The 92,264-nt window shown below is 72.6% G+C and carries 76 protein-coding genes, 3 pseudogenes and 1 riboswitch; of the genes and pseudogenes, 54 read left to right on the plus strand and 25 right to left on the minus strand.

Annotation, left to right across the window (positions count from 1 at the left end; all coding sequences use genetic code 11):
* Nucleotides 1–53 precede the first annotated feature (53 nt).
* The gene (locus tag ACH4ZX_RS32260; RefSeq protein ID WP_398280539.1) at nt 54–629 is read right to left on the minus strand and encodes an AAA family ATPase; all 576 of its coding nucleotides are present in this window, start codon (nt 627–629) and stop codon (nt 54–56) included.
* 167 nt (nt 630–796) lie between these two features.
* Here ACH4ZX_RS32260 and pglX point away from each other — a divergent pair, with 167 nt between their 5' ends.
* Nucleotides 797–4,420, plus strand: coding sequence for a BREX-2 system adenine-specific DNA-methyltransferase PglX (pglX, locus tag ACH4ZX_RS32265; RefSeq protein ID WP_398280542.1), 3,624 nt, complete (start codon nt 797–799; stop codon nt 4,418–4,420).
* 397 nt (nt 4,421–4,817) lie between these two features.
* The gene (locus tag ACH4ZX_RS32270) at nt 4,818–5,756 is read left to right on the plus strand and encodes a DUF4365 domain-containing protein (protein WP_398280545.1); all 939 of its coding nucleotides are present in this window, start codon (nt 4,818–4,820) and stop codon (nt 5,754–5,756) included.
* 17 nt (nt 5,757–5,773) lie between these two features.
* On the opposite strand, the pseudogene ACH4ZX_RS32275 reads toward ACH4ZX_RS32270, so the two are convergent.
* Nucleotides 5,774–6,155 (minus strand): annotated as a pseudogene (locus ACH4ZX_RS32275) (transposase); the annotation flags it as partial.
* A 4-nt stretch (nt 6,156–6,159) separates the two neighbouring features.
* Between ACH4ZX_RS32275 and ACH4ZX_RS32280 the strand changes: the two are divergent.
* The 12 genes and pseudogenes from ACH4ZX_RS32280 to ACH4ZX_RS32335 form a co-directional block, all read left to right on the plus strand.
* A pseudogene (locus ACH4ZX_RS32280) lies at nt 6,160–6,414 on the plus strand (chloramphenicol phosphotransferase); the annotation flags it as partial.
* Between the two features lie 175 nt (nt 6,415–6,589).
* Nucleotides 6,590–7,129, plus strand: coding sequence for a transposase (locus ACH4ZX_RS32285; RefSeq protein ID WP_398280548.1), 540 nt, complete (start codon nt 6,590–6,592; stop codon nt 7,127–7,129).
* Nucleotides 7,126–7,401: pseudogene (locus tag ACH4ZX_RS32290) on the plus strand (IS630 family transposase); the annotation flags it as partial. The gene ACH4ZX_RS32285 and the pseudogene ACH4ZX_RS32290, both read left to right, overlap by 4 nt.
* Nucleotides 7,402–7,613: 212 nt before the next feature.
* Nucleotides 7,614–8,429, plus strand: coding sequence for a transposase (locus ACH4ZX_RS32295; RefSeq protein WP_398280551.1), 816 nt, complete (start codon nt 7,614–7,616; stop codon nt 8,427–8,429).
* A 198-nt stretch (nt 8,430–8,627) separates the two neighbouring features.
* On the plus strand, nt 8,628–9,314 hold the full coding sequence (rpe, locus tag ACH4ZX_RS32300) for a ribulose-phosphate 3-epimerase (RefSeq protein WP_360750920.1): 687 nt from the start codon (nt 8,628–8,630) through the stop codon (nt 9,312–9,314).
* 90 nt (nt 9,315–9,404) lie between these two features.
* A complete protein-coding gene (locus ACH4ZX_RS32305) occupies nt 9,405–10,448 on the plus strand; it encodes a sugar-binding transcriptional regulator (RefSeq protein ID WP_398280555.1) in 1,044 nt (347 codons plus the stop codon).
* A 143-nt stretch (nt 10,449–10,591) separates the two neighbouring features.
* Nucleotides 10,592–10,906 carry a barstar family protein gene (locus ACH4ZX_RS32310; RefSeq protein ID WP_398280558.1) on the plus strand — a complete coding sequence of 105 codons (315 nt, stop codon included), beginning with the start codon at nt 10,592–10,594 and terminating at the stop codon, nt 10,904–10,906.
* 131 nt (nt 10,907–11,037) lie between these two features.
* Nucleotides 11,038–12,480, plus strand: a complete 1,443-nt coding sequence (locus ACH4ZX_RS32315) for a GuaB1 family IMP dehydrogenase-related protein (protein ID WP_398280735.1) — start codon at nt 11,038–11,040, stop codon at nt 12,478–12,480.
* Between the two features lie 113 nt (nt 12,481–12,593).
* The gene (locus ACH4ZX_RS32320) at nt 12,594–13,046 is read left to right on the plus strand and encodes an Lrp/AsnC family transcriptional regulator (protein ID WP_351884364.1); all 453 of its coding nucleotides are present in this window, start codon (nt 12,594–12,596) and stop codon (nt 13,044–13,046) included.
* A gap of 213 nt (nt 13,047–13,259) precedes the next feature.
* On the plus strand, nt 13,260–14,465 hold the full coding sequence (locus ACH4ZX_RS32325; RefSeq protein ID WP_398280561.1) for an MFS transporter: 1,206 nt from the start codon (nt 13,260–13,262) through the stop codon (nt 14,463–14,465).
* A gap of 896 nt (nt 14,466–15,361) precedes the next feature.
* Nucleotides 15,362–16,150: a carbon-nitrogen hydrolase family protein gene (locus tag ACH4ZX_RS32330; RefSeq protein ID WP_398280564.1), complete on the plus strand. Its 789-nt coding sequence runs from the start codon at nt 15,362–15,364 to the stop codon at nt 16,148–16,150.
* A gap of 62 nt (nt 16,151–16,212) precedes the next feature.
* Complete coding sequence (locus ACH4ZX_RS32335; protein ID WP_398280567.1) at nt 16,213–17,925, plus strand: flavin monoamine oxidase family protein; 1,713 nt, start codon at nt 16,213–16,215, stop codon at nt 17,923–17,925.
* Here the strand turns inward: ACH4ZX_RS32335 and ACH4ZX_RS32340 are convergent.
* Nucleotides 17,886–18,614 (minus strand): DUF5995 family protein, encoded by a 729-nt coding sequence (locus ACH4ZX_RS32340; protein ID WP_398280570.1) that lies wholly within the window; start codon nt 18,612–18,614, stop codon nt 17,886–17,888. The two genes, ACH4ZX_RS32335 and ACH4ZX_RS32340, sit on opposite strands and share 40 nt — an antisense overlap.
* A gap of 175 nt (nt 18,615–18,789) precedes the next feature.
* Between ACH4ZX_RS32340 and ACH4ZX_RS32345 the strand changes: the two genes are divergently transcribed.
* Nucleotides 18,790–19,914, plus strand: a complete 1,125-nt coding sequence (locus ACH4ZX_RS32345; protein ID WP_398280738.1) for a glycoside hydrolase family 6 protein — start codon at nt 18,790–18,792, stop codon at nt 19,912–19,914.
* 9 nt (nt 19,915–19,923) lie between these two features.
* Here ACH4ZX_RS32345 and ACH4ZX_RS32350 read toward each other — a convergent pair whose 3' ends face one another.
* Entirely contained in the window at nt 19,924–21,303 is a 1,380-nt protein-coding gene (locus tag ACH4ZX_RS32350; RefSeq protein WP_398280573.1) for a uracil-xanthine permease family protein, read from the minus strand.
* Nucleotides 21,304–21,514: 211 nt separating this feature from the next.
* Here ACH4ZX_RS32350 and ACH4ZX_RS32355 point away from each other — a divergent pair, with 211 nt between their 5' ends.
* Nucleotides 21,515–21,973 (plus strand): acyl-CoA thioesterase, encoded by a 459-nt coding sequence (locus ACH4ZX_RS32355; protein WP_398280576.1) that lies wholly within the window; start codon nt 21,515–21,517, stop codon nt 21,971–21,973.
* Here the strand turns inward: ACH4ZX_RS32355 and ACH4ZX_RS32360 are convergent.
* Nucleotides 21,933–23,144, minus strand: a complete 1,212-nt coding sequence (locus ACH4ZX_RS32360) for an MFS transporter (protein ID WP_398280579.1) — start codon at nt 23,142–23,144, stop codon at nt 21,933–21,935. The two genes, ACH4ZX_RS32355 and ACH4ZX_RS32360, sit on opposite strands and share 41 nt — an antisense overlap.
* A gap of 133 nt (nt 23,145–23,277) precedes the next feature.
* Here ACH4ZX_RS32360 and ACH4ZX_RS32365 point away from each other — a divergent pair, with 133 nt between their 5' ends.
* The 11 genes from ACH4ZX_RS32365 to ACH4ZX_RS32415 all read left to right on the plus strand — a co-directional run bounded on the left by ACH4ZX_RS32365 (nt 23,278) and on the right by ACH4ZX_RS32415 (nt 33,483).
* On the plus strand, nt 23,278–24,492 hold the full coding sequence (locus tag ACH4ZX_RS32365; RefSeq protein WP_398280582.1) for an ROK family transcriptional regulator: 1,215 nt from the start codon (nt 23,278–23,280) through the stop codon (nt 24,490–24,492).
* 137 nt (nt 24,493–24,629) lie between these two features.
* On the plus strand, nt 24,630–25,385 hold the full coding sequence (locus ACH4ZX_RS32370) for an SDR family oxidoreductase (RefSeq protein ID WP_398280585.1): 756 nt from the start codon (nt 24,630–24,632) through the stop codon (nt 25,383–25,385).
* 387 nt (nt 25,386–25,772) lie between these two features.
* A riboswitch (FMN riboswitch) is annotated at nt 25,773–25,903 on the plus strand.
* A 146-nt stretch (nt 25,904–26,049) separates the two neighbouring features.
* Nucleotides 26,050–26,655, plus strand: coding sequence for a riboflavin synthase (locus ACH4ZX_RS32375; RefSeq protein WP_398280588.1), 606 nt, complete (start codon nt 26,050–26,052; stop codon nt 26,653–26,655).
* Nucleotides 26,652–27,293 (plus strand): nicotinamide riboside transporter PnuC, encoded by a 642-nt coding sequence (pnuC, locus tag ACH4ZX_RS32380; protein ID WP_398280591.1) that lies wholly within the window; start codon nt 26,652–26,654, stop codon nt 27,291–27,293. Before ACH4ZX_RS32375 ends, pnuC begins: the two co-directional genes overlap by 4 nt.
* Nucleotides 27,290–28,639, plus strand: coding sequence for a bifunctional 3,4-dihydroxy-2-butanone-4-phosphate synthase/GTP cyclohydrolase II (locus ACH4ZX_RS32385; RefSeq protein WP_398280594.1), 1,350 nt, complete (start codon nt 27,290–27,292; stop codon nt 28,637–28,639). Before pnuC ends, ACH4ZX_RS32385 begins: the two co-directional genes overlap by 4 nt.
* Before the next feature lie 25 nt (nt 28,640–28,664).
* A complete protein-coding gene (ribH, locus tag ACH4ZX_RS32390) occupies nt 28,665–29,150 on the plus strand; it encodes a 6,7-dimethyl-8-ribityllumazine synthase (protein ID WP_360750950.1) in 486 nt (161 codons plus the stop codon).
* 34 nt (nt 29,151–29,184) lie between these two features.
* A complete protein-coding gene (locus tag ACH4ZX_RS32395; RefSeq protein ID WP_398280597.1) occupies nt 29,185–29,457 on the plus strand; it encodes a phosphoribosyl-ATP diphosphatase in 273 nt (90 codons plus the stop codon).
* Between the two features lie 91 nt (nt 29,458–29,548).
* Nucleotides 29,549–30,397: an ATP phosphoribosyltransferase gene (hisG, locus tag ACH4ZX_RS32400; protein ID WP_398280600.1), complete on the plus strand. Its 849-nt coding sequence runs from the start codon at nt 29,549–29,551 to the stop codon at nt 30,395–30,397.
* Nucleotides 30,398–30,409: 12 nt separating this feature from the next.
* On the plus strand, nt 30,410–30,865 hold the full coding sequence (locus ACH4ZX_RS32405) for a PH domain-containing protein (protein ID WP_398280603.1): 456 nt from the start codon (nt 30,410–30,412) through the stop codon (nt 30,863–30,865).
* Nucleotides 30,866–31,075: 210 nt separating this feature from the next.
* On the plus strand, nt 31,076–32,401 hold the full coding sequence (locus tag ACH4ZX_RS32410; protein ID WP_398280606.1) for a hemolysin family protein: 1,326 nt from the start codon (nt 31,076–31,078) through the stop codon (nt 32,399–32,401).
* The gene (locus tag ACH4ZX_RS32415) at nt 32,398–33,483 is read left to right on the plus strand and encodes a hemolysin family protein (protein WP_398280609.1); all 1,086 of its coding nucleotides are present in this window, start codon (nt 32,398–32,400) and stop codon (nt 33,481–33,483) included. Before ACH4ZX_RS32410 ends, ACH4ZX_RS32415 begins: the two co-directional genes overlap by 4 nt.
* Before the next feature lie 22 nt (nt 33,484–33,505).
* Here ACH4ZX_RS32415 and ACH4ZX_RS32420 read toward each other — a convergent pair whose 3' ends face one another.
* Nucleotides 33,506–35,365, minus strand: a complete 1,860-nt coding sequence (locus ACH4ZX_RS32420) for an AAA family ATPase (RefSeq protein ID WP_398280612.1) — start codon at nt 35,363–35,365, stop codon at nt 33,506–33,508.
* A 430-nt stretch (nt 35,366–35,795) separates the two neighbouring features.
* The gene (locus ACH4ZX_RS32425; RefSeq protein WP_398280615.1) at nt 35,796–36,455 is read right to left on the minus strand and encodes a uridine kinase; all 660 of its coding nucleotides are present in this window, start codon (nt 36,453–36,455) and stop codon (nt 35,796–35,798) included.
* A gap of 299 nt (nt 36,456–36,754) precedes the next feature.
* On the opposite strand from ACH4ZX_RS32425, the gene ACH4ZX_RS32430 reads away from it, so the two are divergent.
* The 4 genes from ACH4ZX_RS32430 (at nt 36,755) to ACH4ZX_RS32445 (ending at nt 40,715) form a co-directional block, all read left to right on the plus strand.
* Nucleotides 36,755–38,107, plus strand: coding sequence for a peptidase C39 family protein (locus ACH4ZX_RS32430; protein ID WP_398280618.1), 1,353 nt, complete (start codon nt 36,755–36,757; stop codon nt 38,105–38,107).
* 219 nt (nt 38,108–38,326) lie between these two features.
* Complete coding sequence (locus ACH4ZX_RS32435; protein WP_398280621.1) at nt 38,327–38,482, plus strand: SCO1431 family membrane protein; 156 nt, start codon at nt 38,327–38,329, stop codon at nt 38,480–38,482.
* 66 nt (nt 38,483–38,548) lie between these two features.
* Complete coding sequence (locus ACH4ZX_RS32440) at nt 38,549–39,208, plus strand: TetR/AcrR family transcriptional regulator (RefSeq protein WP_398280624.1); 660 nt, start codon at nt 38,549–38,551, stop codon at nt 39,206–39,208.
* A gap of 334 nt (nt 39,209–39,542) precedes the next feature.
* Entirely contained in the window at nt 39,543–40,715 is a 1,173-nt protein-coding gene (locus ACH4ZX_RS32445) for an acyl-CoA dehydrogenase (RefSeq protein ID WP_398280627.1), read from the plus strand.
* Between the two features lie 429 nt (nt 40,716–41,144).
* On the opposite strand, the gene ACH4ZX_RS32450 is transcribed toward ACH4ZX_RS32445, so the two are convergent.
* Nucleotides 41,145–41,579 (minus strand): hypothetical protein, encoded by a 435-nt coding sequence (locus ACH4ZX_RS32450; RefSeq protein WP_398280630.1) that lies wholly within the window; start codon nt 41,577–41,579, stop codon nt 41,145–41,147.
* Nucleotides 41,580–41,848: 269 nt separating this feature from the next.
* Between ACH4ZX_RS32450 and ACH4ZX_RS32455 the strand changes: the two genes are divergently transcribed.
* From ACH4ZX_RS32455 to fxsA, 4 genes are all read left to right on the plus strand, one after another.
* Nucleotides 41,849–42,289: an Lrp/AsnC family transcriptional regulator gene (locus ACH4ZX_RS32455; RefSeq protein ID WP_018548954.1), complete on the plus strand. Its 441-nt coding sequence runs from the start codon at nt 41,849–41,851 to the stop codon at nt 42,287–42,289.
* Nucleotides 42,290–42,347: 58 nt separating this feature from the next.
* A complete protein-coding gene (locus ACH4ZX_RS32460) occupies nt 42,348–43,961 on the plus strand; it encodes an amidohydrolase (RefSeq protein ID WP_398280633.1) in 1,614 nt (537 codons plus the stop codon).
* A 535-nt stretch (nt 43,962–44,496) separates the two neighbouring features.
* The gene (locus ACH4ZX_RS32465; RefSeq protein WP_398280636.1) at nt 44,497–45,291 is read left to right on the plus strand and encodes a polyprenol monophosphomannose synthase; all 795 of its coding nucleotides are present in this window, start codon (nt 44,497–44,499) and stop codon (nt 45,289–45,291) included.
* A 67-nt stretch (nt 45,292–45,358) separates the two neighbouring features.
* Nucleotides 45,359–45,922, plus strand: coding sequence for an FxsA family membrane protein (gene fxsA, locus ACH4ZX_RS32470; protein ID WP_398280639.1), 564 nt, complete (start codon nt 45,359–45,361; stop codon nt 45,920–45,922).
* A 188-nt stretch (nt 45,923–46,110) separates the two neighbouring features.
* Here the strand turns inward: fxsA and ACH4ZX_RS32475 are convergent, their stop codons facing one another.
* The 4 genes from ACH4ZX_RS32475 to ACH4ZX_RS32490 form a co-directional block, all read right to left on the minus strand.
* Nucleotides 46,111–46,485, minus strand: coding sequence for an RNA polymerase-binding protein RbpA (locus ACH4ZX_RS32475; protein WP_003977404.1), 375 nt, complete (start codon nt 46,483–46,485; stop codon nt 46,111–46,113).
* 254 nt (nt 46,486–46,739) lie between these two features.
* Nucleotides 46,740–48,074, minus strand: a complete 1,335-nt coding sequence (locus ACH4ZX_RS32480) for an MFS transporter (protein WP_398280642.1) — start codon at nt 48,072–48,074, stop codon at nt 46,740–46,742.
* 61 nt (nt 48,075–48,135) lie between these two features.
* A complete protein-coding gene (locus ACH4ZX_RS32485; RefSeq protein ID WP_398280645.1) occupies nt 48,136–48,903 on the minus strand; it encodes a glycerophosphodiester phosphodiesterase in 768 nt (255 codons plus the stop codon).
* Nucleotides 48,900–49,589: a YitT family protein gene (locus ACH4ZX_RS32490; RefSeq protein ID WP_398280648.1), complete on the minus strand. Its 690-nt coding sequence runs from the start codon at nt 49,587–49,589 to the stop codon at nt 48,900–48,902. Before ACH4ZX_RS32490 ends, ACH4ZX_RS32485 begins: the two co-directional genes overlap by 4 nt.
* A 64-nt stretch (nt 49,590–49,653) precedes the next feature.
* On the opposite strand from ACH4ZX_RS32490, the gene ACH4ZX_RS32495 reads away from it, so the two are divergent.
* Complete coding sequence (locus tag ACH4ZX_RS32495) at nt 49,654–51,153, plus strand: PLP-dependent aminotransferase family protein (RefSeq protein WP_398280651.1); 1,500 nt, start codon at nt 49,654–49,656, stop codon at nt 51,151–51,153.
* 151 nt (nt 51,154–51,304) lie between these two features.
* On the opposite strand, the gene ACH4ZX_RS32500 is transcribed toward ACH4ZX_RS32495, so the two are convergent.
* Nucleotides 51,305–53,014, minus strand: coding sequence for a hypothetical protein (locus tag ACH4ZX_RS32500; protein ID WP_398280654.1), 1,710 nt, complete (start codon nt 53,012–53,014; stop codon nt 51,305–51,307).
* 41 nt (nt 53,015–53,055) lie between these two features.
* On the minus strand, nt 53,056–53,250 hold the full coding sequence (locus ACH4ZX_RS32505) for a hypothetical protein (protein ID WP_360750990.1): 195 nt from the start codon (nt 53,248–53,250) through the stop codon (nt 53,056–53,058).
* 248 nt (nt 53,251–53,498) lie between these two features.
* Here ACH4ZX_RS32505 and ACH4ZX_RS32510 point away from each other — a divergent pair, with 248 nt between their 5' ends.
* The 5 genes from ACH4ZX_RS32510 (at nt 53,499) to ACH4ZX_RS32530 (ending at nt 59,039) form a co-directional block, all read left to right on the plus strand.
* Entirely contained in the window at nt 53,499–53,891 is a 393-nt protein-coding gene (locus tag ACH4ZX_RS32510) for an ankyrin repeat domain-containing protein (protein ID WP_324788562.1), read from the plus strand.
* A gap of 312 nt (nt 53,892–54,203) precedes the next feature.
* Nucleotides 54,204–55,622, plus strand: a complete 1,419-nt coding sequence (locus ACH4ZX_RS32515) for a HEAT repeat domain-containing protein (protein ID WP_398280659.1) — start codon at nt 54,204–54,206, stop codon at nt 55,620–55,622.
* Between the two features lie 264 nt (nt 55,623–55,886).
* A complete protein-coding gene (locus ACH4ZX_RS32520) occupies nt 55,887–57,041 on the plus strand; it encodes a glycosyltransferase family 4 protein (protein ID WP_398280662.1) in 1,155 nt (384 codons plus the stop codon).
* On the plus strand, nt 57,038–58,189 hold the full coding sequence (locus tag ACH4ZX_RS32525) for a glycosyltransferase (RefSeq protein WP_398280665.1): 1,152 nt from the start codon (nt 57,038–57,040) through the stop codon (nt 58,187–58,189). Before ACH4ZX_RS32520 ends, ACH4ZX_RS32525 begins: the two co-directional genes overlap by 4 nt.
* A 1-nt stretch (nt 58,190) precedes the next feature.
* The gene (locus ACH4ZX_RS32530; RefSeq protein WP_398280668.1) at nt 58,191–59,039 is read left to right on the plus strand and encodes an SGNH/GDSL hydrolase family protein; all 849 of its coding nucleotides are present in this window, start codon (nt 58,191–58,193) and stop codon (nt 59,037–59,039) included.
* Between the two features lie 178 nt (nt 59,040–59,217).
* On the opposite strand, the gene ACH4ZX_RS32535 is transcribed toward ACH4ZX_RS32530, so the two are convergent.
* Genes ACH4ZX_RS32535 through ACH4ZX_RS32555 form a run of 5 tightly spaced genes read right to left on the minus strand, consistent with a single transcriptional unit; the run spans nt 59,218 to nt 63,607 of the window.
* The gene (locus tag ACH4ZX_RS32535) at nt 59,218–60,087 is read right to left on the minus strand and encodes a biotin-dependent carboxyltransferase family protein (RefSeq protein ID WP_398280671.1); all 870 of its coding nucleotides are present in this window, start codon (nt 60,085–60,087) and stop codon (nt 59,218–59,220) included.
* Complete coding sequence (pxpB, locus tag ACH4ZX_RS32540; protein WP_398280674.1) at nt 60,084–60,701, minus strand: 5-oxoprolinase subunit PxpB; 618 nt, start codon at nt 60,699–60,701, stop codon at nt 60,084–60,086. The genes ACH4ZX_RS32535 and pxpB overlap by 4 nt, the downstream gene beginning before the upstream one ends.
* The gene (locus tag ACH4ZX_RS32545; protein ID WP_398280677.1) at nt 60,698–61,456 is read right to left on the minus strand and encodes a LamB/YcsF family protein; all 759 of its coding nucleotides are present in this window, start codon (nt 61,454–61,456) and stop codon (nt 60,698–60,700) included. The genes pxpB and ACH4ZX_RS32545 overlap by 4 nt, the downstream gene beginning before the upstream one ends.
* A gap of 37 nt (nt 61,457–61,493) precedes the next feature.
* A complete protein-coding gene (locus ACH4ZX_RS32550; RefSeq protein ID WP_398280680.1) occupies nt 61,494–62,315 on the minus strand; it encodes a putative hydro-lyase in 822 nt (273 codons plus the stop codon).
* Nucleotides 62,312–63,607: an MFS transporter gene (locus tag ACH4ZX_RS32555; RefSeq protein WP_398280683.1), complete on the minus strand. Its 1,296-nt coding sequence runs from the start codon at nt 63,605–63,607 to the stop codon at nt 62,312–62,314. The genes ACH4ZX_RS32550 and ACH4ZX_RS32555 overlap by 4 nt, the downstream gene beginning before the upstream one ends.
* A 192-nt stretch (nt 63,608–63,799) precedes the next feature.
* On the opposite strand from ACH4ZX_RS32555, the gene ACH4ZX_RS32560 reads away from it, so the two are divergent.
* The 4 genes from ACH4ZX_RS32560 to ACH4ZX_RS32575 all read left to right on the plus strand — a co-directional run bounded on the left by ACH4ZX_RS32560 (nt 63,800) and on the right by ACH4ZX_RS32575 (nt 71,896).
* Nucleotides 63,800–64,504: a GntR family transcriptional regulator gene (locus ACH4ZX_RS32560; protein ID WP_398280685.1), complete on the plus strand. Its 705-nt coding sequence runs from the start codon at nt 63,800–63,802 to the stop codon at nt 64,502–64,504.
* Nucleotides 64,505–64,742: 238 nt separating this feature from the next.
* On the plus strand, nt 64,743–66,269 hold the full coding sequence (locus ACH4ZX_RS32565) for a hypothetical protein (protein ID WP_398280688.1): 1,527 nt from the start codon (nt 64,743–64,745) through the stop codon (nt 66,267–66,269).
* Between the two features lie 31 nt (nt 66,270–66,300).
* Nucleotides 66,301–67,185: a hypothetical protein gene (locus ACH4ZX_RS32570; protein ID WP_398280690.1), complete on the plus strand. Its 885-nt coding sequence runs from the start codon at nt 66,301–66,303 to the stop codon at nt 67,183–67,185.
* 55 nt (nt 67,186–67,240) lie between these two features.
* Nucleotides 67,241–71,896, plus strand: a complete 4,656-nt coding sequence (locus tag ACH4ZX_RS32575) for a hypothetical protein (RefSeq protein WP_398280693.1) — start codon at nt 67,241–67,243, stop codon at nt 71,894–71,896.
* A 23-nt stretch (nt 71,897–71,919) separates the two neighbouring features.
* Here the strand turns inward: ACH4ZX_RS32575 and ACH4ZX_RS32580 are convergent, their stop codons facing one another.
* Nucleotides 71,920–72,423: a hypothetical protein gene (locus ACH4ZX_RS32580; RefSeq protein WP_398280696.1), complete on the minus strand. Its 504-nt coding sequence runs from the start codon at nt 72,421–72,423 to the stop codon at nt 71,920–71,922.
* A gap of 420 nt (nt 72,424–72,843) precedes the next feature.
* Between ACH4ZX_RS32580 and ACH4ZX_RS32585 the strand changes: the two genes are divergently transcribed.
* The 5 genes from ACH4ZX_RS32585 to ACH4ZX_RS32605 are packed head-to-tail and all read left to right on the plus strand — an operon-like array spanning nt 72,844 to nt 80,814.
* Nucleotides 72,844–75,747: a nitrate- and nitrite sensing domain-containing protein gene (locus ACH4ZX_RS32585; RefSeq protein WP_398280698.1), complete on the plus strand. Its 2,904-nt coding sequence runs from the start codon at nt 72,844–72,846 to the stop codon at nt 75,745–75,747.
* Nucleotides 75,744–76,181 carry a roadblock/LC7 domain-containing protein gene (locus tag ACH4ZX_RS32590; RefSeq protein ID WP_360751021.1) on the plus strand — a complete coding sequence of 146 codons (438 nt, stop codon included), beginning with the start codon at nt 75,744–75,746 and terminating at the stop codon, nt 76,179–76,181. The genes ACH4ZX_RS32585 and ACH4ZX_RS32590 overlap by 4 nt, the downstream gene beginning before the upstream one ends.
* A gap of 9 nt (nt 76,182–76,190) precedes the next feature.
* On the plus strand, nt 76,191–76,586 hold the full coding sequence (locus ACH4ZX_RS32595; RefSeq protein ID WP_398280701.1) for a DUF742 domain-containing protein: 396 nt from the start codon (nt 76,191–76,193) through the stop codon (nt 76,584–76,586).
* A 24-nt stretch (nt 76,587–76,610) separates the two neighbouring features.
* Nucleotides 76,611–80,228 (plus strand): hydantoinase B/oxoprolinase family protein, encoded by a 3,618-nt coding sequence (locus ACH4ZX_RS32600; protein ID WP_398280704.1) that lies wholly within the window; start codon nt 76,611–76,613, stop codon nt 80,226–80,228.
* A complete protein-coding gene (locus ACH4ZX_RS32605) occupies nt 80,209–80,814 on the plus strand; it encodes a GTP-binding protein (protein WP_398280707.1) in 606 nt (201 codons plus the stop codon). The genes ACH4ZX_RS32600 and ACH4ZX_RS32605 overlap by 20 nt, the downstream gene beginning before the upstream one ends.
* A gap of 49 nt (nt 80,815–80,863) precedes the next feature.
* Here the strand turns inward: ACH4ZX_RS32605 and ACH4ZX_RS32610 are convergent, their stop codons facing one another.
* Nucleotides 80,864–82,042: a lipid-transfer protein gene (locus ACH4ZX_RS32610; protein ID WP_398280710.1), complete on the minus strand. Its 1,179-nt coding sequence runs from the start codon at nt 82,040–82,042 to the stop codon at nt 80,864–80,866.
* Nucleotides 82,039–82,464, minus strand: a complete 426-nt coding sequence (locus ACH4ZX_RS32615) for a Zn-ribbon domain-containing OB-fold protein (protein ID WP_398280741.1) — start codon at nt 82,462–82,464, stop codon at nt 82,039–82,041. Before ACH4ZX_RS32615 ends, ACH4ZX_RS32610 begins: the two co-directional genes overlap by 4 nt.
* Before the next feature lie 94 nt (nt 82,465–82,558).
* Here ACH4ZX_RS32615 and ACH4ZX_RS32620 point away from each other — a divergent pair, with 94 nt between their 5' ends.
* On the plus strand, nt 82,559–83,368 hold the full coding sequence (locus tag ACH4ZX_RS32620) for a M15 family metallopeptidase (RefSeq protein ID WP_398280713.1): 810 nt from the start codon (nt 82,559–82,561) through the stop codon (nt 83,366–83,368).
* A 47-nt stretch (nt 83,369–83,415) separates the two neighbouring features.
* The gene (locus tag ACH4ZX_RS32625; protein ID WP_398280716.1) at nt 83,416–83,952 is read left to right on the plus strand and encodes an NUDIX domain-containing protein; all 537 of its coding nucleotides are present in this window, start codon (nt 83,416–83,418) and stop codon (nt 83,950–83,952) included.
* Between the two features lies 1 nt (nt 83,953).
* Here ACH4ZX_RS32625 and ACH4ZX_RS32630 read toward each other — a convergent pair whose 3' ends face one another.
* A complete protein-coding gene (locus ACH4ZX_RS32630; protein WP_398280720.1) occupies nt 83,954–86,320 on the minus strand; it encodes a TIM-barrel domain-containing protein in 2,367 nt (788 codons plus the stop codon).
* A gap of 213 nt (nt 86,321–86,533) precedes the next feature.
* Here ACH4ZX_RS32630 and ACH4ZX_RS32635 point away from each other — a divergent pair, with 213 nt between their 5' ends.
* Both ACH4ZX_RS32635 and ACH4ZX_RS32640 read left to right on the plus strand, forming a co-directional pair.
* Nucleotides 86,534–88,510, plus strand: coding sequence for an acetoacetate--CoA ligase (locus tag ACH4ZX_RS32635; protein ID WP_398280723.1), 1,977 nt, complete (start codon nt 86,534–86,536; stop codon nt 88,508–88,510).
* Between the two features lie 162 nt (nt 88,511–88,672).
* On the plus strand, nt 88,673–89,569 hold the full coding sequence (locus tag ACH4ZX_RS32640) for a hypothetical protein (RefSeq protein ID WP_398280726.1): 897 nt from the start codon (nt 88,673–88,675) through the stop codon (nt 89,567–89,569).
* Nucleotides 89,570–89,648: 79 nt separating this feature from the next.
* Here ACH4ZX_RS32640 and ptsP read toward each other — a convergent pair whose 3' ends face one another.
* Complete coding sequence (ptsP, locus tag ACH4ZX_RS32645) at nt 89,649–91,319, minus strand: phosphoenolpyruvate--protein phosphotransferase (RefSeq protein ID WP_398280729.1); 1,671 nt, start codon at nt 91,317–91,319, stop codon at nt 89,649–89,651.
* A gap of 78 nt (nt 91,320–91,397) precedes the next feature.
* Entirely contained in the window at nt 91,398–91,847 is a 450-nt protein-coding gene (locus ACH4ZX_RS32650; RefSeq protein WP_398280732.1) for a PTS glucose transporter subunit IIA, read from the minus strand.
* Between the last annotated feature and the right edge of the window lie 417 nt (nt 91,848–92,264).

Consider the following 92,264-nt stretch of genomic DNA (forward strand, 5'->3'; position numbering starts at 1 on the left):
AATGATCACGGATCCCGTGTCCGCTCTGTCATCCACCCCAACCAGCGACACTCTCACGCCAGTTGGGCGATCCCGGGAACTTGCGCAAGCCTTGCCTCAAGAGACGTGGAGATGTAGGGGGCGGATCTGCGACCACGGACGACGGTGCTTCGGAAGTCTTTGGTGTGCGGGAACCGAAGATGTGAGGCGGCCTCACTTGACCTGATCTGATTGAGGTCCTCGCGGAGCAACGTCAGCCTACCGCTCCGCTCACCGCCCTGAGGCGGCTGGTACCCGAGGTGAAGCTCGTAGCGGAGGAAAGTGGACGTCGGTTCGGCAAGGCGGCCGAAGTCGTCCTCGACCTCGCCCGGGACGATCATCTCCGCGGCAAACTCCATCCGATGTTCGTCGTCCGAGTAGCCGTTCCAAAACAGGTCGCGCGCGTCGCCGTGCAGTGCGCCATGGGTCCCGCGTACGGCCTGGGCGGCCTCGATCATGGAGTGGTCGGCGAGCAGGCTCAGGAACTGGATGGCGTCAAAGACGTTGGACTTTCCGGTGCCGTTCTCCCCCGCGATGCAGGTGAAGGGGCCGAACTCCACCGTGAGGTCGAGCAGGTTCTTGAATCCACTGACTTCGAGTCTTGTCAGCATGTGTCCCCTCGGCGGTCCGGCGCGCACAGGAATCATAGAGCGCCGGGCAGTGACGGACGGTACGCGTCAGGCCAGTGGCGGGCGACGGAATCGGGGTGGCGGCCCAAAGAGCTGGCAGGATGTGTCCGACAGGACAGTGGATCGTGAAATCACCGACGTAGGGAGGAGTGGTCGCCGCGGTGCCTCCGACTCGCGGAGCCGATACGGGGACGCCCTCGCTGGACAGGCAGGCGCTCCTTGTTGGTCTGCGCAAGCAGGTCCGGACCCTGGAGGCGGATCTTCGTGAGCGCAGCGACAATATCGATCAGTATCGCGACCGGCTGCGGGGCGCATACGAGCAGGAGAGAGCCGTCGGCCGTACCAGCGCCACGTATGGCGCCTGGCGTGACGAGCACATCATGCAGGCCGCGGTCGCCTGGGTGCTGGGCACGGTGTTCGTGCGCTACTGCGAGGACAACGACCTGATCGCCCAACCGTTCATCGCGGGGCCGGGAGAGCGCCTGGCAGAGGCGGAGGAACGGCAGAGCACGTGCCTGGCGCAGCAGGAGGGGGCACAGGACCGGGACTGGCTGGGCGAGGCGTTCGTGCATCTTGCACGTTCCCACCCGGTAATGGGCCGAATTTTCGCCCGTGAGCACAACCCCCTCTGGCAGCTGTCACCTTCTCCACGGGCCGCGACCGGCCTGGTCGAGTTCTGGCGGCAGCGAGACGAGGACGGCGCCCTCCGATTCGACTTCACCGACCCGCAACTCGACACCCGCTTCCTCGAAGACCTGTACCAGGACATCAGCGAGGCGGTACGGCAGGCATACGCGCTCGTCCCGACCCCGGAATTCATCGAAGAATTTATCCTGGACCTCACCGTGGATCCGGCTATCGCGGATTTCGGCGTCAAGGGCTTCCGGTCCATCGACCCGGCCTGCGGCTCGGGAGGATTCCTCCTCGGACTCTTCGGACGGCTGCTGAACGCCTGGCGGGCGGTCGAGCCAGGCACCCCGGATGACGAGCTGATCCGCCGGGCCCTGGAATCGGTCCATGGCTGTGATGTGAACCCGTTTGCCGTGAACATCACGAGATTCAGGCTGTTGATGGCTGCCGCACAGGCCAGTGGTCGACGGCTGCTGAGCCAGGTGCCGGGGCAGGTAGTCAACGTTGCGGTGGGTGACGCTCTACTGGAAGGCCGCGGCGCGCCCGGCGGACTGCCCCACATGATCGGAGACGTTGCCGATTTCTCTGCCTCCTGCGATCTTCTTGGGATCAATTCCTACCATGTCGTGGTGGGTGAGCCTCCTTTCATTCCCGTGCATGACGAGGTGAAAAGAGCTGCATACAGAGAGTCCTATGAAGTGGCCAGTGGAGTATTTCCGCTCTCGCTCCTCTTCGCGGAGCGCATGTTCAGGCTGGCGGTTACCACAAACGATGGAACGTCCGGCGGATATGTCGGGCAGTACACATCCAGCTCTTTCACGAAGCGGGGCTTCGGTGAGAAGCTGATCAAAGATTTCCTGCCCCGGGTCGGGCTGACGCACGTCATCGACACCTCGGGTGTCTATGTGCCAGGCCACGGAACACCGACCCTGATTCTTGTCGGCCGGAATGATCCGACCATGGGTGATGCCCCGGTGCGGGCAGTGTTCAGTGTGCACGGTGAGCCCAGGCAGCCGGAGCACCCGGCCCAGGGAATCGTGTGGCGGTCGATCCTCGACCAGATCGACCGTCCCGGCAGCGCCTCGGAATGGGTGAGCGTCGAGGACGAACCACGTCACCGTTTTTCCCGCTTCCCGTGGACCATGGTGGGCGGCGGAGCAGCGGATCTCATGGACCGGCTTTCGGCATCCCCGCGGCGACTGGTCGACGTCCTTTCCGGACCGCTCGGAGTGGGCTCCGACCCGGGGGAGCGAGGTGTCTTCGAGCTCGGTCGCCCCTGGTTCAACCGACACCCTGACGCGTCCGGGCTGGGCCTCGGCCTTGTCACGGGTGAAGTCGTGCGCGACTGGCGTGTCGAAGTAGCAACAGAAGTCCTGGCCCCCTACGACGGGGACGGTTCACCGCTTCCCTTGAACCTCAGCAGCTCGTGGGGGCGACACCTCTGGACGATGCGACAGGTCCTCCGCACGGCCACCGGGCAGCGGGAATCGTCGCGGCCCCGGCCGTGGTGGACCTGGCGGCGTTGGCTCCTCGAGCGTCATCGGGGCCCGCTGATCACGTTCGCCACCGTGGCCACGCACAATCACTTCGCGCAAGCAGACGACGAAAGGGTGTTCAGCAGGACCGCACCTGTACTTCGACTGCCGATCGACGCGAGCGAGAACACATACGTCGCTCTACTCGGAGTCCTCAACTCGTCCACGGTCTGTTTCTGGCTCAAGCAGACCAGCCCCAGCAAGGGGACCGGTGGGGCGGCTCTCTCCGCGCCGGGCAATGAATGGGCACGTGCGTACAGCTTTGCGCCGAAATCTCTTCTCCAGCTTCCGCTTCCATCCGACGCTCCTCTTGCCCGAGCGCGGGAACTGACCAGGCGGACCAGGCTTCTTGCTGCCGAAGAGCCGAGCACTGTCCTCGCGGATCGCCGAGCGCCCAGCAGGAGAGTCTTGGATGCGGCAAGAGACGCATATACGCAGATCCGCCATGAGATGGTCGCCCTTCAGGAGGAATTGGACTGGGACGTCTACGGCTCGTATGGACTGCTGTTCGCCGATGAGCGAGCGCGTCTGACCACCTCGCCGGATTTCGAACTCCCTGCGCTGAGACCAGGGGAGCGCGCATTCGAGATCGTGTGGGCCCGCAAGGTCGCCGACGGTACGGCCTCGTCGTCCTGGTTTGAGGGACAGGCATGGTTCGAGAGGCACGGAGTCAGCCCGGTCACCGACGTCCCGAATCACTGGCCGGCTGCCTACCGGGACGTCGTAGAGGCCAGGATCGATGCCATTGAGTCCCACCAGACAATCGCCCTCGTCGAGCGACCTGAGTACAAGCGGCGGTGGACGACGGAGCCTTGGGAGAAGCGCGAGGAGCGAGCGCTGCGCGCTTGGCTGCTCGATCGTTGCGAGCACGAACAACTGTGGTTCGAGGAGAAGAATGGCGACAAGCGTCCGCACCCCCGAACGCTCGGTCAACTGGCCAGTGAACTCGGTGACGATGCAGGAGTCTGTTCCGCAGCCGCGCTCTACGCTGCCGACCACCTGGGGCGACGGGAGGCCACGCTCGCAGATGTGCTGGCCACGATCCTGGAAGGTGAGCAGGTCCCGTATGCGGCAGCGTTGAGGTACAAGGAGTCGGGACTACGCAAGCGCGCGCAGTGGGAGCGGGTCTGGGAGCTTCAGCGCCGCGAGGACGAGACGGGCGAGGCACTGGGGATTCCGGTTCCGCCCAAGTACGTGAGCGCTGATTTTCAACGCGCGTCCTACTGGTCGATCCGAGGCAGGCTGGACATTCCCCGGGAACGTTTCATCTCCTACGCCGATGTCGTTGACGAAGAGGGTGGTCTGTTGCTCGGTTGGTCCGGCTGGAGCGAAACAGATCGTGTTCGCGTTCTGCTGGATTTGGTCAGTGCTGTTGGCCGGCAACCAAATCCGAGTATGAGTCGGCTCACCTCTCTCTTGGCCGGAGTGCAGGAACTGCTCCGCTCCATGCACCGATGGGAGACTCAGGAGGAATCGGCGGGCAAGGTAGGTCAAGTCGAGGCGTTCCAGCGTCACTTCGAAGACATGCTCAGCGCGTACGGGCTCAGCACCCACGACTTGACCTCCTGGAGACCGCGGCGCTCCACGCTGAAGCATCACTACCGGTGAGGTGGCAGTCGCCGGGCGGTACAGGTCGGCCGTGGCGGTTCGTGATGATCAGACCCTCGTCCGGCGGCCCGGCGCAGCCGCGTGCCTGGCGGTGGCGTTGTGCGGGAGGCGAGATGGGTTACGGCTCAGAGAACCGTGATACGTGCTGTGCCAGCCGCTCGATGAGGAAGCAATCCACCGACAAGGTTGCGTAACTGTCTTGGTCTTGAGGCGGACGGCCGGCCCTTACCGCGCTGCCGTTGTTCTTCGATGTGAAGGGTGACTCTGCTCAGCAGCAGGCAGCTCGTCGTGAGGACGATGACGGCAGCTTCTCGTGCAAACGGCTGCCGGGCCCATTCCAGCAGAAGATGGAGCCGTGATGCGCCGTAAATCATCCGCCAAGGTCGCCACTATCGGGGTGACCCGCACCAAACTCGCCGTCGAGGACGAGTTGGAGTGGCTCTTCCGCGAGCAGCCCACCGAGGACTTCGGCATTGACGCGCATACCGAGGTTGTCGACGGCAAGGACGTCCGTGGCCGGCTGTTGGCCCTGCAGATCAAGAGTGGGATGAGCTGGTTCCGGGAGACGGCGCCAGGAGGTTGGTGGTTTCGGCCGGACGGCGAGCACGTGGCTTACTGGCTCAACCACTCACTGCCGGTGGCCGTGGTGCTGTACCACCCGGAGACCAAGCGCTGCCACTGGCAGCTGGTGAACCGCCAGACGCTCCAGGAGACGTCCACCGGCGGCTGGAAGCTCCTGGTGCCGGAGGCTCAGGTGCTGGATTCGAGCGCCCGAAAGGCCCTCCGGGAGGCTGCCGAGGGTGATCCGTACGAGCTGCGTATCCGTGAACTGCAACTGGCCAAGCCTTGGATGGAGCTGCTGGCCAGCGGCAAGCGGCTGGTGGTCGACATAGAGGAGTGGGTCAACAAGAGCTCAGGACGAGGCGACATTCGTCTAGCCATAGACAAAGAGGACGGCGAGGAACCCGAGAAGCTGGCCAGTTGGGGCGTTTTCCTTGGCCTCGCCAGCTACGCCGAGGTGGTGCCGAAGCTGTTCGCGTGGGCTGACACCCGCGTGCACCCGGAGACGTACGACGGGACGGAGTATGACCAGTACAGAGCAGATTGCTGTATCTGGGCCGACGAGTACGAGGTCTTCGCGGCGATGCCGTTCGAGGAGTGGAAGCGCGGTCTGGATACAGAACGTATCCGGCCATACCGCAACGGCGGCGGCGAGGTCGACTTCTATCGTCTTGAGCTGACGCTTAACGAGCTGGGCAAGGCGTTCCTGGTGGTGGATAGGTTTGGGATGGAGGGCGGGAGGTTGCTGACGAGGGTAGATAACCCAGGAGACTGACAGCCCAGGGACACGAGTTCGTAGCGGGGGCTGAGCCGCCGGTAGCCGGACAGCCACGACATGGTGCGCTCGATGACCCAGCGGCGTCGCCCTAATCGCTCGCTGGACTCGATGCCCTTGCGGGCGATGCGCACTCCGATGCGCTTTCCGCGCAGCCATCTACGCAGATCAGCGCGGTCATACGCTTTGTCCGCGTGCAGGCCTGGGGCTTGAAGTACCGGCCAGGGTGAGGGTCGTGTCTCGTTTAGTGACCCTCCACCATCGGCTTCAGCCCCTCGCTGTCGTGGGTGTTGCCGGCGGAGACGCCGACGAGGAGGGGCAGGCCGTTCGCGTCCGACAGGACGTGCATCATGGAACCCGGCCTGCCCAGTCCACGGGGCTCGGACCTGTGCGTTTGCCCCGTGTCCACTGCCCGTTGGACGAAGCGTGCCCGCCGCGAGCTGGCCCGGGGCGACCGCTCCCGGGCCTCGCGGCGCACCGATACGACTTGGTTCACGGCCACGGTGACTACGACCTGGAGTGCGACACCAGCGCGGCAAGCCCACGTGAATGCGCGCAGCGGATCAAGGAGTTTCTCCCGCACCGCCCCAGCCCCACCGCCTTCGCCCGCCTCCGCCGACGCCACCTGACTGGCGCCCGGGAACCGCTGACGGCGTGAGGCACGCCGTCTCGGCCGTGGGTTCGCTCGTGGCCGGCACCTGAGCCCCGAGGCTGATTCTTACGACCAAGAGCCTGTTCATGAAGATCCACATCTAGGCTGGAGTACTACTGAGCTTTGAAGCGTGATGTCGTCGGGTGCTGACGATGCGTGATCGTTGCGGTATGCCGGTTGTGTGAGATATCCGCAGGGTGGTGGGCTGACGCCTGAACGGCAGGCGTTTCGTGAGCGGATCCGGCTGGAGGCTGCGGAGCGGTTCGCTGCGGGTGCCTCCAACGCCGAGGTCGCCAAGGACTTACGGGTGAGTGTGCGCTCGGTGCAGCGATGGCGCCGGGCCTGGCACGACGCCGGCGCAGAGGGGTTGCGGTCCGCCGGACCAGTCTCAGTGCCCAAGCTGAGTGAGGCACTGTTCGCGGTGCTTGAGCAAGAACTGGCCAAGGGACCAGTCGCGCACGGCTGGCCGGACCAGACGTGGACGCTGGCGCGGATCAAGACGCTGATCGGGCGCCGGTTCCACAAGAGCATGACGCTGTCGGCGATCGCGCGGATGCTGCACCGGCACGGCTTCAGCCACCAGGTCCCGGCCCGACGAGCGGTCGAGCGCGACGAGGAGGCCGTGGCGGGCTGGGTGAAGGAGACCTGGCCGCAGGTGGAAGGTCCGTGGCGGCGCTCGACGCCTGGCTGTGCTTCGAAGACGAGGCCGGCTTCTCGATGACGCCGCTCACTGCACGGACCTGGGCCCGGCGCGGACGCACACCCGTCATCCGGGTGAGGGGGCGCTCCCAGCGCCGCTTCTCGGTTGCTGCCCTGGCCTGCTACAAGCCGGGTGAACGCTCACGGCTGATCTACCGGCCCAAACGGCATCTCGATCACAAGCGGGGCGGCAGACGCAGTTTCACCTGGACCGACTACCGCGACCTCCTTATCGCCGCACATCAGCAGCTCGGCGCCCCGATCGTCCTCGTCTGGGACAACTGTGAGACTCATGTGGCGCCGTCCGGGGCCAGGGTCTGACCCGTGGGACAACTGGCCCAGGCTGCCTTGTTAAGGATCTGTCGGCCCTGGTCCCGGGCGGTGCTTGCTGCCGCCGGACCGGTGGATGTGTCCCGATAGGGGCCTTGCCTCACAAGGCACCGTCACAGTTCTGACCGCCCACCGGCCCGACGTCGGCCACAGCCCCGTGCCGATCGAGGAGCCGCGTGACCATCACCAGCATGCCCCAGCCGACTCTGCCCACACAGCCGGAAGATCCGCCGACTGAGGACGTGATCCTGGGGGTGGACACCCACAAGAACGTGCATGTCGCCGCAGTGATCACGGTGCTCGGGGCGATGCTGGCCCATCAAGAGTTCTCGGCCACCGCCGCCGGATACCGCCAACTCCTGGCCTGGGCCCGCTCTTTCGGCACCTTGCGCCGGGCGGGTGTGGAATGCACCGGATCCTACGGAGCGGCCCTGGCGCGCTACCTGAAGCGGGAGAACGTCCAGGTCGTCGAGGTCAATCAGCCAGACCGCGCCATCCGCCGCAAGCGCGGCAAGACCGACGCCGTCGACGCGGAGGCCGCCGCCCGTGCGGTGCTGTCCGGGCGCGCTGACGTCATACCCAAATCCGGCGAGGGCCCAGCGGCCGACATGCGTGTGCTACGGCTGGCGAAGGAGTCGGCCGTTAAGGCCTGCACGCAGGCGAAGAACCAGCTCAAGGCCGTACTCCTCGGCGTCGATCCCGAGCTGCGCGAGGCACTGTCCAACCTCAGCAACACAGCCCTGATCGCCACATGCGCCGACTTTCCCGACGGCGACGATGCAGCCGTGTTCACGCTCCGGCTGCTGGCCCGGCGCATCCAGCAGCTGACCGCCGAGGTCAAGGAACTCGCCCGCCGGACCACCAAGGCCGTCCGTTGCTGGCATCCTCAGCTCCTGGACGTCATCGGCGTGGGGCCCGACAGTGCAGTAACCACTGAAGAAGGTGCCTCAGTGGCCAAGATCGTGAGACGAACTACTCATGGCCACTACTGAGACGCGACTGATCAGTGCAGGTAGGCGAGGTGCGATTGGTCAGCGGATTCGAGAACCTACAGCCCGCCCGCGGCCGGCGCTGGGCCGTCCCCGCGGGCGGCCGGTGCCCGCCAGGCGCCGAGGCGCTGCCGCACCCGGAGAAAGTCCCGGGTCAGCACCGGCGCGAACAAACGTGCCCGGGCATGGCAGGCTTGGGTCATGGCCGTGCAGATCAACCCCAGCATCCTGTCCGCCGACTTCGCCCGCCTCTCGGACGAGGCGAAGGCGGTCGAGGGAGCCGACTGGCTCCACGTCGACGTCATGGACAACCACTTCGTCCCGAACCTCACACTCGGCGTGCCGGTCGTGGAGTCCCTCGCCCGCGCGACGGACACCCCGCTGGACTGCCATCTGATGATCGAGGCTCCTGACCGGTGGGCGCCCCAGTACGTCGAGGCGGGAGCCGGTTCCGTCACCTTCCACGTCGAGGCGGCCACCGCTCCGGTGCGGCTCGCCCGCGAGATCCGGGCCAAGGGCGCCCGTGCCTCCATGGCGCTGAGGCCCGCGACGCCGATCGAGCCGTACGAGGACCTCCTGCCCGAACTCGACATGCTGTTGATCATGACCGTGGAGCCGGGCTTCGGCGGCCAGGCGTTCCTCGACATCATGCTGCCGAAGATCCGCCGCACCCGCGAGTTGATCAGCAAGCACGGTCTGGAGCTGTGGCTCCAGGTCGACGGCGGTGTCTCGGACGGCACCATCGAGCGCTGCGCCGAGGCCGGCGCGGACGTCTTCGTGGCGGGATCCGCGGTGTACGGGGCGGCCGATCCGGCCGAGGCGGTCCGTGCGCTGCGCGACCGGGCCGAGGCGGTGACCGCGCAGGCGTCGTGGGCGTGCGGCCACTGAACCGACCACAGAACCAAGGGAACGTGAACGCCGTCCATCAGGGCGAATCAACCGCGCCGGATCTGACAGGATGAACGGCGAATCCAGAGTGTGAACAGCAGTGAGGAGATCGCCGTGTCGGGTATGTCGGCGGGCCGGTCAGCAGTGCGGATGGGACCCGCTGAGCTGGTGCAGGCGGCGGCCATGGCCCGCCGCTTCTACCTCGAGGGCAAGTCCAAGATCCAGATCGCGGAGGAGTTCGGCGTCAGCCGCTTCAAGGTGGCCCGGGTGCTGGAGACGGCCCTCGAACGGGATCTCGTACGCATCGAGATCCGCGTCCCGGCCGAGCTGGACGCCGAGCGCTCGGACGCGCTGCGCGCCCGCTACGGCCTCAGGCACGCCGTCGTGGTGGAGTCCCCGGCCGACGCCGAGGAGTCGCCGGACCCGGAGAACCTCGGCGAGGTGGCGGCCGACCTGCTCGGCGAACTGGTGAACGAGGGCGACATCCTCGGCCTCGCCTGGGGCCGCTCCACCATCCACATGGCCGCGGCCCTGGACCGGCTGCCGCCGTGCACGGTGGTGCAGCTCACGGGGGTGTACGACGCCGGTACCGCCGAGCGCGGCTCGGTGGAGGCCGTGCGCCGGGCCGCCCAGGTCTCCGGCGGCGACGCGCACCCCATCTACGCGCCGATGCTGCTGCCGGACGCGGCGACCGCGGCGGCGCTGCGCCACCAGACGGGGATCGCGCGGGCCTTCGAGTACTTCGACAAGGTCACCGTCGCCTGTGTGTCCATCGGCTCCTGGGAGCCCGGCATCTCCACGGTGCACGACATGCTCAGCGACGAGGAGCGGGCGCACTACGCCTCGCTCGGCGTCGCCGCCGAGATGTCCGCGCACCTCTTCGACGCCGAGGGCCGCCGCATCGGACGCGACCTCGGCGAGCGGTGCATCACGGTCAAGGCGGACCAGCTCCGCCGCATCCCCGAGGTGGTGGCGATAGCCGGCGGGCAGCGCAAGGCCGCCGCGATCGACGCGGTGCTGCGCTCCGGGCTGGTCACCAGCCTGGTGACGGACACCTCGGCGGCGGACTACCTGATGACGGCCGGCTCTCCGCCCAAGCCCGCCCTCAACAGGGCCGACCCCGACGGCCCCTGACGGCACGTCAGGCCAGAAGACCGGCACGTCCCGTCACGCGCCGGGCCCACGCGAACCGCGTGGGTCCGGCGCGTTGTCATGGGACGGGGCGACGGGATCTACTACACGGTGATCACGACAACCCCCCACAGGACGGTGCTGAGATGACGGAACACGTCGTCACGCTGGACCTCGACGGCGTCACGGACAAGGCGGGCCTGATGGACCGCTGCGCCCGCGCCCTCGACCTGCCCGACTGGTTCGGGCGCAACTGGGACGCCCTCGCCGACAGCCTCTCCGACCCCACCGTCTGGCCCCAGGGCGCACCGGAGCGGGGTCTGCTGGTCGTCGTGCGGAACTGGCGGCCGTACGCCGAGGCACGGCCCGCGGAGTGGCGGACCGCGCGGGAGGTGTTCGCGCAGGCGGTGGACCGCACGCCGGAGCTGTCCGTGGCGCTCGCCCTTGGAGGATCCTCCTGACCCTGCCCCGACCTGCTCGGACGATCCGACCGGGCAGCGCACCGCGGCCGCCATGGGACAATGAAGTACGTGCTCTTCCCCCTGGCTGACCTGCCCGGGGGCCACCTCTGATCGACTGGGATGTGCAGCACGTGCGTTTCCTCAACGACGTCCAGCCCGCGTACGACCTGACCTACGACGACGTGTTCATGGTCCCGAGCCGCAGCGCGGTCGGTTCCCGGCAGGGCGTCGACCTCAGCTCCCCGGACGGCACGGGCACCACGATCCCGCTCGTCGTCGCCAACATGACCGCCATCGCCGGCCGCCGCATGGCGGAGACGGTCGCCAGGCGCGGCGGGCTCGTGGTCATCCCGCAGGACATCCCGATCGAGGTCGTCACCGACGTTGTCGGCTGGGTGAAGAGCCGTCACCTCGTACTGGACACCCCGATCGTGCTCACCCCGCACCAGACCGTCGCGGACGCGCTGTCGCTGCTGCCGAAGCGCGCGCACAACGCCGGTGTGGTCGTCGACGAGGGCGGCCGGCCCGTCGGCGTCGTCACCGACCGGGACCTGACCGGCGTCGACCGCTTCACCCAGCTCGAGGTGGTCATGTCCAAGGACCTGCTCCTCCTGGAGGACGGCATCGATCCGCGCGAGGCGTTCAACACCCTCGACGCGGCCAACCGCCGCTACGCCCCCGTGGTCGGCCCGGACGGCCGCCTCGCCGGCATCCTCACCCGCAAGGGCGCGCTGCGCGCCACCCTGTACACGCCGGCCACCGACGCGCGGGGCAAGCTGCGCATCGCGGCCGCGGTCGGCATCAACGGCGACGTGGCGGGCAAGGCCGAGCAGCTCCTCCACGCGGGCGTCGACACGCTCGTCATCGACACCGCGCACGGCCACCAGGAGTCGATGATCAGCGCGGTCAAGCTGGTGCGCGACCTCGCCCCGCGGGTGCCGGTCGTGGCCGGCAACGTCGTCGCCGCGGAGGGCGTGCGCGACCTGATCGAGGCCGGCGCGGACATCGTCAAGGTCGGCGTCGGCCCCGGCGCCATGTGCACCACCCGCATGATGACCGGCGTCGGCCGGCCGCAGTTCTCGGCGGTGCTGGAGTGCGCGGCCGAGGCGCGCAAGTACGGCAAGCACGTGTGGGCCGACGGCGGCGTCCGCCACCCGCGCGACGTGGCGATGGCGCTCGCGGCCGGGGCGTCCAACGTGATGATCGGCTCCTGGTTCGCGGGTACGTACGAGTCGCCGGGCGACCTCCAGCAGGACGCGGACGGCCGGCTCTACAAGGAGTCCTTCGGCATGGCGTCCTCCCGCGCGGTGCGCAACCGCACCTCCGAGGAGTCGGCGTACGACCGCGCCCGCAAGGCGCTGTTCGAGGAGGGCATCTCCACCTCCCGCATGTACCTCGACCCCGCCCGCCCGGGCGTCGAGGACCTGATCGACTCGATCATCGCGGGTCTCCGCTCCTCCTGCACCTACGCCGGCGCCGGCTCCCTGGAGGAGTTCGCCGAGAAGGCCGTCGTCGGCATCCAGAGCGCGGCCGGCTACGCGGAGGGCAAGCCGCTGCACGCCAGCTGGAACTGAACGCAACCCGGGCGGTCTCCGGGGTCCGACGGCCGTCGGGCTCGTGTTCTACTTCCGGTACGGCCACCGCCGCTCCCGTCCCGCCGCGCCAGAAGTGAAGTGAACCGCCCGCAGTGCTGAACGAACTCGACGAACGCATCGTGCACGCCCTCGCCGAGGACGCCCGCCGCTCCTACGCGGACATCGGGCAGTCGGTCGGCCTGTCCGCGCCCGCCGTGAAGCGGCGCGTGGACAGGCTGCGCGCCACCGGGGCCATCACCGGCTTCACCGTACGGGTGGACCCGTCGGCCCTCGGCTGGGAGACCGAGGGGTTCGTCGAGATCTACTGCCGGCACAACACCTCGCCGGAGACCATCCGGCGGGGCCTGGAGCGCTACCAGGAGGTCGTCGCCGCGTCGACCGTCACCGGCGACGCGGACGCGATCGTGCAGGTCTTCGCCTCCGACATGCGGCACTTCGAACGGGTCCTGGAGCGCATCGCCGGGGAGCCGTTCGTCGAGCGCACCAAGTCCGTGCTGGTGCTGTCGCCGCTGCTGCGCCGCTTCTCGTCGGGTTCGCCGACGTGACCGGCGGACGCGACGATCCGCGGACGCGCGATCCGCGGACGCGATGAGCTGCGGACGCGTGATCCGCGGATGCGACAATCGGCGGACGCGCGCGCCGGGTCCGTCTAGCATCGGTGACATGACCTGGCGACATTGATCCCACCGCCGTGCCTCCCGAGGGCCGCCTCGGACGCCGTACCCCCGGCATCCGATCCGTCCCTGCGGGAAGGCCTCATGACACTCACCCCTGTGCGTGCGCCCGCCGTCGGCGTCCGGCGGCTCACGGCCACGCTGTACGGCTACGCGTTCCTCGACGACTTCGTCCTGCTCTACCCGGTGTACGCGCTGCTGTTCAGCGACACCGGACTGTCCGTCTGGCAGATCTCCTCCCTCTTCGCCCTGTGGTCGGCCACCGGCGTGCTGCTGGAGGTGCCCTCCGGCGCCTGGGCCGACGCCGTCTCCCGTCGGCTGCTGCTGTGGCTCGGCCCGCTGCTGACCGCCGCCGGCTTCGCGCTGTGGGTGCTCGTCCCCTCGTACTGGGCCTTCGCGCTCGGCTTCGTCCTGTGGGGCGCCCGGGGAGCGCTCGGCTCCGGGGCGCTGGAGGCGCTGGTCTACGAGGAACTGGAGCGGCTCGGCGCGGCCGGCCGGTACGCCCGGGTCATGGGGCGGGCCCGGGCGGCGGGGCTGCTGGCCGTCATGGCCGCGATGGGCCTCGCCGGGCCCGTGTTCGCCCTCGGCGGCTACCCGGCCGTGGGGGCGGCGAGCGTGCTGTCCTGCCTGGCGGCCGCGGCGGTCGCGTCCCGGTTCCCGGAACACCGGGCCGCGTCGCGGGACCGGGCCGGGAACTGGGCGGCCACCCTGCGGGCCGGGGCCGGCGAGGTCCGCCGCGACCGGTCCCTGCGCGGGACGCTGCTCCTGGTGCCCGCCGTCGGCGCGGTGTGGGGGGCGCTCGACGAGTACGCCCCGCTGCTGGTGCGGGAGACCGGCGTACCGGAGGAGGCGGTGGCGTACCCGCTCCTGCTGATCTGGGCGGGAGCCACGGCCGGCAGCCTGCTGGCGGGCGCCTGCGCACGCCTCGGCCGGGCCGGGTTCGCCGCGCTGCTCACCGGCGCCGCGCTCGCCCTGGCCGCGGGAGCGGCGACGCGGACACCGGCCGGGCTCGGCCTCGTCGCCGTGGCCTTCGGCGGCTTCCAGCTGGCGACCGTGCTGGCGGACGTCCGGCTGCAGCAGCGCATCGACGACTCCGGCCGGGCCACCCTGACGTCGGTCGCGGGCCTGGGCACGGAACTCGCCACGATCGCCGTCTTCGCCGGCTACGCGGCCGTCGCCACGCGAACCACCCACGGCAACGCCTTCACGGTGTTCGCCGCGCCGTACCTGATGACGGCCACCCTGCTGGCCGTCACCCGCTCCTCGCGGCGCGAGAGGAGCGGCCCGTAGCGAACGGTCTGCGCGGTACCCGGTGACAGCCGTCCTGCGGGCCGTCACCCGCTCCTCGCGGCGCGAGAGGAGCGGCCCGTAGCGAACGGTCTGCGCGGTACCCGGTGACGGCCGTGCTGCGGGCCGTCACCCGCTCCTCGCGGCGCGAGAAGAGCGGCCCGTAGCCATGGCTGCGCGGCCCGGTGCGGTGCGGCAGCGAATCGCCGCCGCACCGGCTTCGCGGTGCTCGCCGAGCTGTACCTGCGGGCCGTCACCCGTTTCCGGCAGCGCCAGAAGGCCAGTCCGCAGCCCCGGGTCTGCGCGGGCCGGTGCGGGGGTCTGCAGCGAATCGTCGCGGCACCGGGTTCGCGGTGTTCGCCGCGCTGCGAGGACCCGGTGACGGCCGTGCTGCGGGTCGTCGCCTGTTCCTCGCGGCGTGAGAAGGTCAGCCCGTAGCTACGCGTCTGCGCGGCCCGGTGCGGGGGTCTGCAGCGAATCGCCGGACACCGGCTTCGCGGTGTTCGCCGCGCTGCGAGGACCCGGCGACGGCCGTCCTGCGGGTCGTCACCCGGTCCTCGCGGCGCGAGAACGCCAGCCCGTAGCCATGGGTCTGCGCGGGCCGGTGCGGGGGCTGGAGCGAATCGCCGCTGGACGGGGTTCGCGGTGTTCGCCGTGCGGTGCCTGGTGGCGGCCCTGCTTCTGACCGGCGCCCGGCCGTCGCGCCGCAGGAACGGCGGCCCGTGACCGTACCTTCCGGGGCCCGGAGGGAGGGTGTGCAACGAATCGCCGCCGCACCGCCGTTCCGCGCAACGATCAGCGCGGCGGTGCGCAACGGCTGCTTCTTGTCCGGCCGAGGACGCCGACCGTACGGTTTTTCTGGCCCCCCTACCCCCCTTCCGTACCGGTGAGGAACACCCATGCGCACCGCCCTGCTCCAGAGCTCCGGCCGTCCCGGATCGGTCGAGGAGAACCTCGAGGTCCTCGACGAGGCCGCGGGCCGCGCCGCCGCCGCGGGCGCCGGGCTGCTGGCGGCGCCGGAGATGTTCCTGACCGGGTACGCGATCGGCGACGACATCGCCCGCCTCGCCGAACCCGCCGACGGCGCCTCGGCGGCCGCGGTCGCCGGCATCGCCGCGCGGCACGGCGTGGCGGTCGTCTACGGCTACCCCGAGCGGGCCGGCGAGGCGGTCTTCAACTCCGCCCAGTTGGTCTCCGCCGACGGCGACCGCCTCGCCCACTACCGCAAGACCCACCTCTTCGGCCCCTTCGAGCGCGCCCACTTCACGCCGGGCGAGCAGCCGGTGGTGCAGGCCGAGCTGAACGGCCTCCGCGTCGGCCTCATGATCTGCTACGACGTGGAGTTCCCGGAGAACGTCCGCGCCCACGCGCTCGCCGGCACCGACCTCCTCGTGGTGCCGACGGCGCAGATGCACCCGTACCAGTTCGTCCCCGAGTCGCTGATCCCGGTGCGCGCCTTCGAGAACCAGATGTACGTCGCGTACGTCAACCGGGTCGGCCAGGAAGGGGAGTTCGACTTCGTCGGCCTCTCCACGCTGGCCGGCCCCGACGGAGTCGCCCGCACCCGCGCCGGCCGCGGCGAGGAACTCGTCCTCGCCGACGTCGACCCCGCCTTCCTGGACGCCTCCCGCGAGGCCAACCCGTATCTGACGGACCGCCGTCCGGGCCTGTACAGCGCCCTCGTCTGACGCGCCCCTGTTCCTTCCGTCCCTCCGTTCATCATCTTTTTCGCGCAAGGAGTCCGCACCCCATGACGTCCACGGTGCCCAACGCCGTCGAGCACGCAGACGAGCAGCAGCCGCCGATCACCATGTTCGGCCCGGACTTCCCGTACGCGTACGACGACTTCCTCGCCCACCCGGCTGGCCTGGGCCAGATACCCGCGACCGAGCACGGCACCGAGGTCGCGGTGATCGGCGGCGGCCTGTCCGGCATCGTGGCCGCGTACGAGCTGATGAAGATGGGCCTGAAGCCGGTCGTCTACGAGGCGGACCGGATCGGCGGGCGGCTGCGCACCGTCGGCTTCGAGGGCTGCGACCCCTCCCTCACCGCCGAGATGGGCGCGATGCGCTTCCCGCCGTCCTCCACGGCGCTGCAGCACTACATCGACCTGGTGGGCCTGGAGACCCGTCCGTTCCCCAACCCCCTCGCCGAGGCGACGCCTTCGACCGTCGTCGACCTCAAGGGCGAGTCGCACTACGCCGAGACGATCGACGACCTGCCCCAGGTGTACCGGGACGTCGCCGCGGCCTGGAACGCCTGCCTCGAAGAGGGCGCCGACTTCTCCGCGATGAACCGCGCCCTGCGCGAGCGTGACGTGCCCCGCATCCGCGAGATCTGGGCGAGGCTCGTCGAGAAGCTCGACAACCAGACCTTCTACGGCTTCCTCTGCGACTCCGAGGCGTTCAAGTCCTTCCGGCACCGTGAGATCTTCGGCCAGGTCGGCTTCGGGACGGGCGGCTGGGACACCGACTTCCCCAACTCCATCCTGGAGATCCTGCGCGTCGTCTACACCGAGGCCGACGACCACCACCGCGGCATCGTCGGCGGCTCCCAGCAGCTGCCGCTGCGCCTGTGGGAGCGCGAGCCGGAGAAGATCGTCCACTGGCCGTACGGCACCTCGCTGAAGTCCCTGCACGTGGACGGCGAGCCGCGGCCGGCCGTGACCCGGCTGCACCGCACCGCCGGCAACCACATCACCGTGACGGACGCGAGCGGCGCCATCCGCACCTACCGGGCGGCCATCTTCACCGCCCAGTCCTGGATGCTGCTGTCGAAGATCGCCTGCGACGACTCGCTGTTCCCGATCGACCACTGGACGGCGATCGAGCGCACCCACTACATGGAGTCCAGCAAGCTGTTCGTCCCGGTCGACCGGCCGTTCTGGCTCGACAAGGCCGTCGACGACAGGGGGAACCCGACCGGCCGGGACGTCATGTCGATGACGCTCACCGACCGCATGACCCGCGGCACCTACCTCCTCGACGACGGCCCGGACCGGCCCGCCGTCATCTGCCTCTCCTACACCTGGTGCGACGACAGCCTGAAGTGGCTGCCGCTGTCCGCGAACGAGCGGATGGAGGTCATGCTGAAGTCGCTCGGCGAGATCTACCCGAACGTCGACATCAGGAAGCACATCATCGGCGACCCGGTGACCGTCTCCTGGGAGAACGAGCCCTACTTCATGGGCGCGTTCAAGGCCAACCTGCCCGGCCACTACCGCTACCAGCGGCGGCTGTTCACCCACTTCATGCAGGACCGGCTGCCCGAGGACAAGCGGGGCATCTTCCTCGCCGGCGACGACATCTCCTGGACGGCCGGCTGGGCCGAGGGCGCGGTCCAGACCGCGCTGAACGCGGTCTGGGGCGTCATGCACCACCTCGGCGGCGCCACCGACGCGTCCAACCCGGGCCCCGGCGACGTCTACGACGAGATCGCCCCCGTGGAACTGCCCGAGGACTGACGGCAGTCCGCCAGCGGTGTGAGGAGGATGCGGCCCGCGAAGCCGACCGCCGCGTCGAGCCGTTCGGTGAACTCCTCGCCCACGTCGGGCACCCGGCGCAGCGCCCACAGGGCACGCGCGGCCGCCCAGGTGGCCTCCCGGGCGCGTTCCAGGCTCCACGAGCCGAGCAGATGGGTGAGCGGGTCGGCGATCTGCAACAGGTCGGGGCCCGGCATCAGATCTTCGCGGACGCGCTCCTCCAGCGAGACGAGGAGATCGCCCACGCGGTCGAACTCGTCCTCCAGGTCGGCCGGTTCGCAGCCGAGCGTACGGCAGCTGTCCACGACGGCGAGCGCCAGGTCGTGGCCGATGTGCGCGTTGATGCCCGCCAGCGCGAACTGCAGCGGCCGTACGCCGGGGTGGCGGCGGAGCTGGAACAGCGGCCGCCAGCAGGCCGGTGCCCGCCGTCCGTCGGTCACCGCGTCGACGGCGGCGAGGTAGCGCTCGGCGAACCGCACGTCCAGCGTGATCGCCGCCCGCCGGTCCGCGAACCGCCCGGCGTCGATGCTCCGGTCGACGGCCTCGGTGACGGTGAGGTAGACGCGGTTGAAGACCGCGACGCCGTCCCGCTCCGGCAGGGCCGCGTCCAGGGCGCGCATCCGGGAGACGACCGCGTCGACGGGAGTGGTGAACTGTTCGCGTTGCGCCATGCCGGAAGCGTCCCAGGCTTAGGGTGGCCCGAGTGGCGGCGGACCCGGCGCTTCCCCGGAACGGGGGAACGCGCCCGCCGTGGGGGAGGGGGGAGCAGCACCGTGCCAGGCGTACGTGCCCGCCGCCGGGCGGCGCGCAGGGCCGAACGCCGGCGTGCCGTCCGGCGCGGCGCCAGTGGTCGCGGCGGCCTCCGTCGTGGTCGCCGTCGGCACGGCGACCGGGATGATGTCGGCGCTCGACGACGGACGCGTCGGCGACGAGGCCAGGTCCCGGATCACCGGATCGCCGCGCCCGGAGCAGCCGCCCGTGCTGCCGTCGTCGTCCCCGCCGGCGGCCGGGGCGTCCGCGTCCGCCCCGCCCACCGCGAAGCCCACCGCCCGCCCGGCCCCCGCACCGACGCCGACGGCGAAGGAGCGGCAGGCCGCGTCCGCGGCCGACCGGCTCTACCGGCATCCCGACTCCCAGGTACTCGACTGGGTCCGCGCGCACCCCGGCGATCCCCGCGTCGCCGTCATAGAGTCCCGGATCGCCGGTCAGCCGGCGGCTGTGTGGTTCGCCGACTTCACCCCCGGGACCATCGCCTCCCGGGTCCGCGCGGTCACCGCGGGCGCCGCCGCGCAGGGCAGGGTGCCGGTCGTGGTGCCGTACGCCGTGCCGGACCGTGACTGCGGCGGCGCGTCCGAGGGCGGGGCGCCCGATCTCGCCGCCTACGACGACTGGATCGACGCCTTCGCCGAGGGGCTCGGCTCCGGCGAGGTCGTGGTCGTCCTGGAGCCCGACTCGATCGCGCAGTCCGACTGTCTCTCCGACGGCGGACGCGCCGCCCGCTTCGCCTCGCTGGCCCGCGCGGGCCGGGTGCTGAAGACGGCGAACCCGAGGGCCCGGGTCTACTACGACGCCGGGCACTCCGGCTGGCACCCGGCCGCGCGGCAGGCGGCCCTGCTCCGGCAGGCGGGCGCAGCCTCGGCCGCCTCCTCCGACGGCGTCTTCAGCAACGTCTCCAACTTCCGCACCACCGCCGCCGAGACCGCCTACGACCGGCAGGTCCTCGACGCCCTCGGCGGACCCGCCGGCCTGGGCGCCGTCATCGACACCAGCCGCAACGGCAACGGCGCGCCGGCCGACGACGAGTGGTGCGACCCGGCGGGCCGCAGGATCGGGCGGAGGCCCACGCTCAGCACCGGCGAGGCCCGCATCGACGCCTACCTGTGGGTGAAGCTGCCGGGGGAGTCGGACGGCTGCAAGGGGGCGCCGGGCACGTTCAGCCCGTCGTACGCCTACGAGCTGGCCTCGTCGTAGGTCGTACGCCTACGAGCTGGCCTCGTCGTAGGAGGACGTGCCCTCGTCGAGCAGCGGCTCCTGCGGCTTGAGGTGGGCGGGCGCGAACGCGCGCAGCACGTGGTAGCCGGTGATGACGACCAGCGTGCCGAGCGCGATGCCGCTGAGCGAGAAGGTGTCGGTGAACTTCATGGTGACGTTGCCGACGCCGATGATGATGCCCGCCGCGGCCGGCACCAGGTTCAGCGGGTTGCGCAGGTCCACCTTGGCGTTGAGCCAGATCTGCGCGCCGAGCAGGCCGATCATGCCGTACAGGATGACGGTGATGCCGCCGAGCACGCCGCCCGGGATCGCGGCCACCACCGCGCCGAACTTCGGGCACAGGCCGAACAGCAGCGCGAAGCCGGCGGCGGCCCAGTAGGCGGCGGTGGAGTAGACGCGGGTGGCGGCCATCACGCCGATGTTCTCGGAGTAGGTGGTGTTGGGCGGGCCGCCGACCGCGGTGGACAGCATGGAGCCGATGCCGTCGGCGGAGATCGCCGTGCCCAGCTTGTCGTCCAGCGACTCGCCGGTCATCTCGCCGACCGCCTTGACGTGTCCGGCGTTCTCGGCGACGAGGGCGATGACGACCGGCAGGGCCACCAGGATCGCCGACCACTGGAACGACGGGCCGTGGAAGGACGGCAGCCCGAACCAGTCGGCGCGGGAGACACCGGAGAGGTCCAGGCGCCAGTGGTCGGTGATCTTCCCGCTCGCGTCGGCCGAGTGGATGCGGCCGAAGATCCGGTCGAACGCCCAGGAAGCGGCGTACCCGAAGACCAGGCCGAGGAAGATCGCGATGCGGGACCAGAAACCGCGCAGGCCGACCACCGCCAGACCGGTGAACAGCATCACCAGCAGGGCGGTCCACTGGTCCTGCGGCCAGTAGGTGGAGGCGGTGACGGGCGCGAGGTTGAAGCCGATCAGCATCACGACCGCGCCGGTGACGACCGGCGGCATCGCGATGTGGATGATCCGCGCCCCGAAGCGCTGCACGGCGAGCCCCACCAGGAACAGCGCGACGCCGACGACGAACACCGCGCCGGTGACGGTGGCGCTCGAACCGCCCTGTGCCCGGATGACGGCCGCCACGCCCACGAAGGACAGCGAGCAGCCCAGGTAGCTCGGGACCCGGCCGCGGGTGGCGAGCAGGAAGATCACGGTCGCGACGCCCGACATCATGATCGCGAGGTTGGGGTCCAGGCCCATCAGGACCGGGGCCACGAAGGACGCGCCGAACATCGCCACCACGTGCTGGGCGCCGAGTCCGACCGTGCGGGGCCAGGAGAGCCGTTCGTCGGGGCGTACCACCGCTCCGGGCGCGGGCGTACGCCCGTCTCCGTGCAGCTTCCAGCGCACGCCGAGGTCCATGATGAGGTTTCGCTTTCTCTGTACTGTGCAGCTTGTTCCGGACCAATTGTCGGTGGTGCCCGTGGTCCGCCCGCACCCGCCCCACCCCGACGCCCCTCGCCCGGCTGCCTGACCAGGCCCTTCCCGGCGCCGCATGCTGAGCGTCCGCTTAGGATGGAGTGCACCCCGAGGCGCCGCGGCGCCCCACCAGCAACGCTCAGGAGCCCCGCCCGTGACCGCCGAAGCCCCGACCGCCCCCGCCCTGTCCTACGGCCGGCTGATCCCCGTCACCGTCCACTTCGACGACCTGGACGCGCTCGGCCTGCTCCACAACGCCCGCTACCCGCTGAAGGTCGAGCAGGCGTGGACGGAGCTGTGGCAGGGGCACGGCATCCACTTCGCGGGCGACTGGGCGGCGGCCGGCGACGCCTGCAACGCGGTCAAGGAACTCCGCGTCACCTACGAGGCGCCCGTCACCCGCCCCGGCGCGTACGCCGTCCACCTCTGGCTGGAGCGGCTGGGCACCACCGGCCTGACCTACGGCTTCCGGTTCTGCTCGCGGGACGGCGCGACGACCTACGCGCGCGGCACCCGCGTCCTGGTCCGGCTGGACGCCGGGACGCTGCGGCCCGCGCCGTGGAGCGAGACGTTCAGGGCCGCGGGCCGGGAACTGCTTCGCCCCGAGGGCTGACCTCCGCCCGGTCGCGCTCGCTGGGGCGCAGCACCCCCGCGAAGACCACGAGACCGAAGGCCAGCGCCGTCACCAGCGCGAACGACACCGTCAGGCTGGTCGCCTCGGCGAGCCCGCCGATCGCGCTCGGCGCGATCAGGCCCGAGGTGTAGGTGATGGTCGCGACGCCCGCGATGGCCTGGCTGGGGTTCGGACCGCTGTGCCCCGCCGCCGCGAAGCACAGCGGCACGACGACCGCGATCCCCAGGCCCACCAGCGCGAACCCGCCGATCGCCACCGCCGGGTGACCGGCGACGACGATGAGCACCCCGCCGAGGACGGCGAGACCGCCGCCGGCCCGGACGGTGCGCACGGCGCCGCAGCGGTCGACCACCGTGTCGCCCACCAGCCTGGCGAGCGCCATGGTGAGCATGAAGCCGGTCGTGCACGCGGCCGCCAGACCCGCCGAACTCTCCAGCCGGTCGCGCAGGTAGACCGCCGACCAGTCGAGGCTCGCGCCCTCCGCGAACACCGCGCAGAAGCCGACCGCTCCGATCAGCAGCGCCGACCGGGGCGGCAGGGTGAACCTCGGCGGCGGCTCCTCGTCCTCGGCCGGCTGCAGGTCGAGCACCCAGCGGCAGACGAGCACGCCCAGCACGGTGAGCACCGCCGCCGCCAGCCCGTGGTGCAGCCGGGCGTCCGAGCCGAGGTGCGCGGCGACCGTGCCGGCCGCCGAGCCGATCAGCGCGCCCACGCTCCACATGCCGTGCAGACCGGACATGATCGACTTGCCGAGCAGCCGCTCGACCTCGACGCCGAGCGCGTTCATGGCCACGTCGGCCATCCCCGCGGTGGCCCCGTACGTGAACATCGCCAGGCACAGGGTGAGCAGGTTCGGCGCGAGCGACGGCAGGACCAGCGACACCGTCCAGGCGGCGATCAGGGCGCGCAGGGTGGTCCGGCTGCCGAAGCGGTGGGTGACGCGGCCGGCCAGCGGCATCGCGCAGGAGGCGCCGAGCGCCGTGAAGGCGAGGGCGAAACCGAGCCGGCCCGCGCTGACCGAGGCGTGGTCCTGGATCCACGGCACCCGGGTCGCGAACGAGCCGGTGACGGCGCCGTGCACGGCGAACACGGCCGCCACGGCGTACCGGGCACGCCTCACCTCGCGCTGGTCGTGGACCACGTCCTTCATTCTCCGGCCCTCCCGCACTCCCGTCCCATGGCTGTCCGCCCCGGCGCCGTAAACTATCAGGAACCCTGCCTGATAGATAGTCCGCAATCAGCCCCGTACGAACGACCGAGCACGTATCTGGAAGGATCCCGGCATGCCCGCGTCCCCGAGCACCGCCCGGGCCATCAACGACCGGCTCGCCCTGCGTCTGCTCCAGCAGGAGGGCCCGTTGACGGCAGGGCAGTTGAAGCAGCTGACCGGCCTGTCCCGGCCCACCGTCGCCGACCTCGTCGAACGGCTCACCGCCTCCGGTCTGGTCACCGTGGTCGGGGAGGCGGGCGAGGCGCGCCGCGGCCCCAACGCGAAGCTGTACGGCATCGTCGCCGACCGCGCGCACCTCGCCGCCCTTGACGTGCGCACGGAGAGCGTCGCGGTGCTGGTGTCCGACCTGGTCGGCCGGGTGCTGGCCGAGGCGTCCGTGCCGATCGGCGGCGACACCGGGACGGGCACCGCCGTGGAACGCGCGGTCACCCTGGTCGAGCACGCGCTGAAGGAGGCCGGCGCCGACCGGCTGCACACCGTCGGGATCGGCGCGCCCGGCCTGATCGACCCCGCCAGCGGCGAACTCCGCGACACCACCGGCCTGCCCGCGTGGCACCGCAGCCTGGTCGCGGCCCTGCAGCAACGGCTGCCCGGGGCCCGCGTCAGCGTCGAGAACGAGACCAACCTCGCCGCGCTGGCGGAACAGCGCGACGGCGCGGCGCGGGACCGCGACACCTTCGTCCTGCTGTGGCTCGGCCACGGCACCGGCGCGGCCGTGGTCCTCGACGGCGTCCTGCGCCGCGGCGCCTCCGGCGGCACGGGGGAGATCGGCTTCCTGCCGGTGCCGGGCACGGCCGGCCTGCCGTCGGCCACGGACTGCGAGGGCGGCTTCCACTCCCTGGCGGGCGCGGCGGCGGTCGCGCGGCTGGCGGCGGAGTACGGGCTGACGGCCGGGGCGACGGGACACGAACCGCGGGCCGCCGGGGCGGTGCGGGAGGCGGCGCGCCTGGTGGCGACGCCGCCCGCCGGACCGGGGCCCGTCGCGCGGGAAGCCGCGGCATTCCTCGACGCCCTCGCCGACCGGCTCGCCGTCGGCGTCGCCTCCGTGGTGTCGATCCTCGACCCCGGTTGCGTGGTGCTGGGCGGCGAGATCGGGCAGGCCGGCGGCGAGGAACTGGCCGGCCGGGTCGCCCGGCGGCTGCGCCGGATGTCGCCGCTGCCGACGGAGGTACGGCCCGGCACCCTGGGCGGCGGCGCGGTGCTGCGCGGGGCGCTGCTGACGGCCCGGGACCGCGCCCAGGACGAACTCTTCCCGCCGGCGCGCTGATCGACGGCGGGCGTGCGCGAGAGCGGGAATGTCACTTCTCGCCGGGGCCGTGTCACGTTTCGCGGGGGCCGGTCCGTCCCAGTCGGAGGAAGGGCGCTCCGTCCGGGGGCGTCCGACGTCCGAAGGGACTCGACAGCATGACCACGATCCTGGTGACCGGCGGCACCGGAACCCTCGGCCGGCTCGTCACCGAGCGGCTGCGGGCGGACGGCCACGAGGTACGGGTGCTCAGCCGGCACGCCGAGCCGTACGCCGTGGACCTGCGTGAGGGCGGCCCCGGCCTGGACCGGGCCGTCGACGGCGTGGACACGATCGTGCACTGCGCCACCTCCCAGACCGGCGGGGACGAGAAGGCGGCCGGGCACCTGATCGCCGCGGCACGGCGGGCCGGGGTGGGCCATCTGGTCTACATCTCGATCGTCGGCGTCGACCGCGTGCCGTTCGGCTACTACCGCACCAAGCTCGCCGTGGAGCGGCAGATCGAGCAGTCGGGGCTGGGCTGGACCGTGCTGCGCGCGACCCAGTTCCACGACCTGCTCGTGACCGTCCTCGGGTCCCTGGCCAGGCTGCCGGTGATGCTGCTGCCGGCCGGGGTGCGGGACCAGCCGGTGGAGGTGGCCGAGGTCGCGGACCGCCTCGCCGAGCTCGCCCTCGCCGCACCCGCCGGGCGGACCGCGGACATGGGCGGCCCCGAGGCGCGCACCCTGGAGTCGCTGGCCCGCGCCTACCTGCGGGCGACGGGCCGCCGGCGTGCGGTGGTGAACGTCCCCCTGTGGGGCAAGGCCTACCGCGCCTTCCGCTCCGGCGGCCACCTGGCCCCGCGGCAGGCCGTGGGGAAGGGCACCTTCGAGGACTTCCTGGCCCGGCGCTTCGGCGACGGCCGGCGGGGCTGACGCGGGGCGGACGGGGGCTGACGCGGGGCTGATGGGGCTGACGCGGGGCTGATGGGGCTGACGCGGAGCCACCGGGCCGGCGCGGGGCTGTGACGGGCCGGCGCGGATCTGGGACCCGGCGGCGGGCAAGGGCCGTCGTCACCGCCGCCGGGCCGGTCCGCGGGCGTGCCGCGCGAGACCTCGGAGAAAGGTCTAGACCAAGCGGGACCTTACGTCAATAGGTCTGGACCAATCGGCGGTTCCGGGCCGGCCGACGGGCCGGATCGCCCGGCGGTTCCGGGCCGGGCCGCGAGGAATCCGGCGGGCGCTCGTGTGAGCCACCCCACAGCCTCTCACCCATATGGACGCCGATCGGGCATGGCACACTGACCCTGTACCTTTTAGCAGCAGCGCACTCCGGGGTCGGTGAAAGTCCGAACCGGCGGTTACAGTCCGCGACCCGGTCGCCTCCAGCGGCCGGTTGACCAGGTGAAATTCCTGGACCGACGGTTAAAGTCCGGATGGGAGGCAGTGCGCGGCGGGCGGGCATTCGTGCGCGCCGCCGTACCGGTTCGTCCAGGGGACGAACCACGTCCGGCGTCGCCCCCGGTGTCCCTGCTCGTACATTCTGTCGTCTCGACAGCCCCGGAGTCCGTGCCCGAATGAGGCAGGGAGGACCCGGGAAGTGTTCACCGGAATCGTCGAAGAGCTGGGTGAAGTCACCGCTGTCGAGAACCTCGGCGACGCCTCCCGTTTCCGGCTGCGCGGCCCCGTCGTCACGGAGGGCGCGAAGCACGGCGACTCCATCGCCGTCAACGGCGTGTGTCTCACGGTCGTCGAGCACGAGGGCGACGAGTTCACCGCCGACGTCATGGCCGAGACGCTGAACCGCTCCAGCCTGGGCGCCCTCACCGTCGGCTCCCGCGTCAACCTCGAACGTCCCACGGCCGTCGGCGCGCGCCTCGGCGGGCACATCGTGCAGGGCCACGTCGACGGCACCGGCGAGGTGCTGGAACGCAAGCCGTCCGACAACTGGGAGATCGTCAAGATCTCGCTGCCCGCGGACCTCGCCCGCTACGTCGTCGAGAAGGGCTCCATCACCGTCGACGGCATCAGCCTCACCGTCGTCGACGCCGGGGCCGACCACTTCACCGTCAGCCTCATCCCCACCACCCTCGCCCTGACCACGCTCGGCCTCAAGCAGCCCGGCGACCCGGTCAACCTCGAGGTGGACGTCGTCGCCAAGTACGTCGAGCGGCTGCTCGCGGCCGGTCAGGGGGCGACCCGGTGAACTGGCTGAACTCCGAGGCCTTCACCCTGTTCGGCCAGCACATCATCTGGTCGGACACCATCGGCAACATCCTCGGCCTGATCACCCTCGCCCTCGGCTGGCGGCGCTCGCTGCTGACCTGGCCGGTGCAGTTCCTCTCCGGCCTGATCCTCTTCATCGCCTTCTACGGCCACCTCGCCGGCAGCGCCGGCAAGCAGGTCGTCGTCATGGTCGTCGCCCTGTACGGCTGGTGGCGGTGGAACCACGACAAGGGCCGGTCCGCGGACGGCCAGATCGTGCCGCGGTTCGCCACCTGGCGCGAGCGCGCCGCGATGGCCGGCGCGGCCGCCCTGGGTACCGTCGCCGTGGCCCTGCTCTTCAAGGCATACCCGTCCCTGTCCTGGGACCCCTGGCCGGACGCCTACATCTTCGTCGGCACCGTCGTCGCCATGTACGCGCAGGCCCGCGGCATGGTCGAGTTCTGGTTCGCCTGGCTGCTCGTCGACGTGGTCGGCGTGCCGCTCAACTTCGCCAACGGCTACGCCTTCTCCGGCTTCGTCTACGTCATCTACGGCGCACTCGTCCTGTGGGGCATGCGCGACTGGTGGCTGCGCTCCCGCAAGGACGCGCGGCCCGTCCTGGAAGGAGCGCCGGCATGACCACGGCACCGATCCTGTACAGCACCGACGACACCGACGGCATCGAGGACTGGTCGCTCGACCCCGTCGAGCAGGCCATCGCCGACATCGCGGCCGGCCGCCCGATCGTCGTCGTCGACGACGAGGACCGCGAGAACGAGGGCGACCTCGTCGTCGCCGCCGAGAAGATCACCCCCGAGATCGTCGCCTTCATGATGAGCGAGTGCCGCGGGCTGATCTGCGCGCCCATGGAGGGCGAGGAACTGGACCGGCTGAAGCTGCCGCAGATGGTCGAGGACAACACCGAGTCGATGAAGACCGCCTTCACCGTCTCCGTCGACGCCTCCGCCGCCCACGGCGTGACCACCGGCATCTCCGCCGCCGACCGCGCCACCACGCTGCGGCTGCTGGCGAGCGGCGAGGCCGGGCCCGCCGACCTCGTCCGCCCCGGCCACGTCTTCCCGCTGCGCGCCCGGCCCGGCGGCGTGCTCGTCCGCGACGGCCACACCGAGGCCGCCGTCGACCTCGCCCGCCTCGCCGGCCTGCGCCCGGCCGGCGCCATCGTCGAGATCGCCGGGGAGGACGGCCGCATGCTGCGCCTGCCCGAGCTGTTCCCCTTCGCCCGCAAGCACGGCCTGACGATCATCTCCATCGAGGACCTGATCGCCCACCGCCGCGCCACCGAACTGCGCCCGGGCGTTCCCGCGCAGCAGAAGCCCGCCGCCCAGCCCCTCGTCCGCCGCGAGGCCGAGACCCGCCTGCCCACCGTGCACGGCACCTTCACGGCGTACGGCTACCGCTCCACCGCCGACGGCGTCGAGCACGTCGCCCTCGTGCACGGCGACATCGGCGACGGCGAGGACGTCCTGGTGCGCGTCCACTCCGAATGCCTGACCGGCGACATCTTCGGCTCCCTGCGCTGCGACTGCGGCCCCCAGCTCGACGCCGCCCTGGACCGCGTCCACGCCGAGGGCCGGGGGGTGGTGGTCTACCTGCGCGGCCACGAGGGCCGCGGCATCGGCCTGCTCTCCAAGCTGAGGGCCTACGAACTCCAGGAGCGCGGCCGCGACACCCTCGACGCCAACCTGGAACTCGGCCTGCCCGCCGACGCCCGGGACTACGGCGCCGGCGCCCGGATCCTCCAGGACCTCGGCGTGCGCAGCGTGCGCCTGATGACCAACAACCCCGAGAAGACCGACGCGCTCATGCGCAACGGCCTGCGGGTCACCGGCCGCGAGCCGATGCCCGTGCAGGCCGGCGAGCACAACCTCCGCTACCTGCGCACCAAGCGGGACCGGATGGGCCACGACCTGCCCTGGCTGGAGACGGCCGGCGCGGGCACGGCGACGACCTGCAGCAACCAGTGAGAGCACACCGAGGAGACACGAGAACGTGAGCGGCAAGGGCGCACCGGAACTGTCCGTACGCAACGTGGGCGACCTGCGGGTCGCCGTCGTCGCGGCCCAGTGGCACGAGAAGGTGATGGACGGTCTGGTGGACGGCGCCCTGCGCGCCCTGCACGACCTGGGAATCGACGAGCCGACCCTGCTGCGGGTCCCCGGCAGCTGGGAACTCCCGGTGGTCGCCAAGGTCCTCGCCGGCCGCGGCTACGACGCGGTCGTCGCCCTCGGCGTCGTCATCCGCGGCGGCACCCCCCACTTCGACTACGTGTGCCAGGGCGTCACCCAGGGACTCACCCAGGTCTCCGTCGACACCGGCGTGCCCGTCGGCTTCGGCCTGCTGACCTGTGACACCGAGGAGCAGGCGCTGGACCGGGCCGGCCTTCCCGGCTCCAACGAGGACAAGGGGCACGAAGCGGTGACGGCGGCGGTGGCCACCGCGGCCACCCTCCGCTCAGTATCCGAACCCTGGCGCTGAGCCGCCCCGGCTTGCGCGTAGGGTAAGGACCACCATGTCCAAGAAGACGTTCGAGGAGCTTTTCACCGAGCTCCAGCACAAGGCCGCCCACGGCGATCCCGCCACCTCCCGCACCGCGGAACTGGTCGGCAGGGGCGTCCATGCCATCGGCAAGAAGGTCGTCGAAGAGGCCGCCGAGGTCTGGATGGCCGCCGAGTACGAGGGCAAGGAGGCGGCCGCCGAGGAGATCTCGCAGCTGCTGTACCACGTCCAGGTGATGATGGTCGCCCGCGGGATCTCCCTGGACGACGTCTACGCCCACCTGTGAGCCGGCGGTTCCGTCAGCTCCGCTCAGCTCGCCCAGTTCCGTAAGACACGCTCCACCCACCTCACCCCGTCACGCGAAGGAAGCCGACCTCATGCTGCGCATCGCCGTCCCCAACAAGGGTTCCCTGTCAGGCCCTGCGGCGGAGATGCTGCATGAGGCCGGCTACCAGCAGCGCCGCGAGTCCAAGGAGCTCCGGATCGTCGACCCGGCCAACGAGGTCGAGTTCTTCTACCTGCGCCCCCGCGACATCGCGATCTACGTCTCCTCCGGCCGCCTCGACATCGGCATCACCGGCCGCGACCTGCTGATCGACTCCGGAGCCAAGGCCGAGGAGATCCTCCCGCTGGGCTTCGCCCGCTCCACCTTCCGCTACGCCACCAAGCCCGGCACGGCGAGCGGCGTGCGGGACCTGACCGGCATGACGGTCGCCACCTCCTACGAGGGGATCGTCGCGGGGCACCTCGCCGAAAACGGCATCGACGCCTCCGTCGTCCACCTCGACGGCGCCGTCGAGACCGCCATCGAACTCGGCGTCGCCGAGGTCATCGCGGACGTCGTCGAGACCGGCACCTCCCTGCGCAACGCCGGCCTCGAGGTCTTCGGCGAGCCGATCATGCAGTCCGAGGCCGTCGTCATCCGCCGCGTCGGCGCCGACGCCGAGGAGCCCAAGGTGCAGCAGTTCCTGCGCCGCCTGCAGGGCGTCCTGGTGGCCCGCACGTACGTGATGATGGACTACGACTGCCGGGTCGAGCAGCTGGAGAAGGCCGTCGACCTGACCCCCGGCCTGGAATCCCCGACGATCTCCCCCCTGCACAACGAGGGCTGGGTCGCCGTCCGCGCCATGGTGCCCGCCAAGGACGCCCAGCGCATCATGGACGACCTGTACGCGATCGGCGCCCGGGCCATCCTGACCACGGCGATCCACGCCTGCCGTCTCTGAGAGGCCGCGCAGATGTCCGACCTGCCCGCTCTCCCCGTCACGTTCCGGCCCCGCCACACCCGGGTCGTCCTGCTCGGCGCCGGTGCCGCGATCTTCGCCGTCATCACCACGGTCGCGTTCCTGCTGGAGCAGCTGAGCCCCGGCGAACGCCTCAGCTTCGTCCTCACCGGGGCGATCCTGTTCGCGGTGCTCGCCCTTCTCGCCCGGGTGAAGGTCGTCGCGGACGAGTCCGGGGTGACCGTCGTCAACATCGTCAGCAGGCGGCGCCTGGACTGGGCGGAGATCGTCCAGGTCAACCTCCGCCCCGGCGACCCCTGGGTCTTCCTCAACCTCAGCGACGGCACCAGCCTGCCCGCCCTCGGCATCCAGCCGGGCATCGCCAGGCAGCACGCCATCGCCGACGCGCGGACCCTGCGCGCGCTGGCCGACGCCCGCTGCGCCAGGGATCCCGAGCCGCCTCGGGGCTGACTCGGGGCGTTCACCCGCGTTCACCCTGCCGTCCGGACCCATGTCTTGATTAATCTGTTGGGGGAGACGTCGTACGAGACGTCTCCGCCGCGACGGGCCCGCCCGGCCCGTCGGAGGCTTCCTGCTACCCGAGGAGTGACTCCCTCCAGCGATGGACGGATCGTCCTGTAGTACCTGCGCCGCCACCTCCCGGCCCTTCGAGGCGGCGGCATGACCATCCCCCTGCTCCTCCTGTCCGCCGCCTTCCTGCTGATCCTCGCCAACGGCTTCTTCGTGGCCGCCGAGTTCGGCCTGGTCACGGTCGAGTCGACGGACGCCGAGAAGGCCGCCGCCGAGGGCGACCGACGGGCCCGCACCGTCGTCGAGTCGCTGAAGGAACTGTCCTTCCAGCTCTCCGGCACCCAGCTCGGCATCACCATCACCTCCCTCGTCGTCGGCATGCTCGCCGAACCGGCGCTCGCCGAGCTGCTGCACGGCCCGTTCACGGCCGTCGGCCTGCCCGGGGGCGCGGTGTCCGGCATCGCCGTGGTGGTCGGCATGCTGCTGGCCTCCGCCGTGCAGATGGTGATCGGCGAGCTCGTGCCCAAGAACTGGGCGGTGTCCCGGCCGCTGCAGGTCGCGCGCTTCGTCGCGGGTCCGCAGCACGTGTTCGCGCGCCTGTTCCGCCCGGTCATCGCCGTGCTGAACGCGGTCGCCAACCGGCTCGTCCGGGCACTCGGCGTCGAACCCACCGCCGAGCTGGCCTCCGCCCGCACCCCCGGTGAGCTGGTCTCCCTCGCCCGGCACTCCGCGCAGGCCGGCGCCCTGGAGCAGGACACCGCCGACCTCTTCGTACGGACCCTGTCCCTCGGCGAGCTGACCGCGCAGCACGTGATGACCCCGCGCGTGAAGGTCAGCGCGCTGCAGTCGTCGGCGACGGCCGAGGACGTGGTCAACCTCACCCGCGCCACCGGCCTGTCCCGCTTCCCCGTGTACCGGGAGAAGATCGACGAGGTCGTCGGCATGGTCCACCTCAAGGACGCGCTGGCCGTCCCGGCGCCGGACCGGCTGCGCACGCCCGTCGGCGACATCGCGCGCCCGGCGCTGCTCGTCCCCGAGACCCTGCCGGTGCAGCCCCTGCTGGGCCGGCTGCGCAGCGAGCAGCCCATCGCCGTCGTCGTCGACGAGTACGGCGGCACGGCGGGCGTCGTGACCCTGGAGGACATCGTCGAGGAGCTCGTCGGCGAGGTCCGTGACGAGCACGACGGGCAGGACGTGCCGGAACTCGCCGCCGCGCCGCCGGAGGACGGCCGCCCCGCGTGGGACGCCGACGGCAGCTGCCGGGTCGACATCCTCCGGCGCATCGGCCTCGACGTGCCCGAGGGACCGTACGAGACCGTCGCCGGCCTGGTCGCCGACCTGCTGGGCCGGATCCCGGCCGTCGGCGACAGGGCCGAACTGCCGGGCTGGCGGCTGACGGTCCGCCGCGTCGGCCACTACCGCGCCGAGCGGGTCCGGCTGGTCAGGACCGGGCCGGTCATGGAGGTCGTCCGATGAGCGTGCTGCAACTGCTGTTCGCCGGGCTGCTCGTGCTCGCCAACGGCTTCTTCGTCGGCGCCGAGTTCGCGCTGGTCTCCGTGCGCCGCAGCCAGATCGAGCCACTGGGCACCGCCCGGGCCCGCCAGGTGCTGTACGGGCTGGAGCGGCTGCCGCAGATGATGGCCGCCGCCCAGTTCGGCATCACCGTCTGCTCGCTGACCCTGGGCGCGGTCGCCGAGCCGACGGTGGCGCACCTGCTGGAACCGGTCTTCGCGTGGGTGCGCCTCCCCGAGGGGATGATCCACCCGCTCGGCTACGTCATCGCGCTCGTCGCCGTCGTCTTCTTCCACCTCGTCGTCGGCGAGATGGTCCCGAAGAACCTCGCGATGGCGGCCCCGGAGAAGGCGGCGCTGTGGCTCAGCCCCGGCCTGGTCGCGTTCGCCCGCCTGTGCAGGCCCATCACCGTCGCGCTCGGCGCCTGCGCCCAGGGCATCCTGCGGCTGTTCCGCGTCGAGCCGAAGGACGCGGTGGAGGCCGTCTTCACCAGTGAGCAGCTCAACCGGCTGGTGGAGGACTCCGGCCAGGCCGGCCTGCTGGACCCGGAGGAACAGGAGCGCCTGGAGGACGCGCTGGAGCTGGGCTCCCGCCCGGTGACCGACGTGCTGCTGCGGCGGGAGTCGCTGATCACGGTCAGCCCCTCGGTCACGCCGGGGGAGATCGTGCGGCTCACCGCCCGCACCGGGTACTCCCGCTTCCCCGTCGCCGCGGACACCGGCGCCTTCATGGGCTACCTGCACGTCAAGGACGTCCTCGACCTGGAGGACTCGGAGCGGGCGGTGCCGCAGCAGCTGTGGCGTCCGATGACGACGCTCCGCTCGGACCTGCCCCTGGACGACGCCCTGACCGTGATGCGCCGCGCGGCGACCCACCTCGCGCAGGTGGCCGACGCCTCCGGCCGGGTGCTCGGCCTGGTCGCGCTGGAGGACGTGCTGGAGCTGCTGGTCGGCGAGGTACGGGACCCGGCGCACCGGGACCTGCCCGAGGTGAAGGTGACGGAGCCGCGGGGGAGCGGAACCCCGGAACAGGCGCTGGCCGGCTGACCGGCGGGCGGGGCCGCGGCTGTCACATCGCCGACGGATCCTGCGGCCCCCGCCCCGACAGCACCTCCCCGTACGCCTGCATCAGGTCCGGCAGCCGCAGCGTCGCCAGATCGTCCCGCGACGGCGTGCCCGGGTACGTCGTGAGCCGCAGGTCCCGGTAGGCGCAGCTCTTCTCGTACAGCGTGCGCAGGAACCGCCCGTTGCCCAGTTCGTCGATCCAGCCCTGGTCCACGACGTGCCCGGCGATCGAGCGCAGTTCGTCCAGGGCCTCCTCGTCCCACGCGTCGCCGTTCTCCGCCGCCAGCACCTCGCCGATCGCGGTCAGTTCGAGGGGGCGGTAGGACGGGAAGTCGACGCGGCTGGTGAAGCGGGAGGACAGGCCGGGGTTGGCGGTCAGCAGGCGGTCCATGCCCTCGGGGTAGCCGGCCAGGATCACCACCAGGTGGTCGCGGTTGTCCTCGGCACGCTTCAGCAGCACCTGCAGCGCCTCGTCGCCGTAGGCGTCGCCCTTGCCGTAGCCGGAGTTGGACAGCGAGTACGCCTCGTCGACGAAGAGGACGCCGCCGATCGCGGAGTCGATCAGCTCGTTGGCCTTCACCGCCGTCTGCCCCAGGTACTCGCCGACCAGGTCGGCGCGCTGTGCCTCCACCAGGTGGTCGCCGCCGAGCAGGCCGAGGGCGTAGAAGACGCGGCCCAGGATGCGGGCCACCGTGGTCTTGCCGGTGCCGGAGGGACCGGAGAAGACGAAGTGCCGCTTGGGCGGCTGGACCGGCAGGCCCTGCGCGGCCCGCAACCGCGCCATGTTCAACTGCGCGGACAGCGCCTTCACCTGGCGCTTCACCGGCTCGAGGCCCACCATCCGCTCGAGCTCGGCGAGCGCCTCCTCGAGCAGCACCGGATCGGTCGGTCCGGCGGGCAGCGTGGGCGCCGCCGCGTTCTTCTCGCGCACCGCCGGATCGGCCACCGTCGGCAGTGGGCCGGCCGGGGGCAGGTCGGCTTCGGAGAGGCGCAGGTCACGGCCCTCGATGCCGAAGAGCGGGTCGAGGATGTCCGGTCCCTCCAGGGCGTCCTGGCCGCCGGAGAGCGTGATCGCGGCGAGGTCGGCCGACTCGTCGTAGCCGTCGCCCTCGGCGATCGCCGTGAGCCGGGCCGAGGTGTCCATGAAGGCCGGGTCGACGCGGTGCACGGCCCGGTACAGCGGGAGGGCGGCGGCGCTGCGGCCGGTGCCCTCGTGCGCCCGGGCCAGCCAGTAGCGCAGCTCCTTGCGCTGCGGCTGCTCGCTGCGGCAGCGCATCAGGGCCGCCGCCAGCAGGGGCTCGGCCTGCCCGTACATCTCCAGCCGGACCCGGGCCATGCCGCCGAACAGGCCCGCCTCGATGCCGAGCAGGGAGTCGTCGATCAGCGGATCGGTGTGGCGGACGAGCTGTTCCCAGTCCTTCACGAGGTAGGCGCGGCAGGCGTGCAGGAAACGGACCTGGGGATCGGTGTCCACGGGCGGCAGTCCGGCGAGGGCCCGGTCCAGTTCCGGGACGTGGCGGCCGTCGAGCCAGTGGGAGGCGTGCGCGAGCAGCAGGTCGCGCGGGCTCTCCAGCACCGGCTGCACCCACCAGCCCAGCCAGTACCAGGAGTTGAGGGCCCGACGGTGCCGGGCGCGCTGCTCGCCGAAGCGTTCGCGGTGCCGGAACATCCGCAGCAGGGCGGTCGTCGTGTCGACGCGCAGCGCGTGCAGCCCGAGCCAGCCGTCGGCCATCCCCGGGTCCATCCGCACCGCCGCCCGGAACTCCTCCTCCGCCTGCGGGTAGGCCCCCATGGTGTAGGCGTCCACGCCTCGCAGCCAGGCGAGGTCGGCCGGGGCCTCGGGGCCCCGCGTGCCGAAGTCCATCACGTCCCCCACAAACCGTGCCCCCGTCGGTTCACCGCCGGGCCGTCGCCCGTCGGCCGCCTTGGTCCAACGGCTGTGCCGCGAACCGGAGTTGCAACGGTGCGCAGAGCAGCGTCCGCCGGTCGCACCGAGGGCATCGTACCTGCGGTGGTGTCGCCCGCCGTAGGGTGCCGCACAGGCCGTTCGGCGAGGTGGGAGCACCTGGGGCGCATCTCGGACGGTGACGGAGGGTGAGCGGATCGCGTCGTACGGTGTCCGGAGCGGGGCCGGGGACAGAACGAAGCCCCCGGTCACGGGGGAACAACCGGGGGCTTCGCGTCTGCGGGCGGCCTCGGACGGCCGCTCATTGAGAACGTAAGACCTGTACGGCCCGCCGGTCAAGCCGAGTTGAAGCACTCCGGGAAGTTCGCCCGCAAGCCCTTTCACAGGTTCACCACATTGCAGGTGGTCCGTCACCCTGCGTGATCTGCCGGTCCGGCCCGACGGTGGTCACCGGACCCGGAAGCACCTCATATCCGTCGGTCGACTGCCGTACCAGGAGGTCGGCGAAGGGTCTGGAGGGGTCCTCGGCGAAGTGCCGGCGCTCCGCCCGGACCCACCCGTCCCAGAACTCCCGCTGCTCCTCCCCGTCCCGCGTCCTGCCGCGCGTCCACGACTCCTCCGCCAGCAGGTCCATCCACAGCAGGTGCGCCAGATGCGGCCGCAGCGCGCGGCGGCCCGCGCCGACGCCCTCGACGAGGACGACCGGGGCGGGAGGCAGCGGGCGGGGCGGCGCGAAGTCGCGGGCGCGCCAGTCGTAGGGGGCGTAGTGCGCGGTCTCGCCGCGGCGCAGCGGTGCGACCACCTGGGTCAGCAGCCGCCCGGTCCACTCGAACAGCTCGTCGTGCGTGGCGAGGTCGTCCAGGTGCAGCACCGGCGCGCCGCCCAGTTCCCGGGCCAACTGCCCGGCGAAGGTGGACTTTCCGGATCCGGCGTGCCCGTCGACGCCGACCAGGCGGACCGGTCCGCAGGACGGGGGGAGCCGGCGGAGCCGGGAGGCGAGAAGGCGGATGACGCTTCCTTCGGGGGAGACGGGACACGGGCTCGGCACATTCTCTCGGGAACCCGCCGGAAAGACACGGCCCGGTCGGCCGCCGTCACCCCGTGACCTCGGGCTTGACCGACCGGGCGGGCCGACCGGAAGGGGCAGCCGGACCGCGCCGTGTCGACCGGGCGGGCGCAGGTCGCGCCAGTGGTCCACACCAATATTGGTGGGCGCGGCATGACCGGAAGCGCTGGCACGACGTGCCGCCTCCGGCCATAGTTGGCGCACAACCGTGCAGCGCGACCGTGCAGCGCAACCGTGCATGGGGCCCGCACCGACTCGATCACCTGGGGGTCATTCCGCCCATGAGCAGAGCCGAACAGCCGTCCCGCAGAACAGTCCTGGCAGCCGCGATGGCGGCGGCGGTGACCGCACCCATGGCCGTCGCCGGCCCCGCGGCGGCCGTGGCCGCGGACACCACCCCGGACCGCTTGGTCGACAACCGGGCCTGGACCACGCACGCCGACTGGCGCAGCGGCACCGCGCAGGGCGTCCGCCCCGTCGCCGGCCCGCGTCCCGGCGTGGCCATCGCCGCACCCGTCGGCACGGCCGACTACACGGACCCGCACACCGGGACGACCGCCGCGTGGGAGTACGCGACCTGGACCTCCCCGGTGCACAGGCTCTCCGTTCCGTCCACGGAGGCAATCGCCTCCTGGAACGCGCACACCCCGGCCGGCACCTGGCTCCAGGTCGAACTGAAGGGGACGTACTCCGACGGCACCGACACCCCCTGGTACGTGATGGGCCGCTGGGCGGCCGGCGACCAGGACATCCGGCGGACCTCGGTGGACGACCAGACGGACGGCAAGAGCAGCATCTGGACCGACACCTTCGCCATCGACGACGCCGCCACCGGTCTGCGCCTGACGTCGTACCGGCTGCGGCTCACCCTCTACCGCAAGCCCGGCACCCGGCTCACCCCGACCGTCTGGCGGCTCGGCGCGATGGGCTCCGACATCCCCGACCGCTTCACCGTCCCGGCCTCCGCTCCCGGCCTCGCCCGGGAACTGGACGTCCCGCGCTACTCGCAGGAGATCCACAAGGGGCAGTACCCCGAGTACGACAACGGCGGCGAGGCCTGGTGCAGCCCCACCTCCTCGCAGATGATCATCGAGTACTGGGGCGGCCGGCTCACCCCGGAGCAACTGGCCTGGGTGGACCCGTCGTACGTCGATCCGCAGATCTGCCACGCGGCCCGGTTCACCTACGACTACCAGTACCAGGGCTGCGGCAACTGGCCGTTCAACGCGGCCTACGCGGGCACCTTCCACGGCATCCAGGGCGTGGTCACCCGGCTCGGCTCGCTCACCGACCTGGAGACGCTGATCGCGGCCGGCGTCCCGGCCATCACCTCCCAGTCCTTCCTCGCGACGGAGCTCACGGGCGCGGGCTACGGCACCTCCGGGCACCTGATGACGGTGATCGGCTTCACCCCCGACGGCGACGTGATCGCGAACGACCCGGCCTCGCCGAGCGACGAGGCGGTGCGACGGGTGTACCGGCGCGGGGAGTTCGAGAACATCTGGCTGCGCACCAAGAGGTACGACGCGAACGGCCGGGTCAGAAGCGGCACCGGCGGCGTCTGCTACCTCTACTTCCCGGTCAGGCCGACCCCACGACAGCGCCGCGCCCTTGCGGCCGTCGGGGTCGCCTGACCGCCCGTCACGCCCGGAAGGGGCGACACGACGGGTGACGCCGCCGGGAGGCGGTCCGGCTTCGCGGCCGAGGGCGTGTGACCAAGCTCTCGGCCGCCGAAGGCGGCGAGCGGTGGCAAGGTGGACGAAACGGTGGGGAACCGGCCAGTGCACCCCGCCGGCGTGCCGGACCGGCGGGTCCGACCGGTACGTTCGAACGCCCGAGATCGGTGAGAGGTCATGACCGCACACTCAGCCACCGCAGCCCGCGTCCGCGCCCGCACCGGCGGCCCCGGGGGCGACGGGGGTGACGGGCCGAAGGTCCTCGAACACGTCATGGGCTGGACCCTCGCCGTGGTGATCGCGATCCTCGTGACCCGACTCGGTCTGCTGTGACCTGATCCGTACCCCGACCTGCCATACTGCGGATGTCCCGCCGCCCCTCGGACATCAGGGTCGAAATTGAATATCAGCCAGCAGAGCGACACCGTACCCCCACCGGCCCGCGGCACCGAGCGGTCGGTCGCGCGCCGGGCCGAACTCATCTCCATCGGGCGGAAGTTGTTCGCGGACGCACCGTACGACGCGCTCTCCATGGACGACATCGCCCGGCAGGCGCGGGTCGCCAAGGGGCTGATCTACTACTACTTCCGGTCCAAGCGCGGTTACTACCTGGCGATCGTCCGGGACTCCGTGGCCGACCTGGTCGCCTTCGCGGCGAGCGGCCTCGAACTGCCGCCCGTGGATCGTGTGCACCGCACCATCGACGGCTACCTCCGCTACGCCGAGCACAACCACGCCGCCTACCGCACGATCGTCAGCGGCGGCGTCGGCTTCGACACCGAGGTGCACGCCATCCGGGACGGCGTGCGCGAGACGATCGTGGCGACCGTGGCCGAAGGGGCGTACGGCCGCGGTGACATCGCCCCGCTGGCGCGTATGGGCCTGCTCGCCTGGGTGTGCAGTGTGGAGGGCGCCACCCTCGACTGGATCGCCCGCCCCGAGCTGAGCCGTGAGGTGATGTGCGAGCTGCTCGTCAGGACGCTGGGCGGTGCGATGCGCGCCATCGCGGAACTCGACCCCGCCTACCCGGCCCCGCAACCCGCCCGCCGCGACGGATGACGAAAGCCGGCCACGGGCCGGCTCCGCGACGGCCGTGGGCGAACGCCCTTGTTGTTGTCATGCATGCAACAACAAGCGGCCGCGAGGGGTGCAGGCCATTTCTGAGCGATGGTGCCGCCCGGTCCCCGGCGGTACGATTTTCTTGAAGTAAGCGGTCGTTAACTGGTGACGCGGTGTCGCCGATCGGGCATACTCACAGCGCGCAGCCGCTGGTCAGCAGCTTCCGTGACCCGGAAGCGCGGGCACCGGCCGCGCCCGAAGTACGAGCCGGCGGCGCCGCCCCCACCCAAGGTGCACGTCCGCCCATGCGCCCGACAGGGAGGAGAGCGTCGCCATGCCCGACCGCGCCCCGCAGCCGGTGGACCGGCAACTGCCCACGGACGAGGCCCGGGACCTGATCTCGCTCGTCCGCGACATCGCGCAGCGTGAGATCGCCCCCGGGGCGGCCGCGGAGGAGGACGCCGGGCGCTTCCCGCGCGAGGTCTTCTCCCTGCTGTCCGAGGCGGGCCTGCTCGGCCTGCCCTACGACTCCGAGTACGGAGGCGGCGACCAGCCGTACGAGGTCTACCTCCAGGTCCTCGAGGAACTCGCCGCGGCCCGTCTCACCGTCGGCCTCGGTGTCAGCGTGCACACCCTCGCCTCCTACGCGCTCGCCGCCTACGGCACCAAGCAGCAGCAGGTCGAGCACCTGCCCGCGATGCTCGGCGGCGGGCTGCTCGGCGCCTACTGCCTGTCCGAACCCGCGTCCGGCTCGGACGCGGCGTCCCTGCGCACGAAGGCGGTCCGCGACGGCGACGAGTGGGTGATCACCGGCACCAAGGCGTGGATCACGCACGGCGGCATCGCCGACTTCTACACGGTCATGGCACGCACCGGCGAAGAGGGGCCGCGCGGGATCACCGCCTTCCTGGTCCCCGGCGACGCCGAGGGCCTCAGCGGGGCCGCGCCCGAGAAGAAGATGGGCCTGAAGGGCTCGCCCACCGCGCAGGTCCACTTCGACGGCGTGCGGGTCTCCGACGACCGGCGCATCGGCGAGGAGGGCCAGGGCTTCGCCATCGCGCTGGCCTCCCTCGACTCCGGCCGGCTCGGCATCGCGGCCTGCGCGATCGGCGTCGCCCAGGCCGCGCTCGACGAGGCGGTCGCCTACGCCGCCGGGCGGCGGCAGTTCGGCCGGCCCATCGCGGACTTCCAGGGGCTGCGCTTCATGCTCGCCGACATGGCGACCCAGATCGAGGCGGGCCGCGCGCTGTACCTGGCGGCGGCGCGGCTGCGCGACGCGGGGCTGCCGTTCGCCAAGCAGGCCGCCATGGCGAAACTGCACTGCACCGACACCGCCATGAAGGTGACGACCGACGCCGTGCAGATCCTCGGCGGGTACGGCTACACCGCCGACTTCCCCGCGGAGCGCTACATGCGCGAGGCCAAGGTCCTGCAGATCGTCGAGGGCACCAATCAGATCCAGCGGATGGTCATCGCCCGTCATCTCGCGGGTCCGGAGACGCGCTGAACTGACCCGGTCTGACCTGCGGCGCCGCGAGCCGGACCCACTCCGGGTCGTGGCGCCCCGGCAGGGTGCGGCCCCGGTCGGCCCAGGTACGCATCAGGTCCCGGTAGATGGGCGGGTCATGGGGCGCCGACGGCGCAGGCGAAACCCTTCCCGCGGGCGGCGGCACGAACACCCGGCGCAGACGCCCAGTCGCTCGGTAGGTGGCGGTCATACCACACCAACGCGCCGGACGGCGTCGAGGTCACCGTCGGGGAACCGTCCGTTCGTCCACGAGTGCCCGGCGAACCACGTCACGGCCGCCGGTCCGGCGGATCCGGGCACGTCGGACCTGCACCGCGGCGCTCTGCGGGCCATGGTGCAGGACGATGACCGGTACGGCCGGAAAGCGGAAAGACCGGGAAGGCGTGACGGCCCGTCAGGGGCGGACGCTCAGGCGGCGTGACGCCGCATCACGGGGACCCGGATCGGGCGCGAGCCCGGGCCGCCGACGTGCGAGAAGGGCTGCATCCGCCAGTCGAGTCCCTGGGGGAGCGTCAGCAGCAGGGCGGTCTCCTGCTCCTGCGGCTTCACCGACTCGTCCGCGGGGCGGGCGTCGGCGGCGTTGCGGCCCGTGCCGGCGCAGACCGTGAGGCCGAACGGGTTCCACGGCGAGGCGCACAGCGCGTGCTCGGGCAGGACCTCCTCGTCCGCCAGCAGGGCGATGGGCTGCGCGCAGTCCGGGCAGATCACCCGGTACATCTCGAAGGTGTCGTACGCGTCGAACTCGTCGTCGTAGGCGTCGGGTTCGACGCCCTCCGGCTCGGGTTCGACGACCGCCTGGAGACGCTTGGGTGCGGTACGACCAGGACGCTTAAGACTCTGCATGGGATTCTCCCCCTCGGGCTGGGCCGTGAAGGCGCTGCGGCCTCGACCACAGCAAGCATTTCCCCCTCGCCACCGGCGGTAATCACGAGAACATCACGGAGAGTGCCAGGTGGCTGTGGTGTTCGTCACATGCCGACCGGTGGTGCCCGTGGCGGAGGTCTTTGTCCCACAGGCGGCTCACATCCTGCTCCCGGCCACATCACGAACCGGGTATGACCTGGGCTGCTCAGGTATCGGAGGAGATCAAGCGCACTGTAGGTTCTTGCGCCATGGAGGAGCTGGACCGACAGATCGTGCAGCTGCTCGTCAAGGACGGGCGGATGAGCTACACAGACCTGGGCAAGGCCACGGGCCTGTCCACGTCGGCCGTGCACCAGCGGGTGCGCCGGCTGGAGCAGCGTGGCGTCATCCGCGGCTATGCCGCGGTCGTCGACCCCGAGGCCGTGGGGCTGCCCCTGACCGCCTTCATCTCGGTGAAACCGTTCGACCCCAGCGCCCCCGACGACATCGCGGACCGCCTGGCCGGCGTTCCCGAGATCGAGGCGTGCCACAGCGTGGCCGGCGACGAGAACTACATCCTCAAGGTCCGCGTGGCCACCCCGCACGAGCTGGAGGAACTGCTGGCCCGGCTGCGTTCCCTGGCCGGGGTGTCCACCCGGACCACCGTCGTCCTGTCCACCCCGTACGAGGCCCGGCCGCCGCGCATCTAGGCCCTCCGGGCCCGCCCCAGGTGCGGGCCGGGGGCCGCCGCGCGAGAAACTGTCGGTCATGAGTGAACGCACCGACCAGCCCGAGACCGTACTGCTCCGCCGCGGCGAGGTCCACAGCCCCGCCGACCCCTTCGCCACCGCGATGGTCGTCGAGCGCGGCCAGGTCGCCTGGGTCGGCTCCGAGGGCGCCGCCGACGCCTTCGCGGACGGCGTGGACGAGACCGTCGACCTGGACGGCGCCCTGGTCACCCCCGCGTTCACCGACGCCCATGTGCACACCACCGCCACCGGCCTCGCGCTCACCGGCCTCGACCTGTCCGACGCCCCGTCCCTCGAGGCGGCCCTCGCCCGCGTGCGCGACTTCGCCGCCGCCCGCCCGGACGACCGCGTGCTGCTCGGCCACGGCTGGGACGCCGCCCGCTGGCCCGGCGGACGCCCGCCCACGCGCGCGGAACTCGACGAGGCCACCGGCGGACGCCCGCTGTACCTGTCCCGCATCGACGTGCACTCGGCCGTCGTCACGACGGCGCTGCTCGACCTGGTGGGCCGCGACCTCGGCCCGGTGGACGGCCCGCTCACCGCCGACGCCCACCACGCCGTACGCGCCGCCGCCCTCGCCGCGATCACGCCGCGGCAGCGCACCGAGGCCCAGCGTGCCGCCCTCGCCCGTGCCGCCTCCCTGGGCATCGGGTCGGTCCACGAGTGCGCCGGCCCCGAGATCTCCTCGGAGGACGACCTCACCGGCCTGCTGCGGCTCGCGGCCGAGGAGCCCGCACCGCGGGTCGTCGGCTACTGGGCCCAGCAGGGCGAGGAGGGGGTCGCCAGGGCCCGGGAACTGGGCGCGGCCGGCGCCGCGGGCGACCTCTTCGCCGACGGAGCCCTCGGCTCGCACACCGCCTGCCTGCACCGGCCCTACGCCGACGCCGACCACACCGGCACCGCCTACCTGGACGCGGCCGCCGTGGCGGCCCACGTCACCGCCTGCACCGAGGCCGGTATCCAGGCGGGCTTCCACGCCATCGGCGACGCGGCCGTGACCACGGTCGTCGAAGGGGTGCGCGCCGCCGCCGACAAGGTCGGCCTCGCCCGCGTCCGCGCCGCCCGCCACCGCGTCGAACACGCCGAGATGCTCACCCCCGAGACGGTCGCGGCCTTCGCCGAACTGGGCCTGACCGCCTCCGTGCAGCCCGCCTTCGACGCGCTGTGGGGCGGCGACGACGGCATGTACGCCCAGCGTCTGGGGGCGGAGCGGGCGCGCACCCTCAATCCGTTCGCGGCGCTGCTGCGCGCCGGCGTCCCGCTCGCCTTCGGCTCCGACAGCCCGGTCACCCCCCTCGACCCGTGGGGCACGGTCCGCGCCGCCGCCTTCCACCGCACGCCCGGGCACCGCGTCTCCGTGCGGGCGGCGTTCACCGCCCACACGCGGGGCGGCTGGCGGGCGGTCGGACGGGACGGCGCGGGCGTCCTGGTGCCCGGCGCGCCCGCGGACTACGCCGTGTGGCGCACCGGCGAACTGGTGGTCCAGGCCCCCGACGACCGGGTCGCCCGCTGGTCCACCGACCCCCGGTCCGGCACCCCCGGCCTGCCCGACCTGACGCCCGGCCGGGACCTCCCGGTGTGCCTGCGCACCGTGGTCGCAGGGCGGACGGTGTTCGTACGGCCGGGCGAGTGATCTACGGCCGCGGTGCGGGCGCGGGAGGCCGCCGCCACCCGGTCGCACGACCTGCGCATCCTCCGCTCTGACCAGGGCTTTCTCCGAGAACCCGCAGGTCGAACGGCTGTTGACAGGCGACGGCAGGGGGCCGGTAGGTTCGGCCGGGTCCACCACCGGACGCCCGACCGGGGAATGTCCGTGCAGTCGCCGCGGCGCCGCTGGGTCAGGGACGGTGTGCCGCACCGGGGCACCGTCGCTGGCAGCCAGGCCCAGTGCCCGCGCCGCGACGAGGGACGGTTCCGGCCGGTCGGGAAGGTGTGACCCGGGTGGGGCCCGGGTGCTCAGTAGACAACGGCTTCAGGTCGACCCGCAGCCGGCGGGTCCCAGGTCGGCCCGAAGGGCGCCGGGCCCCCACTCCGCAGCGAGCGAGTCACCGACGCGCGTTCTTACCCCGCTTTTGCGGAAACGACACCACCGTACGAACCTGTTGTCACGTCATCGCAGGCCGCGGCCACTATGGTGGACCTCTGCGTACGGAGATGAAGGGGCAGCAGTGAACGACGGCGACGGGACCCACGCGGCACGGGCCCAGGAGAGGCGCTTCGGCCCGCTCGGCACGGCGTTGGTGATCATTCCGACCTACAACGAGGCGGAGAACATCAAGGCCATCGTCGGCCGGGTGCGCAAGGCCGTTCCCGAGGCGCACGTCCTCGTGGCCGACGACAACAGCCCCGACGGCACCGGCAAGCTCGCCGACGAACTGGCCGTCGAGGACGACCACGTCCAGGTGCTGCACCGCAAGGGCAAGGAGGGGCTGGGCGCCGCCTACCTGGCGGGTTTCCGCTGGGGCCTGGAGAAGGGGTACGGCGTCCTGGTGGAGATGGACGCCGACGGCTCCCACCAGCCCGAGGAACTGCCCCGCCTGCTGACCGCGCTCAAGACCGCCGACCTCGTCCTCGGCTCCCGCTGGGTACCCGGCGGCCGGGTGGTCAACTGGCCGCGCAGCCGGGAGTTCATCTCCCGCGGCGGCAGCCTCTACTCGCGGCTCGCCCTCGACCTGCCGCTGCGCGACATCACCGGCGGCTACCGCGCCTTCCGCCGCGAGACCCTGGAAGGCCTCGGTCTCGACGAGGTCGCCTCCCAGGGCTACTGCTTCCAGGTCGACCTCGCCCGCCGCGCGGTCAAGGCCGGCTACCACGTGGTCGAGGTGCCCATCACCTTCGTCGAGCGCGAACTCGGCGACTCCAAGATGAGCCGCGACATCCTGGTCGAGGCGCTGTGGCGGGTCACGGCATGGGGCGCGACCGAACGGGTCGGCAAGGTCCTGGGACGCGACAAGAAGTCCTAGGGCCGCCCCAGGATCCGTGAGGCCGCGGTTTATCCCGTACTGAGCCGGGCCCAGGCACACTGGAGGCATGACGACTGGCGCTCCGACCCCCACGTACCCCGCCCGGCCCCGACCCCGGCGCTCACGGCTGCGGACCTGGCTGCCGCTGGGCATCGCGGCCTGGCTGGTGCTGGAGATCTGGCTGCTGACGGTGGTGGCCGACGCGTCCAGCGGGCTCGTCGTGTTCCTGTTGCTCCTCGCGGGCGTCGTGCTCGGTTCCGCGGTGATCAAGAAGGCCGGCCGACGCGCCTTCCAGAACCTGAACGAGGCGCTGCAACGCGGCGGCAGCCCCTCGCGCGGCGGCGGCAACGGCCTGCTGATGCTGGGCGGCCTGCTCCTGATGGTCCCCGGTCTGATCTCGGACGCGGTGGGCCTGGTGCTGCTGATCCCGCCGGTGCAGAAGGCCCTCGGCCGCTACACGGAACGCACCCTGGAGCGCAAGCTGCGCACGGCCTCCCCGGGCAGCCTGGGTGACGCCTTCCAGCAGGCCCGCATCCACCGCCCCGACGGCAAGGTCGTGCGGGGCGAGGTGATCCGGGACGACGAGCCGGGGGACGCGCAGCCGGGCCCGCGGCCGCCGTTGACGCGCTGAGCCCGTCGCGCGGCACACGAGCGAATTGCCGCGCGGCACGCGGGCCAGTTGTCGCGCGGCACACGTCCGAGGGACCACGGAGGGGCCACCGAGGGACCTACGACGACTGCGGGCGCTCACGTGGAACTCCACGTGAGCGCCCGCAGTCGCGTGCGTGTGCTGTCGTCGTCCGCCTGGCCGTGAAGGCCCTACGCCGACTTGCGGCTGTCCCGCGGATGAACGGCGATGTTCATCGCGCCGGAGCGCAGTACCGCCAGACGCTCCTCGAGGACCTCTTCGAGTTCCTCGCGGGTGCGCCGCTCCATCAGCATGTCCCAATGCGTACGCGCGGGCTTGGCCTTCTTCTCTTCCGGGCCGTCGCCGTCGACCAGGAGTGCCTGGGCCCCGCAGACCTTGCACTCCCACTCCGGCGGGATCTCCGCCTCGACCGAGAAGGGCATCTCGAAACGGTGCCCCTTCTCACATGCGTACTCCACGGCCTGGCGCGGGGCCAGGTCGATGCCGCGGTCCGTCTCGTAGCTGGTCACCACGAGGCGCGTGCCGCGAAGAGCTCGCTCACTCATGAATCGTGCCTCCCGGGCTTGTCGCCCACAGGACAGGTGTCGCTGTCGTCGTCATCCGGTCAACGTCCGGTCGGCGGTAAAGATTCCCGTTCCGGGTCATGCGTCGCCGTCGTAGCCGCCCTTGTTCTACCCACCCGCGCCCGGTTTGTCACATCTGATGGCAGATGTCACCCAGTGCTTCGGCATCTTTGACGCGCAGTGACGGTACGCCTGGCAGGCCAAACGCGTACACTACCGCTCTTTCGCCGTGAGTGCTAAATCCTCTCGGGAACCGGGTTGCCCGCGTCGCCGATCGCCCGGCGAACCGGAACCCGTGCGAGCAGCGTGAACCCGATCACGAAGAACGCCACCAGCGACAGGATCGCGTCCCGGTAACTCCCGGTGAGCTGGTACGTGATCCCGAACAGCAGGGGACCCAGCCAGCTCATGCCGCGGTCGCTCAGTTCGTACGCCGAGAAGTACTCGGCCTCCTTGCCCGGCGGGACCAGGTGCGAGAACAGGGACCGGGACAGCGCCTGGCTGCCGCCCAGCACCAGGCCGATCCCGGCGGCGAGCACGAAGAACCACAACGGCGCCCCGGCCGGCAGGAAGAACCCGGCGCCCAGCGTCACCGTCCACGCCACCAGCGATCCGAGGATCGTGCGCTTCGCGCCGTAGGTCCGGGCCAGCCGTCCCATCGCCAGCGCTCCCGCCACCGCCAGCACCTGCACCAGGAGCACGGCCCCGATGAGGGTCGACTGGCCGAGGCCCAGTTCCTCGGATCCGTACACCGAGGCTTGCGAGATCACCGTCTGGATGCCGTCGTTGTAGACGAGGTACGCCAGCAGGAAGGCCAGCGTCAGCGGATGGCGGCGCATGTCGCGCACGGTCGCCGTGAGCTGCCGCAGGCCGGGGGCCGTCGCCTCCTCCGGCCGGGGCCGGCGGTCGCGCAGCCGCCGCAGGGGCACGAGCGTGAACGCGCCCCACCACAGGCCCGCGGAGGCCAGGCAGACCCGTACGGCCGCGGTCTCCGTCAGGCCGAAGGTGTCGTGCGCGGTGTAGAGGACGAGGTTCGCGACCAGGACCAGCGAGCCCGCCGCGTACCCGAAGGCCCAGCCCCGGGAGGAGACGGCGTCGCGCTCCTCGGGCGGGGCGATCTGGGGCAGATAGGAGTTGTACAGCATCATCGCCACCGACTGCGCCGCGTTCGCGACCACCAGCAGCAGCCCGCCGAGCAGATAGCGGTCGCCGTCCAGGAAGAACATGCCCGCCGTCGCCGCGGCCCCCACGTAGGCGGCGGCGCCCAGCAGCGGCTTCTTCCGGCCGGTGCGGTCGGCCGCGGCGCCCACCACGGGCATCACCAGCACCGCCACGATCACCGACAGGGACACCGCGTACGCGAAGAACGACCCGGCGCGCACCGGTATCCCCAGCGGGTGCACGAACCCGTCCGCGTCCGCCGCCGACTCCGCGACCGACGTCAGGTACGGGCCGAGGAACACCGTGAGCACGCTCGTGGAATAGACGGAGCAGGCCCAGTCGTAGAAGTACCATCCGCGCTGCTCGCGCCGCCGGTCGGTGGGCTTGGCCCGCACGGTGTCGATGGCCACCCGTGCCCTCGCTTCCCCGCTGAGAGTGCCGTGCGCAGGCACGGGACGGCGTTCCGGATGCTCAGACCCAGACGCCGCGTTCCTCCATGACCTTGCGCAACGTGTCGATGTGATCGGTCATGATGCCATCCACGCCCAGGTCCAGCAGCCGGTGCATGCGCTCGGGCTCGTTGACGGTCCACACGTGCACCTGCAGCCCGCGCGCGTGGGCGGTGCGCACGAAGCGGCGGTCGACGACCTGGATGCCGGACTGCTCCTCGGGCACCTGCGCGGCGACGGCGGAGCGGCGCACCGCGGCCGGCACTCCCCAGGACCGCAGCCGCAGGCCGAGCACGCCCCGCGTGCCGTACGACGTCGCCAGGCGAGGACCGGCGAGGCGCTGCGCCCGCACCACACGCGCCTCGGAGAACGAGCCGACGCAGATCCGGTCCCAGGCGTCCATGCGCTCGACGAGGTCGAGGAAGGGGCGCAGCGCGGCTTCCGCCTTGAGGTCGACGTTCCAGCACACCTCGGGGAAGGTCTCCAGGAGTTCCTCGAACAGCGGCACCGGCTCGGCGCCCGCCACGCGCGCGCCCGCCACCTCCCGCCAGGGCAGGTCGGCGATGCGCCCCGCGCCGTCGGTGACCCGGTCGAGCGTCTCGTCGTGGAAGGCGACCAGCCTGCCGTCCGCCGTGACGTGGACGTCGGTCTCGATGTACCGGTAGCCCGTCCGCACCGCGCGCCGGAACTGCAGCACGGTGTTCTCCAGCCCGTCCGCCGCCCCGCCCCGGTGGGCGAAGGCGATCGGGCCGGGATGGTCGAGATAGGGGTGGCGTATCCGCGTGGTCACGGTCGCAGTATCGCGCCCAGCGGTTGCCCCTCGGCAACGACCGTGCTGCCGCCGGATGCCGACGGGACGTCGAACACCCGCAGGAAGAGCTGGGCGAGCGGGCCGATCGACACCGCGTACAGGACGGTGCCGACGCCGACCGTGCCGCCGAGGGCGAAGCCGGTCGCGACGACGGCCACCTCGAGCGCCGTGCGGATCAGCCGGATCGAGCGCCCGCTGCGCCGGTGCAGCCCGGTCATCAGTCCGTCGCGCGGACCCGGGCCGAGGCGAGCGGCGATGTACAGGCCGGTGGCCACGCCGTTGAGCAGGACTCCGCCGAGCAGCAGGGGCACGCGGACGGCGAGGGAGTGCGCGTCCGGGACCAGGGCGAGCGTGCCGTCCATCGCGATGCCGACCACGAACACGTTGGACACCGTGCCGAGGCCGGGGCGCTGGCGCAGCGGGATCCACAGCAGCAGCACCGCGGCGCCGACGACGATCGACACGGCCCCGATCGTCAGGCCGGTGAGCTCGGCCAGACCCTGGTGCAGCACGTTCCACGGCTCCAGCCCCAGCCCCGCCTCGACGAGGAGCGCGGAGCTGGCCCCGTACAGAACGAGTCCGGAGTACAGCTGGATCAATCGCCGCCCGAGACGGCTTCTTGCGGACAACGGTGCCCCCCGCGTGGTGGTAATGGACTGACGCATGACACCCTGTGGCTTGGGAAGAAACGCCATCCATGGCCAATTCGGGGAAGGTGGACTGATTTCTGTGGCGCAGTGGACTTCGGCGATGGGTGTGGCGCAGCTCGCCCGGCTGCTCAACTCCCAGCAGGAACGCCCGGCGGGCCCCGGTTCGCGACGTCCGCCCGCCTACCGGGCGCTGGCCGACGGCATCCGGCTGCTGGTCCTGGAGGGACGGGTGCCGGTGGCCGCCAGGCTGCCCGCCGAACGCGAGCTGGCGCTGGCGCTGTCGGTGAGCCGTACGACGGTGGCGGCCGCCTACGAGGCGCTGCGCACCGAGGGATTCCTGGAGTCCCGGCGCGGCGCCGGAAGCTGGACGGCCGTACCCGCCGGGAACCCCTTCCCGGCACGCGGTCTGGAACCCCTTCCGCCCGAGGCCCTCGGCTCGATGATCGACCTGGGCTGTGCCGCGCTCCCCGCCCCGGAACCGTGGCTGACCCGCGCCGTCCAGGGCGCCCTCGAGGAACTGCCGCCGTACGCCCACACGCACGGCGACTATCCGGCCGGGCTGCCCGCGCTGCGCTCGATGATCGCCGAGCGCTACACGGCCCGCGGTATCCCCACCATGCCCGAGCAGATCATGGTGACCACGGGCGCCATGGGCGCGATGGACGCGATCTGCCACCTGTTCGCGGGCCGCGGCGAGCGCATCGCCGTCGAGTCGCCGTCGTACGCCAACATCCTCCAGCTGATGCGGGAGGCGGGCGCGCGGCTCGTCCCCGTCGCGATGGCCGAGGGGCTGGCCGGCTGGGACATGGACCGCTGGCGGCAGGTGCTGCGCGACGCGGCGCCCCGGATCGCGTACGTGGTCGCCGACTTCCACAACCCGACCGGCGCCCTCGCCGACGAGGACCAGCGGCGGCGGCTCGTCGAGGCGTCCCGGTCGGCGGGGACGGTGCTCATCGCCGACGAGACGATGAGCGAACTGTGGCTGGACGAGGACGTCTCGATGCCCCGTCCGGTGTGCGCCTTCGACCCGGCCGGCTCCACGGTGATCACGGTCGGCTCGGCCAGCAAGGCCTTCTGGGCGGGGATGCGCATCGGATGGGTGCGGGCGGCGCCGGACGTGATCCGCAGCCTGGTCGCCGCGCGGGCGTACGCCGATCTCGGCACGCCGGTGCTGGAGCAGCTGGCCGTGAACTGGCTGTTCGGCACCGGCGGCTGGGAACAGGCCGTGCAGGTGCGGCGCACCCAGGCCCGGGACAACCGGGACGCCCTGGTCACCGCGGTGCGGCGGGAGCTGCCGGACTGGGAGTTCGAGGTGCCCCGGGGCGGGCTCACGCTGTGGGTGCGGACCGGGGGGCTGTCGGGATCCCGGCTCGCGGAGATGGGGGAGCGGGTCGGCGTGCGGGTGCCCTCGGGGCCGCGGTTCGGGGTGGACGGCGCCTTCGAGGGGTATGTGCGGCTGCCGTTCACGGTGGGCGGCGCGGTGGCCGAGGAGGCGGCGGTGCGGCTGGCCGCGGCTGCCCGCGCGGTGGAGACGGGCGCGTCGGGGTCGGGGGAGGCGCCGCGCACGTTCGTGGCGTAGCCGCGACGGCCGCGGGGTCACGGGGGCGGGCGGGCCGCGGGGCCGCGGGGGACGCGCGGCGCGCGAACCGTGGGGCTGCGGGGGACGCGCGGCGCGTGGGCCGCGGGTCATGTCGGCCCCGGCGAGCGGCCTTGCCGTTCGGATTCCCCGGCTACGACCGCTCGGCCGCCCCGGCCTCCGCGGGTACCGGTGCCGCGTCCATGGGCGCCGGCTCCGCCTCGGTCGCCGCCTCCGTCTCCTCCGTCTTCTTCGTCGGCGCCGTCCTGTGCGCCTCCTCCGCCTTCTCTCCGTCCTTCCCCTTGTCGGGCTTCTCCCTCTTCTCCAGCGACGGCACCGCAGCCCCGTCGGCCGGCGTCGTCCGCGGCGGCAGCAGCTCCAGCACGGCCTGCCGGTCCGCGTCGCTCGTCGCGTCGTCGTACGGGTCCGGCGTCGCCGGCACCTGGAGACGGTGGACCGGGCCCGTGCCGAGGCGGGCGTAGCCGCGGCCCGGCGGGATCTGCGCGATCGGGGTGGTGTGCGGCGGGGCGCCGAGGAGCGTCCGCAGCTGCTCCGCCGTGGCGGCGCCCAGCACGACGCGCGCGCGGGTGTGCCGGCACACCGCGTCGCTCAGGGCGTCCGCGCCGTCGAACTGCTCGGCCACCACCACGGTCACGTTCGCCGCGCGTCCGTGCCGGAGGGGAACCTGCAGCAGGGCCTGCGGGTCCTTGCGGCCGCCCGCGGCGGCCAGATGGGTGAACGCGCTCGGGCGGTCCACGATGATCCACAGCGGCCGCCTGGTGTCGTCCGGCGGCGGATGGCCGGCCTGGCGGGCACGGTTGGCCTCGATCAGCCGGCGCTCGGTCTCGGCCGCGGCCCACTCCAGGCTGGCCACGGCCCCGGGCAGTGCGCACTCGACCGCCAGGACGCCGTCCCGGCCGGTCAGGCACACGTACTCGCCGGTGGCGCCGCCGTCGACGATCAGGATGTCGCCGTGCTGGAGCGCCTGCAGTGCGAGGGAGCGCAGCAGGGTGGAGGTCCCGCTGCCCGGCAGGCCCATGGCCAGCAGATGCGGCTCGGTGGAGCGGATGCCGGTGCGCCAGACGACCGGCGGCATGTCGCGCTGTTCGTCACCGTAGGCGAGGGGGAGGGTGCGCTGGACCTCGGACGGATCGGTGAAGCCGAGCACCGTCTCGCCGGGCGCCGTCACGAAGCGCTGGGCGGCGACACCGGTGGGCAGCGGGGGCAGCGCGCTGACCGTGAGCTGGTTCGCCTCCTCGTCCCAGGCGAAGCGGTACTCCCGGCTGCGGCCCGACTTGGCGTGCAGCAGGTGCTCGATCCGGGCGCGGGACTCCGCCTCCCCGTCGGGGAAGTAGGCCGGATACCGGACCACGAGGTACGTGACCCGGCCCGACGCGTCGAACTCGTACTCGGGGAACGCCTGTTCCCACTCACCGCCGTGCGCGTACAGGGGCGTGGGATCCTCGGCGACCGAGAAGCAGGGGACCAGTGCCTCGTAGAGCGACCGCAGCCGTTGCGTCTGCGGCTCGTCGGGTCCCTCCGGGGCCGCCGGGGCGCGGTCGCGGCCGTGCCAGGCCGCCGCCGCCATCAGGGTGACGGCGGCGAGCAGCGGGCCGTACGGCATGAGCGCCACGACCAGGACCACCGACGCCGCCAGGAACATCAGCGGTCCGCGTCTGTCCTTGGGGGTGCCGGTCCACTTGCGCCGACCGGCCGAGGCCAGCCGGCGCAGTCCGCGCATGATCGTCAGCAGCGGGTGGAGGACGTCGGTGGCGCTGTCGGCCGCCGTCCGGGCCAGCTCCCGGCTCCGGGCGAGGTGTGCGCTGCCTGTGCTCAGGATGCGGGGGAGGGGGCGCCGGGCCACTGCTGTCTCCTGTGGGTGCGTACGGGCGGGAGGGGCGGCCGTCAGAACTTCATGCCGCCGAGCAGGCTCGCCAGGCTCTCGCCGCCGGCCTTGATGCTCGGGGCGATGGCCGTGCTCGACAGGTAGAAGCCGAACAGGACCGAGACCATGGCGTGCGAGCCCTTGAGCCCGTCCTTGCGGAAGAAGAGGAAGACGATGACGCCGAGCAGGAACACGCCTGAGATGGACAGGATCATTTGGGTCTCCTGGTTCGTGGGGACAGTCACCATGAGTACTTCCAGGATCACAGCATGTATCCATACGATAAAAGGTGCAAATGAGTGAAATTCTCGCGAATTCCCCCGGCTGGCCGAGCCGCCGCGCGCCGGACGAGCCGGGCACGCGCCGCGCCGGGTCCGCAGTGATCCGTACCCCGGCGCGTCCGGCCCCGCACCGTACGAGCCAGTACCCTGGCGATTCACCTGAACGGTTGTAGGAGAGTCCGATGACTGAAGCCCCCGACCCCGAGGTCGTGGAGCTGGCGACCAAGATCTTCGATCTGGCCCGGCGAGGGCAGACCGAGGCGCTCGTGGCGTACGTCGACGCGGGCGTTCCGGCCGACCTCACCAACGACCGCGGCGACTCGCTCGTCATGCTGGCCGCCTATCACGGGCACGCGGAGGCGGTGCGCGCGCTGCTCGCCCGGGGAGCCCAGGCCGACCGGGTCAACGACCGGGGCCAGACCCCGCTCGCCGGGGCGGTCTTCAAGGGCGAGACGGAAGTGATCGAGGTCCTGCTGGAAGGCGGCGCCGACCCCGCCGCCGGCACCCCGTCGGCCGTCGACACGGCCCGGATGTTCGGCAAGCGGGAACTGCTCGAGTTGTTCGGCGCGCACTGACCGGCACGGTCTGTCGCACGCTCTGACCAGCGAAGACACGGGAAACGGGGGAGGCGGTGCAGGGTCGCGGAAATTTCGGTCGCGGCAGGTCGGACCGCCGGGTCATCATGACGAAGTGATTCACGGACGCGAGGGCTGGGCAGGTGTTGCCGCACCGCGCGGACCGTGATGCGGTCCGCATGGGCCACCGACGAGAGGCAGAGGAAGATGGTCTACAGCAAGCAGGAAACGGCGGGCGCCCCGACGTGTTGTCACGCGGCCAGGTAGTGCACGTCCCCGGTTGCGTCGACGCTTGATGTGAGGCTGTTTCCCATGTTCGATCCGGTCATAGCGCCCAGCGGTACCCTGCTCGGCCTGCTCCAGCGGGGCCGCGGCGACGGGACGCTGCACGCACTCACCGCCCCCCGCGCGGAAGCGCTGGCGGCCCTGAACCACTGTGTGCTGCGCGACCCCCGCCACGACTGGCAGGTGGAGAACCGCTCCCTGTACTACGCCCGTCTCTTCCTCGACCTCAACGGCGAGCTGGACGAGATCGAGGCACACCTCTTCGACACCGAGGACGTCTTCGACACCGACGAGTCCCGCACCGGCCTCGCGCTGGCCGTGCTCGGTCACCTCGCCTCCTACGGCAGGCGGGACGCCCTCCTGCTGCTGCGCCGATACGCGGCCTCCGGCGCCAACTGGGCCTGGGCCCTGGACGAGCTGGCGCTGCGCGACGACGACGCGGGCCTGCGGGCCCTCGCGGCGCCCGTGCTGGCGCGCTTCGCCACCGACCCGGAGGGCGAGGCCGAGCTGGCCGCCGCCGTGCGCGACGCCTTCGAGCCCCGGCCATGGCGGCTGTGGGCCGAGGATCCCCGGGAGTCCATCGCCACGCGCGTGCGTGCCGCCCAGGAGGCCGGCTGTTTCGACCGCTGGCAGCGGCAGCTGCGGCCGACCGGGCCCCGACCCGGGTGGAGCGTGCGGGCCGTCCTCGACTGGGCTCAGCAGGGCACCCAACGCGGCGCCGCGCTGCACGTCCCGGCCGCCCGCTGCCTGATGGCCGTGGCGGGTCCCGAGGACCGGCCCGAGATCCTCCGGGCCGCCGCCGGCGGCGCCGACGGAGCCCGCTGCGCCGCCCTGCGCTACCTCGCCGACCGCAACGATCCGGCCGCCCTGGACCTGATCGAGGGCGCGGTGGTCACCGGCTCCTCGGTCGTCGCCGAGGCCGCCGTGGACGCCTTCGAGCGGATGCGCAGTGTCGCCGCCGTCGACCGGGCACGCGGCTGGGCCCAACGGCCCGACCCGCTGGGCGCCGCCGCCGGCCGGGTGCTCGCCTGCCGGGGCGGGACCCGGGACAAGGACCTCGTCCTCGGTGCGCTGCGCGAGGCCGTACGCGGCGAGGGGCCCGACGCGCCCACGCTGTGGACCCTCGTCGACGGCGCCGGCCGGCTCGGCATCGCCTGCGCGGCCCCCGTGCTCCGCCATGTCTACCGCGAGACCGCCTCCTCCCATCTGCGCGGCCGGGCCGCACGCGCCCTGGCCGCCACCGACCCCTCCTTCCCGGTCGGCTTCGCCGTCGAGTGCCTGTGGGACTGCGAGGAGTCCACCCGCGAGATCGCCGCCCGGCACGCCGAGACCGGAGACGCCCGCGTCGTCGAACGACTCCGCCGGCTCGCCGCCGACCCGGCCGAGGAGGCCGAGGTCCAGACCGCCGTACGCAGCCGCATCGGACCCGACGGAGCCGGCGTGTGAGCCGGGGCGGGTGCCGAGGCGTGTGTCGAGGCGTGTGCATGCGGGCTGGTGAGCCGGGCCGCGAGCCGGGCCGTGTGAGCCGGTCGCGCGGCCGCCGGCCGGGCGCCGGCGCGGCCCGCGGATGAACGACGGATGACCCGCGGGTCAGGCGGTCGTGGACACGGCCTGACCCGCGCGGACGCGGCCCGCAACGCTCATGGGACGTTCCTCGCCCGGAAAGATCCACGTTGACGCGGGCACGTCCGGTCCGGCGAGAACACCCGTATGCGTGTCGTCATCGTGACCGAATCCTTTCCCCCCGACGTGAACGGCGTGGCACACTGCGCGCTCCAGACCGCCCGGCACCTCGTAGATCGCGGTCACACCCCTGTCGTCGTCGCCCCCGCCCCTGCGCCCGCTCCCGCTTCCGGGAACAAGCCCGACGGGACCGAGTTCGACGCCCTCGCGCCGTGCCCCGTCGTCCGTGTCCCCTCCCTCCCGCTGCCCGGCTACCCCCAGGTGCGTGTCGCCCTCCCCAGCAGGCGCCTCGCCGCGGCCCTCGTCGAGCACCGTGCCGACGTCGTCCACCTGGCGAGCCCCTTCGTCCTCGGCGTCCGCGGCATGGCCGCCGCGGCCCGGTTCGGCGTGCCCGCCGTGGCCGCCTACCAGACCGACCTGGCCGGATACGCCCGCACCTACATGGGCGCCGGAGAAGCCGCCGCCTGGCGGCGGATCCGCTCCGTCCACTCCGCGGCCGACCTCACCCTCGCGCCCTCCAGCGCGGCCCTGCGCGACCTGGAGGCGCACGGCGTGCCCCGGGTGCGGCTGTGGCCGCGCGGCGTGGACACCGTCCGCTTCCGCCCCGACCTGCGCGACGAGGCGCTGCGCCGCGAACTCGCCCCGGACGGTGAGCTGATCGTCGGCTACGTCGGACGGCTCGCCCCCGAGAAGCAGGTCGAACTGCTGGCCGGTGTCTGCGGCCTGCCGGGCGTCCGCGTCGTCGTGACCGGCGACGGACCGAGCCTGCCCGGCCTGCGGCAGCAACTGCCGGGCGCCGTCTTCCTGGGCCGTCGCACCGGCGACGACCTCGCCCGGATCTTCGCCTCGCTGGACGTCTTCGTCCACACGGGTCCCTTCGAGACCTTCTGCCAGACCGTGCAGGAGGCCATGGCTAGCGGCGTGCCCGTCGTCGCGCCCGCGGCCGGCGGGCCCCTCGACCTGGTCGCCCACGGGAGCACCGGGCTCCTGGTGCCGCCGCGCGACGCGGACGCGGTACGGGACGCCGTACGGGCCCTGGCCGCCGAAACCGGAACACGGGCCGCCTACGGCGCCGCCGCGCGCGCCACCGTCGAGGGGCGCACCTGGGCGGCCGTCGGCGACCAGCTGATCGAGCACTACCGGGCCGTGCTCGCCGCCCGCAGGACGGCGGTGGCGGCGTGACCTCGCTGCGGATCGTGCGGCTGGCCAACTTCGTCGCACCCGCGTCCGGCGGGCTGCGTACCGCCCTGCGCGAGCTGGGCAAGGGCTTCCGGGCCGCCGGGCACGACCCCGTGCTCGTCGTGCCGGGCGAACGCGCCGACGACCGGGAGACCGAGCAGGGACGGGTGATCACCCTGCCCGGGCCGCTGCTGCCGGGCACGGGCGGATATCGCGTGCTCACCGACCGGCGGCGCGTGGCGCGGCTGCTGGAGGAACTGGCGCCCGACCGCCTGGAGGTGTCCGACCGCACGACCCTCCGGTGGACCGGCAGGTGGGCCCGGCGCGCCCGGGTGCCCGCCGTGATGGTGTCCCACGAGACGGCGGACGGCGTGCTGCGCACCTGGGGCGTGCCGGAGGGCGCCGCCCGGCGCGCCGCCGACGCCCTCAACGTCCGCACGGCGCACACGTACGCCCGCGTGGTGTGCACGACGGAGTTCGCCGAGCGGGAGTTCGTGCGGATCGGCGCGCGCAACGTCGTACGGGCCCCGCTGGGCGTCGACCTGGTGGAGCGGCACCCCGCGCTGTGGGACGAGGTGCTGCGGGCCCGGTACGCGCACGTGGCCGAGACGCTGCTCGTGACGTGCACCCGGCTGTCGGTCGAGAAGCGCCCCGGCACGGCGCTGGACGCCCTGGAGGCGCTGCTGCGGCGGGGCAGGAAGGCGGTGCTCGTGGTGGCCGGGGACGGGCCGCTGCGCCCGCGCCTCGAACTCCGGGCGCGTGAGCGGGGGCTGCCGGTCACCTTCCTCGGTCACGTCGGCGACCGCGGGGCGCTCGGCGCCCTGCAGGCGGTCGCCGACGTGTGTCTGGCACCCGGCCCCGCCGAGACCTTCGGGCTCGCCGCGCTGGAGGCCATGGCGTGCGGGACGCCCGTGGTGGCCAGTGCATCCTCCGCACTGCCCGAGGTCATCGGGCCCGCGGGAGCCGTCGCGGCCGACCGGGGCGACGCCTTCGCGGACGCCGTCGAGATGCTCCTGGACCTCCCCGAGCGTTCGCGGCGTGAGGCCGCACGCGCGCGTGCTGAGTGCTTCGGCTGGGACACGGCCGTCGACGCGTTCCTCGCCGCGCACGACGCGACGGTACCGGTGCGTCCTCACCTGCCGGGAGCGTGACATGGCACCCCTGCGCTTCGTCGCCCTCGGCGACTCGCTGACCGAGGGGGTGGGCGATCCCGTCGGCGCCGGGTGGCGCGGCTGGGCCGCGCTGCTGGCCGACGGGCTCGCCGTGGACGGCGTGGCGTTCACCAACCTCGCCGTCAGCGGCGCCCGGACCCGGGAGGTGCTCCAGCGGCAGACGCCGGCGGGCCTGGCCCTGCGGCCCGACGTCGTGTCGGTGGTCGTCGGGGTCAACGACACCCTGCGCCGTACCTTCGACATCCGCGCCGTGGCCGGACGGCTCGACGAGGTCTACGCCGCCTTCACCGGCCAGGGCGCGGTGCTGCTCACGGCCTGTCTGCCCGATCCCGGCGCGATGCTCGGGCTGCCGGGAGCGCCGGCCCGTCCGCTGGCCCGGCGGCAGCGCGCGGTCAACCGGGTCGTCCACGCCCTGTCCGACCGTTACGGCGCCGTGCATCTGCACGCGTGCGAGGGCGCCTGGCTCACCGACCGAGCGATGTGGAGCGTGGACCGGCTGCATCCCGGCGAGCGGGGCCACCGGGCGCTGGCCGTGCGCTTTCACGCACTGCTCGCCGAGGCCGGCCTCGCGACGGGGGCCGCGCCCTCGGCCGAGCCGGAATCCCCGGCGCCCACCCGGTCGGCGAACCTGTGGTGGCTGGCCACCTCGGGCACCGGCTGGGTGGCCCGGCGGTGCACCGACCTGCTGCCGCAGCTGCTGCGGCTGGCCGCCGACGAGATGCGCCACCGCGCGCGGGGCACCGGCGCCCGCCTCGACGCGCGTGCGTCGGCGGCGGTGTCGGCGGCACTGGCCGCGCTGTCGGCGACGGAGCGGGCGGACGCGGTGTGACCCGGGACGCGGGGTGACAGGGAGCGCGTCTCAGTACGACGCAGGCGCGCAGGCGCGCAGGCGCGGAGGCGCGGAGGCGCGGAGGCGCGGAGGTGCGGACGTGCGGACGTGCGGAGGTGCGGACGTGCGGAGGTGCGGGCGGTACGGGCGGTACGGAGGCGCGGCGGTGCGGGACGCCTCAGCGCCGCCGTACCGCCACGAAGCGCACCGGTGTGCCCGGCGCCGCCTGTGCCGCCCGCGGGAGGTCGCCGGCGCGGACGACCCCGATCACCGGGTAGCCCCCGGTGGTCGGGTGGTCGGCCAGGAAGACCACCGGCCTGCCGTCCGGCGGTACCTGGACCGCCCCCAGCACCATGCCCTCGCTGGGCAGCTCACCGGGCACGGCGCGTTCCAGGGCGGGCCCCTCCGTGCGCAGTCCGATGCGGTTGCTGGCGGCAGACACCCGGAACGTGCGGGAGGTGAAGGCGCGGACCGCCTCCGGCGTGAACCAGTCGTCGCGGGGGCCCGGCGTCACCCGCAGGACGACCTCGGCGGGCGGCGCCGGACACGGCGCGACGTCCACGCGCGCGGGCGGGCTCTCCGGCGTCCCCAGGGGCAGCACCGCGCCGTCCGTGAGCGGCGCCGGGCCCAGCCCGGAGAGCAGGTCCGTGGAGCGGCTGCCGAGCACCGGCTCCACGGCGACGCCCCCGGAGACGGCCAGGTAGCCGCGTACGCCCGAAGTGACCGTTCCGACCTCCAGGACGGCGCCGGCGGGCACCCGCACGGGCGCGCCCCAGGACACCGGCCGGCCGTCCACCGTGACCGGGCAGGGTGCGCCCGCGACGGCCACCGTGACCGCCGAACGCGGCCGCAGCGCGCAGCCGGTGACGGTGGTCTCCAGGACGGCCGCCTCGGGCCGGTTGCCGACCAGCCGGTTGACGAGCGCCGCCGCGGGCCCGTCCAGCGCACCGGAGCGGGGCACGCCGAGGTGGGCGTGTCCGGGGCGCCCCCGGTCCTGCACGGTGGTCAGCGCGCCGGCCCGGACGACGACGAGTGCGCGGTCCGTCATGGGCACCCCACCGGGACGAAGCGCACCCGCGTGCCCGGCGACAGCAGCGCGGCCGGCACCCGCGCGTGGTCCCACAGCACGGTGTCCGTCCGCCCGATCAGCTGCCAGCCGCCCGGCGACGAGCGCGGGTACACGCCCGTGTACGGGCCCGCCAGCGCCACCGAACCGGCCGGGACGGCCGTGCGCGGGGTGGCCCGGCGCGGGACGTCGTAGCGCGGCGGCAGACCGGTGAGGTAGCCGAAGCCGGGCGCGAACCCGCAGAAGGCGACGCTGAACTCGGTCTCCGCGTGGATCCGGGCCGCCTCCCGTGCCGAGACGCCCCAGTGCTCGGCGACGTCGGCGAGGTCGGGGCCGTCGTAGCGCACCGGGATCTCGACGGCGGCACGCGTGCGCGGGGGAGCGGGAGGGACGTCGGACGCGGCGAGTTCCCGGGCCAGCCGCTCCGGTTCGTCGAGTCCGTCGAGGAGCACGGTGCGGGCCGCGGGGACGATCTCGCGGGCCGACAGCGCGCCGTCGGCGCGGCGGCGCGACAGCTCCGCGTGCAGCGCCCGGGCCTCCTCGTCCGAGGACACCTCGACGAGCAGGGCGCTGTCGCCGACGGGCAGCACCCTCATGCGAAGGCCTCCACCCGCACGCCCGACTCCTGCAGACGCTGCCGCACCCGCCGGGCCAGCTCCACGGCGCCGGGCGTGTCCCCGTGCAGGCACAGGGAACGCGCGCGTACGTCGACGCGGGCGCCGGAGTGCGAGGTGACCGTCCCGAACCGGGCCAGCGCCAACGAGCGTTCCACGACGGCCTCCGGGTCGGTGACGACGGCGCCGTCCCGGCCGCGCGGCACGAGCGTGCCCTCCTCGGTGTACGCGCGGTCGGCGAACGCCTCCGTGACGGTCTCCAGACCCGCCTTCCCGGCCAGCTCCAGCAGACGCGAGCCGGGCAGGCCCAGCACCGGCAGCGTGGCGTCGGCCAGCAGCACGCCGTCCACGACGGCCTCCGCCTGCTCCTGGTCGTGCACGACGCGGTTGTAGAGCGCGCCGTGCGGCTTGACGTAGGACACGCGCGTGCCCGCCGCGCGCGCGAAGACCTCCAGGGCGCCGATCTGGTACGCCACCTCCGCCGCGAGCTCCCCGGGCGGCACGTCCATGGCGCGCCGCCCGAACCCGGCGAGGTCGCGGTAGGAGACCTGGGCGCCGATCCGGACGCCGCGCTCGGCCGCCAGCTCGCACACCCGCCGCATGGTGGCCGCGTCCCCGGCGTGGAAGCCGCAGGCCACGTTGGCGCTGGTGACGACCGACAGCAGCTGTTCGTCGTCGGTGAGCTGCCAGCGGCCGAAGCCCTCGCCGAGGTCGGCGTTCAGATCGATGGGTGTCATGGATCCTTCGTGTCTCCTTCTCAGGCCACGCGGCTTCTCAGGCCACGCGGTACTGCTCGTCGCGGGCGTCGGTGAGGAACATCTGTCCCGGCGCGTGGGTGATGGCGAACGGCGGACGCGAGGCCATCACCGCCGCCTGCGGGGTCACGCCGCAGGCCCAGAACACCGGTATGTCGTCCGGCTCGGCGTCCACCGGGTCGCCGAAGTCGGGCCGGCCGAGGTCGTCGATGCCGAGCCCGGCGGGATCGCCGCAGTGTACGGGGCTGCCGTGCACCGCCGGCAGCAGGCTGCTCTCCCGGATCGCCGCCGCCAGGTGCTCCGGCGGCACCGGGCGCATGGACACCACCATCGGGCCGTGCAGCCGCCCCGCCGGACGGCACGGACGGCCGGTCACGTACATCGGCACGTTGCGGCCCTGCTCGACATGGCGGATCGGGACGCCCGCCCCGGTCAGCGCCCACTCGAAGGTGAAGCTGCAGCCGATCAGGAACGACACCAGGTCCTCGCGCCAGTGCGCGCGCACGTCCGTGGGCTCCGCCACCAGCTCCCCGTCCTGCCACACCCGGTAGCGCGGCAGGTCGGTGCGCAGGTCCGCGCCGTCCGCGAGGACGGTCCTGTACGAGCCGGCGTCCGTCACGTCGAGCACCGGGCAGGGCTTGGGGTTGCGCTGGCAGAACAACAGCATGTCGTACGCCCATTCGGCGGGCACCGAGATCAGGTTCGCCTGGGTGTGACCGGCGGCGACCCCGGCGGTGGGGCCCGTGAGCCCCTGGCGGAAGCGGGCCCGGGCGGTTTTCGGGCTCCACGCGTGCGCGTGCTCGTCGACCAGGGTCAGCGGACGGTCCTCGGTCTGGTTCACGAGAGCTCCTTCCCGCGCGTCTCCGGCAGTCCGAGCAGCGCCAGCGCGGCGATGCCGTAGCCGATCGCGCCGAACACCAGCGCGCCGCCCACGCCCCAGCTGTCGGCCAGGAAGCCGACGGTGGTGGGGAAGACCGCGCCGACCGCGCGTCCGGTGTTGTACGTGAAGCCCTGCCCCGTGCCGCGCACCGCCGTCGGGTACAGCTCGCTCAGGTAGGAGCCGAAGCCGCTGAAGATCGCCGACATGCAGAACCCGAGCGGGAAGCCGAGCACCAGCAGCAGGGTGTTCGCCCCGCTCGGGATGTTCGCGTACGCCAGGATGCAGACGGCCGACAGCAGGGCGAACAGCCAGATGTTGCGCCGGCGGCCCAGCCGGTCGGTGAGGTAGCCGCCGGTCAGGTAGCCGAGGAAGGCGCCGGAGATCAGGAACGTCAGATACCCGCCGGTGCCGACGACCGACAGGCCGCGCTCGGTCTTCAGGTACGTCGGCACCCAGGTGGCGAGCGTGTAGTAGCCGCCCTGGACGCCGGTGGACAGCAGGCCCGCGAAGACGGTGGTGCGCAGCAGACCGGGCTGGAAGATCGCCGCGAACGAGCCCTTGCGCGGGCTGTGCTCGCGTACGGCGACCGCCTGCGGGGCGTCGTGCACCCGCCGCCGCATCCAGATCACCAGCAGCGCGGGCAGCGCGCCGGTCCAGAACATGATGCGCCAGGCCAGGTCGGCGCCGGCGAACGAGAAGACCAGCGTGTACACGACCGCGGCCAGCGCCCAGCCGACGGCCCACGAACTCTGGACCGCGCCGAGCGTACGGCCGCGGTGCCTGGCGCTCGCGTACTCGGCGACGAGGATCGCGCCGACCGCCCACTCGCCGCCGAAGCCGAGGCCCTGCAGGGCCCGGAAGACCAGCAGTGTCTCGTAGTTCGGCGCGAAACCGCAGGCGACGGTGAAGACGGCGTACGTGATCACCGTGATCATCAGCGCCCTGACCCGGCCGACCCGGTCCGCCACCACGCCCGCGAGGGCGCCGCCGACCGCGGAGACCACGAGCGTGACGGTGGTGAACAGGCCGGTCTGACCGCTGTCCAGGCCGAAGTACGCGGCCAGCGCGACCATGCTCAGCGGCAGCGTGAAGTAGTCGTACGAGTCCAGGGCATAGCCGCCGAACGCGCCGGCGAAGGCGCGGCGGCCGCGCGGGCCGAGCGCGCGCAGCCAGCCCAGCGCCCCTTCGTCGCGGGTGAGTTCGGCGGCTCGCGGGCCGGTGGCCAGGGCCTGCGGTGGAGGGGTCGTGCTCATGGGCACCTCGCAGAGGGAGGACGAAGGGTGCGGAACTGAGCCGTGCCGTGCTGTGCCGTGCTGTGCGTGTGCGGGAAGCGGTGGCGCCGTACTGAGGGAACGGCGCCACGCAGAGAGCACTGTAGGGGATTGTTCAACGATCCCTCAATACTCATGTTGTTACGTTCTTGTTCTCTGCGATTGAATTCCGGCATGGCAGAGCAGCTGACCTCCCTGGCCGAGGACCGGGCGCTCCTGGGGCGCACCAGCACCGCGGAGCGGGTCTCGGACATCCTCAGAAGCCGCATCGCCGAGGGGTTCTTCCCGCCCGGGACCCGGCTGTCGGAAGACAGCATCGGCGGCGCGCTCGGGGTCTCCCGCAACACGCTGCGGGAGGCGTTCCGGCTGCTCACGCACGAACGCCTGCTCGTCCACGAGCTCAACCGGGGCGTCTTCGTGCGGGTGCTGACCGTCGAGGACGTGGAGGACATCTACCGCACCCGTGGCCTCGTCGAGTGCGCCGTCGTCCGCGGCCTCGGCGAGCCGCCCTACGCTCTGGACGGGCTCACCGAGGCGGTCGAGGAGGGCGAGCGGGCGGCGCGCGAAGGTGACTGGAAAGGCCTGGGCACCGCCAACATCCACTTCCACCGGGAACTCGTCGCCCTCGCCGGCAGCGTCCGCACCGACGAGCTGATGCGCAGCGTCTTCGCCGAACTGCGCCTCGCCTTCCACCTCGTGGACGAGCCGAGGCGGCTGCACGAGCCCTACCTCGCCCGCAACCGGCAGATCCTCCAGGCGTTGCGGGAGGGCGACCGGCGCGAGGCCGAGAGGCTGCTCGCGGTGTACCTCACCGACTCGCTGGAGCGGGTGGTCGACGTGTACCGGCGCAGGGTAGGGCAGGGCGAAACACTCCCGTAGGGGCGCGGGGAAGTGCGCGATGGGGCGCGGGGAAGTGCGCGATGGGGCGCGGGGAAGTGCGCGATGGGGCGCGGGGAAGTGCGCGATGGGGCGAGGGGGAGTGCGTGCTGGGGCGCGGGGAACCGCGCGGCCCCCGCCGGTTCGCACACGACGCACGCCCGGTGGCCGCCCAGCCCGCCGCCGGCGGCGATCCGCGCCGTTTGGGTCGTTGTCAGACCGAGGACCTAGTCTGTGCACCGTGACTTCGCCAGCATCGACGGACAGCGTTCCGCCCCAGCTCAGCGCGGGGCCGCGCCCCGCGCCGGGCCCGGCCGCCGACGAGGGGCTGGCGCGGCGGCTGCGCGCGCTCGCCTGCACCGCGCCGCTGCACGACCTCGACGCCCGCAAGGGCAGCCTCGCGGGCGAGTACTCGGTCTACGGCATGGCGGAGGTGGCCCTCGCCGCCATCGACCTGGTCACACTGAACATGGACTTCGACACCGGCGCCGACCACGAGCAGATCGTCGCCCGCCTCGTCCCCCGCATCGCCGCGCAGGCCCCGCAGCGCCCGGCCGCCGAGCACGAGCGCGTGGCCCGCTGGGTACTGGAGAACCTGATCAACGTCGGCAGCGTCGACCGCGGCTTCCGGGCCGTGTACGGCACCTTCGCGCCGGACGGCAGCTACGTCCGCCGCGACTACGACTTCAAGCTGGTCGAGGAGGTCCCGGGCCCCGGCGGCACCGTCTACCTGCGCACCACGGACGAGGCGGTCAACGTCCTGGTCGGCGCCCTGGACACCGATGTCACCAGCGCCCAGATCGCCGCCGAGGTCAAGCTGGAGATCCTGATCAGCCGCGGACGCCTCGCCGACGCCCAGCTCGCCGCCGAACAGGCCCGTTACCGCACCGTGCAGTACTCGGAGACCCTGCGCAGAGCCCTGGAGGCCACCCGGCGCAACGTCCGCGCGGTGGACTGGCTCAACTCGGTCCCGGACATGATCGCCGAGGCCCTGGACCACGTGGCCGACCGCTACCGCCACGAGAACGCGATCCTCACCAACATCCGCAAGGCCAGGGACGAGACGGAGGACCCCGGGCACAAGCGGCGCGCCGCCGAACTCGTCGACATCGTCAAGGACTGCATCCGGCGCCACACCCAGCTGCAGTCGCGCCTGCTGGAGGCCGGCCCGCTGTTCCGCGCCGAGCAGGACCGGCAGGCCTTCGCCGCACCCACGACGACGTCCGGGATAGACCTGTACGGCCAACTGGTCGCCCCGGTGCTGCCGTTGCCGCTGGAGCAGGCCGTCCGCGTCACGGACGCCTTCTTCGCGCGGGGGACCGGACTGCGCACGCCGGCGTCGGTGCGGGTGGGCGACCTCGTCGACCTGCTGCTGACACCCCCGGTGGAGCGCGAGCACCTCGGCGCCGAGATGCCGGAGCCCGACCTCGTCGCCACCCCGGACGACAGCCGCTTCAGCGAGGAACAGCTCGCCGCCGCCATGGAACTGCTGGACCTGCCGGCCGACGCGCCGCGCCGGCTGTCGGGGCTGCTGGCGCAGGCCCGGCGTCAGGACCCCGACCTGCCCTACCTGGTGGCGCTGCTGGCCGTCCACGCCGCCAGCCCGCCGGTGGGCACGGCCTACCGGCAGGGCGAGGAGAAGCTGCTGTTCGCCGTCGACGACGGGACCGAACTGGACGACCCGGAGTTCGGCGGAGCCGACCTCATAGTCGGCACGGCCCTGCTGGACGCGGCGGGCATGGCGGCCGACCGGACGGAAGCAGCATGACCGAGCACCAGCGCGACAAGGAGCCCCAGCCGTGACCGAGCACGCCGAGTGGAGCGATGCGGACGCCCCGGCCCCGGCCCCGTCGGCGAGCGGCGCCGTCACGCCCGCCGACGCCGCCGACGCGGCGCGGCTCGTCGCCTTCGGCCTGCAGCCCAAACTGCAGCCCGCGCGCGACCAGGAGTACACGGAGCTGCTGCGCCGCTACCGCGAGGACCCGCCGTTCGCACGGCTCGCGGACGCCGTGGCCGCCGGACTCGGGCTGGTCGTCCTCGAGGTGTCCCCGCGCGCGGGGATGGCCGTGACGGCCGCCGAGGACTCGGTGTTCGCCGTCCGCATGAGCGACTACGCCCGTCGTACCTCGGCCGACGGCGGGGACCGCTTCCTGCACGGGCTGGCCCATCTCGCCGTCGCCGCCCTGGCCTTCCCGCGCCCCGAGGACCTCGCCGACGACGGGTACATCGGACGCGTGACCGTCAACGGCGTCGACGCCTTCGTACGGCAGGCCTGCCGCCGGCTGGAGGAACGGGCCGAGGAGCAGGGCGAGAACACCGACCCGGCCACCGACACGCCCGGCCTGGAGGCCGCCTGGCGGGTCTGGGCCAGACGCAGCGCGACCGGCGCCACCAAGGACGCGCGCAGACTCGCCGGTTCCACGACCGGCATCGTGGGCAAGGCCGTCGCCTTCCTCACCGACTCCGGCTTCCTGCAGCGCACCGGCGACGACAACGGCGGCACCTACCGGACCACGGCCCGCTACCAGCTCCAGGTGCGGGACATGGCGGGCAGCGCCGCGATGGCCGAGCTGCTGGAGCTGGGCGTGGTCCCGGTGACCGACGGCACACCGACCCTGCTGCCCGCCGAGCAGACCGACGACCTGGACCTGGTGGCCGACGCCGGGCTGCCGTTCCACTCCTGAAGCACCTGAAGCACCTGAAGCACCGCATTTCCCCCCATACTTACGAGAGTCCGCCATGTACGAGCTGTCCCGGGTCCGCCTCTACTCCATCGGGCCCGCCGGTGCGCGCTACGCCGACACCGTCCTTGACCTGCGGGGCGTGGGCGCCGTCGTGCCCGACCCCGCGCCCACCCAGGCGGAGTTCTTCGCGGACGAGCCCGTCGGCCCGCCGCGCCGGCCCGCACCCGCCGGCGTGCTCTTCCTGGAGAACGGCGGCGGCAAGTCGGTCCTGCTGAAGCTGATCTTCTCGGTGATGCTGCCGGGCCACCGCAACACCCTCGGCGGCGCCAGCTCCGGCGTGCTGCGCAAGTTCCTCCTCGCCGACGACTGCGGGCACGTGGCCCTGGAGTGGCAGCACGTGCAGACCGGCGAGTGCGTCGTCGTCGGCAAGGTCAGCGAGTGGCGCGGACGCCAGGTCTCCAGCGACCCGCGGAAGTTCGCCGAGGCCTGGTACTCCTTCCGGCCCGGCCCCGGGCTGAGCCTCGACAACCTGCCCGTCGCCGAGTCCACCGCCGTACGGCCGCCCGTCGAGGGCAGCTCGGGCGCGCAGGGACGGCGGCGCACCATGAAGGGTTTCCGGGACGCCCTCACCGAGGCGGGCAAGGCCTATCCGCACCTGGAGGTGCACTGGGAGGAGATCCACGACCGCTGGATCGAACACCTCGGCGACCTCGGCCTGGACCCCGAACTCTTCCGCTACCAGCGGGAGATGAACGCCGACGAGGGCGAGGCGGCCGGCCTGTTCGCGGTGAAGAAGGACTCGGACTTCACCGACCTGCTGCTGCGCGCAGTGACCGACACCCGGGACACCGACGGGCTCGCCGACCTGGTCAGCGGCTTCGGCAACAAGCTGGGGCGCCGGGCCGAGCTGATCGCCGAACGCGACTTCACCGCCGGGTCGGTCGACCTGCTCGGGCGGATCGTCGAGGCCGCCGACACCCGCGCCCGCGCGCGGGACGTGCACGCCGCCGCCGAGCGCCGCACGCGCACGCTGGCCCGCCGGCTGTCGGCGCGGGGCGTGCGGGAGCGCGTACGGGCCGCCGACCTCGCCCAGCGCGTCACCGCCGCCGCATACGCGGTCACGCACTCCGACGCCGCCCGCGGGCGCAGCGCCCTGATCGCCGCCGAACTGGCCTACCGCAACGCCTCCCTGGCGCTCGCCGCAGCCGAGAAGTCGGCCGCCGCGCAGAAGCGCGAACTCGCCGACGCGCGCACCCTGCACGCCGCCTGGCAGGCCGCCGAGGCCGTGCTGCGGCACCGCGCGGCCGCCGACCGTGTCGCGCGCGTGGCCGCCGCCATCCAGGAGGCCGAGCGGGACGCCGCCCCCGCCCTCGCCGCCCGCGCCAAGGCCGCCGTGGACCTCGTACGGGCCCTGCACGCGGCCGCGGAGCGGGCCGAGACCCTCGCCAACGAGGAGGAGGAGCGGTCCGCCGCCCTCCAGGAGGTCAGCGAGTCGGCGTACCGCGACTCGACCGCCGCCGCCACCGACGCGCAGCGGGCCCGCAGCGAGGCCGGGCACCTGCGGCAGCGCCTGTCCGAGGTCGAGCAGGAGACCGCCGAGGCGGTCCGCGCGGGCTGGCTCGACGACAGCGCGCCCGACGCGGACCCGGCCCGCGCCGCCCTCGCGGCCAGCGACGCGGAGAAGACGGCCGTCGCTGCCTGGGACACCGCCCGGGAAGCCGCTCGCAGGGCCACGGACCACGCGCGCGAGGCAGCCGCCGCGGAGTCCCGCGCGGAGCTGACGGCCGCCCGCGCGGCCGACGCCGCCACGGCCACCCAGCGGTCCTACGAGGCCGAGCGCCGCATCGCCGAGGCACTGGCCGCCGAGGAGCGCCTCGCGGAGCTGCTGAGCCTCTCCGGCGGCGGCAACGGCAGCGTCAGCGGAAGCGGCAGCGGCGCCGCACGGCCCGCGGTCCCGCACCCGCGCGCCGCGGCCGAGGACGACGAGCCGGCCCTCACCCCCGAGGAACTGGACCGCTTCGCCGACGAACTGCGCGAACTCCTCGACGACGCCGTCGCCTCCGCCGAACGGCAGTTGTTCGACCTGCGCACCGCGGCCGCCGACGACGCCCGCATCCTCGGAGCGCTCGGCGACGGCGGACTGCTGCCGCCCGGCCCGGACGTGCTGGCCACCGTGGAATTCCTCGGCGAGCACGGCATCCCGGCCCTGCCCGGCTGGCGCTATCTCGCCCAGGCCGTCGACCCCGCCGACCACGCGCGCGTCCTCGCGGCGCGGCCGGAGCTGGTCGACGGCGTGATCATCACCGACCCCGGCACGCACGCGCGTGCCCGCGAGGCGCTCTCCGACGCCGCCCTGCTCCCGCGCTCCGCCGTGGCCGTCGGCACGGCCGCCGCCCTGCTCGCCCCGACGCCGGCGCCCGGCGCCGGTGAGGGGGACGTGTTCCTCGTACCGCCGAACCCGGCCATGCACGACGAGCACGCCGCCGACGAGGAGCGGCAGGCACTGCGCGCCCGGGCCACCGAGCGGGACGGGGAGATCCGCACTCTCGCCGCCCGCCTCGGCAAGGACCGGGAACTCGCGGCGCGGCTCGCCTCCTGGCGGACGGGCTGCCCGGCCGGACGGCTCACCGAGTTCGCGCGGGCCGCGCACGACGCGCGCGGGTTCGCCGAGGAGGCCGAGGCCGAGCTGGCGGAGGCGCGTACCGTCCGGGCCGAGGCCGACGAAGCCGCCGCCGAGGCCGTCCAGGTGCGCGACGAGCGGCAGGAGGCCGCACAGAAGGCCCGGCGCGCCGCCGACGCCCTCGCCGGGCTCGCCTTCCGGCTGCGCGAGCGCGCCGGCTGGCAGGCAGGGCTCCGCGAACTCGCCGACGAGGCCGCCGAGTCGGAGGCCCGCGCCCAGGCATGCCTGGAGCGCGCCCGGGCCGCCGACGAGGACCGGCGCGCCGCCCAGCGGGCCGCCGACGACGCCCGCCGCACCGCCCGCGCGCTGCGCGCCGAGCGCGCCGAGATCGCCGGCGCCCCCGACGACGTACCGGACACGGACGCCGATGCCCCCGAGACGTCCCTGCCCGCCCTGCGCGAGGCCTACCGGGCCGCGTCGCAGGTGTACGAGAAGGTCGGCGTCGGAGCCGACCTGCGGGCCGAGCAGGCCCGCGCGGAGAGCGACGAGAGCGCGGCCCGGGCCGAGCTGGACCGGCTGAGCAACAAGGTCCGCACGCGTGCGGAGCAGTTGCTGCAGTCGCCCGACGGGTCCGACGGGCCGTCCCGGCAGGCCGCCGCGGCCCGTGCCGAGGAACTCGTGCAGCTGCTGGAGACCCGCATGTCCACCGCCAGCGAGCAGCTCGGCCGGTTGCGCGGCGAGGCGGAGCGGCACGCGCCCGAGGACGGCGAGGCGCACACCGAACTGCCCGAGGAACTCGTCCCGCGCGACGCCGAGCACGCCCAGGCGCTGCTGCGCACGGCGACCGCCGAACTCGCCTCACGCACCGAGGCGCTGACGCAGGCCCGGGAGGCGCACGCCGAACTGCTGGAGGCCCACCGCGCCGCCGAGGACGCGGCGAGCGGGTTCGACGAGACGGCCGCGATGCTCCGTGACCTGATGCGCGAGCACGCGAGCGAGGAGGAACAGGAGCAGCCCGAGCCGTACCCGGGCAGCCTGGAGGAGGCCCGGCAGTCCGCCGCCGAGGTGCGCCGTTCGCTGCGCGGCTGCGCCGCCGACCTGTCGGCCGCCGAAGCCGCGGTGCGCGAGGCGAGCGACGTCCTCGTCCGGCACGCCAACTCCACGCGCTACGAGCAGGTCCGCACCCCCGCCCGGCAGCAGATCCGTGAGCTGCCCGCCTCCGCGCTGCCCGAGCACGCGCAGCGCTGGGCGGACGCCTTCGCGCCCCGACTGCGCGTACTCACCGACGAGTTGGCGCAGCTGGAGCGCAACCGGGACTCCATCGTGGACCGGCTGAGGGGCCTGGTCGAGTCGGCGCTCGCGACGCTGCGCTCCGCCCAGCGGCTGTCCCGGCTGCCCGAGGGGCTCGGCGAGTGGTCCGGGCAGGAGTTCCTGCGCATCCGCTTCGAGGAGCCCGACCAGGCCACGCTCACCGAGCGGCTCGGCGAAGTCGTCGACGAGGCCACGCGGGCGGCCGTGAAGAAGAACTCCGACCTGCGGCGCGACGGCATGTCCCTGCTGCTGCGCGGGGTCGCGGCCGCGCTCCAGCCCAAGGGGGTCGCGGTGGAGATCCTCAAGCCGGACGCCGTGCTGCGCGCCGAGCGCGTCCCCGTCGGGCAGATGGGCGACGTGTTCTCCGGCGGCCAGTTGCTGACCGCTGCCATCGCCCTGTACTGCACGATGGCGGCGCTCAGGAGCAACGACCGGGGCCGCGACCGGCACCGGCACGCCGGCACGCTGTTTCTGGACAACCCCATCGGCCGCGCCAACGCCACCTACCTGCTGGAGCTCCAGCGGGCGGTGTCCGATGCGCTGGGCGTCCAGCTCCTGTACACCACCGGCCTGTTCGACACCACCGCGCTCGCCGAGTTCCCGCTGGTCATCCGGCTGCGCAACGACGCCGACCTCAGGGCGGGCCTGAAGTACATCAGGGTGGAGGAACATCTGCGCCCCGGCCTTCCGCAACCGGCCCCGGCCGGAGAAGGGGAAGCGGTGCACAGCGAGATCACGGCGACCCGGATGTTCAAACGGCCCGCGCCCAGCGCCCCGTAGCCACCAGTCAGGAACGCAGGGCTTCAGGGGTGGGACAGCTGTCCGGTACCGCCCCGCCTGCGTATCCGCGCCTGGGCGCGCTCCGCGGCCCTGGCCTGGCGCCGGGCGCGGCGCCGCTCGCGCCGCAGGGCGCGGGCCGTGCTGCTCGGCGTCGACACCACGCCGTTGCGCTGGTTCCACACCTGACGCGTCACCCAGACGTCGAGCGCGCCCCAGGTGGCCGCGACGGTGCTGACCACGCTGCTGATGACCATCGGGAAGGCCAGCCACGAGCCCGCCATGGTGCACAGGAACGCCACCATCGCCTGTATCAGCGTCACGGCGATGAACAGCACCGCCCGCACCGCCGCGGTCCGCACCGGATCGGGCAGCCTGCGCCGCCGGGCCGGCTCCTCGACCCACAATGGCCGGGCCCGCGGCGGCACGGCCGCCGCCATGTCGTACTCCGGCGCTCCGGGGCCCCGCAGCTTCGCCCCCTGCGTCGGCACACCGCCCCGGTGCGCCTGATGCCGCTCCGCCGTGCCCATCAACGTGTCACTCCCCATCCCCAGCAGACCGCCTGCCCCGTGCCCGGACCGCACGGCTCCCCTGTGATTGCCCGGCTTGCGCTGTTTCACGCAGCCCGGGTGCGGGATGCGGCTCCTGTGGCCGATTCCGCCCCGTCTCCCATGGAACATGGACGAACGGCACGTCCGGAAGATTCCCAAGGACCGGAAAATTTCGGCCAACTGGCCTGTGATCCGCTTGGAGCGGTTTCGTCACTTGGCACAGGGATCGCGGGAGGCAATCTCCCGCAATGGCGGGACAACTCCGCATCTCTTGCCGCGTGAGCGGAAGTTCAGCCTCCGGTTGGCTCTTCGAGTTCGCTCTGCGTCGGTAGTAGGCTCGCGCCGTTTATTGACGCACGTCCGTGCCCCCGGCCGACGGGGGGCGAGCTGGGGGAGGCCATGCGCTTTCGCGGGAAGTCGATCCGCCGGAAGATCGTGGCGCTGCTCCTCGTGCCGCTGGTGTCCCTGACCGCCATCTGGGGCTTCGCCACGGTTCTGACGGGACGTGAGGCCCAGCAGCTCTTCAACGTCTCCGACGTGGTGGAGAAGATCGGCTACCCCATCGAGGACACCGTCCGCGTCCTGCAGCAGGAGCGCCGGCAGACCCTCGTCTACCTCGCCGACCCCCGCGCCTCCGACGGGCTCGCCGACCTCCGGCGCAGCCGCGGCGTCACCGACGACGCCGTCTCCGAGATCCGCAAGAACGCCCGCGACTCCGACGTCCGCGACGCCCTGGGGGACGCCACCGGTGTGCGGCTGACGGCCGTACTGGACGCCTTCGACGGCATCGATTCCCTGCGCCGCAGCGTCGAGGACGGCACCGTCGGCCGGGCCCAGGCCCTCGATCTGTACAACCGCCTCGTCGACCCCTGCTACGTCCTGCTCGCCAATCTCCACGTCGTCGACAACGTCGAGATGGACAAGCAGTACCGCGCGCTCGTCAACCTCGCCCGCGCCCGCGAACTGCTCTCCCGCGAGGACGCCCTCCTCGGCTCGGCCCTGATCGTCGGCAAGCTCTCCCGCGGCGAGATCCGCGACGTCTCCGACCTCGTGGCGCAACGCACCCTGCTCTACGACGTCAGCCTGCCGCTGCTGCCCTCCACGGAACGCGAGCGGTACGAGGGGTTCTGGAAGAACGCCGCCACCGCCCCGCTGCGCGTCGCCGAGGAGGCGGCCGTCTCCTCCGGGCCCGGCGTCCCGCACGACGTGAGCGCCAAGAGCTGGGACACCACCGCCGGAGACGTCCTCGACGAGCTCGGCACCCTCAACGACCAGGCCGGCGACCGTTACCAGGACCGCGTCCGTCCGGTCGCCATGGGCGTCATCGCCAAGGCAGCCGTCGCCGGCGTACTCGGACTGGTGGCCCTGCTCCTGTCGCTCTTCCTGTCCGTGCGCGTCGGCCGGGGCCTCATCCGCGACCTGCGGCAACTGCGTCTGGACGCGCACGAGGCGGCAGGCGTCCGGCTGCCCAGCGTCATGCGCCGGCTGTCCGCGGGCGAACAGGTCGACGTGGAGACCGAGGTCCCGCGCCTCGAGTACGACAAGAACGAGATCGGCGAGGTCGGCCAGGCACTCAACACCCTTCAGCGTGCCGCCGTCGAGGCCGCGGTCAAGCAGGCCGAACTGCGCGCCGGCGTCTCCGAGGTGTTCGTCAACCTCGCGCGCCGCAGCCAGGTCCTGCTGCACAAGCAGCTCACCCTCCTCGACACCATGGAGCGCCGCACCGAGGACACCGAGGAACTCGCCGACCTGTTCCGCCTCGACCACCTGACCACCCGCATGCGCCGGCATGCCGAGGGCCTGGTGATCCTCTCCGGCGCCGCCCCCTCCCGGCAGTGGCGCAAGCCCGTCCAGCTCATGGACGTCGTACGGGCCGCCGTCGCCGAGGTCGAGGACTACGAACGCATCGAGGTCCGGCGTCTGCCACGGGTCGCCGTCACCGGACCGGCCGTCGCCGACCTCACCCATCTCGTCGCCGAACTCCTGGAGAACGCCACGGTGTTCTCCCCGCCGCACACCGCCGTCCAGGTCGTGGGCGAGCGGGTCGCCAACGGATTCACCCTGGAGATCCACGACCGCGGCCTCGGCATGGCGGCCGACGCGCTGCTGGACGCCAACCTCCGGCTCGCCGAGACGCCGGAGTTCGAGCTGTCCGACACCGACCGGCTCGGCCTGTTCGTGGTCAGCCGCCTCGCCCAGCGGCAGAACGTCCGGGTCTCCCTGCAGCCGTCGCCGTACGGCGGCACCACCGCTGTCGTCTTCATCCCCGACGCGCTGCTGACGGACGACGTCCCGGACACCAACGGCATCGGCTTCCGGCTCGACCGCCCGCGCCGCGCCAAGGAGGCCGAACCGGAGGAGGGCCGCCGAGGCGCGCTCTCCCCGGCACCCGTCCAACTGCCCGGCCTGACCGCCTCCCTGCTGGACGGCCCCGTCGAGCTGGAGGCCCCCGTCGACCTGGACGCCATCGGGGACTTCCCCGGGGCCCTCGACGACGAGGACGGCGAACGCGGCGGGCTGTTCCGCCCCCGCCGCTCCCTCACCCTCGCGGACCAGCAGCCCGCGGGCCCGCACGGCGGCCCGCTGCACGAGGCGGCCGACGCCCGCGGTCCGGGCCAGGACGCCTCCGACGGCGACGTGGGTGCCGGCGCCCCGGTCCAGCTGCCCCGCCGCCGCACTCCCAAGCTGGTCAGCTCGCACGGACGCCCGGTCGTCGAGCAGTGGTCGCGCCGTGAGGACGCCGACGACCGGCGCACCACCGGCCCGGCCAGATCCCAGGCGCAGGCCGCCGGACCGACCCGCCGACCGGTCGAGGAGCTGCCGGCCGGCGGTGGACCGGTCCGGCCGGAGAAGGACGGCACGCCACCGCTGCCGACCCGGCGGCGCGGCGCCTCGCCGCTGCGCCCCGGCGCGGGCGGAGCCGACCGGCCCGGTGAGCGCACCGCACCCGCGGCGCCGTCGGGCCGCGGCCCCCGTGAGACGGGGGACACCCCCGCACTCCCCGGGCGTGGCCGCAATGCCGACGCCTCCGGCGGCGTCTCCGCGGACGCGCGGGAAACCGGCTCCGGCGCGGGGGCGCTGCCCCGGCGCGTCCGGCAGGCCAGCCTGGCCCCGCAGCTGAAGCAGGGCCCCGCCCGGCGGACGCGGGAGACCACCGACCTCGCGGACCGGGACGCCGACGAGGTACGCAGCCGTATGGCCGCACTCCAGCGTGGCTGGCAGCGCGGCCGCGAGGAGAACGCCGCGGGCGACGACGCCCACGGCGGCACAGCACAGGGAACGAACAAGGGGGACGGTCGATGACCGCACCGAAGGCGACCGGCCACACCGCGACCGACAGGAACGGGGAGCTCAACTGGCTCCTGGACGAGCTCGTGGACCGCGTCGCGAGCATCCGCAAAGCCGTCGTCCTGTCCAGCGACGGCCTGGCGACCGGCGTGTCCAAGGACCTGACCCGGGAGGACAGCGAGCACCTCGCCGCCGTGGCCTCCGGTTTCCACAGCCTGGCCAAGGGCGTGGGCCGCCACTTCGACGCGGGCAGCGTCCGCCAGACGGTCGTCGAGCTCGACGACGCCTTCCTGTTCGTCACGGCCGCCGGCGACGGCAGCTGCCTCGCCGTGCTCTCCGACGCCGACTCGGACGTCGGCCAGGTCGCCTACGAGATGACACTGCTGGTCAAGCGGGTCGGAGTGCATCTGGGCGCGGCCCCGCGCACCGATCTGCCCGCGGGCGGGTAGTGGAATGTCATGAGTGCTGACGGTCAGGGAAGAAGCCACTGGTTCGACGACGAGGCCGGACCGGTCGTCCGTCCGTACGCGATGACGCGCGGCCGCACCTCCAGTCCCGGCCAGCACCGCCTCGACCTGATCGCGGTCGTCGTCACCGAACCCCACGCCGACGACCCGGAAGCGGACCCGGCGCTGTCCCCGGAACACGTGGACATCGTCGGGCTGTGCAGCGACGCCCCGCAGTCCGTCGCGGAGCTCGCGGCGGAGCTCGACCTGCCCATCGGCGTGGTACGGGTCCTCATCGGGGACCTCGTGGACGCGGAACTCGTCCACGTGAACCGGCCCGTTCCCCCGGCCGAGCTGGTGGACGAGAGTATTCTGCGCGACGTGATCAACGGCCTGCGGGCGCTGTGAGCGGCGCGGAAGCGGGGTACTGACGTGACCGGCTGGCAGTTCTGGGTCGACCGAGGCGGCACCTTCACCGACATCGTCGCGCGTCGCCCGGACGGCCGCCTGCTGACGCACAAGCTGCTGTCGGAGAACCCCGCCCGGTACTCCGACGCGGCCGTCGCGGGCGTCCGCGAACTCCTCGACGGCTCCGAGGACCCCGTCGAGGCCGTCCGCATGGGGACGACGGTCGCCACCAACGCCCTCCTGGAACGCAAGGGCGAGCGCACCCTCCTGGTCGTCACCCGGGGCTTCCGCGACGCCCTGCGCATCGGCTACCAGAACCGGCCGCACATCTTCGCGCGCCGCATCGAACTGCCCGAGCTGCTGCACGAGCGGGTCGTCGAGGCCGACGAACGCATCGCCGCCGACGGAACCGTCCTGCGCGCGCTCGACCCGGACTCCCTCGCCGGCCCGCTCCGGCAGGCCTACGACGACGGGATCCGCGCCGTCGCCGTCGTCTGCATGCACAGCCACCTCCACCCCGCCCACGAACAGGCCGTCGGACGGCTCGCCGCCCGCATCGGCTTCCCGCAGATCTCGCTGTCCAGCGAGGTCAGTCCGCTGATGAAGCTCGTCCCCCGCGGGGACACCGCCGTCGTCGACGCCTACCTGTCGCCCGTGCTGCGCCGCTACGTCCAGCACGTCGCCGACCAACTCGCGCGCGTCCGCCTGATGTTCATGCAGTCCAACGGCGGCCTCGCCGAGGCCGGGCAGTTCCGCGGCAAGGACGCCATCCTCTCCGGCCCGGCCGGCGGCATCGTCGGCATGGCCCGTATGTCGCAGCTCGCCGGCTTCGACCGGGTCATCGGCTTCGACATGGGCGGCACCTCCACCGACGTCTCCCACTTCGCCGGCGAGTACGAGCGCGTCTTCACCGCGCAGATCGCCGGGGTCCGGCTGCGCGCCCCCATGCTGGACATCCACACCGTCGCGGCCGGCGGCGGCTCCGTCCTGCACTTCGACGGCTCCCGCTACCGCGTCGGACCGGACTCGGCGGGAGCGGACCCGGGACCCGCCTGCTACCGCGGCGGCGGCCCGCTCGCCGTCACCGACGCAGGCGTCATGCTCGGCCGCATCCAGCCCGCCCACTTCCCCAGGGTCTTCGGGCCCGGCGGCGACCAGCCCCTCGACGACGCGCTCGTCCGTGAACGCTTCACCGCGCTGGCGCACGAGATCCGCGAGCAGACCGGCGACGACCGCACCCCCGAGCAGGTCGCCGAGGGCTTCCTGCGGATCGCCGTCGCCAACATCGCCAACGCCGTCAAGCGGATCTCCGTCCAGAAGGGCCACGACGTCACCCGCTACGCGCTCACCACCTTCGGCGGCGCGGGCGGCCAGCACGCGTGCATGGTCGCCGACTCGCTCGGCATCCGCACCGTCCTCGTACCGCCCATGGCGGGCGTCCTGTCCGCGCTCGGCATCGGTCTCGCCGACACCACCGCCATGCGCGAGCAGTCCGTCGAGGCGCCGCTGCGGCCCGCCTCGATGCCCGCCGTCCGGAAGACGGCCGACGACCTCGAAGCGGCGGCCCGCGCCGAACTCCTCACCGAGGACGTACCCGACGACCGCATCCAGGTCACCCGCCGCGCCCAGCTCCGCTACGACGGCACCGACACCACCCTCACCGTCGAGCTGACCGAGCCCGACGCGATGAAACACGCCTTCGAAGAACGTCATCGCGCCACCTACTCCTTCACCCTCGACCGGCCGATCGTCGTCGAAGCCCTCTCCGTGGAAGCCACCGGCATCACCGAACCCCCCGATCTCTCCGCCCTCGCCCCGTACGAGGGCCGCCCCGCCGCCCCGGACACCGTGCGCCTGCACACCCACGGCGCCTGGCACGACGTACCGCTGCACCGCCGCGAGGACCTGCCCCCCGGCCACACCGTCACCGGGCCCGCGATCATCACCGAGACCAGTGCGACGACCGTCGTCGACGACGGCTGGCGGGCCGTGGCGCGGGACGACGGGCATCTGGTCATGGAACGCGCGGCGGTCACGCAGAGTTCCGATCTGGACACGAAGGCGGACCCGGTCCTGCTCGAGGTCTTCAACAACCTCTTCATGTCGATCGCCGAGCAGATGGGCGCCCGCCTGGAGTCCACCGCCCAGTCCGTCAACATCAAGGAGCGCCTGGACTTCTCCTGCGCCCTCTTCGACCCCGACGGGAACCTGGTGGCCAACGCCCCGCACATCCCCGTGCACCTGGGGTCGATGGGCACCAGCGTCAAGGAGGTCGTAAGGCGCAGGGGCGCTTCGATGCGGCCCGGCGACACCTACGCCGTCAACGACCCCTACCACGGCGGCACGCACCTGCCGGACGTCACCGTCATCACCCCCGTCTTCGACACGCAGGGTGACCGGATCCTGTTCCACGTCGCCTCCCGCGGCCACCACGCGGAGATCGGCGGCATCGCCCCGGGCTCCATGCCCGCCGACAGCCGCGCCATCGAGGAGGAGGGCGTCCTCTTCGACAACTGGCTGCTCGCCGAGAACGGCCGCTTCCGCGAGGAGGAGACGCTGCGCCTGCTCACCGAGGCGCCCTACCCCTCCCGCAGCCCCAGGACCAACCTCGCCGACCTGCGCGCCCAGATCGCCGCCAACCAGAAGGGCGTCGACGAGGTCGCCCGCATGATCGACGACTTCGGCCTGGACGTCGTGCAGGCGTACATGAAGCACGTCCAGGACAACGCCGAGGAAGCGGTCCGCCGGGTCGTCGACGCGCTCGACGACGGCGAGTACGCCTACCGGACCGACGCGGGCGCCGTCATCCGCGTACGCGTGCGCGTGGACCGCGGCGACCGGTCCGCCACCATCGACTTCAGCGGCACCTCGCCGCAGCTGGCCGGCAACTTCAACGCCCCCTTCTCGGTCGTCAACGCGGCCGTCCTGTACGTCTTCCGCACCCTGGTCGCCGACGACATCCCCCTCAACGACGGCTGCCTGCGCCCGCTCCGCATCGTCGTGCCGCCCGGCTCCATGCTCGCGCCCGACCCCCCGGCCGCCGTCGTCGCGGGCAACGTCGAGACGTCCCAGGCCATCACCGGCGCCCTGTACGCGGCGCTCGGCGTGCAGGCGGAGGGCTCCGGCACCATGAACAACGTCACCTTCGGCAACGAACGCCACCAGTACTACGAGACCGTCGCCTCCGGATCCGGCGCCGGCGACGGCTTCCCCGGCGCGCCGGTCGTCCAGACGCACATGACCAACTCGCGGCTCACCGACCCCGAGGTGCTGGAGTGGCGGCTGCCGGTGCTGCTGGAGGAGTTCGCCGTCCGGCGCGGCAGCGGCGGAGCCGGACGGTGGCGCGGCGGTGACGGCGCCGTACGCCGCATCCGCTTCCAGGAGCCCATGACCGTCTCCACGCTGTCCCAGCACCGCCGGGTGCCGCCGTACGGCATGGCGGGCGGCGAGCCGGGCGCGCTGGGCGCCAACCGTGTGGAGCGCGCGGACGGCACCGTCACCGTTCTGGCCGGAAGCGACTCGGCGGACGTCGGCCCCGGCGACGTACTCGTCATCGAGACACCCGGCGGCGGAGGCTACGGGCCGCCGTCGTCCCACCCCCATCGAGCAGGAGAAGAAATCGATGATCTTCGGGCGTTCTGAGCGCGGGAAGCCTCCGGTCGAGCCCGTCACGCTCAAGATCCTGGTGGCGGGCGGCTTCGGCGTGGGCAAGACCACTCTCGTCGGGGCGGTCAGCGAGATCAGGCCGCTGCGCACCGAGGAACTGCTCACCGAGGCCGGACGGCCCTTCGACGACACGAGCGGCGTGGAGGGCAAGCACACCACCACCGTGGCCATGGACTTCGGCCGCATCACGCTGCGCGAGGACCTCGTCCTGTACCTCTTCGGCACCCCCGGCCAGCAGCGCTTCTGGTTCATGTGGGACGAGCTGTCCGAGGGTGCGTTGGGCGCCGTCGTGCTCGCCGACACCCGCCGCCTGGAGGACTGCTTCGCCGCCGTCGACTATTTCGAGCGGCGCTCCATCCCCTTCGTGGTCGGCGTCAACTGCTTCGAGGACGCCGCCCGTCACCCCGCGGAAGAGGTGCGCCAGGCGCTCGACCTGGACGAGGGCGTGCCGCTGCTGCTGTGCGACGCCCGCGACCGCGAGTCGGCCAAGGAACTCCTCGTCGGGGTCGTCCAGCACGCGATGGCGTACGGCGCCCGACGCCGGCAGGCCGTCACCACCTGAGGCGCCCCGAGCGGCCCGTACCCCCGCCGACCGGGGCACGGGCCGCGGCTCACCGCACCGCGATCACCGCCGAACCGTGCCCGAACAGCCCCTGGTTCGCCGTGATCCCCACGCGTGCGCCCGCCACCTGCCGGTCACCCGCCTGCCGCCTCAACTGCCAGGTCAGCTCGCAGACCTGGGCGATGGCCTGCGCCGGAACCGCCTCCCCGAACGATGCCAGCCCACCACTGGTGTTGACGGGTATGCGCCCGCCCAGAGCCGTCGCGCCGTCCCGCAGGAGCTTCGCGCCCTCGCCCTCCCCGCACAGCCCCAGATCCTCGTACCACTGCAACTCCATTGCCGTGGACAGGTCGTAGACCTCGGCGAGGGAGAGGTCCTCGGGGCCGACGCCGGCCTCCTCGTACGCGGCTTGCGCGATCGACGCCCGGAACGTGCCGGCCGGGGGCGCCACCGCGGCCGCGGAGTCCGTCGCGATGTCCGGCAGGTCCAGCACGGTGGCGGGATAGCGCGGCGTCACCGTCGACACCGCCCGGATCCGCACCGGTTCGGCCCGTCCGTGCCGGCGCGCGAACTCCATGCTGGACAGCACCAGCGCAGCCCCTCCGTCCGACGTCGCGCAGATGTCCAGCAGCCGCAGCGGATCGGCGACCACGGCGGAGGAGGCGACCTCCCGCGCGGTCACCCGCTTGCGGTAGCGCGCGTACGGATTCAGCGCGCCCGCGGCCGCGTTCTTCACCTTGACCTGCGCGAAGTCCTCCGGGGTGTCCCCGTGGACGGCCATCCGGCGGCGCGCCCAGAGCGCGAAGTACACCGGGTTCGTGGCCCCGAGGATCCGGAAGCGCAGCCAGTCCGGATCGTCCGGCCGGTCCCCGCCGGCCGGACGGAAGAACCCCTTGGGCGCCGCGTCGGCCCCCACCACGAGCACCACGTCCGCGAGACCCGAGAGGATCTGCGCCCGCGCGGCGTCGACGGCCTGCGCCCCGGACGCGCACGCCGCGTACACGCTCGCCACCCGGGCCCCCTGCCAGCCCAGCGCCCTGGCGAACGCCGCACCCGCCACGTACCCGGGATAGCCGCCGCGCACGGTGTCCGCGCCGACGACCGAGCCCACCTGCCGCCACTGAAGCCCCGCGTCGGCGAGCGCCGCGACCCCGTACTCGACGAAGCCGCGCCCCCACTTGCCCCAGGGGTGCATGCCCGCGCCGAGCACCGCCACCTCGCCCGTCATGCCCTCACCCCCGTCGGCCGCCAGTGCCACGTCGTCCAGACCGTCTCCGCGTCCTCGCCCAGCACGCCGGGGACGGCCTCGACCTCCATGCCCACCGTCAGACCGGCGACGGTGACACCGGGAGCCGCCTGCCCCAGCACCACGATCCGCTCGGCCTCCAGCTCCACAGCGATCAACGTGCACGGCTCCCACGGAAGTTCCGGATCGGTCACATACGGTGACGGAGGCCGGTACCGGCTGTCCGTGTACGACCAGACGCGCCCGAGCCGCGACAACGGCACCTCGAGCAGCTCGCCGCCGGCGCAGTCGGGGTTGCGGCAGTGGACGTCCTCACGCGGGAAGAAGACCGAGGCGCAGACGGCGCAGCGGGTGCCGAGGAGGCGGAAGCCGTCGCCGTCACCGGCGAACCAGCCCGTCACCACGGGTGTGTGCGTACGCGTCACGATGCCTCCCGTAGCGAATCTGACGGAACGTCAGAAGTGTCACGGCAGACCGGAGATGGGCAGAGGCAGAGACATGACACGACTCTCCACCGCCTTGCGCGGCCTGGGCGCCGCGCTCGCGGCCCTGCTCACCCTGACCGCCGCCGGCGCCACCGCCCGCGCGGACACCGAGCCCAGGGCCCCGAAGGACTTCGTCGCGCTCGGAACCGTAGACCCGACGATCCTCCAGGAGATGCGCTACTTCACCCCGCACAACTTCGTGGGGGAACGCATCGACGGCTACCGGCAGCCGGTCTGCATCCTCACCCGCCCCGCGGCCGAGGCCCTCCACCGGGCCCAGACCGAGCTCCTGCGCAAGGGCTACACCCTCAAGGTCTACGACTGCTACCGGCCGCAGCGTGCCGTGAACCACTTCGTGCGCTGGGCGGAGGACCTCGACGACCAGGCGATGAAGGGCGAGTTCTACCCGGACGTCGACAAGACCCGCCTGTTCGCGGACGGGTACATCGCGGAGAAATCCGGCCACAGCCGCGGCTCGACCATGGACCTCACGATCGTGCGGCTCCCCGCCCGGCCGACCAGGCCGTACCACCCCGGAGAGCCCCTGGTGCCCTGCTACGCCCCCAAGGACGAGCGCTTCCCCGACAACTCCGTCGACATGGGTACCGGTTTCGACTGCTTCGACACCCTCGCCCACACCCTCGACCCGCGCGTCCAGGGCGCACAGCGGGCCCACCGCATGCTGCTCAAGAACACCCTGGAGGGCCTCGGATTCGTGAACCTCGCCGAGGAATGGTGGCACTACACCTTCAAGCCCGAGCCCTACCCGGACACCTATTTCGACTTCCCGGTGTCCGCGAAGTCGCTCGCCGGCACCCGCTGAGCCGCCCCCCGGAAACTCCCTCCCCGTGATCGGATACAGTCCGCCGCGTGTCCGAAACTCAGCACTCCAACCCCAACTCCGCGCCCGGCTCCCACTGTTCGAGCTGCGGAGCGCCCTACGGAGAGGGCGTCACCGGCTGGCCCCGCACCTGCCCGGCCTGCCACGCCGTGGCCTACCGCAACCCGCTGCCGGTCGCGGTCGCGCTCCAGCCCGTGTACGACACGCAGGGCACCGCCCTCGTCGTCGTCACCCGAACCGTCGCCCCCGCCCGCGGAGGCGTCGCGCTGCCCGGCGGCTACATCGACGACCGCGAGGACTGGCGGCAGGCCGTCGTCCGCGAGCTCAAGGAAGAGACCGGCATCGACGCGGCGAGCCGCGACGTACGGCTCATCGACGCCATGAGCTCGCCCGACGGGCACCTGCTGCTGTTCGGCCTCCTCCCCGAACGCCCGGCCGAGGGCCTGCCGCAGCCGGCCGCCACGGACGAGACGGAGGGCTGGCACCTCCTGCGCAGGCCCGAGGATCTCGCCTTCCCCCTGCACACACTGGCCGTACGGGCCTGGTTCGAAGGCCGGTACATCTGACTCAGGTCCCCTGAAGCCCGCGTACACGCACCGGGTAGGGCGGTTCGCTCACGCCGTTCTCGCCCTCCCGCTCCACCACCACCCGTCCGCCCTCCCAGCGCGAGACGTACCGCTCCAGCTCCGGCTCCGCCCATCCGTCGCCCGCGTCGGGCACCACCAGACAGCCCCCGGCCCGACCCCGGCCCGGCGCCCACACCTCCAGCTCCAGCCCGCCCCCGGCCCCGCGCACGGGTATGACGGCACCCGCGCGCGCGAGCACCGGAATCCGCGACAACGGCGCGTCCACCAGCACCTGCCCCGGCCCCTCGTACGCCCGCTCCGTCACCGTGTCGTACCACCGGCCCCGCGGCAGCCGCACCGCACGGCGCTCCGTACCCGGACCGAATACCGGCGCCACCAACAGGCAGTCGCCCAGCAGGAACGCGTCCTCGCAGTCGCGCAGCGCGCGGTCCTCCGGGGACCCCCACCACAGCGGCCGCACATACGGGGCACCGGTGCGCCGGGCCAGATGCGCCAGCGTCATGAAGTACGGCAGCAGCCGCCGGCGCTCCACGAGCGCCGCGCGCGCGTGCTCCAGCACCTCGGCACCGAACTCCCAGGGCTCCCGGCGCCCCGCGCGCATGCTCGCGTGGGTGCGGAACAGCGGCATGAAGGCGCCCAGCTGGAACCAGCGCAGATACAGCTCCGGCGACGGATTCCCGTCGAAGCCGCCCACGTCCGGCCCCGAGTACGGCACCCCGCACAGCCCCAGCCCCAGGACCAGGGACAGCGACGCCCGCAGCCCCGGCCAGCCGGTCGCCACGTCGCCCGACCAGGTCCCGCCGTAGCGCTGCATGCCCGCCCACCCGGAGCGCGAGAACACGAACGGCCGCTCCTGCGGCAGCAGCTCGCGCAGCCCCTCGTAGGCCGCCCTGGCCATGCACAGGGCGTAGACGTTGTGCGCCTCACGATGGTCGCCACCGCGTCCCTCCAGGGAGTGCCTGGCCGACCGCGGGAGCGTCGACTCACCGAAGGCGGCGAAGGAGGTGGGCTCGTTCATGTCGTGCCAGAACCCGGCGAACCCCTGCGCCAGCCGCTCCTCGTACAGCCCGCCCCACCACTCACGCACGCGCGCGTGCGTGAAGTCCGGGAACACCGCCTCCCCGGGCCACCCCACACCGCGCACCACCCGCCCCGAGGCCTCCCGCACGAACGCGTCCGCGGCCGCCCCGGCGTCGTACACGGCGTTGCCCGGCGCGGCCTTCACCGCCGGGTCGACGACGGACACCAGCCGTATCCCGTCCCGGCGCAGCTCGTCGGCGAGCACCGGCAGCTTGGGGAAGCGGTCCTCGTCGACCGTGAACACCTGGTGCCCGTCGTAGTGGTCGATGTCCAGATGGACGGCGTCCAGCGGCAGGTCGCGCTCCTGGTAACCCGCGACGATCCGGCGCACCTCCTGCTCGCTGCCGAAGCACCGGCGCGCGTGGTGATGGCCGAGCGCCCACGCGGGCGGCAGCGCCGGCGCACCCGTCAGCGAGGCCCAGGCGAGCAGCACGCGCGCGGGAGTGCCCACCATCACCCAGCAGCGCAGCGGCCCGCCGTCCATCCGCAGTTCGCACGTCCCCGCCCGGTCGTGACCGGAACCGGCGCCCTCCTCCCCCTCGCGCAGGGTCACCGTCCCGTCCCACGACGTGTCGTGGAACACCAGGTGCGTGGCCGCGTCGGCCACCACCAGCTGCACCGGCATCGTGATGTACAGCGGATCGTCGCCGGGACCGAACGGCCGGCCCGGATCGGTGTTCCACAGCCGGTACGCGCCGTCGCGCAGCCGAGGCCCCGACGCCCGCCCGCCGAGCCCGAAGAACCGCGCGTCGGCGGGCACCTCGGTCCGCTGCATCCAGCGCGCGACGCCGCCCCCGGCCGGCTCCCACCAGCGGGGCGGCAGATCACGGCGCACGCTCACGCCACCCGGCGTGAACACCTCGACCGCGCCGTGCCGCGAGACGGCCACCGTCGCGCGCTCGGCCACGACCCGCCAGCCGCCGTCCTTGTCGGGCTCCAGCACCGCCCGCGGATCCGGCTCCGGGCAGCGGCCGGCGAGCGCGTACGAGGGATCCGGGCCCGCCCCGTCCCAGCCCCAGAAGACCGCCCCGTTCACGGCCACGAGGATCCGCAGCTCGGAGCGGGCGAACCGGATGACACCGCCCCCCGGGCCCGGCTCCACCTCCCGCACCGGGCCGGGCACCCGTGCGCGCTCGGCACCCCGCGGCGGCAGCGCACCCGCGTCGGCACGCCGCCTCCGCCAAGCGGCCCGCACGGTGCGCAGCCCCTGCGCCGCCCCCGCCGAACCGACCGTTTTCACCGAACGCACCAGGTCACGACCGTCCATGCTGCTCAGCCTGCCATTGCCGACGCCACGCGCGCGGCTCGTTCAACTGCCGTTCACCCGTGCCTGGGCCACATCTTCATGACAGCGACTATGTGGGGCGCGCCCTGGTGCGGAAGTCGATCACATGGCATCGTCCGTGTCAGCCGCGTCACGCGCACACCCCAGCCCGTGCGCGGAGGACGCACACGACGCGCACAGCCCGGGAGCCGCCCCATGCCGACCGAGAACCCCCAGCCCCTCTGGCAGCCCGATCCGGAGCGTATCGCGCGTGCACAGGTCACGAAGTTCCAGGCCTGGGCCGCCGAACGTCACGGCGCCCCGTCCGAGGGCGGCTACGCGGCACTCCACCGCTGGTCCGTCGACGAGCTGGAGACCTTCTGGAAAGCCGTCACCGAGTGGTTCGACGTACGGTTCTCCACGCCCTGCGCCCGCGTGCTCGGCGACCGCTCCATGCCGGGCGCCGAATGGTTCCCCGGGGCCACGCTGAACTACGCCGAGCACGCCCTGCGCGCGGCCGCCACCCGCCCGGACGAACCGGCCCTCCTGTACGTCGACGAGACCCACGAGCCGGCCCCGGTGAGCTGGTCCGAGCTGCGCCGCCAGGTCGGCTCGCTGGCCGCCGAACTGCGCGCCCTGGGCGTACGGCCGGGAGACCGCGTCAGCGGCTACCTGCCGAACATCCCGCAGGCCGTGGTCGCCCTGCTCGCCACGGCCGCCGTGGGCGGCGTCTGGACGTCCTGCGCCCCCGACTTCGGCGCGCGCAGCGTCCTCGACCGCTTCCAGCAGGTCGAGCCGGTCGTCCTGTTCACCGTCGACGGCTACCGCTACGGCGGCAAGGAGCACGACCGCCGCGACGTCGTCGCCGAACTGCGCCGCGAACTGCCCACCCTGCGGGCCGTGGTCCACATCCCCCTCCTCGGCACCCAGGCCCCCGAGGGCGCCCTGGAGTGGTCCGCCCTGACGGGCGCGGACGTCGAGCCCGTCTTCGAGCAGGTCCCCTTCGCCCACCCCCTGTGGGTGCTGTACTCCTCCGGCACGACCGGCCTGCCCAAGGCCATCGTCCAGTCCCAGGGCGGCATCCTGGTCGAGCACCTCAAGCAGCTGGGCCTGCACTGTGACCTCGGCCCCGAGGACCGCTTCTTCTGGTACACGTCCACCGGCTGGATGATGTGGAACTTCCTCGTCTCCGGCCTCCTGACCGGCACCACGATCGTCCTGTACGACGGCAGCCCGGGCTACCCGGACACGGCCGCCCAGTGGCGGATCGCCGAACGCACGCGGGCCACCGTCTACGGCACCTCGGCCGCGTACGTCATGGCGTGCCGCAAGGCCGACGTGCACCCCTGGCGCGACTTCGACCTCTCCGCGGTGCAGTGCGTCGCCACCACCGGTTCACCGCTGCCCCCCGACGGCTTCCGCTGGTTGCACGACGAGTCCGCCGAGAACGGCGCCGGCCTGTGGATCGCGTCCGTCAGCGGCGGCACCGACGTGTGTTCCTGTTTCGCCGGAGCCGTGCCGACGCTCCCGGTCCACATCGGCGAGCTCCAGGCCCCCGGCCTCGGGACCGACCTGCAGTCCTGGGACCCCAGCGGCGAACCCCTGGTCGACGAGGTCGGCGAACTCGTCGTCACCAACCCCATGCCCTCGATGCCGATCTACTTCTGGAACGACCCCGACGGCAGCCGCTACCGGGACAGCTACTTCGAGACCTACCCCGGCGTGTGGCGCCACGGTGACTGGATCACCATCACCTCCCGCGGCTCCGTGGTCATCCACGGCCGCTCCGACTCGACGCTCAACCGCCAGGGCGTCCGCATGGGCTCGGCCGACATCTACGAGGCCGTCGAGCGCCTGCCCGAGATCAGGGAGTCCCTCGTCGTCGGCATCGAACAGCCCGACGGCGGCTACTGGATGCCCCTGTTCGTGCACCTGGCCCCCGGCGCCGTCCTGGACGAGGCACTGCTGAACCGCATCAAGCAGACGATCCGGGAGCAGCTCTCGCCGCGTCACGTCCCCGACGAGATCATCGAGGTGCCGGGCGTCCCGCACACCCTCACCGGCAAGCGCATCGAGGTCCCGGTCAAGCGCCTCCTCCAGGGCACTCCGCTGGAGAAGGCGGTGAACCCGGGCTCGATCGACAACCTCGACCTGCTGCACCACTACGAGCAGCTCGCCCGCAAACGCGGCTGAGAACCGCGAGCCGACCGCCGCAGGTGCCTCGGACCCCCGGACAGCGGGATCGGGAGCCTGCGGACGGTCGTCGCGCGGTCCGCGACCGTCCCACCCGGACGCCGTTGTCAGTGCCCCCGATTACTGTGAGTGAGCATTGATCGACTGCGCACAGGGGGACACATGTCAGCGCACACCGACCACCGGACCATGCGACGCGTCCTGCACCGCGAGATCGCGGGCACGATCGGCCTGCTCACCGACGAGCACGACTTCCGCGCCATGCGGCGCTACCGCAGCTTCGCCTTCCACGACCACACGGCCTACCTCCAGCAGGTGGAGGCGCTGCTGAGGACGCGAGCCTCTCAGGGCAGCCACACCGCGGTCGCCCTCTTCGACCCGCAGGAGTACGCCGACTTCTGCGCCGAGACCGGCCTCGACCCGGACAAGGCGGCGAGCCGCACCCGCTTCACGGCCGAACTGGCGGCCGCGGGACCCACCCTGCCCTACGAGGGCCAGCCGCTGGCCGACCTGGTCCCCGCCCTCGTCGACGAGGCCGTCCGCCAGGCCACCTGGGAGTACGCCTCCACACTCCTGACCCGGCTCGGCGCCTGCGCCTCCTGCGGCGAGGACATCGGCCGCGCCGCCTTCACCCGCGCCTCCCACCTCCTCGTCCGCATCCTCGACACGGCGGGGCCGGGAGACCGGCACCTGGTATGCAGCGTCACCGGAACCCCGGAGACCCTGGTCGCCGTCCTCCACGCCGACCAGGACACGAACGGCGACACCCGGCTCGACGAGGCCGAGGCCCTCGAATTCGCCACCGTCCTCGCGCTGGGCATCGCCACCCAGAACCCCGCGGGCCTCGTCATGCGCACCAGCGCGCCGGGCACCGCGGACCGCGTCTACGGCTGGCGGGTCCGCGGAGAGGGCCTCGAGCCCCTGACCGCGGGCGAGGTCTTCGACGCCTACTGCACCGACATCGAATCCGGCGACCTCATCTCCCCTGAATCGGACGTCGACTACTGCGTACCGCCCGACCTGGGCGAGGAGGGACCGGCGCCGGGCCACCTCCACTGAAACGACGGCGGGGCGCCCCGGAGGAGGCGCCCCGCCACGAAGCCGGCAGGTCCCGCGGGCCGGCGAACCGGCCGGACGGCTACTCGCCGGACAGCACCGCCTGAGCCGCGTTCCGCGCGGCCTCGGCACTGTCCGTGGCCCGCGCAGCCGCGGCCGCACGCTCGCACTGGGCCAGCGTGTACTTGCTCAGCGCCGCCCGGACGTACGGAATCGACGCCGCACCCATGGACAGGGAGGTGACGCCCAGACCGGTCAGCACACAGGCGAGCAGCGGGTCGGACGCGGCCTCACCGCACACGCCGCAGCTCTTGCCCTCGGCCTTGGCCGCCTCGGCGGCCAGCGCCACCAGGTCGAGCAGCGCGGGCTGCCACGGATCCTGCAGCCGGGACACGGCGCCCACCTGACGGTCCGCGGCGAACGTGTACTGCGCGAGGTCGTTGGTGCCCAGCGACAGGAACTCGACCTCCCGCAGGATCGAGCGTGCCCGCAGCGCCGCCGACGGGATCTCGACCATCGCACCGAACTTCGCGTGCAGCCCCGCCTCACGGCACGCGTCCGCGAACGCCTTGGCGTCGGCACGGTCCGCCACCATGGGGGCCATGACCTCGAGGTGCACCGGAAGCCCCTCGGCGGCCTTCGCCAGGGCGGTCAGCTGCGTGTGCAACACCTCGGGGTGGTCGAGCAGCGTCCGCAGACCGCGCACGCCCAGTGCCGGGTTCGGTTCGTCGGCCGGGGTGAGGAAGTCCAGCGGCTTGTCCGCGCCCGCGTCGAGGACCCGGACGACGACCCGCCCCTCGGGAAAGGCCTCGAGCACCTGCCGGTAGGCCTCGACCTGCTTGTCCTGCGACGGCGCCTTCCTGCTGTCGTCGAGGAAGAGGAACTCGGTGCGGAACAGACCGACACCCTCGGCCCCGGCCTCCACGGCGGCCGGCACGTCGGCGGGACCGCCCACGTTGGCCAGCAGCGGCACCTTGTGACCGTCCGACGTCGCACCCGGCCCGGTGGAGGCGGCCAGCGCGGCCTTGCGCGCGGCGGCCGCGGCCTCCAGCTCGGCCCTCTTCTCGGCACTCGGGTTCACGAAGATCTCGCCGGTGCTGCCGTCCACGGCGATCACCGTGCCCTCGGCCAGCTCACCGGCGCCCGGCAGCGCGACCACGGCCGGAACGCCGAGCGCCCGCGCGAGGATCGCGCTGTGGCTGGTCGGGCCGCCCTCCTCGGTGACGAAACCGAGCACCAGCGTCGGGTCCAGCAGCGCCGTGTCCGCGGGCGCGAGGTCCCGCGCGATCAGGACGTACGGCTCGTCACTGTCCGGAACCCCGGGCATCGGAACCCCCAGCAGCCGGGCGACGATACGATTCCGCACGTCGTCCAGGTCGGCCACCCGCCCGGCCAGGTACTCACCGGCACCGGCCAGCAGGGTGCGGTAGGCCGCGAAGGCGTCGTACACCGCGCGCTCGGCCGTGCTGCCGACGGCGATACGCCGCTCCACATCCGCCATCAACTCGGGGTCCTGGGCCATCATGGCCTGCGCCTCGAGTACTCCCTGGGCCTCTCCGCCGGCCAGATTGCCGCGCGCAATCAGGTCGGCCGCCACAGCGTCCACGGCCTTGCGGGCGCGCCCCTGCTCGCGTTCCGCGTCCTCCGCCGGGATCTGCTTGGCAGGCGGTTCGAGGACCGCCGTTCCCATGTGCCGGACCTCGCCGACCGCCACACCGTGGCTCACACCGACGCCTCGCAGCGTTGTCTCCATCTCACCCTTCTCCGGTAGTGCGGCGGGTCCCGCCGCCGCGTTGGTTGTCCTGCCCGCCGCCGCACGGCGGCACCGGCGTCACGCCCAGACGAAGAGGCTGTCGCCAGCCTTCACGTCACCGTCTTCGCGGAGTTCGGAGAGGGTGTCTGCCGTGGCCTCGAGCGCCACGACCGGGCAGACGGAGGACTTGCCGGCGGCCTCCACGGCAGCCGGGTTCCAGCGCACGATGCCCTGGCCACGGGTCACGGTGTCGCCCTTGTTCACCAGCAGTTCGAAGCCCTCGCCGTTGAGCTGCACGGTGTCGATGCCGAGGTGGGTGAGCACCCCATGTCCCTGCTCGTCCACGACCACGAAGGCGTGCGGGTGCAGAGAGACGACGACTCCGTCCACCGGCGCGACGGCCTCGGATGGCTCGCGCACGGGCTCGATCGCGGTGCCCGGGCCGACCATGGCCCCGGAGAAGACCGGATCAGGCACTGAGGTGAGTCCGATGGCGCGTCCTGCCAGCGGGGACGTCACGGTGGTCATGGGAAGCCTCCCAGGGTGGAGATGCATGTACGGGCCGTCACCGCATGTCCCTGACGGCGCACTGTGCAGCAGGGTATGTCATACGAAGTGCCGGTTCGGAGGGAAGATACCGCTTTAGAGGTCTAGACCACCAGCCCAATCGATTTGCACCCGATCGGCGGCCCCGTGTACAGTCGTATCCCTGCTTGAGGACGAGCGACGCGAGCAAGCGTCCTCGCTCGGCAGGCACCCATACTCGTCAGATCCTATCCCGGGTCGTGTTCTGCGTGTCCGCAGAACGGTGGTCAGGGAGACGGAAAAACACTGATAGAGTTTGGAACAGCGAAGGGAAGCGCCCGGAGGAAAGCCCGAGAGGGTGAGTACAAAGGAAGCGACCGTTCCTTGAGAACTCAACAGCGTGCCAAAAATCAACGCCAG

Origin of the sequence: Streptomyces sp. NPDC020490 (assembly GCF_044335305.1) — a bacterium.
Lineage (GTDB): Bacteria > Actinomycetota > Actinomycetes > Streptomycetales > Streptomycetaceae > Streptomyces.

Bases quoted from the DNA above. Each gene is read 5' to 3' on its own strand.
- ACH4ZX_RS32450 (WP_398280630.1), bottom strand. From the start codon at position 41,579: ATGCAGAGTCTTAAGCGTCCTGGTCGTACCGCACCCAAGCGTCTCCAG.
- ACH4ZX_RS32410 (WP_398280606.1), top strand. From the start codon at position 31,076: ATGACCATCCCCCTGCTCCTCCTGTCCGCCGCCTTCCTGCTGATCCTC.
- ACH4ZX_RS32385 (WP_398280594.1), top strand. From the start codon at position 27,290: ATGACCACGGCACCGATCCTGTACAGCACCGACGACACCGACGGCATC.
- ACH4ZX_RS32310 (WP_398280558.1), top strand. From the start codon at position 10,592: ATGACGGAACACGTCGTCACGCTGGACCTCGACGGCGTCACGGACAAG.
- ACH4ZX_RS32595 (WP_398280701.1), top strand. From the start codon at position 76,191: ATGAGTGCTGACGGTCAGGGAAGAAGCCACTGGTTCGACGACGAGGCC.
- ACH4ZX_RS32370 (WP_398280585.1), top strand. From the start codon at position 24,630: ATGACCACGATCCTGGTGACCGGCGGCACCGGAACCCTCGGCCGGCTC.
- ACH4ZX_RS32560 (WP_398280685.1), top strand. From the start codon at position 63,800: ATGGCAGAGCAGCTGACCTCCCTGGCCGAGGACCGGGCGCTCCTGGGG.
- ACH4ZX_RS32430 (WP_398280618.1), top strand. From the start codon at position 36,755: ATGAGCAGAGCCGAACAGCCGTCCCGCAGAACAGTCCTGGCAGCCGCG.
- ACH4ZX_RS32530 (WP_398280668.1), top strand. From the start codon at position 58,191: ATGGCACCCCTGCGCTTCGTCGCCCTCGGCGACTCGCTGACCGAGGGG.
- ACH4ZX_RS32455 (WP_018548954.1), top strand. From the start codon at position 41,849: ATGGAGGAGCTGGACCGACAGATCGTGCAGCTGCTCGTCAAGGACGGG.
- ACH4ZX_RS32435 (WP_398280621.1), top strand. From the start codon at position 38,327: ATGACCGCACACTCAGCCACCGCAGCCCGCGTCCGCGCCCGCACCGGC.
- ACH4ZX_RS32335 (WP_398280567.1), top strand. From the start codon at position 16,213: ATGACGTCCACGGTGCCCAACGCCGTCGAGCACGCAGACGAGCAGCAG.
- ACH4ZX_RS32605 (WP_398280707.1), top strand. From the start codon at position 80,209: ATGATCTTCGGGCGTTCTGAGCGCGGGAAGCCTCCGGTCGAGCCCGTC.
- ACH4ZX_RS32555 (WP_398280683.1), bottom strand. From the start codon at position 63,607: ATGAGCACGACCCCTCCACCGCAGGCCCTGGCCACCGGCCCGCGAGCC.
- ACH4ZX_RS32610 (WP_398280710.1), bottom strand. From the start codon at position 82,042: ATGACGGGCGAGGTGGCGGTGCTCGGCGCGGGCATGCACCCCTGGGGC.
- ACH4ZX_RS32520 (WP_398280662.1), top strand. From the start codon at position 55,887: ATGCGTGTCGTCATCGTGACCGAATCCTTTCCCCCCGACGTGAACGGC.
- ACH4ZX_RS32640 (WP_398280726.1), top strand. From the start codon at position 88,673: ATGTCAGCGCACACCGACCACCGGACCATGCGACGCGTCCTGCACCGC.
- ACH4ZX_RS32395 (WP_398280597.1), top strand. From the start codon at position 29,185: ATGTCCAAGAAGACGTTCGAGGAGCTTTTCACCGAGCTCCAGCACAAG.
- ACH4ZX_RS32650 (WP_398280732.1), bottom strand. From the start codon at position 91,847: ATGACCACCGTGACGTCCCCGCTGGCAGGACGCGCCATCGGACTCACC.
- ACH4ZX_RS32360 (WP_398280579.1), bottom strand. From the start codon at position 23,144: ATGAAGGACGTGGTCCACGACCAGCGCGAGGTGAGGCGTGCCCGGTAC.
- ACH4ZX_RS32330 (WP_398280564.1), top strand. From the start codon at position 15,362: ATGCGCACCGCCCTGCTCCAGAGCTCCGGCCGTCCCGGATCGGTCGAG.
- ACH4ZX_RS32420 (WP_398280612.1), bottom strand. From the start codon at position 35,365: ATGGACTTCGGCACGCGGGGCCCCGAGGCCCCGGCCGACCTCGCCTGG.
- ACH4ZX_RS32415 (WP_398280609.1), top strand. From the start codon at position 32,398: ATGAGCGTGCTGCAACTGCTGTTCGCCGGGCTGCTCGTGCTCGCCAAC.
- ACH4ZX_RS32535 (WP_398280671.1), bottom strand. From the start codon at position 60,087: ATGACGGACCGCGCACTCGTCGTCGTCCGGGCCGGCGCGCTGACCACC.
- ACH4ZX_RS32445 (WP_398280627.1), top strand. From the start codon at position 39,543: ATGCCCGACCGCGCCCCGCAGCCGGTGGACCGGCAACTGCCCACGGAC.
- ACH4ZX_RS32365 (WP_398280582.1), top strand. From the start codon at position 23,278: ATGCCCGCGTCCCCGAGCACCGCCCGGGCCATCAACGACCGGCTCGCC.
- ACH4ZX_RS32635 (WP_398280723.1), top strand. From the start codon at position 86,534: ATGCCGACCGAGAACCCCCAGCCCCTCTGGCAGCCCGATCCGGAGCGT.
- ACH4ZX_RS32630 (WP_398280720.1), bottom strand. From the start codon at position 86,320: ATGGACGGTCGTGACCTGGTGCGTTCGGTGAAAACGGTCGGTTCGGCG.
- ACH4ZX_RS32260 (WP_398280539.1), bottom strand. From the start codon at position 629: ATGCTGACAAGACTCGAAGTCAGTGGATTCAAGAACCTGCTCGACCTC.
- rpe (WP_360750920.1), top strand. From the start codon at position 8,628: ATGGCCGTGCAGATCAACCCCAGCATCCTGTCCGCCGACTTCGCCCGC.
- ACH4ZX_RS32510 (WP_324788562.1), top strand. From the start codon at position 53,499: ATGACTGAAGCCCCCGACCCCGAGGTCGTGGAGCTGGCGACCAAGATC.
- ACH4ZX_RS32460 (WP_398280633.1), top strand. From the start codon at position 42,348: ATGAGTGAACGCACCGACCAGCCCGAGACCGTACTGCTCCGCCGCGGC.
- ACH4ZX_RS32515 (WP_398280659.1), top strand. From the start codon at position 54,204: ATGTTCGATCCGGTCATAGCGCCCAGCGGTACCCTGCTCGGCCTGCTC.
- ACH4ZX_RS32590 (WP_360751021.1), top strand. From the start codon at position 75,744: ATGACCGCACCGAAGGCGACCGGCCACACCGCGACCGACAGGAACGGG.
- ACH4ZX_RS32620 (WP_398280713.1), top strand. From the start codon at position 82,559: ATGACACGACTCTCCACCGCCTTGCGCGGCCTGGGCGCCGCGCTCGCG.
- hisG (WP_398280600.1), top strand. From the start codon at position 29,549: ATGCTGCGCATCGCCGTCCCCAACAAGGGTTCCCTGTCAGGCCCTGCG.
- ACH4ZX_RS32325 (WP_398280561.1), top strand. From the start codon at position 13,260: ATGACACTCACCCCTGTGCGTGCGCCCGCCGTCGGCGTCCGGCGGCTC.
- fxsA (WP_398280639.1), top strand. From the start codon at position 45,359: ATGACGACTGGCGCTCCGACCCCCACGTACCCCGCCCGGCCCCGACCC.
- ACH4ZX_RS32490 (WP_398280648.1), bottom strand. From the start codon at position 49,589: ATGCGTCAGTCCATTACCACCACGCGGGGGGCACCGTTGTCCGCAAGA.
- ACH4ZX_RS32585 (WP_398280698.1), top strand. From the start codon at position 72,844: ATGCGCTTTCGCGGGAAGTCGATCCGCCGGAAGATCGTGGCGCTGCTC.
- pxpB (WP_398280674.1), bottom strand. From the start codon at position 60,701: ATGAGGGTGCTGCCCGTCGGCGACAGCGCCCTGCTCGTCGAGGTGTCC.
- ACH4ZX_RS32475 (WP_003977404.1), bottom strand. From the start codon at position 46,485: ATGAGTGAGCGAGCTCTTCGCGGCACGCGCCTCGTGGTGACCAGCTAC.
- ACH4ZX_RS32505 (WP_360750990.1), bottom strand. From the start codon at position 53,250: ATGATCCTGTCCATCTCAGGCGTGTTCCTGCTCGGCGTCATCGTCTTC.
- ptsP (WP_398280729.1), bottom strand. From the start codon at position 91,319: ATGGAGACAACGCTGCGAGGCGTCGGTGTGAGCCACGGTGTGGCGGTC.
- ACH4ZX_RS32405 (WP_398280603.1), top strand. From the start codon at position 30,410: ATGTCCGACCTGCCCGCTCTCCCCGTCACGTTCCGGCCCCGCCACACC.
- ACH4ZX_RS32580 (WP_398280696.1), bottom strand. From the start codon at position 72,423: ATGGGCACGGCGGAGCGGCATCAGGCGCACCGGGGCGGTGTGCCGACG.
- ACH4ZX_RS32545 (WP_398280677.1), bottom strand. From the start codon at position 61,456: ATGACACCCATCGATCTGAACGCCGACCTCGGCGAGGGCTTCGGCCGC.
- ACH4ZX_RS32575 (WP_398280693.1), top strand. From the start codon at position 67,241: ATGTACGAGCTGTCCCGGGTCCGCCTCTACTCCATCGGGCCCGCCGGT.
- ACH4ZX_RS32340 (WP_398280570.1), bottom strand. From the start codon at position 18,614: ATGGCGCAACGCGAACAGTTCACCACTCCCGTCGACGCGGTCGTCTCC.
- ACH4ZX_RS32350 (WP_398280573.1), bottom strand. From the start codon at position 21,303: ATGGACCTCGGCGTGCGCTGGAAGCTGCACGGAGACGGGCGTACGCCC.